At 37.0% G+C, this 115,343-nt stretch carries 120 protein-coding genes, 2 tRNA genes and 1 other RNA gene (2 of these 123 running past the window's edge); 57 read left to right on the forward strand and 66 right to left on the reverse strand.

Annotated elements, in window-relative coordinates; translation table 11 throughout:
- The 3 genes in view from LS68_RS03815 to LS68_RS03825 are tightly spaced (at most 60 nt apart) and all read left to right on the forward strand, a layout consistent with a single transcriptional unit that may run on beyond the window.
- Positions 1–307: the 3' portion of a hypothetical protein gene (locus LS68_RS03815; protein WP_034370415.1), read on the forward strand. The gene continues 5 nt to the left of window position 1, outside the view; 307 of the gene's 312 nt are visible here — the last part of the coding sequence; its start codon lies beyond the left edge, outside the window; its stop codon occupies positions 305–307.
- A 60-nt stretch (positions 308–367) separates the two neighbouring features.
- Complete coding sequence (locus tag LS68_RS03820; protein WP_034370418.1) at positions 368–1,267, forward strand: TerB family tellurite resistance protein; 900 nt, start codon at positions 368–370, stop codon at positions 1,265–1,267.
- Between the two features lie 52 nt (positions 1,268–1,319).
- Positions 1,320–1,817: a hypothetical protein gene (locus LS68_RS03825; protein ID WP_034370421.1), complete on the forward strand. Its 498-nt coding sequence runs from the start codon at positions 1,320–1,322 to the stop codon at positions 1,815–1,817.
- Between the two features lie 26 nt (positions 1,818–1,843).
- Here the strand turns inward: LS68_RS03825 and LS68_RS03830 are convergent, their stop codons facing one another.
- Both LS68_RS03830 and tpx read right to left on the reverse strand, forming a co-directional pair.
- Complete coding sequence (locus LS68_RS03830; RefSeq protein ID WP_034370424.1) at positions 1,844–2,257, reverse strand: pyridoxamine 5'-phosphate oxidase family protein; 414 nt, start codon at positions 2,255–2,257, stop codon at positions 1,844–1,846.
- Positions 2,258–2,266: 9 nt separating this feature from the next.
- On the reverse strand, positions 2,267–2,764 hold the full coding sequence (gene tpx, locus LS68_RS03835) for a thiol peroxidase (protein ID WP_034370427.1): 498 nt from the start codon (positions 2,762–2,764) through the stop codon (positions 2,267–2,269).
- Positions 2,765–2,843: 79 nt separating this feature from the next.
- On the opposite strand from tpx, the gene LS68_RS03840 reads away from it, so the two are divergent.
- The 5 genes from LS68_RS03840 to LS68_RS03860 all read left to right on the forward strand — a co-directional run bounded on the left by LS68_RS03840 (position 2,844) and on the right by LS68_RS03860 (position 6,712).
- Positions 2,844–4,262, forward strand: a complete 1,419-nt coding sequence (locus LS68_RS03840; protein ID WP_034370430.1) for a PhoH family protein — start codon at positions 2,844–2,846, stop codon at positions 4,260–4,262.
- A complete protein-coding gene (locus tag LS68_RS03845) occupies positions 4,259–4,969 on the forward strand; it encodes a hypothetical protein (protein WP_034370433.1) in 711 nt (236 codons plus the stop codon). Before LS68_RS03840 ends, LS68_RS03845 begins: the two co-directional genes overlap by 4 nt.
- A 31-nt stretch (positions 4,970–5,000) precedes the next feature.
- Complete coding sequence (locus tag LS68_RS03850) at positions 5,001–5,726, forward strand: NlpC/P60 family protein (RefSeq protein WP_034370435.1); 726 nt, start codon at positions 5,001–5,003, stop codon at positions 5,724–5,726.
- Positions 5,727–5,981: 255 nt separating this feature from the next.
- Complete coding sequence (locus LS68_RS03855) at positions 5,982–6,458, forward strand: type II toxin-antitoxin system antitoxin SocA domain-containing protein (RefSeq protein WP_034370438.1); 477 nt, start codon at positions 5,982–5,984, stop codon at positions 6,456–6,458.
- Positions 6,455–6,712, forward strand: coding sequence for a hypothetical protein (locus LS68_RS03860; RefSeq protein WP_034370442.1), 258 nt, complete (start codon positions 6,455–6,457; stop codon positions 6,710–6,712). The genes LS68_RS03855 and LS68_RS03860 overlap by 4 nt, the downstream gene beginning before the upstream one ends.
- 222 nt (positions 6,713–6,934) lie before the next feature.
- Here LS68_RS03860 and LS68_RS03865 read toward each other — a convergent pair whose 3' ends face one another.
- From LS68_RS03865 to ppsA, 4 genes are read right to left on the reverse strand one after another with little or no spacing between them, the layout of a single operon-like run.
- A complete protein-coding gene (locus LS68_RS03865; protein WP_052100222.1) occupies positions 6,935–7,285 on the reverse strand; it encodes an AzlD domain-containing protein in 351 nt (116 codons plus the stop codon).
- A 10-nt stretch (positions 7,286–7,295) separates the two neighbouring features.
- Positions 7,296–8,003, reverse strand: a complete 708-nt coding sequence (locus LS68_RS03870; RefSeq protein WP_034370445.1) for an AzlC family ABC transporter permease — start codon at positions 8,001–8,003, stop codon at positions 7,296–7,298.
- Entirely contained in the window at positions 8,000–8,398 is a 399-nt protein-coding gene (locus tag LS68_RS03875; protein WP_034370447.1) for a hypothetical protein, read from the reverse strand. The genes LS68_RS03870 and LS68_RS03875 overlap by 4 nt, the downstream gene beginning before the upstream one ends.
- Positions 8,399–8,423: 25 nt before the next feature.
- Entirely contained in the window at positions 8,424–10,853 is a 2,430-nt protein-coding gene (ppsA, locus tag LS68_RS03880) for a pyruvate, water dikinase (RefSeq protein ID WP_034370449.1), read from the reverse strand.
- A 205-nt stretch (positions 10,854–11,058) separates the two neighbouring features.
- Here ppsA and purL point away from each other — a divergent pair, with 205 nt between their 5' ends.
- Both purL and LS68_RS03890 read left to right on the forward strand, forming a co-directional pair.
- Entirely contained in the window at positions 11,059–13,296 is a 2,238-nt protein-coding gene (gene purL / locus LS68_RS03885; protein WP_034370452.1) for a phosphoribosylformylglycinamidine synthase subunit PurL, read from the forward strand.
- Positions 13,296–13,790 (forward strand): hypothetical protein, encoded by a 495-nt coding sequence (locus tag LS68_RS03890; RefSeq protein ID WP_034370455.1) that lies wholly within the window; start codon positions 13,296–13,298, stop codon positions 13,788–13,790. The genes purL and LS68_RS03890 overlap by 1 nt, the downstream gene beginning before the upstream one ends.
- 51 nt (positions 13,791–13,841) lie before the next feature.
- Here the strand turns inward: LS68_RS03890 and LS68_RS03895 are convergent, their stop codons facing one another.
- The 8 genes from LS68_RS03895 to LS68_RS03925 all read right to left on the reverse strand — a co-directional run bounded on the left by LS68_RS03895 (position 13,842) and on the right by LS68_RS03925 (position 22,852).
- Complete coding sequence (locus LS68_RS03895) at positions 13,842–15,404, reverse strand: tetratricopeptide repeat protein (RefSeq protein WP_052100224.1); 1,563 nt, start codon at positions 15,402–15,404, stop codon at positions 13,842–13,844.
- A 105-nt stretch (positions 15,405–15,509) separates the two neighbouring features.
- A complete protein-coding gene (locus tag LS68_RS03900; RefSeq protein WP_052100226.1) occupies positions 15,510–16,376 on the reverse strand; it encodes a tetratricopeptide repeat protein in 867 nt (288 codons plus the stop codon).
- 190 nt (positions 16,377–16,566) lie between these two features.
- The gene (gene thiE / locus LS68_RS03905) at positions 16,567–17,214 is read right to left on the reverse strand and encodes a thiamine phosphate synthase (protein ID WP_034371184.1); all 648 of its coding nucleotides are present in this window, start codon (positions 17,212–17,214) and stop codon (positions 16,567–16,569) included.
- Between the two features lie 112 nt (positions 17,215–17,326).
- On the reverse strand, positions 17,327–17,623 hold the full coding sequence (locus LS68_RS09780) for a type ISP restriction/modification enzyme (protein ID WP_034370458.1): 297 nt from the start codon (positions 17,621–17,623) through the stop codon (positions 17,327–17,329).
- Positions 17,617–20,310, reverse strand: a complete 2,694-nt coding sequence (locus LS68_RS03910; RefSeq protein ID WP_347232416.1) for a type ISP restriction/modification enzyme — start codon at positions 20,308–20,310, stop codon at positions 17,617–17,619. Before LS68_RS03910 ends, LS68_RS09780 begins: the two co-directional genes overlap by 7 nt.
- A 191-nt stretch (positions 20,311–20,501) precedes the next feature.
- A complete protein-coding gene (locus LS68_RS09960) occupies positions 20,502–20,876 on the reverse strand; it encodes a hypothetical protein (protein WP_052100351.1) in 375 nt (124 codons plus the stop codon).
- Positions 20,877–20,898: 22 nt separating this feature from the next.
- Positions 20,899–21,642 carry an arginyltransferase gene (locus LS68_RS03920; protein ID WP_034372511.1) on the reverse strand — a complete coding sequence of 248 codons (744 nt, stop codon included), beginning with the start codon at positions 21,640–21,642 and terminating at the stop codon, positions 20,899–20,901.
- A 25-nt stretch (positions 21,643–21,667) separates the two neighbouring features.
- Positions 21,668–22,852: a murein transglycosylase domain-containing protein gene (locus tag LS68_RS03925; protein ID WP_034371569.1), complete on the reverse strand. Its 1,185-nt coding sequence runs from the start codon at positions 22,850–22,852 to the stop codon at positions 21,668–21,670.
- Between the two features lie 147 nt (positions 22,853–22,999).
- Here LS68_RS03925 and LS68_RS03930 point away from each other — a divergent pair, with 147 nt between their 5' ends.
- The 14 genes from LS68_RS03930 (at position 23,000) to nadA (ending at position 34,879) form a co-directional block, all read left to right on the forward strand.
- The gene (locus LS68_RS03930) at positions 23,000–23,941 is read left to right on the forward strand and encodes a radical SAM protein (RefSeq protein WP_034371566.1); all 942 of its coding nucleotides are present in this window, start codon (positions 23,000–23,002) and stop codon (positions 23,939–23,941) included.
- A 74-nt stretch (positions 23,942–24,015) separates the two neighbouring features.
- Positions 24,016–24,090, forward strand: a tRNA-Asn gene (locus LS68_RS03935).
- A 217-nt stretch (positions 24,091–24,307) separates the two neighbouring features.
- Positions 24,308–25,069 (forward strand): transporter substrate-binding domain-containing protein, encoded by a 762-nt coding sequence (locus tag LS68_RS03940; RefSeq protein ID WP_052100350.1) that lies wholly within the window; start codon positions 24,308–24,310, stop codon positions 25,067–25,069.
- A 48-nt stretch (positions 25,070–25,117) separates the two neighbouring features.
- Positions 25,118–25,816: an amino acid ABC transporter permease gene (locus tag LS68_RS03945; RefSeq protein WP_034371563.1), complete on the forward strand. Its 699-nt coding sequence runs from the start codon at positions 25,118–25,120 to the stop codon at positions 25,814–25,816.
- Positions 25,817–25,821: 5 nt separating this feature from the next.
- Complete coding sequence (locus LS68_RS03950) at positions 25,822–26,553, forward strand: amino acid ABC transporter ATP-binding protein (protein WP_034371559.1); 732 nt, start codon at positions 25,822–25,824, stop codon at positions 26,551–26,553.
- A gap of 114 nt (positions 26,554–26,667) precedes the next feature.
- Positions 26,668–27,288: a superoxide dismutase gene (locus LS68_RS03955; protein WP_034371557.1), complete on the forward strand. Its 621-nt coding sequence runs from the start codon at positions 26,668–26,670 to the stop codon at positions 27,286–27,288.
- Positions 27,289–27,319: 31 nt separating this feature from the next.
- Entirely contained in the window at positions 27,320–28,153 is an 834-nt protein-coding gene (nadC, locus tag LS68_RS03960; RefSeq protein ID WP_034371554.1) for a carboxylating nicotinate-nucleotide diphosphorylase, read from the forward strand.
- Positions 28,150–29,148, forward strand: coding sequence for a thiamine-phosphate kinase (locus LS68_RS03965; RefSeq protein ID WP_052100348.1), 999 nt, complete (start codon positions 28,150–28,152; stop codon positions 29,146–29,148). The genes nadC and LS68_RS03965 overlap by 4 nt, the downstream gene beginning before the upstream one ends.
- 46 nt (positions 29,149–29,194) lie before the next feature.
- Entirely contained in the window at positions 29,195–29,851 is a 657-nt protein-coding gene (gene rdgB / locus LS68_RS03970; protein ID WP_034371551.1) for an RdgB/HAM1 family non-canonical purine NTP pyrophosphatase, read from the forward strand.
- Between the two features lie 63 nt (positions 29,852–29,914).
- Entirely contained in the window at positions 29,915–30,580 is a 666-nt protein-coding gene (locus LS68_RS03975) for an OmpA family protein (RefSeq protein WP_034371548.1), read from the forward strand.
- Between the two features lie 51 nt (positions 30,581–30,631).
- Positions 30,632–32,443: a hypothetical protein gene (locus LS68_RS03980; RefSeq protein WP_034371545.1), complete on the forward strand. Its 1,812-nt coding sequence runs from the start codon at positions 30,632–30,634 to the stop codon at positions 32,441–32,443.
- 67 nt (positions 32,444–32,510) lie between these two features.
- Positions 32,511–33,059: a queuosine precursor transporter gene (locus tag LS68_RS03985; RefSeq protein WP_034372502.1), complete on the forward strand. Its 549-nt coding sequence runs from the start codon at positions 32,511–32,513 to the stop codon at positions 33,057–33,059.
- A gap of 1 nt (position 33,060) precedes the next feature.
- Positions 33,061–33,843, forward strand: a complete 783-nt coding sequence (locus LS68_RS03990) for a phosphatidylserine decarboxylase (protein WP_138090996.1) — start codon at positions 33,061–33,063, stop codon at positions 33,841–33,843.
- A 19-nt stretch (positions 33,844–33,862) separates the two neighbouring features.
- On the forward strand, positions 33,863–34,879 hold the full coding sequence (nadA, locus tag LS68_RS03995; protein ID WP_034371543.1) for a quinolinate synthase NadA: 1,017 nt from the start codon (positions 33,863–33,865) through the stop codon (positions 34,877–34,879).
- 161 nt (positions 34,880–35,040) lie between these two features.
- On the opposite strand, the gene tsaD is transcribed toward nadA, so the two are convergent.
- On the reverse strand, positions 35,041–36,081 hold the full coding sequence (gene tsaD / locus LS68_RS04000; protein WP_138090999.1) for a tRNA (adenosine(37)-N6)-threonylcarbamoyltransferase complex transferase subunit TsaD: 1,041 nt from the start codon (positions 36,079–36,081) through the stop codon (positions 35,041–35,043).
- Between the two features lie 50 nt (positions 36,082–36,131).
- Here tsaD and LS68_RS04005 point away from each other — a divergent pair, with 50 nt between their 5' ends.
- Complete coding sequence (locus tag LS68_RS04005; RefSeq protein ID WP_034371784.1) at positions 36,132–37,175, forward strand: agmatine deiminase family protein; 1,044 nt, start codon at positions 36,132–36,134, stop codon at positions 37,173–37,175.
- On the opposite strand, the gene LS68_RS04010 is transcribed toward LS68_RS04005, so the two are convergent.
- From LS68_RS04010 to LS68_RS04045, 8 genes are all read right to left on the reverse strand, one after another.
- Positions 37,156–37,734 carry a DJ-1 family glyoxalase III gene (locus LS68_RS04010; protein WP_241993679.1) on the reverse strand — a complete coding sequence of 193 codons (579 nt, stop codon included), beginning with the start codon at positions 37,732–37,734 and terminating at the stop codon, positions 37,156–37,158. The two genes, LS68_RS04005 and LS68_RS04010, sit on opposite strands and share 20 nt — an antisense overlap.
- Positions 37,728–38,645, reverse strand: a complete 918-nt coding sequence (locus LS68_RS04015) for a DMT family transporter (protein WP_052100403.1) — start codon at positions 38,643–38,645, stop codon at positions 37,728–37,730. The genes LS68_RS04010 and LS68_RS04015 overlap by 7 nt, the downstream gene beginning before the upstream one ends.
- A 26-nt stretch (positions 38,646–38,671) precedes the next feature.
- The gene (cmoA, locus tag LS68_RS04020) at positions 38,672–39,484 is read right to left on the reverse strand and encodes a carboxy-S-adenosyl-L-methionine synthase CmoA (RefSeq protein WP_034371790.1); all 813 of its coding nucleotides are present in this window, start codon (positions 39,482–39,484) and stop codon (positions 38,672–38,674) included.
- Positions 39,485–39,498: 14 nt separating this feature from the next.
- Entirely contained in the window at positions 39,499–40,281 is a 783-nt protein-coding gene (locus LS68_RS04025) for a thiazole synthase (protein ID WP_034371793.1), read from the reverse strand.
- Positions 40,278–41,720, reverse strand: a complete 1,443-nt coding sequence (locus LS68_RS04030; protein ID WP_034371796.1) for a bifunctional ADP-dependent NAD(P)H-hydrate dehydratase/NAD(P)H-hydrate epimerase — start codon at positions 41,718–41,720, stop codon at positions 40,278–40,280. The genes LS68_RS04025 and LS68_RS04030 overlap by 4 nt, the downstream gene beginning before the upstream one ends.
- 3 nt (positions 41,721–41,723) lie before the next feature.
- Entirely contained in the window at positions 41,724–43,148 is a 1,425-nt protein-coding gene (locus tag LS68_RS04035) for an acetyl-CoA carboxylase subunit A (protein ID WP_034371798.1), read from the reverse strand.
- A gap of 120 nt (positions 43,149–43,268) precedes the next feature.
- Positions 43,269–43,787, reverse strand: coding sequence for an inorganic diphosphatase (ppa, locus tag LS68_RS04040; RefSeq protein WP_034371801.1), 519 nt, complete (start codon positions 43,785–43,787; stop codon positions 43,269–43,271).
- A gap of 57 nt (positions 43,788–43,844) precedes the next feature.
- Positions 43,845–45,932: a TonB-dependent receptor gene (locus LS68_RS04045; protein WP_052100405.1), complete on the reverse strand. Its 2,088-nt coding sequence runs from the start codon at positions 45,930–45,932 to the stop codon at positions 43,845–43,847.
- Positions 45,933–46,059: 127 nt separating this feature from the next.
- Here LS68_RS04045 and LS68_RS04050 point away from each other — a divergent pair, with 127 nt between their 5' ends.
- Positions 46,060–46,251 (forward strand): hypothetical protein, encoded by a 192-nt coding sequence (locus tag LS68_RS04050; RefSeq protein ID WP_034371804.1) that lies wholly within the window; start codon positions 46,060–46,062, stop codon positions 46,249–46,251.
- 53 nt (positions 46,252–46,304) lie between these two features.
- Here the strand turns inward: LS68_RS04050 and ssrA are convergent.
- The 9 genes from ssrA to LS68_RS04090 form a co-directional block, all read right to left on the reverse strand.
- Positions 46,305–46,674, reverse strand: a transfer-messenger RNA (tmRNA) gene (ssrA, locus tag LS68_RS04055).
- A gap of 3 nt (positions 46,675–46,677) precedes the next feature.
- On the reverse strand, positions 46,678–47,304 hold the full coding sequence (locus tag LS68_RS04060; protein ID WP_052100407.1) for a phosphatase PAP2 family protein: 627 nt from the start codon (positions 47,302–47,304) through the stop codon (positions 46,678–46,680).
- 29 nt (positions 47,305–47,333) lie between these two features.
- Complete coding sequence (locus tag LS68_RS04065; protein ID WP_034371807.1) at positions 47,334–48,407, reverse strand: tyrosine-type recombinase/integrase; 1,074 nt, start codon at positions 48,405–48,407, stop codon at positions 47,334–47,336.
- A 314-nt stretch (positions 48,408–48,721) separates the two neighbouring features.
- A complete protein-coding gene (locus LS68_RS04070) occupies positions 48,722–49,141 on the reverse strand; it encodes a hypothetical protein (RefSeq protein WP_034371808.1) in 420 nt (139 codons plus the stop codon).
- A gap of 86 nt (positions 49,142–49,227) precedes the next feature.
- Entirely contained in the window at positions 49,228–49,368 is a 141-nt protein-coding gene (locus tag LS68_RS09570) for a hypothetical protein (protein ID WP_158621818.1), read from the reverse strand.
- Between the two features lie 263 nt (positions 49,369–49,631).
- Entirely contained in the window at positions 49,632–50,849 is a 1,218-nt protein-coding gene (locus LS68_RS04075; protein WP_034372036.1) for an ABC transporter permease, read from the reverse strand.
- On the reverse strand, positions 50,846–51,556 hold the full coding sequence (locus LS68_RS04080) for an ABC transporter ATP-binding protein (RefSeq protein ID WP_034372033.1): 711 nt from the start codon (positions 51,554–51,556) through the stop codon (positions 50,846–50,848). Before LS68_RS04080 ends, LS68_RS04075 begins: the two co-directional genes overlap by 4 nt.
- 3 nt (positions 51,557–51,559) lie before the next feature.
- Entirely contained in the window at positions 51,560–52,852 is a 1,293-nt protein-coding gene (locus tag LS68_RS04085) for an efflux RND transporter periplasmic adaptor subunit (protein WP_034372030.1), read from the reverse strand.
- A complete protein-coding gene (locus LS68_RS04090) occupies positions 52,849–54,366 on the reverse strand; it encodes a TolC family protein (RefSeq protein ID WP_138091002.1) in 1,518 nt (505 codons plus the stop codon). Before LS68_RS04090 ends, LS68_RS04085 begins: the two co-directional genes overlap by 4 nt.
- A 164-nt stretch (positions 54,367–54,530) precedes the next feature.
- On the opposite strand from LS68_RS04090, the gene LS68_RS04095 reads away from it, so the two are divergent.
- From LS68_RS04095 to LS68_RS04110, 4 genes are read left to right on the forward strand one after another with little or no spacing between them, the layout of a single operon-like run.
- Positions 54,531–56,039, forward strand: coding sequence for a hypothetical protein (locus tag LS68_RS04095; protein ID WP_241993665.1), 1,509 nt, complete (start codon positions 54,531–54,533; stop codon positions 56,037–56,039).
- On the forward strand, positions 56,032–56,637 hold the full coding sequence (gene lpoB, locus LS68_RS04100) for a penicillin-binding protein activator LpoB (protein WP_034372027.1): 606 nt from the start codon (positions 56,032–56,034) through the stop codon (positions 56,635–56,637). Before LS68_RS04095 ends, lpoB begins: the two co-directional genes overlap by 8 nt.
- Positions 56,638–56,665: 28 nt before the next feature.
- Entirely contained in the window at positions 56,666–57,238 is a 573-nt protein-coding gene (locus LS68_RS04105; RefSeq protein ID WP_034372024.1) for an LPP20 family lipoprotein, read from the forward strand.
- 21 nt (positions 57,239–57,259) lie between these two features.
- Positions 57,260–58,189 (forward strand): LPP20 family lipoprotein, encoded by a 930-nt coding sequence (locus tag LS68_RS04110; RefSeq protein WP_052100434.1) that lies wholly within the window; start codon positions 57,260–57,262, stop codon positions 58,187–58,189.
- Positions 58,190–58,200: 11 nt separating this feature from the next.
- Here the strand turns inward: LS68_RS04110 and LS68_RS04115 are convergent, their stop codons facing one another.
- Genes LS68_RS04115 through LS68_RS04125 form a run of 3 tightly spaced genes read right to left on the reverse strand, consistent with a single transcriptional unit; the run spans position 58,201 to position 60,412 of the window.
- On the reverse strand, positions 58,201–59,517 hold the full coding sequence (locus LS68_RS04115; RefSeq protein ID WP_034372021.1) for a UDP-N-acetylmuramoyl-L-alanyl-D-glutamate--2,6-diaminopimelate ligase: 1,317 nt from the start codon (positions 59,515–59,517) through the stop codon (positions 58,201–58,203).
- Entirely contained in the window at positions 59,489–60,121 is a 633-nt protein-coding gene (locus tag LS68_RS04120) for a hypothetical protein (RefSeq protein ID WP_034372018.1), read from the reverse strand. Before LS68_RS04120 ends, LS68_RS04115 begins: the two co-directional genes overlap by 29 nt.
- Before the next feature lie 21 nt (positions 60,122–60,142).
- Positions 60,143–60,412, reverse strand: coding sequence for a NifU family protein (locus LS68_RS04125; protein ID WP_138091005.1), 270 nt, complete (start codon positions 60,410–60,412; stop codon positions 60,143–60,145).
- 271 nt (positions 60,413–60,683) lie between these two features.
- Here LS68_RS04125 and LS68_RS04130 point away from each other — a divergent pair, with 271 nt between their 5' ends.
- Genes LS68_RS04130 through LS68_RS04150 form a run of 5 tightly spaced genes read left to right on the forward strand, consistent with a single transcriptional unit; the run spans position 60,684 to position 66,606 of the window.
- Positions 60,684–61,682 carry a DctP family TRAP transporter solute-binding subunit gene (locus LS68_RS04130; protein ID WP_034372014.1) on the forward strand — a complete coding sequence of 333 codons (999 nt, stop codon included), beginning with the start codon at positions 60,684–60,686 and terminating at the stop codon, positions 61,680–61,682.
- Positions 61,683–61,705: 23 nt separating this feature from the next.
- On the forward strand, positions 61,706–62,323 hold the full coding sequence (locus tag LS68_RS04135) for a TRAP transporter small permease (protein WP_052100432.1): 618 nt from the start codon (positions 61,706–61,708) through the stop codon (positions 62,321–62,323).
- Between the two features lie 8 nt (positions 62,324–62,331).
- On the forward strand, positions 62,332–63,606 hold the full coding sequence (locus tag LS68_RS04140) for a TRAP transporter large permease subunit (RefSeq protein ID WP_034372011.1): 1,275 nt from the start codon (positions 62,332–62,334) through the stop codon (positions 63,604–63,606).
- Positions 63,607–63,636: 30 nt separating this feature from the next.
- Complete coding sequence (locus LS68_RS04145; protein ID WP_034372008.1) at positions 63,637–65,235, forward strand: inorganic phosphate transporter; 1,599 nt, start codon at positions 63,637–63,639, stop codon at positions 65,233–65,235.
- Positions 65,236–65,292: 57 nt separating this feature from the next.
- Positions 65,293–66,606 carry a hemolysin family protein gene (locus LS68_RS04150; RefSeq protein WP_034372006.1) on the forward strand — a complete coding sequence of 438 codons (1,314 nt, stop codon included), beginning with the start codon at positions 65,293–65,295 and terminating at the stop codon, positions 66,604–66,606.
- Positions 66,607–66,666: 60 nt separating this feature from the next.
- Here the strand turns inward: LS68_RS04150 and hemE are convergent, their stop codons facing one another.
- Both hemE and LS68_RS04160 read right to left on the reverse strand, forming a co-directional pair.
- On the reverse strand, positions 66,667–67,695 hold the full coding sequence (gene hemE, locus LS68_RS04155) for a uroporphyrinogen decarboxylase (RefSeq protein WP_034372004.1): 1,029 nt from the start codon (positions 67,693–67,695) through the stop codon (positions 66,667–66,669).
- Complete coding sequence (locus LS68_RS04160) at positions 67,692–68,726, reverse strand: aspartate-semialdehyde dehydrogenase (RefSeq protein WP_034372003.1); 1,035 nt, start codon at positions 68,724–68,726, stop codon at positions 67,692–67,694. The genes hemE and LS68_RS04160 overlap by 4 nt, the downstream gene beginning before the upstream one ends.
- 241 nt (positions 68,727–68,967) lie before the next feature.
- On the opposite strand from LS68_RS04160, the gene LS68_RS04165 reads away from it, so the two are divergent.
- Positions 68,968–69,043, forward strand: a tRNA-Val gene (locus LS68_RS04165).
- A 103-nt stretch (positions 69,044–69,146) separates the two neighbouring features.
- Here the strand turns inward: LS68_RS04165 and lspA are convergent.
- Positions 69,147–69,674, reverse strand: coding sequence for a signal peptidase II (gene lspA / locus LS68_RS04170; protein WP_081950945.1), 528 nt, complete (start codon positions 69,672–69,674; stop codon positions 69,147–69,149).
- Positions 69,675–69,687: 13 nt separating this feature from the next.
- Positions 69,688–71,055, reverse strand: a complete 1,368-nt coding sequence (gene glmM / locus LS68_RS04175; protein ID WP_034372001.1) for a phosphoglucosamine mutase — start codon at positions 71,053–71,055, stop codon at positions 69,688–69,690.
- A gap of 92 nt (positions 71,056–71,147) precedes the next feature.
- Between glmM and rpsT the strand changes: the two genes are divergently transcribed.
- From rpsT to LS68_RS09785, 4 genes are all read left to right on the forward strand, one after another.
- Positions 71,148–71,420, forward strand: a complete 273-nt coding sequence (gene rpsT, locus LS68_RS04180; RefSeq protein WP_034371999.1) for a 30S ribosomal protein S20 — start codon at positions 71,148–71,150, stop codon at positions 71,418–71,420.
- Positions 71,420–72,493 (forward strand): peptide chain release factor 1, encoded by a 1,074-nt coding sequence (gene prfA / locus LS68_RS04185; RefSeq protein ID WP_199741479.1) that lies wholly within the window; start codon positions 71,420–71,422, stop codon positions 72,491–72,493. Before rpsT ends, prfA begins: the two co-directional genes overlap by 1 nt.
- A complete protein-coding gene (locus LS68_RS04190) occupies positions 72,490–73,167 on the forward strand; it encodes a glycosyltransferase family 10 (RefSeq protein WP_241993666.1) in 678 nt (225 codons plus the stop codon). Before prfA ends, LS68_RS04190 begins: the two co-directional genes overlap by 4 nt.
- A gap of 79 nt (positions 73,168–73,246) precedes the next feature.
- A complete protein-coding gene (locus LS68_RS09785) occupies positions 73,247–73,495 on the forward strand; it encodes a hypothetical protein (RefSeq protein ID WP_034371995.1) in 249 nt (82 codons plus the stop codon).
- Positions 73,496–73,555: 60 nt separating this feature from the next.
- On the opposite strand, the gene ligA is transcribed toward LS68_RS09785, so the two are convergent.
- Positions 73,556–75,514, reverse strand: a complete 1,959-nt coding sequence (gene ligA / locus LS68_RS04195; RefSeq protein WP_034371992.1) for an NAD-dependent DNA ligase LigA — start codon at positions 75,512–75,514, stop codon at positions 73,556–73,558.
- 111 nt (positions 75,515–75,625) lie between these two features.
- On the opposite strand from ligA, the gene LS68_RS04200 reads away from it, so the two are divergent.
- Genes LS68_RS04200 through LS68_RS04210 form a run of 3 tightly spaced genes read left to right on the forward strand, consistent with a single transcriptional unit; the run spans position 75,626 to position 79,188 of the window.
- Positions 75,626–76,600, forward strand: coding sequence for a chemotaxis protein CheW (locus LS68_RS04200; protein WP_034371989.1), 975 nt, complete (start codon positions 75,626–75,628; stop codon positions 76,598–76,600).
- Between the two features lie 20 nt (positions 76,601–76,620).
- Positions 76,621–78,372: an aspartate--tRNA ligase gene (gene aspS, locus LS68_RS04205; protein ID WP_034371986.1), complete on the forward strand. Its 1,752-nt coding sequence runs from the start codon at positions 76,621–76,623 to the stop codon at positions 78,370–78,372.
- Between the two features lie 9 nt (positions 78,373–78,381).
- Complete coding sequence (locus LS68_RS04210; protein ID WP_138091008.1) at positions 78,382–79,188, forward strand: DUF1796 family putative cysteine peptidase; 807 nt, start codon at positions 78,382–78,384, stop codon at positions 79,186–79,188.
- Between the two features lie 31 nt (positions 79,189–79,219).
- On the opposite strand, the gene hemC is transcribed toward LS68_RS04210, so the two are convergent.
- From hemC to LS68_RS04280, 14 genes are all read right to left on the reverse strand, one after another.
- The gene (gene hemC, locus LS68_RS04215; protein ID WP_199741469.1) at positions 79,220–80,176 is read right to left on the reverse strand and encodes a hydroxymethylbilane synthase; all 957 of its coding nucleotides are present in this window, start codon (positions 80,174–80,176) and stop codon (positions 79,220–79,222) included.
- Positions 80,176–81,948, reverse strand: a complete 1,773-nt coding sequence (locus LS68_RS04220; protein WP_034370093.1) for a proline--tRNA ligase — start codon at positions 81,946–81,948, stop codon at positions 80,176–80,178. Before LS68_RS04220 ends, hemC begins: the two co-directional genes overlap by 1 nt.
- A 9-nt stretch (positions 81,949–81,957) precedes the next feature.
- The gene (hemA, locus tag LS68_RS04225; RefSeq protein ID WP_034370090.1) at positions 81,958–83,298 is read right to left on the reverse strand and encodes a glutamyl-tRNA reductase; all 1,341 of its coding nucleotides are present in this window, start codon (positions 83,296–83,298) and stop codon (positions 81,958–81,960) included.
- A 14-nt stretch (positions 83,299–83,312) separates the two neighbouring features.
- Positions 83,313–84,218 (reverse strand): polyprenyl synthetase family protein, encoded by a 906-nt coding sequence (locus LS68_RS04230; RefSeq protein WP_034370087.1) that lies wholly within the window; start codon positions 84,216–84,218, stop codon positions 83,313–83,315.
- An 18-nt stretch (positions 84,219–84,236) separates the two neighbouring features.
- Positions 84,237–84,650 (reverse strand): hypothetical protein, encoded by a 414-nt coding sequence (locus LS68_RS04235; RefSeq protein ID WP_034370084.1) that lies wholly within the window; start codon positions 84,648–84,650, stop codon positions 84,237–84,239.
- Positions 84,643–84,906, reverse strand: a complete 264-nt coding sequence (locus LS68_RS04240) for a DUF2018 family protein (RefSeq protein WP_034370081.1) — start codon at positions 84,904–84,906, stop codon at positions 84,643–84,645. Before LS68_RS04240 ends, LS68_RS04235 begins: the two co-directional genes overlap by 8 nt.
- A 23-nt stretch (positions 84,907–84,929) precedes the next feature.
- The gene (gene hisD / locus LS68_RS04245; protein ID WP_034370078.1) at positions 84,930–86,222 is read right to left on the reverse strand and encodes a histidinol dehydrogenase; all 1,293 of its coding nucleotides are present in this window, start codon (positions 86,220–86,222) and stop codon (positions 84,930–84,932) included.
- Between the two features lie 220 nt (positions 86,223–86,442).
- Positions 86,443–87,927, reverse strand: coding sequence for a malate dehydrogenase (quinone) (gene mqo / locus LS68_RS04250; protein WP_034370075.1), 1,485 nt, complete (start codon positions 87,925–87,927; stop codon positions 86,443–86,445).
- Positions 87,928–88,108: 181 nt separating this feature from the next.
- The gene (gene ubiE / locus LS68_RS04255) at positions 88,109–88,846 is read right to left on the reverse strand and encodes a bifunctional demethylmenaquinone methyltransferase/2-methoxy-6-polyprenyl-1,4-benzoquinol methylase UbiE (RefSeq protein ID WP_138091011.1); all 738 of its coding nucleotides are present in this window, start codon (positions 88,844–88,846) and stop codon (positions 88,109–88,111) included.
- Positions 88,847–88,873: 27 nt separating this feature from the next.
- Entirely contained in the window at positions 88,874–90,271 is a 1,398-nt protein-coding gene (argH, locus tag LS68_RS04260; protein WP_034370729.1) for an argininosuccinate lyase, read from the reverse strand.
- 36 nt (positions 90,272–90,307) lie between these two features.
- Positions 90,308–90,769: a protoporphyrinogen oxidase HemJ gene (hemJ, locus tag LS68_RS04265; protein ID WP_034370727.1), complete on the reverse strand. Its 462-nt coding sequence runs from the start codon at positions 90,767–90,769 to the stop codon at positions 90,308–90,310.
- 228 nt (positions 90,770–90,997) lie between these two features.
- The gene (locus LS68_RS04270) at positions 90,998–91,315 is read right to left on the reverse strand and encodes a TRL-like family protein (protein WP_138091014.1); all 318 of its coding nucleotides are present in this window, start codon (positions 91,313–91,315) and stop codon (positions 90,998–91,000) included.
- A 279-nt stretch (positions 91,316–91,594) separates the two neighbouring features.
- On the reverse strand, positions 91,595–92,179 hold the full coding sequence (locus tag LS68_RS04275; protein ID WP_034369557.1) for a YigZ family protein: 585 nt from the start codon (positions 92,177–92,179) through the stop codon (positions 91,595–91,597).
- On the reverse strand, positions 92,172–92,627 hold the full coding sequence (locus tag LS68_RS04280; RefSeq protein ID WP_034369553.1) for an META domain-containing protein: 456 nt from the start codon (positions 92,625–92,627) through the stop codon (positions 92,172–92,174). Before LS68_RS04280 ends, LS68_RS04275 begins: the two co-directional genes overlap by 8 nt.
- Before the next feature lie 142 nt (positions 92,628–92,769).
- Between LS68_RS04280 and LS68_RS04285 the strand changes: the two genes are divergently transcribed.
- The 3 genes from LS68_RS04285 (at position 92,770) to LS68_RS04295 (ending at position 95,185) form a co-directional block, all read left to right on the forward strand.
- Positions 92,770–93,558: a histidinol-phosphatase gene (locus LS68_RS04285; RefSeq protein ID WP_034369548.1), complete on the forward strand. Its 789-nt coding sequence runs from the start codon at positions 92,770–92,772 to the stop codon at positions 93,556–93,558.
- Positions 93,559–93,658: 100 nt separating this feature from the next.
- Positions 93,659–94,231: an adenylate kinase gene (locus tag LS68_RS04290; RefSeq protein ID WP_034369547.1), complete on the forward strand. Its 573-nt coding sequence runs from the start codon at positions 93,659–93,661 to the stop codon at positions 94,229–94,231.
- A 171-nt stretch (positions 94,232–94,402) separates the two neighbouring features.
- Complete coding sequence (locus LS68_RS04295) at positions 94,403–95,185, forward strand: DUF3943 domain-containing protein (RefSeq protein WP_081950874.1); 783 nt, start codon at positions 94,403–94,405, stop codon at positions 95,183–95,185.
- Positions 95,186–95,192: 7 nt separating this feature from the next.
- Here LS68_RS04295 and LS68_RS04300 read toward each other — a convergent pair whose 3' ends face one another.
- Both LS68_RS04300 and LS68_RS04305 read right to left on the reverse strand, forming a co-directional pair.
- A complete protein-coding gene (locus LS68_RS04300; protein WP_241993667.1) occupies positions 95,193–95,783 on the reverse strand; it encodes a hypothetical protein in 591 nt (196 codons plus the stop codon).
- Between the two features lie 4 nt (positions 95,784–95,787).
- On the reverse strand, positions 95,788–97,302 hold the full coding sequence (locus tag LS68_RS04305) for a DEAD/DEAH box helicase (protein WP_052100134.1): 1,515 nt from the start codon (positions 97,300–97,302) through the stop codon (positions 95,788–95,790).
- A gap of 144 nt (positions 97,303–97,446) precedes the next feature.
- Between LS68_RS04305 and LS68_RS04310 the strand changes: the two genes are divergently transcribed.
- The 11 genes from LS68_RS04310 to LS68_RS04360 are packed head-to-tail and all read left to right on the forward strand — an operon-like array spanning position 97,447 to position 106,546.
- Positions 97,447–98,160 (forward strand): cytochrome c biogenesis protein CcdA, encoded by a 714-nt coding sequence (locus tag LS68_RS04310; protein ID WP_034369545.1) that lies wholly within the window; start codon positions 97,447–97,449, stop codon positions 98,158–98,160.
- 47 nt (positions 98,161–98,207) lie between these two features.
- Entirely contained in the window at positions 98,208–99,437 is a 1,230-nt protein-coding gene (locus tag LS68_RS04315) for a metal-dependent hydrolase (protein ID WP_138091018.1), read from the forward strand.
- 26 nt (positions 99,438–99,463) lie between these two features.
- Complete coding sequence (locus LS68_RS04320) at positions 99,464–100,294, forward strand: mechanosensitive ion channel domain-containing protein (protein ID WP_138091021.1); 831 nt, start codon at positions 99,464–99,466, stop codon at positions 100,292–100,294.
- Positions 100,295–100,303: 9 nt separating this feature from the next.
- Entirely contained in the window at positions 100,304–101,575 is a 1,272-nt protein-coding gene (locus LS68_RS04325; RefSeq protein WP_138091024.1) for a metal-dependent hydrolase, read from the forward strand.
- Positions 101,562–102,053, forward strand: a complete 492-nt coding sequence (locus LS68_RS04330) for a low molecular weight protein-tyrosine-phosphatase (RefSeq protein WP_034369745.1) — start codon at positions 101,562–101,564, stop codon at positions 102,051–102,053. The genes LS68_RS04325 and LS68_RS04330 overlap by 14 nt, the downstream gene beginning before the upstream one ends.
- Positions 102,054–102,060: 7 nt before the next feature.
- On the forward strand, positions 102,061–102,435 hold the full coding sequence (locus tag LS68_RS04335; protein WP_034369746.1) for a Spx/MgsR family RNA polymerase-binding regulatory protein: 375 nt from the start codon (positions 102,061–102,063) through the stop codon (positions 102,433–102,435).
- The gene (locus LS68_RS04340) at positions 102,432–103,799 is read left to right on the forward strand and encodes an SH3 domain-containing C40 family peptidase (RefSeq protein WP_034369748.1); all 1,368 of its coding nucleotides are present in this window, start codon (positions 102,432–102,434) and stop codon (positions 103,797–103,799) included. The genes LS68_RS04335 and LS68_RS04340 overlap by 4 nt, the downstream gene beginning before the upstream one ends.
- Complete coding sequence (locus tag LS68_RS04345) at positions 103,796–104,689, forward strand: zinc ABC transporter substrate-binding protein (RefSeq protein ID WP_241993668.1); 894 nt, start codon at positions 103,796–103,798, stop codon at positions 104,687–104,689. The genes LS68_RS04340 and LS68_RS04345 overlap by 4 nt, the downstream gene beginning before the upstream one ends.
- Entirely contained in the window at positions 104,686–105,510 is an 825-nt protein-coding gene (locus LS68_RS04350) for an ABC transporter ATP-binding protein (protein ID WP_138091027.1), read from the forward strand. The genes LS68_RS04345 and LS68_RS04350 overlap by 4 nt, the downstream gene beginning before the upstream one ends.
- A complete protein-coding gene (locus LS68_RS04355; protein ID WP_241993669.1) occupies positions 105,507–106,325 on the forward strand; it encodes a metal ABC transporter permease in 819 nt (272 codons plus the stop codon). Before LS68_RS04350 ends, LS68_RS04355 begins: the two co-directional genes overlap by 4 nt.
- Positions 106,322–106,546, forward strand: coding sequence for a DUF5408 family protein (locus tag LS68_RS04360; protein ID WP_034369750.1), 225 nt, complete (start codon positions 106,322–106,324; stop codon positions 106,544–106,546). Before LS68_RS04355 ends, LS68_RS04360 begins: the two co-directional genes overlap by 4 nt.
- Positions 106,547–106,599: 53 nt before the next feature.
- Here the strand turns inward: LS68_RS04360 and LS68_RS04365 are convergent, their stop codons facing one another.
- The 10 genes from LS68_RS04365 to LS68_RS04410 form a co-directional block, all read right to left on the reverse strand.
- On the reverse strand, positions 106,600–106,935 hold the full coding sequence (locus LS68_RS04365; protein ID WP_034369752.1) for a YraN family protein: 336 nt from the start codon (positions 106,933–106,935) through the stop codon (positions 106,600–106,602).
- On the reverse strand, positions 106,935–108,251 hold the full coding sequence (locus tag LS68_RS04370) for a homoserine dehydrogenase (RefSeq protein WP_034369754.1): 1,317 nt from the start codon (positions 108,249–108,251) through the stop codon (positions 106,935–106,937). The genes LS68_RS04365 and LS68_RS04370 overlap by 1 nt, the downstream gene beginning before the upstream one ends.
- An 8-nt stretch (positions 108,252–108,259) precedes the next feature.
- Positions 108,260–109,468, reverse strand: coding sequence for an LL-diaminopimelate aminotransferase (locus tag LS68_RS04375; protein ID WP_034369756.1), 1,209 nt, complete (start codon positions 109,466–109,468; stop codon positions 108,260–108,262).
- A gap of 27 nt (positions 109,469–109,495) precedes the next feature.
- Positions 109,496–110,308 carry a hypothetical protein gene (locus LS68_RS04380; protein ID WP_034369758.1) on the reverse strand — a complete coding sequence of 271 codons (813 nt, stop codon included), beginning with the start codon at positions 110,306–110,308 and terminating at the stop codon, positions 109,496–109,498.
- Complete coding sequence (locus tag LS68_RS04385; protein ID WP_034369760.1) at positions 110,302–111,447, reverse strand: hypothetical protein; 1,146 nt, start codon at positions 111,445–111,447, stop codon at positions 110,302–110,304. Before LS68_RS04385 ends, LS68_RS04380 begins: the two co-directional genes overlap by 7 nt.
- On the reverse strand, positions 111,437–112,123 hold the full coding sequence (rlmB, locus tag LS68_RS04390; RefSeq protein ID WP_034369762.1) for a 23S rRNA (guanosine(2251)-2'-O)-methyltransferase RlmB: 687 nt from the start codon (positions 112,121–112,123) through the stop codon (positions 111,437–111,439). The genes LS68_RS04385 and rlmB overlap by 11 nt, the downstream gene beginning before the upstream one ends.
- A gap of 12 nt (positions 112,124–112,135) precedes the next feature.
- The gene (rsmI, locus tag LS68_RS04395) at positions 112,136–112,990 is read right to left on the reverse strand and encodes a 16S rRNA (cytidine(1402)-2'-O)-methyltransferase (protein WP_034369764.1); all 855 of its coding nucleotides are present in this window, start codon (positions 112,988–112,990) and stop codon (positions 112,136–112,138) included.
- Between the two features lie 5 nt (positions 112,991–112,995).
- Complete coding sequence (rpmE, locus tag LS68_RS04400) at positions 112,996–113,199, reverse strand: 50S ribosomal protein L31 (protein WP_034369766.1); 204 nt, start codon at positions 113,197–113,199, stop codon at positions 112,996–112,998.
- A 64-nt stretch (positions 113,200–113,263) separates the two neighbouring features.
- Entirely contained in the window at positions 113,264–114,376 is a 1,113-nt protein-coding gene (locus LS68_RS04405; protein WP_034369768.1) for a DegT/DnrJ/EryC1/StrS family aminotransferase, read from the reverse strand.
- Positions 114,377–114,379: 3 nt separating this feature from the next.
- Positions 114,380–115,343: the 3' portion of a hypothetical protein gene (locus LS68_RS04410; protein WP_034369770.1), read on the reverse strand. 266 nt of this gene lie beyond the right edge of the window; only the last 964 of its 1,230 coding nucleotides appear in the window; its start codon lies off the right edge, out of view; the stop codon is at positions 114,380–114,382.

A 115,343-nucleotide genomic window follows, 5' to 3' on the forward strand; every position in this document is an offset into this window, starting at 1 on the left:
ACCTGCTTTTAAAGTTTTAGCTGCTGCGATTATTGGAGGAGTTTGGTATCATTTTGGTGGAGAAGATGCTTCAATGGCATTGGTATTCTTTTTTGTGATTTTAGGAGTATTGTTTGTAAAGCCTATACATTATCAAGATCCTAAGAGGCGAGAAGAATATATGCAAAAGATGCGTGAAAGCAGAGAGCGTAAAATCGCACTCGAAAATGAACGCATTGAAGAGATTAGACGTCTTCGTAAGAGTGAGCGCGAACAAGAGGAAAAAATCAAAAGAGATTTTGAAAAGCGTATCAATAAACGAGTTTAGAAGAATGTAACGAATTTTTGCTACAATTTAAGTAAGAAAATCAGAATAAGGATAGGATATATGGAAATTGTTTTATTAGCAATTGCGGGGGTAGTCATTTATCTCCTTTATAATACTTTACAAGAATATTTGAAAAATCCGCTTCATCAGATGCCTTCATTTGGTAAGAATAATAACACTGCCGAAGAGGTGATTAGCTTTCAGAATCCTTATGAAGAGATTGCTGCATTGGATAAGGCAAAGGCAAGTGAGTTTGGTGTTTTGAGTGCGATTTTGGGCAAAGTGGTGTGGAGTGATGGACATATTTGTCCATTAGAGCAAAAACTTTTAGATGAAATGATAGTTGATATGTCTGCTGAAAGTAAGAATCCTAAGCTTACACCAGAAGATATTCAAAATATCATTATGGAACAAAAAGATAATAACTCTATGTCGTTAGAATCTCTTTGCGATCGTTATACGCAACTTACAAAGGGTGAATATAAGAAGCGTCTTAAGGTTGTAGAGTTTTTGTTTGCACTAGCTTATGCTGATGGTGTATTGTCTGAAGGCGAGCAAGAGTGTATTATTGATGTTGCAGCGTTATTTGAGATTTCCAATGAAGATTTTAATGCGCTTTATGAAAATTTTGAGAAAAATTTCGCCCAAGATTTGGAAATGAGTTTGGAAACAGCTAAAGAAATTTTTGAATATCATCAGGGTATGACTTTAGAAGATGTGAAGCAAACTTACGATGAATTGATCAAAAAATCAAAACAAAATATTTTTGATTCTAAAAATATCAATAAAAGTTTTTGTGAATCTTCATTGCCCAAGATTCGGGAAATTGAGCAGGCATATAAGGTGCTTAAGGAGTTTTTAGAATCTCAAGATGCAAGTCAGCCTACTCAAGTGCAACAGGAAGAAAAGCATCAAGGTGATGTTGCATCTTCACAATCAAGCAGAGGGTGGGATTTTTAGGAATAAATCTTGCTTGTTTTGAAAGAAATTTACTTTATCAGGAGGAGCACAAATGGATATTACTAAAATTAATCAATCAGGTGTGCAAAATATGCTTTCTAACATTTACAATGTCGCTAATCAGCCGCAAAAAGCTCCTAATGAAAGCAATGAAAGTGAGCAAAAGATCAATGGTGTAGATGGTCTTAATAATCAAGACAGATCGATTCAATCACTTCAGCATTTTGATATTACGCGACGCATTGATGATCGTTTTTCTCCATCAATCGAATTGACAAAGGCTCGTGAGATTGGCGGACAGCTTGAGGGGGGATTCCGAGATAAAACTTCATTTGAGAATCTCGCTGATACTTTAAAAAATGAGAGCTTGATCAATAATAATGAAAGAACAGCAATGGAATATCTTAAAAATAACTCTTCTAAATTAAGTTTTGATGAGTTTGAAAAAATCGCTGCTAATGATAATCATAGCAAAGAAATGAAAGGGCTTATTGATTCTGTAGTGAATAAAATGAAATTTGTTGATAGCGTCAATGGAGGTATTTTTTAATTCTATCGTTTCAAAGAATAGCTAGGCTATTCTTTGTAGGTAAGAGTATTTCCGTTATAATCTTGCAATTTTGCACTTATATTTTCGATATAAAAAACTGCAAACTTCGTATCTAGTGCATTCTGAAATATTTTTTGAACACGAGGATATTTCGCTAGTAACGCTTCTTTAACATCTGTATGATTGACGATTCTTGCTTCTCCGCGAATGCGCAAAAGCATTATATCGCTCGTGCTGATACATATTTCTACACCCGGAAATTGACTGATATGTTTATAAAGATTCTTATCACAAGAAGTGCCAAAATACAATTTATTATTGCAAACGATATGGGATTGCATAGGACGCACTCTTGGATTCCCACAAGTGCCTTTAGTTGCTAGATAAAAAGTCCCCGAATCAAGTATTTTTGAGATTTCATCAAGCGTGAGCATATCCATTTCGTTTCCTTATTTGATTGCATTGAGCGCATTATCATAGTGAGGCTCATTAGTGATTTCCTCACATACTTCAGTATAGATCACTTCACCTTGTGGATTGATAACAATCACAGAACGCGTTAGCAAACCTTTGAGGGGACCTGATTGTAAAAGCAAACCATAAGCTTTGCCAAAAGTTTTATCCACAAAATCACTCAATACGACAAGATTCTCAATACCTTCAGTCGTGCAGAATCTTCCTTGAGCGAAAGGTAAATCCATGGAAACCACATAAACTTTAGCGTTACTAATCTTTGCTGCTTCTTGATTGAATCTTCGCGCTTGAGTCGCGCAAACACCTGTATCAAGGCTTGGGACAACATTAATAATTTGATATTCATCTTTTGCACCGCCTATGGTGATGCTGGACAGATCTTTTCCTACAAGTTCAACTACAGGTGCTTTATCACCGACTTTAATTGTATGAGCACTTAAAACGACAGGGTTGCCCTTAAACTTTACTGACATCTTAGAATCCTTTATTGCAATTTATGATTTTTATGTATTCTTTTGATAGAATGTCATTATTCTATCAAAAGGGGGTTAATTGATTGCTAAAAGATATTTGCTTGACACTTCTATTATTTTAGATGATATTCAAAATATCATTTACTTGTGGCAGAATGCTCAAAATGAGATTTTTATTTCTGATGTTGTGATTGAAGAATTAGATAAAAAGAAAGATTTGAGCAATGAAAATGGATATTTTGCAAGAGAATTTTTCCGCTCTATTAGTGATGATTTTGATACCATTAGACAAGATGCGCCTGATGATATTATGTGTATTGCCAAGAATAATAATGACTTTACGCAAAAAATTTTTTTCAAAAAAGACAATATGTCTATCCCTATCATTTTGATTTATCGTTCTCAATATAAACTTCCCTTTCAAGAGCATAGTTATAATGATTCAAAATTGATAGAAATTGCGCGTGATTATGCGCTTATTTTGCTTACAAATGATATTTCTCTGAAAGTTCGCACGCAAGCACAAGGCATCAATGCTCAATCCCTTTTTAGGGATCGTGTAGAGAATCCTAACGATATTGATTTTTGGGCGCATTTCGAGCTACACAAAGATAAGCCGTTAGAGAATCTCAACAGCGATCCACATTTTATGCAGCTTCCTCAATGGAGCTTGATTCAGATTGATGAAATGGATAATACTGAAAGTTCTTTATACAAAACAGGCAAAAAGATCTTTGGTATTAAGGTTGGTGGTGTGTTTGAAGAACAGAATCTTGATGAGATTCTTAAAAATCATCAGCCTTATATTACGCCTATCAATCTTGAACAAAAAATGCTTTATGCCTTGTTGCTCCACCCTCAAAATAATCTCACAATCGTAACGGGCTCTACCGGAAGTGGCAAGACACTTATCACACTCCAAGCAGCCCTTACATTGCTCAAAAATGGCATAGTTGATGGTATCATTTATATGAGAAACACTATTACTGCCAATGACAAAGAGGCAGAGTTAGGCTATCGTAAAGGTGATGAGAATCAAAAATTAGGATATTTTATGTATCCGCTTTATAGTGCGGTTAATTTTACGATTGACAAACTTCAAGAAAGCTCACTTGCCAAACGCATAGAATATCGCGGAGAAGTTAATGGTATCCAGAAACAAGATGCTACCGAGTATTTTTTACAAAAACATAAAATTGAAGTGGTGGATATTGCCCATGCTCGAGGCATTAGTATTGGGAATAAATTTGTCATCTTTGATGAAGTGCAAAATGCCTCTAATGCTACTATTAAGCTCATTGGGACGAGGATAGGTGAGGGAAGTAAGATCGTCTTTTTGGGTGATTGGGCGCAAATTGACCACCCGTATTTAAGCAAATTTCGTAATGGCGCATTAAGCCTTTTAAGCAAGGCAGTGTGTGATGATTTTATTGCAGGTATTCAGCTTCATCAGACAATCAGAAGTGATGTGGCAAGTTGGTTTGGAGAAAACTTTTGAAACGAGCAGTATGGATTATTCTTTTTTTTGGATTTGGCGTGAATCTAATGTTTGCAGCGCGTCCGATGATCACCGATGATGCGCGCGTAGTCGATGAACACTCTTGTCAATTAGAGACTTGGGGGCAGTATAGTCATCAAATCGGTGAATTTTGGGCAATAGCAGGTTGTAATTTTATCTATGATGTGGAAATCAGTTTTGGTGGATTACTGAGCAATGAGCCTACTCAAGCAATGAGTGATCATAGGGCGAAATGGGGTGGTAGAGAGCTTGTGATTGGAGCGAAAAAAGTCCTTAAGGATTTGGAGACAGATGGCTATAGCTTTGGGTTGGCTCTCGGTAATGCGTATAATTTTAGGCGATTAAAGAATCCTAACGATTTTTATTTGTATGTGCCTATCAGCAAGGCATTTTTTGATAATCGTTTATTTGTGCATGCAAATCTTGGATATAAACTTGAGCATAACACTTCTTCAGAACATATTTATAATGTAGGCTTGGGTTTGGAACAAGAAGTCAGTAAAAGAGTGTGGGTTCTTGCCGAAACCATTTATGAGCGATTAGATACGCCTAAATACCAATTTGGCTTGCGCATATGGCTTATGCCTGATAGAATCCAGCTTGATGGTACTTATGGTAATGCTTTTAAGGGTGGGCAGAGTTGGCTCTCTGTAGGGCTTAGGTTTCTTGGACCTCGAATGTATTAAACTCGTTTAAAATTTACAAGGATTAAATAAAATGAATAAAATATTAAGTTTTATGATTGTTTTAATTATCTTAATATGCACAGGTTGTGCCTCTTTGAATGCTCAAAAATCCATTGCGTATAGCGTGCAAGTAGGGAGTTTTAAAGAAGTTGATAATGCAGGGAAGCTTGTAGATTCTCTTAATACTAAAGGCTTAGATGCGTTTTTGTTTAAAGAAAACAATATGTATAAAGTGCGTTTTGGTGATTATCGCAGTGCAGAGCTTGCCAAAGCAGAAGCCTTTAAATACCAACAACAGAATCTGATTGATGTATTTTTCATCGTATCACCACAAAAATATGCAATCAATCAGAAAAAATATTCTTCAGAGAAGCAAAAAAATCACGATGTGCGTGAGGATATTGTGGAAAGTGCGTATCAATACATTGGTGTGCCTTATAAATGGGGAGGCACATCAGATTCTGGATTTGATTGCAGTGGCTTAACTCACGCAGTTTATCGGCTTAATGGCATTGTTTTACCTCGTGCATCTTATGAACAATACGATGATGGCAAATCAGTGAGTAAAGATAAGCTCCAAAAAGGGGATTTGGTCTTTTTTATTACCAATAAGGGAAGACGGATTAATCATGTGGGCATTTATGTGGGGGATAATGAATTTATACATGCCCCAAGCAAAGGAAAAAGCGTCAGCAAGGCACGATTAGATTCTGCTTATTGGACGAAGGCTTACAAAGGGGCGCGGAGTTATCTTTAGAATCTTATGGGGTAAAAATAACATTCCTAGATTTTTTCACCTTAAGATTTGCAAAAAGCTAAGGTTTTCTTTGCAAGCTTCTTTTTGTCTTCATATATTTTTATAATCAGATTTAGAATCCTCTGCAGATTCTTAAGATTTATCAATTAGTATCTCTTAATTATTTTTACCAAATGCTTATATACTTAACTTTGGCAAGAAAATTGCTTATTAAAAAATAAATATTATCAATCATCACTTAAAGGAAATGGTATAATGAAAACACTAAATGCGTATGATGTGGCTTTATATTTTTTGTATCGTGCGAGAGAATTAGATGCAGGCGATGTGATTTCTAATCTCAAAATGCAAAAAATGCTTTATTATGCTCAAGGACATTTTTTAAGCATCGTTGGGACATCTCTTTTTAAAGAGAGTATAGAGGCTTGGAAGCATGGACCTGTCGTGAAAAGTATCTATGATCGATTTAAAAAATATGGCAAACTCGCGATTGATTTCAAGGAATTAGATCACTTCAAACATGAAGTTTATAACAAAACGCATTTAGACCTTTTGCCTTTTATTTTTAATAAATACAATGCTTATAGTGCTTGGGAATTGCGTAACAAGACACATAATGAATCTCCATGGGTTGATTCTTATGATCCTTTTATTACAAATGAGATTCCCGTGGAGCTTATTAAAGATTTTTTTATTAAACAAGCAAAAAAGGAGGCACAAAGTTACCTATGAGTGGATTTATAGGCACGCTTGTTATGTTCAATATGATTAATTTTGCTTTTAGCGTAGAGTTGAATATGCGCCAAAAGAAATTTGTCTTGAACGCAATTTTGCCTCTAAGTGAAAAAACTCCTACGATGAAAGAAATCAAAATCTATGTGAAAAAAATCAATGTAGAATTTTACAATGAAACCAAAATAGAAAGAGAAAAATTTGAAGTTTTTTTGACAAATTATCTTTTTAATAATATTGGTAATATGGTTTGAGGATATTAAACTTCTTCAAAAGATACGATAAAACCTCATAAATCAATTCTTATCTTAGCTTTTTGAATAGAGGGTTCTTTGAAGAAATCATAAGAATAATTGTAGAATCTGTGCAATAAAAGAAAATTAAAGTTTTTTTTGAGGGATTACCTTGAAGTCCTTATAGTAAAAAATATTAAAATCTTCGCTCGCCGAAAGCTTAGATTCTAAATGATTTTAATATTAAGTTTGATAAAAATACATAATAAATCCTACAAAAACAACAAGGGCAAGTAAAAATGCACTTAAGAGGCGATTTGTCCAAAGTGTGGCAAAAAATACAAAAGCCAAAAGTAGGAGCTTGAGTGCATCAATAAAAGCAAAATTTTGCACAAAAGTCATAATATCATGTGTAAAAAATGCAGTCGAATACACAATAGCCCCAAGCATAGCTTGCGTGCTATAAGTCAAAAAACGATAGAACTTCCCATCAGTATTGCCAAGCAGGGCATGATCAGCAAAAATAAAAGGTAAGACTCTGCAAATAAATATCGTTAGGGCAGCAAATAAAAGTAATATCCAAAACATGCTCATAATTTCTCCTTTAGTGTGTCATTGAAGCAATCTTTCTTTTGCGCGCTCTTTGATTTTCATCATAAAGCAACATGAGTGCGCCAATTACAAATGGCACAATCAACAAGTAATAGCTTGGGGTTAGTGCAATCACAAAGGGAGCAAATAAGAATCCCCAAAAATAACTTCCAATTTCTTTAAAATTAGGATAATGCTTTGCTGCAAGCCCTGTAAATTGCAAAGGTAGCACCAGAGCGATAATCTCTCTTAATTCCGGTGAATTGAGAGCTGCACCCATACTTGCACCTAAGCCTGTGCAAAGAAGTGATACAAGCCATATAGGCAACCCAAGCCCGATAAAATATGCAAAGGGGTATTCATTCATTTTTTTAAACTTTGATATACAGCCACTAAAAACAGAGGGACAAATAAGAATACTTGAAATTGCAAGGTAGAATAAACTTTGATGCTTGAAATAAGGTGAGAGCGTGGCACTCATCAATAAAAACCGTGCATTCATCGCTAAAATAAGGGGAATGAGAATATAGCCATCTTGGTAACTTTGCACGAGGAGAAACTGCAGAGGAGTAGAAAAAACAAATAAAGTAGTGGCGACACTCTCAAAGAAACTCAATGAATTAGCATAACCATTAGCACCAATAGAGAGATATAAAAATATAAAAGATACGCCAAAGATAGAAGAATCTTTTAAGCCATCAATTAAATAGTCTTTTTTCATACACTTACCTCCATAAATTCTTCTCTCGCAATACCTTTACTCCTTAATAATACTCGAGGCGCAGAATACAAATCAAAAACTTTCTTTTCAATGTTTTCTAACTGATTTAATTTTGATCTTCCATGTAATACTTTTTTGTTAGCAAAAATAGCAAAAGAACCTTCGCTACTGAAAGTGTTTAGGCTGCATTGTTGTAAGATTTCTCTCATCTTTGCAATGAGCTTTTGAGATGCCGTATCAAGTCCTATCATTCGTTCTCCGACATTTGTATCAATTCTAAAATCCAAATTAAACCCAACACCTTTTCGTGCGTTGTAAAATGCAAGTGGCTTTATTTGAGATTTACTTGTTTTTACATTTTTGCCAGATACAAATTGCACTTGTGATTCAAACATACTCAAAAACTCTTCATTAATCTAATTATTTTAGTGTTTTCTCTACCTCTACTACTTTTTGCCATGTCGCAATCACTGAATCAGGATTCAAAGAAATAGAGCTGATGCCTTCCTTGACAAGGAATTCTGTTACTTCTGGATAATCACTCGGAGCTTGTCCGCAAATACCGCAGTATTTATTATGACGCTTACAAGCTTCAATCGCTTTCTTAAACATTATAAACATCGCGGGATTACGCTCATCAAAGACATGGCTTACTAAATGCCCATCACGATCAACACCTAAAGTCAATTGGGTGAGGTCATTTGAACCGATAGAGAATCCATCAAAGAGTTCTAAAAATTCATCAGCTAAAATCACATTTACAGGCAATTCACACATCACATAAATTTCTAAGCCATTTTTACCAGATTCTAATCCATTGCGTCTCATGATTTCAAGCACTTTTTTACCTTCTTCAGGAGTGCGTAAGAATGGTATCATCACTTTCATATTAGTAAGCCCCATTTCATCACGCACCATTGCTAAGGCTTGACATTCCCATTCAAAGGCTGTGCGATAAAGGTCTGAATAATACCGACTAGCACCTCGATAGCCAAGCATTGGATTCTCTTCGTGAGGCTCATAAGCTGCACCACCAAGCATACCGCAATATTCATTAGATTTAAAGTCGCTTGTGCGCACAATAACAGGGTTAGGGTAGAATGCCGAACAAATCATACCAATCCCTTCAGCAATCTTTTTGGTAAAGAAATCTTTAGGATTCTCATAACCTGCCATGATTTTTTCAATTTCATTTTTTTCTTTGAGATTCTTAGTGTTGCCATTTTGTATATCAAGAAGCGCAAGAGGGTGAGCTTTGATTTGGTTAAGCACGATAAGCTCCATTCGAGCTAATCCTACACCATTGTTAGGGAGTTTTGAGAATTTGAAAGCTTTTTCAGGATTGCCCACATTCATATAGATTTTTGTTTTGGGTTTGCCAAGATTACTAAGCTCAATTGTTTCAATCTCATATTCGTGTATGCCATCATAGATATGCCCTTCTTCTCCTTCTGCACAAGAGACGGTGATTTCCATACCATTATAAAGTCGGTCAGTCGCACCTATCGCTCCTACGATTGCAGGGACACCGATTTCTCGAGCGACAATCGCTGCGTGGCAAGTGCGCCCACCGCGATTAGTGATCACAGCAGCAGCTTTTTTCATTGCAGGCTCCCAATCGGGGTCAGTATTGTCTGTTACGAGAATCTCTCCTTCTTTAAAAGTATCCATATGTTCAATGTCATTAATGATACGCGCTTTACCTGTCCCAATCTTACTGCCAATCGCTTTACCAGTAAGGATTATTTCTTTTTTATCGTTAGGGTGAATGAATTTGAATTTCTCAATTTTATTTGCACCCGCTTGTTTTTTCATATTTTGACTTTGGACGGTTTCAGGTCTTGCTTGGACGATGAAAATATCCCCGCTGTCTCCATCTTTTGCCCATTCCATATCCATAGGGCGATATTCTCCCGCTTCTTTTGTGTAGTGTTCTTCTATTTTAATCGCATAGTGAGCAAGGGTCAAAATATCGGCATCGGTGATAGAAAATGTTTTCATCTCTCTTTGTGTTGTTTTAATGTTTTTTGTAGGGCGATCGCTACCTCGTGGCGCATATACCATTTTTTGGTGCTTGTGTCCAAGCTGACGTTTGATAATGGGGCGTTTGCCTTCTTTGAGTGTGGGCTTAAAGACATAGAATTCATCGGGATTTACCGTGCCTCCCACGACATTTTCACCTAATCCCCAGCTTGAAGTGATAAACACAGCATCTTTGAAACCTGTCTCTGTATCGATACTAAACATCACACCTGCACTGCCTTTATCTGCGCGCACCATTTTTTGCACACCCACGGACAAAGCAACTTTAAAATGATCAAATCCCCTTGAAGCTCGATAGCTCACGGCTCTATCGGTAAAAAGCGAAGCGAGACAAGATTTAATATAGTGAATAAGCTCGGTTTTGCCCTTGATATTTAAGTAAGTATCTTGTTGTCCTGCAAAACTTGCATCGGGTAAATCCTCTGCTGTTGCAGAGCTTCTCACCGCAACATCAGCTTCTTTCATACCATATTCTTTACTTAGAATCTCATAAGCCTTGAAGATTTCTTCTCGTAAATCCGCAGGAAAAGGTGTCCCAAAAATCAATTCACGGATTTTTTTTGAACGTGTTTTGAGAACATCAATTTCAGTTACATCTACACCATCGAGCAAATCAATAATTTTTTGTCTAATCTCTCCAGAATCAAGCAAATACCAATAAGCCTCACTTGTGATTGCAAATCCATTAGGGACTTTGATACCCTCCGAAACAAGCTCTTGAAACATTTCTCCGATACTTGCATTTTTACCGCCGACAATAGGAACATCTTTATTATTGAGTTCCTTAAAAAACTTAATATACTTCATCGTGTCTCTCTCCTCAATTTTATGCTTGAATAAATGGCTATTGTAGTAAATGAGTGTTTATCTCAAACTTAAAATATGCTAATTTCTCTTTGCCTTTACTTTTTGAATACCCTTATTTGTAGCATTTTAAAAATAAAACAATGGGAAATGTGTTAGAATCCATAACTTTAAAGAGACAAATGAGACATTTTGAAAAGGTTAGAAAATGAAAGACATCACACATCTTCTAGGAAAAATCCCTGATTTAGAGCAGACTTTGCAAGCTCACAAACTTTCACAAGAGGAATATACACATATTGTAGAGATTCTCCACAGAGAACCTAATCTGATTGAGCTTGGTATTTTTTCAGCGATGTGGAGTGAGCATTGTAGCTATAAATCAAGTAAAAAATATTTGCGAGGTTTTCCCACCAAAGCTCCTTGGGTAGTGCAAGGACCCGGAGAAAATGCTGGTGTGATTGATATTGGTAATGATTTATGTGCAGTTTTTAAGATAGAATCTCACAATCACCCAAGTTTTATCGAACCTTATGCAGGTGCTGCCACAGGTGTAGGCGGCATTATGCGTGATATTTTTACAATGGGGGCTTATCCTCTTGCTTCACTCAATTCTATCCGTTTTGGTGATGTTGATAATAAGGGGGAGCTAGGCAAAAAGCATCGTTACCTTTTGCGAGGTGTGGTTGAGGGTATCGGTGGATATGGAAATTGTATGGGAGTGCCTACCATTGGTGGAGAGATGAGTTTTGAATCATGTTACAATGGCAATATTCTCGTCAATGCGTTTTGCTTGGGACTAGCAAAAAAAGATGAGATTTTTTATGGACGAGCTGAAGGTGTGGGCAATCCTGTCATTTATGTCGGCAGCAAAACCGGGCGTGATGGGCTAGGTGGTGCTGTGATGAGCAGTGATAGTTTTGATTCAGATTCAAAAGCCTTGCGCCCCACGGTGCAAGTCGGCGATCCTTTCGCAGAAAAATTACTCTTAGAAGCATGTATGGAGCTTTTTAAGCAGGATTTAATCGTGGGGATTCAAGATATGGGTGCTGCGGGATTGACAAGCTCAAGCTTTGAAATGGCGGGAAGAGCAGGGAGTGGAATGATTTTGCATCTCGATAAAGTGCCTATGCGTGAATCGAGTATGAATCCTTATGAATTGATGCTTAGTGAATCACAAGAGAGAATGCTGATTTGCGCAAAAAAAGGCTGTGAATCTAAAGTGCTTGAAATCTTTAAAAAATGGGAGCTTGATGCGGCAATCATTGGTGAAGTAACTTCAAGTGGCATTATGGAGCTTTATTGGTTTGGGCAAAAGTGTGCAGAAATACCGGTAGAAGATGTGAGTGAAAATGCGCCTATTTTGGATCGTCCTATCAAAGAGCGTTCTTTATCAGACCAACAAGTCAGCGAATTGCAAACAGACCTAAGCACACAAGAAATTTTCTTTAAATTGCTTGGTAGTGTGGAAATGATGAATAAAAAATGGGTGTATGAGCAGTTTGATAGTAGTGTGCAAACCAATACGATAATCGCCGCAGGGAGTGGAGATGCGAGTATGATACGCATCAAAGAAAGTGGTGCAGGGCTTAGTATGAATGTGTATTGTAATATGCGCTATTGTTTTCTTGATCCTAGAGAGGGGGCAAAAATCGCTGTGGCAACTGCAGGGAGAAATTCTATCACACGCGGTGCAAAGCCTTTGGCGATTAGTGATTGTCTGAATTTTGGCTCACCGCATAATCCCGAAGTGATGTGGAGCTTTAAGGAAGTGTGCGAGGGGATTAAAGAAGCTGCTGAAGTCTTACAAACGCCTGTGGTAAGTGGTAATGTGTCTTTACATAATCAAAGTGATAGCATAGATATTTATCCTACACCTTCTATCGTGAGCGTGGGGCTTATCCACGATGCAAAAAAAGCGATCGATTCACGCTTTAAATCATCGGGGAGTGTGATAGTATTGCTTGGTGAGATAAAGGCAGAATTTGGTGGGAGTTTAGCGCAAAAGATTCTCGAAGGGAAGATTTATGGGTGTATCCCACAGATTGACTTAAAAAGAGAGCAATCACTTTGGCAAGCAATGCTTAAAGCGACTGATGAAGAGCTGCTTTTATCGGCAAAAGATGTCGGGCAGGGAGGTTTGGCACTTACTCTTGCTAAAATGGCATTGGGTAATGGTGTGCATCAACCTTTGGGCTGTGATGTCCGCACAGGCTTATCGCCACACTTGCTTTTTGCTCCCTCTCAAAGCTGTATTATTGCCGAGATAGAATCAGGCAAACTTCCCTCGCTTCAGGCAATCGCTAAAGAATGTCAGATTCCCTTACAAGAGATTGGCTGTGTGAGTGGCGAGAATCTACGCATTGATGAGATCAATATCCCTCTTGAAGATGTGAGTAAGCTATATTTTGAAAGTTTCGAGTATTTGATTAATCAAGATTTATAATGCCGATTATAAGGATAATATGCTTATGCGCCGTTATTTTAGGTATTTTAAGCGCAAAAGATGATTCCCCCAATCCTTATACTTTGCCCAAAGATGGGGCGTATTATTTAGAACACAATACCGAGATTCTCAATAACTTTCTTGAGCAAGTCAAAAAGCAATCAGAGGAGAGAAATTATCCTTTTTTTCGCTCTCGTCCGCTTGTAGAACACACCGTCTATCGCACACTTTCACCCAAAGAAAAAGAATCTTTACAAGGTGGCATCGTGCTAACGCGGTTTTTTCTTTCTTCTTTTATCCGATACAGCCATTTAGGCGGTGTGGGTGTAGGGGGAAAATTTACTAAAAATGCCGAAAATGAGATGTATTTTAGCTTTGATGGGCGATATTTGAGCGACTTAAAAGCCTTAGGGCTAGGGCGAGAGATTTTTGCCTATTGCGTATTGCCTCGATTTGATAAGTGCATCATGCTAGGCATTGGTGAGGAATGGTAGGGCTAGATTCTGGAGTTGTGGCTATATATAGAATCTAAAGGTTAAAAAATATTAGCGATTGAGTCTTTTATAGTTATCACAACCCATTTGTTCTCCCATATCACAAGCCTTGCCAAATAATTTTTTTGCCTCAATCAAATCTTGCCTCACTCCCCGTCCATATTGGTATGACATTCCTAGATCATTACAGCCTTGGGCTATGCCTAAATTACAAGTTTTTAAGAACATATCATTTGCTCTCAAGTAGTTTTGCCTCACTCCTTGACCATGAAGATAGAGCATTCCTAGATTATAACAAGCATTCGCTTGATCTGCATAACATGCTTTGGAGTAAAACTCTCTCGCTTTGAAAAAGTCTTGTTTGACACCTCTGCCTCTATAATATTGCACACCTAGATTGTAGCAACCCAAACTATTCTCCAACTCACACGCTTTAGTGAAAAGCTCTACCGCTTTTGTAAAATCTTGCACATCACTCTTATCATACTCATCATACATCACACCAAGATTATTACAAGCAAAGCTATTTTCTAGCTCGCAAAGTGCTGTCAAAATACTCTGTGCTTTAGCATAGTCTTGCGGGAAAGTCTCACTATGAGCATAAATAACTGCTAAAATATTGCAAGATTTTTGTATGTCTTCTTGACCTTGCGGATCAAATACAAAATATCCATTTTTTTCAATAAAACACGCCTTGCTTAACAGCTTTTCTGCCTTAAAGTGATCTTCTTCCACCCAATCATTACCTTCAAAATATGCTTCTCCTAAAATATAGCAACTATGAACATACCTCAAATCACAAGATTTAGCGTAAAATTCTACTGCTTTGCGAATGTTTGGTTGAAAATATTGACCATTGAGGTAATATTCTGCTAGGTTTGCGCATGCAAAAGCATTGCCTAACTTACAAGCCTTGATATAAAGATTTTCTGCTTTATGGAGATTTGTTTCGACACCTTCACCCTTTAGATACGCTTGAGCTATCAGCCCACAGGCAGTCTCTCCGCCTAAATCACAGGATTTACTCAAAAGATCTATTGCCTTTTTGGTATCCTTTTTTGCATCTTTTCCCTCAAAATACAGCTCTCCTAAAAGACCACAGCCTGTCGCTCCGCCCAAATCACACGCCTTAGTAGCAAATTTAATCGCCTTTTTGAGATCTTGCTTTATGGGTGCGCCACCGAGATACGAAAAATATAGATCGGTGCAAACTTCAGGATCTCCCATATCGCAAGCTTGATCAAATAGTTTTTCTGCTTTGGTCATATCTTTTTTGTCTGCATACAATGTCCCTAAGAGCAAGCAACCCTCGGCATTATCTAAATCACATGATTTGGTGTAAAACTCCATAGCTTTGTCGGGATTTTTCTCTATGTTTTGAGTCGAGCGATGATAATGATGATAATATAGTTTCCCGACTTTATTGCAAGATATAGCATCATTCATATCACACGCTTTTGCGTAAAATTCTGCAGCTTTGATAAAGTCTCTCTGCTCATAGAGGGTTTCTCCGCTATTTTTACAGCTTTCCTTATCATTACAAGGAAGTGAGGGATTTAGCGCACAAGCGGTAAAAATAATTGATAAACATATACTCAACAGAAAGATTCTCATTTGTAGCCTTTTATATGTGTATGATCTTAGGTAAATATCAGAGATAAAGGCGGTAGATTCTAAGCTAATCCAACTTAAAATCCATTCAAATCTTAGGATATTATTCTATTGATTGAGAAATCTATAAGCAATACAACCTCTCTGATCTCCCAAATCACAAGCCCTACCATAGAATGCCCTTGCTTTTGTCAAATCTTGCTCCACGCCATTTTCTCCCAAGTAAAGTTCTCCTAGACTCCCACAGCCTTGAGCATCTCCCATATTGCAAGCTTTGCTAAAAAGTGCCATTGCTTTTGTCAAATCTTGCTTTACACCTCGCCCAAGATAATAAAGCGTTCCTAGATTCGCGCAACTTTGAGCGTTTTTCAAATCACAAGCTTTGGCGTAAAAATCTTTTGCTTTGGCAAAATCCTGCTTTACTTTTTTACCTTCATAGTAAAAACACGCTAGATTCGCACAGCCATGGGCGTTTTTCAAATCACAAGTTTTACTATAAAATGCCCTTGCTTTTTCAGAATCTCGCTCCACGCCTTGCCCAAAATCATAATACCACCCTAGATTATAACAGCTCCTAGATTCACCCAAATCACACGCTTTGGTATGAAATTTGATAGCTTGTTTAAAATCTCGCTCAATCCCATTTTCCCCCTCCGCATAGAATGTCCCTAAAGCAAAACAGGCTCTGGAGTATTGTAAATCACAGCTTTTCTCTAAAAGCATCGTCCCACGCGCTATACTTTGCTTCCCTGTAATGTCGTAAAGATAAACCAAGCCCGATTTAAAGCACATCTCCCCATCATTCATATCACACGCCTTTGTGTAAAATTCTGCAGCTTTGGTGAAATCCCGCTGTTCATGGAGGGTTTCGCCACTGCTTTTGCAGCTCTCCTTATCATTGCAAGGAAGCGTGGGTTTTAGCGCACAAGCGGTAAAAATGATTGATAAACATATACTTAATAGAAAGATTCTCAATTAGCTATCCTTTATGTTTAAGTAAAAAATTTCAAGAGATAAAGCATAAGTATTTTAAAATAATCAAACTTAAATCTTATTGCGGGGATTTGTCAATGTTGATTCTGATTCTGTTAAGATAAAACAATCCTTGGCATTATCAAAATCACAAGCCTTGATATAAAGTTTATTCCTTGAGCCCTATGAAAGCTCAAAATGAGAATCTCTCTCTTAAATCGCAAGCATTATGATATATAGCTTGAGCCAGAGAATCATTTTTGCCTTGATAATTTTGCCATAGAGAGCTTATCACAGCGCACATATCGGCATTTTTTAGCAAATGTATATTATAAGTGCTAATCCCTCCAATTGCGCAAATAGGGATTTTTAACGCACCTTTGGCAGATTCTAGAATCTCTAAAGGTGCAAGGGGTGCGCTGGGCTTTGTAGGAGAGGGGAAAAACGCACCAAAAGCGACATAATCCACACCTAGAGATTCTAAATCTTTTGCCTTTTGCAAATCCGCATAGCTTGAAGCCCCTAGAATCCCTTTGAAACGCGCTCTTGCTAGTGGGATTTCTCCATCGTCTTTACCCAAATGCAAAGCAGGAGCGTTAAGCCTTAAAGCCAAATTAAGCCTATCGTTTATCACAAAAAGCGCATTATATCGTTCGCACAGCCCTATAAGCTTTTTTGCGACAGGATAAAGAAACTCATCGCTATGGCTTTTGTCGCGCAGCTGGAAGATTTTCACCCCACCTTTGAGGGCAGATTCTAAACATTGCGGGAGGATTTCATAAGGGGTGAGAATCTCATCAGAGATAGCATAGATACCTTGTAAAGCTTTATCGTGCGGCATTTTTGAACCATATATTAAATACATTAAGTTTTATTATTTTTACAATCAAAGTCATTCGCTCCTTTGTATCAAAGCATATTATAGCTTAACTCTAATGAGATGGATTAAAATCTCAATACAATTTTATTTCAGCAATTTTAGATTCTATTTCCAAGCTCTTATGTAAAGTTTGAATCACTCTCATAAAATACTCAAAGTCTATTTCTTCGCTCTTATGGCTTTTAAGATATTTATCTAAGACTTGATAGCCTCCGATTTTATACTCCCATACTTCTTTTGAGACATTGCAAAAATAGAGAGAATCATTTACAAAAAGTTCTTTGGATTCTGCGTTATAGAAAGATTTTTCAATCTTTAGGTTTTTGTTTTTTATATCTTTATAGAGTGGCTCTCCGATAGAATCTAGCATAAATTCTCCTTAAGATAAAGTGGGAAAACATAACTCCCAGCACCTACCAAATGCAAATCGATAATATTTTGTGTGATAAAGATATTATTGATCTCTTGTAATTTACAGCCTCTATCACAGACTAAGCCTATATTTTGCATGTTTAAGCCTTGAGATAGAGGGGGAATAGGTAGTTCCCCTCTTTGGTTTTGTTGGACATATAGCACATTTCCATTATCGTATGTGTTATGAAGCTGTGAGTGAATGTTTGGCTCGATAGCTGTCGGCAAAGCACTAAACCTATATTGCGATTTGTTCTCATTATATTCTGCTCTCTCTCTCTCTCTCTCTCTTATTGGTGAATTTTGCATTAAATGCACAGCGATAAGCTCTTGTCCCAATGCACTTAGGGCTAGAAAATTTTCTTTGGATTCTACAAAAGGAATCTTTGGGAAATCAATCTTTAAGAAATCAATATATTTTTCGCGATAGTCTTTGTGAAAAAGCACCGCATAAATGTAGCCTAGAATCGCTTCAGGACTGAAATGTTCGTTGTATTTGGAATCGATAAATTCTCTAAATTCTAGTGTGAAGTTTTCTACTCTATGAGATTCTAAATCTTCATTTTTAAGGTAAAGGGGTGAGGCAAAACTACTAGGTGAAACACCACATTTATCTATTATTTCATTTGTAACAAAAGAATGCTGAAAGGTCTTACTTTCTTTTACTTGCCTAGAAACGACAAAACCCTTATTGTCCTCCTGTAAAAAATGCTGCATTATCTGCCCTCTAGGCATAGAATGAAAACCTTTAGATTTACCTGTGTAATAAGTCCAACGCATATCAAAAGGTCGGTAATGAATTTTTACATAATTTTTAGGATTGTTGTTTGTATTTCTTAGTTCTTTTTGGGCGTATTCTATTTTCCAATCTCTTGAATCTTCACCTAAATTAAATTCTTTTCTCGCAGATTCTATATCAAGCTCTAAAAAGCGTGAAATTTTTGCTTTGAATGTAAGTAAAGATTCTTCACTATCAGAATCAGAAATGCAAAAATCATCTCTAGCTGTTGTAACCCCCACACTTGAGATTCTAAATATATCCTTTACACTCCAACCTTTATCGTATTCTTCTCTTAAAGCTTCATTCTGCGGGATAAAGAGATGAAAGGGTGCTTTGGGTGTGAGCGCATTCCAAGTGATAGAATCTAAAACATTTTCATAAAGAAAATTATATTTGTCTTTGCGTTTGCCATAGAGGTCGTAATGATAGACTTGCGCCAATGGTTTTTGTGCGACTAAAGTCGCATCTCCATTATTGGATTCCGAACTTTTTATAAATACATTAATACTCACGCCTTGCATAATATCAAACACATTTTCATCTTTGCTCCCATCCGGGCATAGCTCCTTTTTGCGTGCATTGCCATGCAAATCTAGGATATAGAGTTTATCAAAGGTTTTCAGCAGTGAATAGCGCATTCCACGAAAGGTGGGATTATCTAAAAAGCCATTATTAGAAATAAAGGCAAAGATTCCACTTTGCTGCTCTTTAATTTTCTTTTCGGCAAAGCAGATGAACTTGACATAATCATCAAGTAGCATTTTGGGATTTTTTTCTTTTTCTACCATCTTACCACCATTTTCGTCATTTTTGTAAATTGCCACCGGACCTGGAAACTCTAAAGGCTTTTTGTAGGTATTTTGCACTTCTTTTTCAAACAAGCCTTTGTTTGCACTTGCGCCTGAATATGGGGGATTCCCCGTGATGATAAGAATTGGATTTTCTTTAATCTCTTGCGCTTCCTGCGCTTCTTGAGTGAGTGCAACATTTGTGCTATTTTTAAAAGTTGAGTCCCATTCTTCATGACTTCGCCACTTAAAATAAAGCGTATTAGTCAGTTTGATATTCAAACTTTCATTATCTTTTAGTTCCGCATTAAATTCCTCTTTAAAAGCTTGTGAAAGTCGCAAATGTGCGATAATATAAGGAGCGATAAGAAATTCAAAGCCAAAAAATTGTTTAAGTAGTATTTTAGGGTCGTGATAGGGGCTATTTGTGGGTGGAGATTCTAAAGCCTTGCGAAAAGATTCTAAGAGGAATGTCCCTGTGCCTGTGGCGAAGTCTAAAAGAGTGATGTTATGGTTATCTAAACTCGCTCCTAAGCCCTTTTGCAAACCAAAATCAGCCCTCAATACAGAATCTATGGCATTGATGATAAAGCTCACCACACTTGCAGGAGTATAATACACCCCGCGAATCTCTCGTAATCTTGGGTCGTATTGACTTAAAAATGTCTCATAGAAATGCAAATAAGGGTCTTTATGTGTGTAAGCAGTTGTGTAAGTTCCTATCAAATCTTTTTCGCTCACTTTATTAAGTTCGTGGATAATACTTGTAATATCAATATGATTGATGATATGGATTATTTCTCCTAATAGCCATTTGATAGGATCTAAATCCTCAAGTTGATTGAGAAAATCGCTCATAGCACGAATAAGAGGGAATGATTTAGGGATAAACTTTTTTGCATTATATAAATCAAGCTCTTTGCTATCTGTGTGGTTGAGCCTTGCAAGAAATAAACTATAAGTGAGTGTTTGGGCAAAACTATCGGCAAACTCTTCAAATTTTAACTTATCATAGAGAGATTGTTTGAAGTTATTATATATACCTGAAATGTTTTTATTTTCTTGCGAATCTATCAAAAAACTTTTTAGAATCTGTGTGCGCAGAGCTAGGGCGTTGGCAAACTCTAAAGCGGTGTTAATGGGTTTAGGTGAATGGGTAAGAAAGAGGGTAAAGAGTTCAAGGAGTTCTTTTGCTTTAGATTCTAAAAGTTGCTTATTTTTAAGGGTGGCTTTGATTTGGCTAAGTTCGCAGATTCTAAGCTCTTTTACTATTGCCCCCCCCCCATTTTTCTTATGAGACAGAATCGCAAATAATCAGTGAGCATAAGATTATCACTCAAGCACAGGTATTTTTTAATCTGTTCACTTTGTGCCACAGAATCTAAATCAGCATTCACGCGTTTATTTTCAATATAACCGATACTTAAGCCTTGAGATAAAATCACAAAATCAGGTGCGCCGCGCCCCTCTTTATCGTTGTTTGGCTCTTGTCTGATGCTTAAATCTTTTAAGCCACACTTATTTTGTGTGAGAGTATCTTTGAACGCATTCATTAGATTCTCTAAAGCAGTTCGGTGCGTGTGTTCTTTATCTTGAGGCGAGATAGATTCTATTGCTTTCAGATAGGTTTCTAAAAAATCCATAGTTTTCCTTCTTGCAGTATATTTATTTAAGGCTGTGTTTGTTTATCCCATACATCTCCCAAATAGGGACATCAAAGACATCAGGGATATTTTGCAAGGCTTCAAAGGGTGTGAATCGCTCTTTATAGCCCATACAATAGTGATCCTTTATCCAATAACCCGGATAGAAATATTTGAGGTGATGTTCTTTAGCGATTTGAATCTGCTTTAAAATATTGAGCGTGCCAAGACTATAATGCGCAAATCGATGATCGTAAAAGAAATAAACAGCAGTAATACTATCTTTTAGCACATCGACTAATCCCACGCCGATAAGTTCAGAATCTAAATAGTATAAGAATTCATAGCCAAAGTTTTGATGTCCTTCGACAAACATATCCACATAGGCATCGGGCGTGATTGGATTGTATTCCCAACCTTTCTTATTTTGCATAAAAAGATGATAGCGATTATAAAGGTCGATATGAGCTTGTGAAACGCTTGGTTTTTGCACGCATATTTGGATATTTTCGCTCTTTTTTAGCACTCTTTTATGATTTTTGCTAAAATTAAATTCTTCAATCAAAGTGCGAATCGAGATGCAGTCAATACAACCCTCACACATAGGCGTAAAAAAATAATTCCCAAAGCGTCTCCACCCACGCTCCAAAAGTCCGTAATAAAACTCCACAGAGACATTATGAATAATAAAATAACGAAAACAGCTCTTTTTTGATGCGATATAGCTGCATTGTTTTTCTTCAGAATAAAATTCAATAAGTCTCATCATTATTTTTTACCTTTAATTTTTCTCATTTGATATGCGTGTAGTTTTGCTTATTGGTCGTTACTTTCATCAGATAGCGGCGTCCTTCTTGAGAATCAAGCTTTGTGTGTAAGGTATCGTATATTTTTGAAGGAGAGAGAGCATTGATGCGTGAAATTGCAGTGTTTTTGTCTGCGTGAAAAGTCTTTAAAACAAGTCCTGCTCCGGCATTGTAGGCTGTAATAACGCAATATTCTCGACTTTGGGCATTTTTCACACCCCCCAAATAGCGCGTCAATAATATACTCAAATAAGCCGTGCCGTATTCGATATTTGTCTCGGGATTAAAAAGCATTTCTTTTGTGGGCGTGCCTTTTTTGCCATTAATCAGCTCATAGGCATCTCTTCCTGCAGTGCTTGGGACAATCTGCATCAGACCATAAGCAGGAGCATTGCTCACGGCGTAAGGGTTGAAGTTTGATTCTGTTTGGATAATAGCGAGAATCAATGGGGCAGGGACATTGTATTTTTTGGCATATTTTTGCACGATTGCTTCGTATTTGTTTTCGGCAATGTTTTGGTAGTTTCCGTCCATTTTGACTTCAACATAAGAAATCGTTTGTCCTTTGCTGTCAGAGCGCGTCTTGAGGGCATTTTGCGTGAGATATTGAGCAAATCTTTGCGCTCGCCATTCATAAAGAATATCTTGCCCGTCTTGGTCTTTAATCAAACCCGCAAGAAAAGGCTTACCATCAAATTTTAAATCATCATCAGAATACAAATCAACCTTGCTAGGATCTTGAGGGAGCAAAAGCATATTGACAATGGCTTTTTGTAAGGCTTCAGCAGGATTTTTACTCTCAAGTGTTTCGATACGAATAATCCCACGCACAAAGTCAATGCTTGCTTTGGATTTATAATGATTAGAATAGCGCACATAAGTGCTAGCACTTGGCAAAGCTACATCTTCATTACCCCATTGTTTAGCGACATTGCCACTAAGAGCATTAGTCATTTTATTGTATTCTTGTTTGACTTTCTGAATCTCTTTTAGTAATGCTTTTTGGTCTGTGCCATAAGTCCTAATGCGTTCGCCTGCAATTTGCTTCATTGCCATTGTAGGGTCATCGACAATTGAAATATGAGTATTGTTGTTGAGCGTGGAGCAGCCGCTAATGATGCCCACGAAAGATATTGCAAAGATAGAAGATAGAAATTTTGTATCTGCCACAATCAAGCCTTATTCATTTGAGAGAATCTATAAAAGGCAATATTGTATCACAAAAAACAAAGTGCTTAGTAAAATATGTTATACTAAAAATGCCTAAGATTTGGGCGTGAAGTTTATATAATAATGAAAATAATTTAAGGGTAAATAATGGATATTGTCTTTGGTCCCGTGTATTCTCGGCGATTTGGTCGCTCTCTTGGTGTGGATTTGTCGCCAAGTGTGAAGCAGTGTAATTTTGATTGTGTGTATTGTGAATTGCAAAGGGCAAAAAGCATAGAATCTATGAAAGAAATCATTGCTGTGCAAGATATTATTGATGCGGTTAAGAAGGCTATTGAAACCTATCAAAATAACTTTGATGTTTTGACGATTACTGCTAATGGCGAACCCACGCTTTACCCGCACCTTAGGATATTAGTTCAACAGATTCGCACTTTTTTGCCTGATCCTATCAAACTAATGATTCTTACAAATGGCTCACTTTTATGGAGAAAAGATATTCAAGAAACGCTTCAACTTTTTGATGTCGTCAAATGCTCTTTTGATGCGTTTAATGCTAAATCTTTCAAGCAAGTTGATAGACCACATAAAAGTCTTGAATTAGAATCTATCAAACAAGGGATTAAGACATTTGCTCAAAAGTTTAAAGGCGAATTGATGGCGGAGGTTTTATTTGTCAAGGGTATTAATGACACTCCTGAAGAGGCTCAAGCCATTGCAGAATTTCTCTCACAGCTTCCCATTAAACGCGTTGATATAGGGAGCATTGATCGCCCTCCTGCCTATCCTGTAGAATCTGTCGATGAAGAGACTTTGCAGCAACTTGCTCAATACTTTGATCACTATCCTCATTTGTGTATCAATCTTCCCAAACGTTTAGCACAAAGTCAAAATGAGCAAGATTCTGATGAAAAGAAAAATTTATCAAAAGATTCTTTATTGGGATTGATTAAACGCCGCCCACTAAGTGTTAATGATGCTTTGGCGATGTTTGACAGACAAACTTTAGCACTTATTGATGAGCTTTGCCAAAAACAAGAGATTTCTATCTGTATGCAAGGTGATGTAGCCTTTTATATGACAATATAGATTCAGAATCTAACACTTTTTCTCTTGACTTATGGACGATTTTTCTCTATAATGCGATTTCTTTTTTAGCATATTCCGGATTAGCTCAGCGGTAGAGTAGGTGGCTGTTAACCACTTGGTCGCAGGTTCGAATCCTGCATCCGGAGCCATAAAGTGTATAAATTACACTTAAACTTCCTAAAAATCTATCTACAAATTATCAAATATCTTAATTTGTCTCTCCTCCTTGATTATATTTGCCTCTGCTTTTTTAGAGGCAAAATTAGTATTTGATAGATAAAAAATAAATATTTTACGATATATTTTTACTTTAAATATTTTCTAACATTTTGTTTTAAAAAATAGAGAAGAGTTTGGAGGAAAATAATGTTTCAAAGAATCTTGTGCGGGATAAGTATCATTTTGTGTATTGCGTATGCGGACTTTAAAACTCCTATCGAAGTAGGCACATCAAATTCTTACCGACCTTTTGCGTATATTGATGAGCAAGATAAAGCTGCAGGATATGATGTCGATGTGCTTAGACTTTTATCACAATATGACAAAAGATTGGTTTTTCATTTTAACCCACAAGCTTGGAATGCTCTTTTTGTAGGGCTTGATGCAGGAAAATATCAAATGTTAGCCTATCAAATCAACAAAACTAAAGAGCGTGAAGAAAAATACATTTTCTCGGATATACCTTATTTTTATGGCGCAAGTGTGCTAGTTGTGCGAGAGGATTCTCGTATTCAACACATTGACGAGCTAAAAGGTAAGAAAATCGGTGTGGGGCTAGGAGATAGTCATGCTTTTAACCTTGAAAAATATCTTGATAAACATTCTGATTTAAACATTAAAATCGTGTATTACAAAAATTCACCCCCTCAAATTGCGGATTTGGCAAATGGGCGAATCGATGCGATTATTGATGATCCTATTGCGATTGTCGATACTGCAAAGGCTTTGAATGTGAATCTTAAAGCGACAGATTTTGTTTTAGAAAAAACACCCGTGTTTTTTATTTTTCCAAAGACACAAAAAGAGCTTAAAGATGCCCTTTCTCAAGCATTACAAAAAGCCCACAAAGATGGTCAGTTAAAGGCATTATCAATCAAATATTTTGGTAAAGATTACACGCAAGATTAGTGATTAAAGATTCTAAAATGAGATTTGTGTGCTATTACAAGGGTGATAATGTTTGATTTATCTTATTTTCTTGATACATTTTTTAAGCTTTTGCCTGCTGTCCCTATGACTTTTTTTATCTCTATTTTTTCATTTGTCGTGGGTTGTATTTGGGGGTTTTTCTTTGCCCTTGTGAGAATCTATAAAATCCCTATTCTTAATCAATGTATTGTGATTTATGTTTCTTTTTTTCGTGGGACACCGCTTTTAGTGCAACTTTTTATGTTTTATTATGGGATTCCCATTTTGCTAAGATCTTTAGATTTTGATATGGATTTTAGCGCAATTGATGCGATTTATTATGCCTTGGTGATTTTTTCTCTTCATGCAAGTGCTTATCTCACAGAAATCTTCCGTTCAAGTATTCTTGCTGTGGATAAGGGGCAAATTGAAGCCGCATATAGTGTGGGTATGAGCACAAGACAGGCTTTTATACGCATTATTTTACCACAAGCTTTAATGATTACCTTGCCTAATTTGGCGAATTTTTTTATCTTGCAAGTCAAAAATACTTCTTTGGCTTCAGTGATAACAGTGCCCGAATTAATGGGCTTAGCAGATATAGAATCTGGCAGAAGCTCAAAATTTTTAGAAGTTTATTTTATGGCAGCATTAATGTATTGGGGTGTTTGTGCGTTGCTTGAATATGTATTTTTCAGATTCGAAAAACGATGGAAACATTTTAGGAAAAGCTATGCGGAAGGATAAATGCAATGGTTGAGCTGAAAAATGTCAATAAGACATTTGCACAACATCATATTCTTAAAAATATTCATCTTCATATTAAAGAAGGTGAGATTATAGCGATCATTGGTCCAAGCGGTGCAGGCAAAAGCACCTTGTTGCGCTGTATTAATTTGCTTGAGCGACCTCAAAGTGGCAGTATAAGGATTGATAATGTGAGTTTAGATTATGCTTCTTTTTCACAAAAAGCCATGCTTGACTTGAGGCGTAAAAGCACAATGGTTTTTCAACATTATAATCTTTTTGTCAATAAAAATGTTTTGCAAAACATTACCGAAGCTTTGATTGTCGTGAAAAAGATACCCAAAAAACAAGCAGAAGAGATTGCTTTTAATGTGTTGGAAAAGGTTGGCTTACGCGATAAAGCCTCATCTTATCCTTATCAGCTTAGCGGTGGGCAACAACAAAGAGTAGGGATTGCAAGGGCTTTGGCGATTGATAGCACTTTGATTTTGTTTGATGAGCCTACATCTGCCTTAGATCCCGAACTTGTCGGTGAAGTGCTAGAAACAATCAAAAAGATTCACAATAAGACGATGATTATCGTTACCCACGAGCTTTCCTTTGCAAGGAGTATTGCTCAACGCATTGTGTTTATGACACAAGGGGAAATTTTAGAAGAAAATCCGCCAGAGATATTTTTCACACAACCAATTCACCAAAGGACAAAAGATTTCTTGCAAAGTCTTCACGCTTATTAGAAACTTTTAGATTCTCATTTTAATTTAAGAATACACATAATAGAAGGTTAAAAGATTTTTATTATAATGGCAAAGCTTTTTAAGCAATAAAAAACAACTTTTAAGGAGATAAAAATGTTTCAATTACGTGAGTTACCTTACAATAAAAATGAGTTTAGCGGCTTTCTTAGTGAGGAAGCATTCGAATATCACTATGGCAAACATCATCAAACCTATGTCAATAATCTCAATAACCTTATCAAGGGGACAGAATTTGAAAATGCCACATTAGGCGAGATTATTCTTAAGTCAAAAGGCGGCATCTTTAATAATGCAGCTCAAGTTTATAATCACAATTTCTATTGGGATTGTATAAGCCCTAAGGAGACAAAACTATCAGATGAATTATCAAATGCAATAAATGCAGCATTTGGATCTTTGGAAGCTTTTAAAGAAGCGTTTATTACTTCAAGCACAACACTTTTTGGTTCAGGGTGGAATTGGCTTGTGTATGATGTCAAAAATAAAAAGCTTGAAATTGTCCAAACGAGCAATGCGGCGACACCTGCGACAGAATCTAAAGTGCCACTTTTGGTTGTAGATGTATGGGAACATGCTTATTATATCGATCATCGTAATGCACGCCCAGCTTATCTTGAAGCATTTTGGAAACACATTAATTGGAATTTTGTTTCTGAAGCTTATGAATGGGCGGTTAAAGAGGGTATTAACTCTTTTCATTTCTATACAAAATAATAAAAGTATATCAGAGGGCAAAAGGAAAGCTATGAATCACTATCGTATAAAGATGTTTTTAGAACAGGCTTTGCAAGAAGATTTAGGGCGAGGTGATTTATACGAACTTTTTGCTACTGATAGGCAGACAAAAGCGCATATTATCGCCAAAGATTCGGGTATATTTTCCGGAGAGCAATATATGCAAATCCTTTTAGAATCTTTTTCGATTCAGATTCTAAGCTCAAAATCCGATGGAGAAGCATTTGTCAAAGGCGATGTTTTATGCGTGATAGAGGGCAGTTATATTGCTATTTTGCAAATTGAACGCGTGCTTTTAAATATTCTTGCGCATAGTAGCGGTATCGCTACACTTTGTTCTCAATATGTTTCACTCCTTAAACATTTGCCTATGCCTATCAAGCTCCTTGATACTCGCAAAACGCGTCCTTTACTAAGGGAGCTTGAAAAATATTCTGTGCGTAATGGTGGGGCTTTTAATCATCGTTTTGGACTTGATGATGGCTTGATGCTGAAAGATACTCATTTAAAGCATATTAGCAATCTTCAAGAGATAATTAGCAAAGCAAGGTCAAGATTGCCATTTATGTCTCAAATAGAGGTTGAGTGTGAGAATCTTGAGCAAGTCAAAGAGGCTATAAATGCCGGTGCAGATATTGTTATGTGTGATAATATGACGCCTTCAGAAGTTAAAGAAGTTGTGCAATATCGCAATCTCCACGCTCCACATATTTTACTTGAAGCAAGCGGCAATATCACACTTGCAAATATTGTCGATTATGCTCATACCGGTGTCGATGCAATCAGCGTAGGAGCGTTGATCCACCAAGCTCAATGGGTCGATATTAGTATGAAAATACTATGACAAACACAAGAAAAATAATCACTTCTCGCCATTTTCCACAATTCGATAGAGAATCATTTTTTATTAAAAAACTTATAGAATCTGGCATTACGCAAGGTATAGGTGATGATTGTTGTATCCTTGATTCTCCTCCTTTGTCCCTTAAAATGCGCCATAAAGGGCATATTAAAGCCCCTTTTAAAAATTTTGTCTTGGGTATGGATAGTTTTTGTGAAGGGGTGCATTTCCTTTCATCATGGTTTGCGCCGCAAGATCTTGCTTATAAGGCTTTTTTAGTCAATTATTCAGATTTAATTGCGATGAATGCCACTCCCAAATACGCGATGCTAAGTGTTTGTTTGCCTAAAAAATGGTCTCAAAGCGATGTGTCTGATTTTGTCAAAGGTATCAAAAAGTTTGCTATAAAACATTCTGTTCGCATTATTGGCGGCGATACGATTAGCTCTGATAGATTGCAGATTCACATTACAATGCTAGGCATAGCATCAAGAAAAATCCTCTATCGTGATAGAATCCAAAAGGGCAGTGTGCTTTATTATACGCAAGATCGTTATCCCTCTCAAACAATTATTCAAACTGCAAAAACCTTGCGAGGTTTGCTTTTAAACCACTCAAAAGATTCACAAAAATCTCCGCATATGATGAAAACTAGCCCTAAAGGGAGGTTTTTATTGCCTATTATTCGTGAGGGATTTATCAAAGATTGTAGTCGGTTTATAAGGGCAGGAATGGATATTTCTGATGGTATTTATAGTGAGCTTTCGCACCTATCACAGCTCAATTTTCTTAAATTCACTCCTCAAGACAGAATCTCGACATCGCCTTATTATCGTTTAATGTATAATAGCGGTGAAGTGTATGAGATGCTCCTTGCTATTTCTCCAAGAGATCATTTGCGTCTTAAGCGTCTTAGTCAAAAACACAGAATCTCTGTCGTCAGATTAGGTGCATTAATGCGCGGCAAGATGCGTTTAAAGGCGCGAAGGTGGCATTAGATTCTATAAATCTGCTACAAATTGACACCAATACAAAGGAAAAGCTATGAATATTATTTTAGCGACTACAAACGCCCACAAAATGCGCGAAATCGAAGCGATATTAGATTCATTCACACTCTATCGTTTCAGCGATTTTATATCGCCTTTTGAGATTGAAGAAAATGGCACAAGCTTTGCGCAAAATGCACTCATTAAGGCACAAGCGATTAATGATGCTCTTCAAAGAGCCGTATGCCCCAAACCTTATCTTGTGCTTGCCGAAGATAGTGGGATATGTGTGGAAGCCCTCAATGGGGAGCCGGGTATTTATAGTGCGCGTTATGCTCATTATAAGCATTTTCATCAGAATCTAGCTGTAAAAAGTATAAAAAATAGCACTGATAAAGAGAATCTACAATGTGTGATTACGATGCTTCAAGATAAAAAGTTAGAATCCTCTAAAGCTCATTTTGTCGCTAATGTAGCTTTGGTGGGAGAAGGTGTATCGCAACATTTTGAGGGTATTTTGGAGGGATATGTGATTACAACACCAAAAGGTGTCCAAGGATTCGGATATGATCCGATTTTTATCCCTATACAAGACAATCCTCAATCTCTCACATTAGCAGAATTCTCTCCTCAAAAAAAGAATCTTATCTCCCATAGGCGCAAGGCGTTAGAAAAATGTCAAGAATATCTACAAGGTTTATATTCTCTTTAAAGATAAATAAAAAAAATCTTTGATAGAATCTTGGTTTTAATTTCCCCTTATAAAGGACATAGTATGACGACAAAAATGTTTTCTAGAATTTCATTAGTTGCTTGTGGGGCGTTACTAATGGCTGCTTGCACGACAAATCCTTACACAGGTGAATCTCAATTAAGCAAAACAGCTATTGGAGCTGTAGGTGCTGGAGCTATCGGGGCAGGTATTGGGGCTTTGGTCAGTAAAAATAATCGTGCTAAAGGAGCAGCTATCGGAGCAGGTATTGGAGCAGTTGCTGGCGGAAGTGTCGGGGCTTATATGGATATTCAGGATAAAAAACTTCGTGAAGAGCTTAAAGGCACGGGTGTAAGCGTTACGAAAAATGGTGATGAAATTATCCTTAATATGCCCGGAGATATTACCTTTAAGAGCGGGAGTGCAGATTTGAGTTCGGATTTCCATGCAGTGCTTAATTCGGTCGCAAAAGTTTTGAATAAGTATGAAAAAACTATTGTTACCGTTGTAGGATATACGGACAACACAGGATCTGCAAAGACAAATCTTACTCTCTCACAACAACGAGCAAACACCGTTGCGCAATATCTTATTGGACAAAAAGTAAAATCCGAACGATTTGTAATTGAAGGGTTGGGTGCGACACAATTTATTGCTCCAAATACTACTGCAGAAGGTCGAGCGCAAAATAGACGCGTAGAGATTTCTTTAAATGCGATTACCAAATAAATCTTTTTACAATAAATTCAGATTCAATCATTAGAGTCTGGATAGATAAAAATGAAATATCTCAATCTTAGTTTTTTTATTACTGCTATTCTTCTTATTCTTATCGTTGGTTTTTTTCCTCATTGGTGTATTTTATTGTTTGTCGCTCTTATTTTATTGTTTGTCGCTCTTTACACACAAGTGTATCAAATCATCAAAATACGCAAACAAGCTACTATCAAAGCATATTATAAGGAAAATTCTTTTTTGCATCGTTACTTTGGACACTTTACATTAAGTAAGCTTATTGCCATCGTTGTAGCTTTTTGTGGGTCTGTTTCATTGTTTTTTATACTGATGTTTCCAAGTGGTAGTGATATTTTGATTCTGTGTTTGCTTGTGCCTATTAGTATTTATAGTTATTATCTCATTAGAAAGCTTTGCATTGCAAATCTTGCTATTGACTTTGCTCCGTTTTTGGCAAAAAAATATACGGCGGCTTTTTGTGCATTATGCGCTTGTATCGCAAGTATATGCCTTGCAACACAGATTCCAGCTTTGGAGCTAAAAACACATTACGAAGCGTTAGTGCAGCAATCCAATATAACACAAATGACTTGCACTTTTTGGAAAGAAAGCTTTGGTTTTGTGTTGCTTAAAAAAGCGATTCTTGATGTTTTGCGTAGCAGTATTGGGGATCGTTATTTGACTTTTGCACTTGATTTGCTTTATGCCTTAGGGAATTTTGCTTGTTTTGTTAGCTTTTCGCTCTTGTGTCTAAGTGGTGTCAAGACATCAATATCCCCTACAGAATCTCAAGAAGCCAAAGCAAACACATCAGATTCTCATTATTCTAAGATTCCAATTTTGAGAATCTTTACTATGCCGAGTTTTTTTGGCACTTTATTCTTTCTGATTTTTCTTTATATCGCGTTTAATATCAGTATCCACCTCCAACCTCTTGCCAAAACAACGCTTAAACCCCACGCCTTAATCAGCTCACAGCTTGTCGATAAAGGTGCGCAATATATTGAAATAAGCGTGCAGGGCATTCATTCTTTTATCGATACCAAAGATTTACCTGCCTTGCAGACCAAAATCAAAAATCATTTGTTGGATTTTCAAAATGAGCTTGATAATATGAGTGATGAAAGCATTGATACTTATCTTGCAAAAAAAGAAATGATTATTGATGCGTATAGTCGGTGGTATTTTAGCATTTATGGGGAATACACAAGACTTTTTTATAATGCATTGGGCAAAGGTGAAGAATACGCACAAGAGCAATTCATTTTTTTGCTTAAAACCTACACGCCTTATGATTTGCAAGAGCATCTTAATGGTCTATACGACACGCATTTGCAAGATCTTAAGAAAAAAATGCAGCAAACCTTTGAACTTTTTTCTTATCAAAAAACCAAAGAAGGTGCTAAAATCACTCAAAATACGAATCTTGATGTGTTTAATCAATCCCTTGATTTGCTTTCTCCAAGAGCAACTGATGGAATTTCCGCACTTTTAAGCATCAGCGTAGGGGGCGTGATGATATTAAAGGCTTCGGGCAAGGCAATTGCCAAAAGTGGGGGCAAATTATTAGGTAAAACCGCCCTTAAAAAGGGGACTTCTACCGCTGTGGGGGCAGGGGGTGCTTTATTATGCGGGGCATTTGCGCCATTATGTGCAATTGGATTCTTTGTAGCAACTGATGTCGTGATTAATAGCGTTGATGAAGCACTTAACGAAGATACATTTAAGGCGAAAATGAGAGAAGGTTTTGACTTATGGGAAATTCAGCTAAAAAACAGCTTGAAACAATATAATGCACAACTCTCAAGCCAGATTCTTGAATCAATCCCATTGTATGAATCCGAACATAAGGAGTGATAAAATTGGAATCTAAAATATTATTAAGGAGTTATTTGTGAGTCTCAAACCACAGCAATATCATAAAATGAGAAAAAGTGTCTTTTTACTCAGCGCATTTTCATTTGCTATTATTGTCGTGCTTGCTAATTATACCGTGCAATATCATATTTTTGATTCACCGCTGACTTATGGGGCTTTAACTTATCCCTTAAGTTTTTTGCTCATGGATATTTTAAGTGAAAAATATTCAAAAGCGCAAGTGTTGAAAACCTTATGGTTAGGTTTATTGCTTGCTTTTATCCCTTCACTTTATGCGAGTGATCCACGCATTGCTCTTGCAAGCGTGTGTGCATTTTTTGTCTCTCAAAATGTCGATGTTCATTTGTTTTTTTATCTTAAAAATAGATTTCCCGCGTTGTGGTGGCTACGAAATAATGCTAGCACGATTGCTTCACAATTCATTGATACAATGATATTCTTTCACATTGCATTTTTGTTTGTGTATCCGTGGGAAAAGGTATTACTAATGGTGCTTTTTGATTTTGCAATGAAAATCTTTTTAGCCCTTTTGGATACGCCATTTTTCTATGCCTTAGCAATTCGCGGGCAAAATTCTTTACAAAAGCGAGTTTAAAATGTTTTATTCTAATCGTATTTCACGACTATTTGGTCGATTTGCTTCACATCAATTTTGCACACCTATCCAACATTTTATCAATCGTGTGTATGTGAAAATTTTCAAAATTGATTTAGAAGAGTTTGCCCCTATATCGAGTTACTCTTCGCTCAACGCGCTTTTTACACGCTCACTACAAAAACCCCGTGCCATAGATACTAATCCTAACGCGCTCATCGCACCTACAGATTCTCTAATCACACAAATGGGCAAGACAGAGCAAAAAACCGCACTGCAAATCAAAGGAATGAGCTACTCTATTGAAGAGCTTTTAGGACAAAAACTTGATAAGGATTTGCATTATATTAATTTTTATCTTTCTCCTAGAGATTATCATCGTTTTCACGCACCCTGTGATATGGAGATTCAAGAAGTGCGTTATTTTGGTGGAGAGCTTTTAGCTGTCAATATGCCCTCACTCAACAAAAATCACGATTTATTTGTGCGAAATGAGCGTGTAGTCGTAGTCGCAAAAACACAGAATCAATGGCTGTATTTTGTCGCTGTCGGTGCGCTTAATGTGGGAAGTATTGTTTTGCATTTTGATTCTAAAATCCACACTAATGCGGGTATGCAAAACATTACTTATGATTATCGAACACCTGTTATAATACGCAAAGGCGAAGAATTAGGAATGTTTCAAATGGGTTCTACCGTTGTTTTGGCGATGGAACAAGCAGAATTTAATATCCAAATGGGTGATAAAGTCCGATACGCACAAAACATAGGGACATATTCATAATTCCCAAAAAGGAAATGCTATGCAAGATAAGATGCTTACTCACCAAATTACCGAGTTATTACATAAGCTTGATGCCCTCTTGGTCGCGCATTTTTATCAAAAAGATGAAATTGTCGCTCTTGCAGACTTGTGCGGAGACAGCTTAGAGCTTTCGCGTAAAGCTTCACAGAGTGATAAAAATCTTATCGTCTTTTGTGGTGTAGCTTTTATGGGACAAAGTGTGAAAGTGCTCGCGCCACAAAAACGCGTGATTATGCCGCGTTTAGCATGTTGTTCTATGGCTCGAATGATAGATTCGGATTATTTTGATGAAAGCATTAAGATTTTAGAATCTTATGGTTTAAGTCGTGAGGAGATTTTTCCTATCACTTATATCAATTCCAATGTCGATGTGAAAGCCAAAGTCGCCCAAATGGGCGGACTTGTATGCACAAGCGCAAATGCAAAGAAGATATTTGACTTTGCCAAAGCACAAGGTAAAAAGATATTCTTTCTTCCCGATCGTTGCTTGGGAGAAAATCTCGCTCGAGCTGATGGCAAAAGCTCATCGTTATTAGGCAGAGATGAACCTCAAAAGGTGCTTTCTTCTGATGTGATATGTTATGATGGATTCTGTTCTGTTCATCAGCTTTTCACGCCTAATGATGTGAGATTCTATCGTTCAAAATTTAAAGATATTAAAATCGTTGTTCACCCCGAATGTGATCCAAATGTCGTAGAAATGGCGGATTTTGTCGGTTCTACAAGCCAAATTATCCATTATGTGCGCAGTCTCCCCTTAGAGCAAAAAGTCGCCGTAGGCACGGAATTTAATCTTGTCAATCGTTTGCGCCCTAAAAATGGAGATGAGCAAACGACTTTTGTCTTAAGCGCGAGTAAGCCACAATGCCCCACAATGAATGAGACGACCCTGCAAGATTTGCTTGATGTGTTGCGTGCGTATGAAGATAATAAACCAATCAACGAGGTTTTTTTAGATGCAGAGATTCAAAAATGGGCAAAAATCGCACTGGATCGAATGCTAGAACTCTCTTAACCTTACATTTCTGTATAAATTTTACACAATATCGTTTTTTTTTTTTTTTGATTCTGATAAAAATTTTAGGTTATTTTAACTAAAGAATACAAGATAATTTTTTTGGAGTTAATTTTATATATAAGGTATGATAAACCTTAATTACTAGATAAGTTTTAGATTCACACAAAATCACCCGATAAGCTTTTGGGTGCGACTTGCGCCTCACTTAGAGGCGTAAAATTTTTACATTTATAATCTTCTATTGCCGCTCGTCCAATCATCGCTGCATTATCGGAGCAAAACTCAAGTGGCGCAAGAAGTAGTTTTTTATCATATTGCTGACATAGAGATTCTATCTCTTGGCGCAATCTTAGATTTGCACTTGCTCCTCCTACAATTGCAAAAAATTTGATTTCTTGCGCTGAAGGTGTTTGAAAATACATTTTGCACCGCTGAAGTATATGCGCACAAGCACTTTGCTCAAACCCTGCACAAATACTTTCGAGATTCTCTTGTTGGAGTGGAGAATCTTTAGAATCCTCTATAATAGCTAGTCTTACAGCATTTTTTAAGCCCGAAAAACTAAAGGCAAGTTGCTTGCTTTGAGCAAGTGGCACGGGGAATTGATGCGGGGTGCGATGTGTTTTGGTAAAATTCTGTGCCATTTCTTGGACAATAGGACCTCCGGGATAACCCAAATGGAGATTCTTAGCGACTTTATCGAAACTTTCCCCAAAGCTATCATCAAGACTTTGTGCAATGATAGCAATACGCGTTTGGGAGTGCGCTTGGAGAATCTGCGTGTGTCCGCCTGATACAAGTAAAATCCCTAAAGGAAAAATCGGGGTAGGATTATTGATAAAAAGTGAATAAATATGCCCTCTAAGATGATTGATGCAGATAAGTGGAAGATGCAAGGCAAGAGCTAAAGTTTTTGCCATCATCATTCCCTCAATGAGCGTAACGCTTAAGCCCGGGCGTGAAGTAACAGCAATAGCTTTAAGACAAGAGAAGTCGTTGTTTAAAAATATTTTAAGCTTTGAGAGAATCTCGGGTAATCTTTCTGCATGAAGTCTTGAGGCTATTTCTGGCACAACTCCACCATAGCGGCTATGTTCTTGATCTTGAGAAAGTTTAATGTGATATACTAGCTTTGCGTCCGCAATACGAGTGAGAGCAAGGGAGCTATCATCACAGCTTGATTCAATGCTCAAAATCATCAGAATCCTTTTTAATAATATGCTAGAATTATACAAAATAAAGGATAAATATGAGACATTTGAAAGCAGAGTGGGAGGAGCAAAAGGCTATCTTGATGGCTTTCCCTCATCAAAATAGTGATTGGTCGGAGCATTTGGAGGACGCAAGAGAATGCTTTTGTGAGATTATTAAAAATATTTTGAGCTTTGAATCTGTGCTTTTATGTGTGGATACAAGGGATAAAGAGGGTTGGGAAATATTACATTCACGCTTTGCCCAAGAGATTGCAAACAAGCATCTAATCCTTGCTTCAATCCCCACAAATGACACATGGGCAAGGGATTTTGGAGGAATTACTATCGAAGAAGACCAGCAATTAAAGATTCTTGATTTTGGTTTTAATGGTTGGGGACTAAAATATCCTGCAAATTTTGATAATCAAATCACACAGAATCTCGCCTCCCTTGCGAAAGAAATCCCAGAAATTGCAGCGATTATTACACCTGATAAGATTCTTAAAGTAGATATGGTGCTTGAAGGGGGCAGCATTGATAGTAATGGTGCAGGCGTGCTTTTGACCAATACACAATGTCTTTTAGAATCTAACCGCAATCCTCACCTTACACAAGAGCAGATTCACCATAAGCTTAAAAGTTTGTTTGGTGTGAAGGAGATTTTGTGGCTGCATTATGGTTTTTTAGCGGGAGATGATACAGATAGTCATATCGATACGCTTGCACGATTTATTGCACCAGATAAAATCGCCTATATGAAATGTGAAGATTCTCATGATGAGCATTTTAAGGAATTGCGACAAATGGAGAAGGAATTGCAATCACTTCGGCAGAGTAATGGCAAACCTTATGAGCTTATCGCTCTTCCTTTTCCTCAAGCGATTTATGATGAGAATCAAGAACGATTGCCAGCAAGCTATGTGAATTTTTTATTTGTCAATGGAGGTTTGCTCGTGCCAACCTATAATGACGCCAATGATGCTAGAGTGCTAGAAACTTTGCGTGCGGCATTGCCTAATCACCGAGTGGTAGGCATTGATTGTCGCACTTTGATTCTGTGGCATGGGAGTTTGCATTGTATCACGATGCAAATGTATTAGGATAAGATTGAGCAAGGGGTATTTGCATACCTTCCCATAATGCCTGCGCTTTTTGTGCGCCACAAAGTTCTTTAATAATCTCTAGGGCAAACAATATTCCCGTGGCAGGACCAGCAGAAGTGATGAGATTTTCATTTTTGACAACAGCTACTTCAAGCCTATGAGCTTTGATGTTTTCCTCACAGCCCGGATAGCAGGTAAAATCTCCCTTTAGCACACCTGCTTTATTTAGCACGATGGGAGAGGCGCAAATCGCACATACGAGAGATTTTTGAGAATCAAGTGTTTGAATAATCTCAATGATTTTTGATGATGCAGCGAGATTCTGCATTCCTTCAAGTCCTCCAGCAAGGACAATAGCCCCTAAAGATGATATATCAACTTCTGATAATACCATATCAGCTTGGATAAAAATCTGATGCCCACCTCTCACTAATTTTTGAGAATCTAAACTTGCTACAATCACATTAAGCCCAGCTCTCCTTAGTGTATCGATGATCGAAACAAGCTCTATTTCTTCAAACCCTTGTGCTATGGGGACTAAAATATTTTTCATAATAACTCCTTTTTGAAAAATTTAAAATGATGAGATTGATAAAGGCTGATAAAATATATCGCAATAATCGCTCCTGTGCCACCGATAAGCGTCTGCCATTGGGGAATCTCACCCAAAATAACAAAACTAAAAAACAACGCACTAAGAGGCGTAATAAGCGTAAAACTCGCACCTTGATTGATTCCAAGCACACTCACACCCTTGTAAAAAATACTTGTGCCAATGGCAGTAGATAAAACAGCTATGATAAATAAATCTAGCCAAAAATCAGCCTTGACCTCAAGTAAAATACTCATATCTTGTATGAAAATAACAGGAAAAAACCATAATGCGCTTAAGAGTGAAGTGTAGAAATTTAATACAATAGGGTGGAGATGCTCTGAAAGATGGCGAGAGATAATTGTGAGTATCGCCCAACTTGTAGCAGCTGCGACAAAAAAGAGATTAAAAGGTGAAAAAAGTGTCTCAAAACTGCTTGCTTGGAGTAAGAATCCGCCTAAAATTAAACCAATCAAAAGTCCGATTTTTTCTCTCCCTAATAAATGTGTTTTGTAATAAATCGCCGCAAAAAGTGCCGTAAGGATAGGGGAGAGTGTTACCGTGATTACACCTGCCTTGCCTGCAAAACCAAACCCCAAGCCCACAAAAAAGAAAAGCGAATATAAGGCATTAAAAAGTGAAACGCTTACAAACATTTTGAGTGTATTTTTGGGAATCTTAAATGAAAGTTTGAGGAATAAAATCACAGGAATAAAGGTAATACTTACCGCCGCAAAACGCAAAAAAGCGATGAGATAAGGTGAGGCTTGTTGCGTGAGGAGTTTGGAAAAAGGCCATGACATTCCCCAAAAAATCATTGCGACAAACATTAAAACAGACCATAATATGCGTTGTGATGTATCATTATTAGCCATTCATCAAATCCCTCATGAAAAGCATATTATTTTTTGGCGATGATTGTGCCAAAATTCACCCATTTAAAAAGCACTTCGATACCTTCAAATCCCGTTTGTTTGAGTAAAGCCATATTTTCTTCAAGACTAAAAGGCACTAATACATTTTCTAATGCCTCGCGTTTTTTGCTGATTTCAGTCTGACTATACCCGCCTTGCTCACTTTTATAGCGTAAATATCGCTCTATCATTTGATGGTCAAGGATTCTGTGATGAGAAATCATTTTTTCACTGATGATGAGAATCCCACCATTTCTCAAAGAATGATAAATCTTTTGCAACAATGCGGCGCGTTGCATCGGACGGATAAATTGTAAAATATAATTTGCTATCACAACTTGCGAAGGTAAGAAATTATACTCAAGTAAATCCGCGCATACAAAATCAATCTTTGCCTCATAGGCTTGTGCTTTGAGTGAGGCTTTATCAACCATTGCTTGAGAATTGTCAATCCCTATAAAACGCGTGTGCAAGGGTAGAGTTTGAGAGAGGGCTAAAAGTGTCGTGCCAGTCGAGCTTCCCAAATCATAAATAAGCGGAGAATTGGAAGAGTCTAAAGATTGAGAATCTTGCGAAGTTTGCGAGTTATTTGTGTGAGATTCTGCAGACTCTGTAACATCTAAGTGTTGGGATTCTCTGTGTGGTGTTTGGAGATTATAAGAGCAAAAATCTACAATAAGTCCCAATACTTCTTTATAGTGTGGGATTGAACGCTCAAGCATATCATCAAATACACTTGCGACTTGCGCATCAAATTCAAATTGCTTGCTGACATCTTGTGTGAAGATTCTATCTTTCATATTTTATCCAGAATCTATGAAAGTTGCGCCATACCTTCAATAGGTGAGCTTGCACTTGCATAGGCTTTGCGTGGAATCCGACCTGCAAGATAGCTTTGACGCCCTGCTAAGACCGCGTTTTTCATCGCTTCAGCCATCAAAATAGGATTGCTCGCCATAGCGATTGCAGTATTTGTAAGCACTGCATCAGCTCCAAGCTCCATAGCGACACTTGCATCACTTGCGCAACCTACGCCTGCATCGACAATCAAAGGCACTTTGATTGCTTCTTTGATAAAGCCAATATTATAGCGATTTTGGATTCCAAGACCACTACCAATAGGCGCAGCAAGGGGCATTACCGCACTTGCTCCTGCATCTTCTAGTCGCTTTGCCATTACCGGATCGTCATTTGTATAAGCTAATACGCAAAATCCCTCGTTTGCAAGTGTTTCTGTTGCTTTGAGTGTTTCTAGCACATCGGGATAAAGTGTCTTTTGCGTGTCGCCAATGATTTCAAGCTTGATAAAGTCAATCCCTGTCGCCTCTTTGACAAGTCTAAAAAGTGTGATAGCTTCTTTGGCATTTACACACCCTGCCGAATTAGGTAAAAATTGTATAGGGGTATCTTTAAAGACTTCTAAGAGATTCTCGCTTTTATTGTCCATAATATTTACGCGTCTGACAGCCACAGTGATGATCTCTGCACCACTTGCGAGTGTTGCTTGTTTTGTCGTGGTGAAGTCTTGATATTTACCACTCCCTACGATTAAACGCGAAGTAAAAGATTTTGAGCCAATATAAAAATTATCATTCATAAATATTCCTTTTTATGTAATTTTGTAATGTTTTCAATTAAAAGTTGTGGAGTCAAAGCATAATTTGCGATACTTTCAATAGCAAGTCGTGAGGCAAGAGCGTGTGTCAATGAGCCTTGAATCGCTGCAGATAAGGCGTCATAACCTTGAGCAAGCAACGCACCGATTAATCCCGCAAGCACATCACCACTACCGCCTTTTGCCAAAGCCATTGAGCCTAAAGGATTAATAAATATTTCTTGTGATTTAGAAATCCACACATTTGCACCCTTAAGCACAAGCACGATATGGGGGTATTTTTGAGAAAATGCAAGCATTTGTTCGAATCGATTTTGCAGAGCAAGATGCCCGAGCTCACATATTTCAAGAAGTGAAGCAAATTCTTTAGGGTGGGGTGTCAGCACGATTTGCATCGTGTCTTCAAGGGTCTGTGCATTGAGTGTGGAATCTAAAAAATCTTTAATACAAGGTGTGTGAAAAATATCAGCATCAAGCACACAAGGGATTTGTTGTTGCTCAATCTGATTTAAGACTTTTTTTGCATTATCTTTACCTAGCCCCATACCTGCAGCAATCGCAGAGGTATTATGTGGTAAAGTCGAAGCGGACATTAGCTCAAAAGGGACAGAGTATTTGAAGTTTTCTTCATCATTAATAAGGCTCACAAGTCCCACTCCAAAATGCAATGCACTTTGCGCAGCAATAATGCTTGCTCCAATTTTCTCACCACTAAAAACAGCTAAATGCCCAAAATTACCTTTATGGACATTATGGCTTGAACGCAATGGCAAAGAAATATCGCAAGATTCTAGAAGCTTGATATTGGAGCTAATTTCGTAGTTTTTTGCTGAAAGTCCAAGATCCCCTACAAATAGTTCTCCCACATAATCCTTTGCAATATCACTTAAACATACGAGTTTGAGTGCGCCCATACACATTGTGTAATGAGCCTTGAAAATCACAGAATCTGGGTGAGATTCCATACTCAAACCGCTAGGAATATCGCAAACAATTCTGATTCTAGCAATCTTATTGGCTTGTTTGATAATATCTTTGACATAAGGTTCAAGCTCACCTCTAAACCCGCTCCCAAAAATACAATCCACAATCACATCACAAGGCAAGAGTTTTTTAATCCATTTAATTTCACATTCACTTGCTCGCTCATATGATTCTTGACACAAGGGAGATTTAGGCTCTTTGACTTGATAGATTCTGATATGATAATCCCCGCTTAACCTGCGAGCAAGCACATAGCCATCGCCCCCGTTATCACCCCCACCGCACAAAATTGTAATCACACTGCCTTTGTGCGTTACCTTAGCAATCAAAGATTCTAAAGCAAATGCGGCATTTTCCATAAGCAATTCTGATGTAAGTTTGAACTTTTCACACGCTCTTTTGTCTAAAAAATTAGTATTTTTATAGACATTTTTCATTATTTACGCCCCATATCTCGCACTCAAAGCAGCAACAATCACAGCGACTACATCATCTTCAGGTTTGCTTGTAGGGCTTGGCATTAATTCTTGCAATTTTGTTTCTAAATATGAGGTATCAAAGTGTCCTTGTCTGAAATCCTTATCATTGCAAATATTAATCAAAAAAGGAATGGTTGTTTTGATACCTTTAATCGTAAATTCACTTAATGCTCTTGAAAGTTTATTCACAGCAAGGTTATAACTTGAAGCATGAACGATGAGTTTTGCAATCATTGAATCATAATAAGGAGGAATCACATAATCTTTATAAATACAGCTATCCACACGCACAAAAGGTCCAAGAGCAGGGTAGTAGGTAGTGATTTTCCCCGGATTAGGGATAAAGTCATTATTGACATCTTCAGCATTAATACGCGCTTCAATAGCATAGCCTTGTGCGCGAATATCATGTTGGCTAAGATCGAGAATTTCACCTTGTGCAATACGGATTTGTCGCCCGATAAGATCATAACCTGTAACAGCCTCTGTAACACCATGTTCGACTTGTATGCGCGTATTCATCTCCATAAAATAAAACACACCATTATCATCAAGTAAAAACTCCACCGTTCCAGCATTTGTATATCCTGCAGCTTTTGCCGCAGCCACAGCAGTTACACCCATTCTACGCCGCAAATCATCGCTGATAGAGGGGCTAGGAGCGATTTCGATAAGCTTTTGATGCCGTCTCTGAATCGAACAATCCCTCTCAAGCAAATGAATCACATTACCATAATTATCTGCGAGAATCTGAAATTCAATGTGGCGCGGGTTTGTAATGTATTTTTCCATAAACACATCATCATTTTTAAAAAATGCTTTTGCCTCGCGCTTACAAGCATTAAACGCATCTTCTAAGTCTTCTTCTTTTTCAACCACGCGTATACCTCTGCCGCCTCCACCACTGCTTGCTTTAAGGATAATGGGATAGCCGATTTTAAGAGCTTCTTTAGCGATGCTATGGATAGAACGATTGTTAAGTGGTTCTGTGCCCGGCACAATAGGGATTCCGTTTTTTTGCATAATTGAGCGCGCAGCGTTTTTATCGCCCATTTTTGCGATCGTTTGAGAATCTGGACCAATCCATACAATCCCCGCATCTTGCACTTTTTTAGCAAATGCTGCATTTTCACTCAAAAACCCATAACCGGGGTGAATCGCATCAACCTCTGCATTGAGCGCAACTTCGACAATCATATCAGGATCTAAATATCCCCTTAAGGGATCATCGCTGATTTCGTAAGATTCATCTGCCATTTTGACATGCAAAGAATCCCTATCAGCACGAGCATAAATCGCCACGCTTTGGATATGTAAATCCCTACACGCTCGAATAATACGCACCGCAATTTCGCCACGATTAGCAATGAGAATCTTTTGGAACATTTTTAAACCCTTAGAATAAATTTCATTTATCATACTTGATTTGTTGTAATGGCTGGTTTAATTATGGCTTTAAAAAAGGATATTTTGTGTTGCTTTGTAGCGTTTTTCAACGCTACACATTTAATGGTAGGCTTTAACTGCCTTATCAAGAATTGCTTTAGCAGCGTTTTTGTCTTGATAATCTTTTACTTTTACCCATTTATTAGGCTCAAGCATTTTGTAAGTCTCAAAGAAATTCTTGATTCTGTCTAAAGTGATAGGAGGCAAATCTTGTAAAGACTGAATCTTGTCAAATGAAGGGTCGATTTTAGAGACAGGCACAGCAATCAATTTTTCGTCCATTCCACTTTCATCTTCCATAACAAGCACGCCAATAAGCCGTGATTTGATCATACTGCCAGCTTGAAGAGGATAGGGATTAATTACCAACACATCGACAGGATCACCATCATCAGCAAGAGTGTTTGGCACAAAACCATAATTTGCAGGATAAAACATCGCACCATACAAAATACGATCCACGACAACCAAACCGCTTTCTTTATCTACTTCATATTTTACATTAGAACCATAAGGAATCTCAATAATTACATTAATCTTATCGGGATTTTCGCCTACAGATACTTTGTCTAAATTCATACTTATCTCCTTAAATAAAAATCACAGGCGCAATTATAGCCAAAAAGCAGTGAATTATTATAACTTTATAATGATTTTAAATTTAGCATTAAAGCCGGGTTCATACAAAGGAATCCCAGATTCTTTAGCAAATAATTCCTTGAGCGGACTCATTTGATTAGTATAGGTTTGATTGGTGAGATTCAGTAATGCCAAAGACAAAATAACGCGTGATTTGATTTGATAATTAACATAAAGATTATGCGTGTTGTAGCCTTTTTTGCTTACATTTTCAAGCTCATTAAAGTAGAGATTATAGCCTTGAAAGTCAATACCCTCTACAAAGCGACTAATCCACAGAATCTCTAAAGAAGGCAGACTTTTGAAAGGAGAGGAGTGGATACTAAGATTATAGCTTCTTCCGCTATTTGCTCCTAGCTCAAAAGTATCGGTGATAGGCTTTTTATCATAACTCAAAAAACTTTGTGCGAGAGAAAATTCTATCTTGGCGTAGGTAAAATCCAAACCTGCCCCGACTTCATACCCAAGCACTTCTACAGGTTTTTCCATATTTTTTGATAAGGAATTATGCTCATCAACACCATTATTTGTGTAGTTATTGATAAAATTTTTGAGTAAAGAATAATACGCACTCCCTCGAAGGCTTAAAAAACCATTATCAAAATCGGCATCTATTTGCGTGTTTGACATATTTTCAGCCTTAAGATTGGAGCTGATAGTCGCATGAGAATTTGTAAGCAAAGACACATCAATAGGCATTGCCCCTCGTGTAGCATAATCATATGAGATTCTTAAACTCAAATCATTGATAGGTGTATAAAGCAGACTGATATAAGGGCTAAAGCCATTATTGGCATGTTGTTGTGAAAATTTATCTCGATAACTATACACATCATAGCGACTGCCTATATCCAAACTTAGAGAATCTAAAAGATTAATCTCACCTGCGATAAATCCTCCATAAACTGCTCCAAGTTCCTTTCCCGTATTGCCGTGATCTTGTTGATGATCAGTAAGATGGTAAGCATTAGAGAGAATCATTTGATAATTCAAGCCATATTTAAGAAAATAACGAGATGACGCGAAAGAATGTTTGAAAATCAAATCAGCCCCTAGATTCTGTAATGCTAAATCAAGAGGTGCTTCTTCATGATTATGATTATGTCCGCCACCACCAGTAGCAGGAGAATTTGTCTCACTGGTAGGATTCATAACCAATGATTTGTGTGTGTAATACATATTATATTTAAGAGAAAAATCTTGTATGTCATAGAGATAGGATAAGCCAAGATTATGTGCATTCAAGGTATTAGCATACAATGTCGGTGCAGAATCCAAAATCACATTCGCGCTATAAGGCGCAATCGAGCCAAGATTAGTAAAATGATAAGTTAGATTCATTGAGTGATGTGCGTTTGCCTGAAAATCAAACTTGAAAAGGGCATTGTGAGCTTTAGATTCTGATGATGGGACTTTTTGATGGTTACCCGCACGATAATAAGGCATATCCTCAAAATTATACGAAGCAAGCAAACCTAGTTTTTCTGCTAAACGCGCATAGGCTGCAAGAGAAGTATTGATGCCATAGTTACTCTGTCCGCCGAGTGCAAAATAAGCCCCATAATTTTGATTTTTCCCCAGCAAATCAAAGGCGTTTTTGCTCACAATATCAATCCCACCAGCCAAAGCACCTGCACCATTTTCAATATCAGCAAACCCTTTTTGAATCGATATAGATTTCACTAAGAAAGGGTCAAAAAGCATATTACCTTGATGATGAAAGATATTGCCATTTTGCATAATACCATCAAGCCTGACACGAAACATACGATCCTCTAAGCCTCTCACATAAAGTTTTTGAGCGATTTTTGCACCTCCGCCGACTTGTATTTCAGAATCTTTGACAAAAGTCTCGCTTAGATTCTGTGCTTGAATATTTTGTAAATATTGCGAATCAAAAACTTTAAGATACGAAGTTTCCTCGATTGCTTTATCGCTAGTGATAAGTGGAGAGAGTTTGACATTTTGGGATTGGGAAGGCAAATCAGCAGGTAAAGAATCTGCAAAAAAAGGCAGTATCATAAACGCATTGATAAATAACGCATTTTTAAAGGAAAAGAGAAAAGAATAATATGGAGTTTTCATAAGGATTAAAAACCTTTGGGTTAATATCGTGGATTGGGCAAGGATTATATTACATTTTATAAAATGTGTCAATACACTTTCTAAAATGTGATATAATACGATAAATTATCATCGCAAGGAGTTTGTTATGGAATGTCCTTATTGCAAACATTCACTGACCCAAAGTGAAGTGGTTTCACTGCTTAAAAGTCTTGATAAAGCTCGCAAAGACTGCGAAGTCTGTCATAAGTCATTTATTGGAAGTAAAAGTGCAAAAACTTGCTCAAGTGCTTGTCGCTCTAAAGCATACAGAATCCGTAAAGCCACACAGATTCACTAATTTACCAAAATAAGATGATTTAAGAATTTGGATAAAAAGTAGGTTAGTTAGAATGGTGGAGCTGTGGGGAGTTGAACCCCAGTCCAAAAGTTTGAGTCTTCTTAAGATTCTACATGTTTAGCGGGTGTTAAGAATCTTTTTACGGGTTGTTTAACACCCCAAAAACACAAATCCCGCAAGCAACCTTCATCTTTTCTCTACTCTAAGGCATCAAGAAGAGAGCATCTAGCTGTGATGACAGCTCAAAATAATCGCTAGAATCTTATCTTAAGCCGGCTCCAAAAATGGATAAACTTACGCTACTTTTGCGTAAGCTGGAGCGTAATTTGCATTGTTTGCGTTTAATTTAATGGCAGTTTGAGAGCTTTGCCACGCTCACATGCACTTAAGTCTCACAACTCCTGTCGAAAGCCAATCAGCCCCATTTCAAGCATTGTTTTCTTGAAGTGAGGGATTATAATCCTTATCGCTCATTTTGTCAATAGAATGATGAGTTTTTTTCAGAATCCACAACAACACAAACCCCGATCCTAAACCTAACAAAGCTCCGCAAATCACCTGTGTAGGAGTATGCCAAGTGCTGTAGATTCTCGAATACCCCACCAAAAGAGCAAGAATCAAAAGTAAAATTTTCCACTTCATACTGCAATAAATCCACCCAAAGGCGACAACGATAAAAGCCGCTGTTGTATGTCCGCTAGGGAATCCCTTAAACTCTCCATTTATGGGGCGTTTGGCAATTTGCACAAATGACATAATACTTTCAGAATCTCCATAATACGCAGCGAGAAAAGCAAAGCCCATTTTGCAACCAAAAGCAATGCCCAAGACTATCACGCAAGTGATAATAAAGTCCCTTAAAAGTATGTATTTTTTTTGAACAAGCAGTAATAATCCTACAAAAATAGGCATAAGACGAAAAATATCACCATAAATTTCAAAATTCCACAGACATAAAATTACTGCAATAGCGATACATACGATGTATAGCGACCATTGAATCTGTTTTTTATATTTATAAAAGCGACAAGTCTGACAAGAGGCATCATTCATTAAGAATCCTTTGTTTTAAGTAAAAATAATCAAGGCGTAATTGTATCCATAATGCTTGCCACTTCACGCAAACGCTCTTTATCAAAATGCGTATAGATACGGCTTGTATTAAGATTGGCATGTCCTAAGGCTTCTTGCACCATAATAAGATCGTGTTTTTTTTGATAAAGCAAGGTCGCAAAAGAATGTCGGAGCATATGCGCGCCATTTTTTTCTTTCCTAATACCTGCTTCCAATAGAATCTTCTCTACATTTTGGTAAATATAACTTTGCGTGAGTGCTTCACCCTTAGAATTACAAAAAAGCAAATCGTATTGAGGCGAAAGACTTGAGCGTTGAGTGAGCCATGATTGGAGTAGGGTATCGATATGGAATCGCCGTATCATCACCACGCGTGGCTTATTGCCTTTACCTCGAATCTGCAAAAGATAACAATCTTGTGAGGGTAAAATATCTTTAAGGTGAAGATTCAAAGCCTCACTCACACGAATGCCGGTATAAACAATCAGTTTGATAATCAATTTGTTGCGTGAGGCGATTTTTGGGCTAAGTTTGGCATTATCAATTGCGCTAAGAAAAGATTCTAACTCTTTTTCATTCAAAAACGCTGGGAGTTTTTGACCACTTTTACCTTGCAAAGCATTGATTTTCAGAGTGATATTATAAACATACGAAGTGCCATTTGTTTCATTTTGCTTATCGATATAACCAAAAAATCCAATCAGGGCGATGCGATAATTTTTCTTGCTCGCAATCGCAAGTGAGCTTGTCTCAACGCTCAAAAAGTCATTGAGAATCTCTTCATCAATCTCTTCCATTTTTTGAATCGGCAATTGCTTTAGATAGGCATAAAGCTTAATAAGAGGTGTGGTGTAGGTGTTAATCCCAATCAACCCCGCTTTCCGTGCGTTTTTACAAATACGCTCTAAATGCGCAATATTCATATCTTGCATTGTATTAAGTTCATTGATCGCATTAAGAATGGTGTTTTTGTCATTAACTTGATGATTAGATAAAGTCGTGAGTTTATAACGCATAAAACGCGTGATCCAAAATAACAGATTAGATTCGAAATCGCTTTTGAGATTAAGCGCGTATTTCATTGAAAATATCCTTTAAGTTTCTAAGATTCTAAAAATTTTATTATATCGAAAAACGCTTTATTATTATGCGTTTGTATTAGGGGGTTTATATATAATAGTTTGAAAAGTGCAGTTTTCATAACTAAATATTCTTATGATTGTGCGGCTACATCAATCAAATGTTTCCTTTAAATAGAATATATTCAAAGATGAGTGATTATAACTTTTTGGCAAGGAGATTATAACATAAACCTTAGAATAAATGATGCGGAGGATTAAAGCTTTTGGCATCTATGTGCTATAAAAGCACATAGATTAAGGTAGGTTTGCCTCATTTATTTTGGATCAAACTTTAGCGTTTCTTCAGCAAATGCTTTTTTCTCACTTCTAGATAAGCCATTCTCAAGAATTACTTTGCAATAAAAATGGTTATTTTCTTTGCTTGTTTCTGCCCATTTATAATTAAATGTGCTAAGTTTTTCATTTTTCTTTGCGTCAAATTCTCGTAATTGATTAAGAACTTTTTCTTTCCTAAGAATCACTTGTTCAGTCGACTCATCTACATCTACATCATTATAGCCCTTATAGACGATTTTATTCTTGATGTAGAAATCCTTGCAATTCGGTGCGTATTTTTTAGCATTTTCTCCGATTTTTGTATCTGACACCATTCCAGCAATCCCTACTACACTGCTACAAGCAGACAATAAAACTAGTATACTTGCACTAAAGGCTACTATCCCAACTTTTCTCATTTTAACTCCTTTGTATTTTTAAAATTAACCAATCTTAAATTATAACTCAAAAACTCATAATAAGCTCCTGTAACTTAAGATTAGTTTCAGCCTGGGGGGGGGGAGGGGAGTAATATCTTTTTATTAGCTTTCTTATTAGATACCACATCATCAGCAAGATTTTCCGCCGGATTGATAATATCGCCAAACAAATCTTTTTGTATTTGTGGTTCATCAATAGATTCCACTTGCTTCTCCCCCTTTTTAACTTTCCTTGAAAAACTATATTTTAACACAAAAATGGGCTAATTTTCTAATTATTTAATATAATAATAAATGAAAGTTAATTTAATACTTAATAATACATTTTTTCGCAATCTATCCTTTTAATAAATCTTACACTAACCTATTTCAAGTAAATACAAGACTTCTAAAACAAATTTATAAAAACAAAATTAAAATGGTGTTTTGAGCTCAAAAAGCCCTAAAATTGGCTGATGCTGATTTAAAATCATTCATGTCTTAAGGCATCAATGGGATTAAGCTTAGAAGCCCTTGAAGCAGGTAAATATCCAAAAAGCACACCGATAAAGGCTGAAAATAAAAACGCGACAATAGCCGTAGGAATATCGAAAATAAAGGGAATTTGCATAGAAATACTAAGAATCCACGAAGCAAAAAATGCCCATATAATCCCAATAATGCCTCCAAATGAGCTTAAAGTAATAGATTCAATCAGAAATTGCAACAACACTTCGCTTTGTAATGCTCCAATCGCCATACGAGTGCCGATTTCGCGTGTGCGCTCTGTAACCGACACAAGCATAATATTCATAATACCAATACCACCCACAATCAAACTCACACTTGCTATAAGGCTTAGAAGCACGGTGATTCGTTTTGTCGTGGAAGTGAGCGTTTCAGCAATTTGCTTTGTATCCATAATCTCAAAAGAATCCCTATCACCGCTACGCACATTACGCACTTGTCTCAAAGCTTGCGTGAGGATTGGCACAACTTCGTCAGAATCTACATTTTCTTTGATACGAATCATCAAGCGATTAATTGAATTAAGTGTCGCACTCCGTGAAACCGAGCGTGAAAAAGCTTTCATAGGAAGCAAAATCACATCATCTTGATCATTACCCATACCGCCTTGCCCTTTAGATTCTAGAATCCCGATACATTCACATACGATGTTGCTTAAGCGGATTTTTTTACCCAAAGGATTTTCATCAAGAAAAAGATTCTTTCGCACCGATTCACCAATCATACAGACATTGCTGCCTACGCGATATTCACTTTCTTCAAATCCCCTACCCGCTAAGGTGTCCCATTGAGTAACGATAAAAAAATCAGGCGTTACACCTTGTGCTTGAGTGCTTGTATTTTGAGCTTTGTATTGCAAAAGGACGGAAGTTTGTGAAATTGGAGCGAGAGCTTCGATATATCCAGTCATCAAAGCAGAGAGTGTTTGAACTTCTTGCATATTGAAATTGCGTCTTAGATTTGATCCACTTGGATTCATAACACGCGCAGGGAAAACAAGTAAAAGATTGCTCCCTAATGACGAAATATTATCGCTAATCATTTTTGTTGTGCCATTACCAAAGCTAATCATCACGACCACAGCACCCACACCAATAATCACACCTAACATTGTCAAAAATGCGCGCAAAAAATTGCGTTTAATCTGCCTTATAGCTAATACAAAGGCATTCCATATCATTCCTCACCCCCTAACGAAGGATTAGCAGAATCACTTCGCAAATTCCCGTCTAAAAAATGCAATTCCCTACTCGCATATTTTGCCATATCCGGCTCATGTGTTACCATAAGAATCGTAATACCTGATGTTTTGTTCAAATCTTGAAGAATCTCCATAATCTCAACACTTCGTTTTGTATCAAGATTCCCCGTAGGTTCGTCTGCTAATAAAAACAAAGGCTCTGAAGCAATCGCCCTAGCAATCGCCACGCGTTGCTGCTGCCCACCACTAAGTTTCGCACTTGTATGACTAGCCCAATCTTTCAAGCCTACTTTATCTAGGGCTTGTAATGCGATTTCTTCTCGCTCGTGTTTTTTCATACCTCGATACATTAGAGGCAACTCAACATTTTCTAAGGCAGTCGTGCGTGCTAAGAGATTAAACCCTTGAAAAATAAAGCCTATATAATTACGTCTAAGCAATGCGCGTTGATTCTGTGTAAGCTTAAAAACATCAACCCCGCAGAAAAGATACTCCCCACTACTCCCTACATCAAGTGTGCCTAAAATATTAGCAAGGCTTGATTTTCCCGATCCGCTTGGACCCATTAAGGCGACAAATTCACCCTTAGAAATCGCTAGATTCACACCTTTGAGTGCTTCAAAAGCACTTTCACCCTTACCATAGGTTTTACGGACATCTTTTAAAAGAATAAATTGTTCTTCCATAGATTATCCATTAATCTGCACGCCGGTAATGACTTCAGTATTTTCATCAATGCCATTGAGAATCTGTGTCATTGTCCCATCGGTGATACCCACTTCCACATCGACTGCTTGAGCCACTCCGTCTTTGAGAATCCATAATGTGCCTTTTTTGATTTCTTTTTCTTTCGTGTTAAAACGCGCTCTTGGTGGGCGAGGAGCAGAGGCAGTAAACATTGAAGCAACACTCGAAGAGGATTTCTTTTGGTTGTTTCTTTGCAAGGTTTTATTAAGGTCAAAGTATAATGCCGCATTTGGCACGAGCAAAGCATCTTTAGCTTGTGCAATCACAATATCAGCTGTCGCACTCATATCGGGACGAAGAAGCAAGGATTTGTTATCCACATCCATTTTAGCAATATAACTTACAATATCTGTCGAAGAGCTTGAGCTTGATGAACTCGAACTATCGCCTGATCCAAAATTCACACGATCGACTTTAGCACGGAATGTTTTGTCGGGATAAGCATCAACGGTGAAAGTTACATCTTGTCCTTCCTTGACTTTGCCTATATCAGCCTCTGAAATATTCGCTTTCAGCTGCATTTCTTCAAGATTCTCGGCGATTTCAAAAAGTGTGGGAGCTTGAAAACTTGCCGCGACACTCTGCCCTACTTCAACACTTCGCGTCAAAACAACTCCGTCAATGGACGATACAATTTGAGAGTTTTTAAGGTCAATTTTTGAGCTTTGAATGTTTGTTTGTATTTCAAGAATCGATGCTCTTTTGATTTCCACATCAGAACGGGCTGTCGTATAAGCAGTTTTTGCATTTTGTAATTCCAAAAGTGAGGGAGAATCGCCATTAGTCGCTTCATAAAGTTTGCGTAATTGATCATAATTCCATTTTTTATCGACTAGAGTTTGCTCACTTGCCTTAAGTTGAGCTTGAGCAGAGGCGAGTTGTGCCTCATATCGGGCGATTTGCTGATTAATCGTTTCGGGATTAATGCGTGCAAGCACCTGCCCTTGCGTTACATGATCATTTTCTTCAACTAAGACTTCAAGCACAAGCCCGGAAATCACACTACCTATCTCTACTTTATTCATTGGAGAAAGCGAACCCGAAGCGGAAATAGTAGATTTTACATTACCCCTTTGCACTTTGGTGCTATCAAATTTAAGGCTCGGCTGATGAAAATAACTAAAATAAACAAATAACGCAATAATGAATATAATCACTACCACAAGGGCTATCAAGAGCCATTTTGGAAGCTTCAGTCTCGTTTTTTTAGGGTTAAGTGTCTGATAAAGATTCATTGTTTTTCTCCATTATCTTGAGATGATTTATTATCGTTTTCTTCCTTTAAGGGATTAACTTGGGAAACTTCTGTATTTGATATATACAGATTCCCTCCGAAAGCTTTGAAAAGTGTGATGACAGCGAGAATCTCATTAGTTTTAGAAGTAAAAAATTGCGTTTGGAGATTCACAAAAGTATTTTCATTAGTTAAAAAATCATTCTTATCCAGTAATCCATCTCTATTTTTGCGCTTATCACTTTCGTAGGCTTTCAATCCTACATCAAGCACGGAAGCATTATTTTCTGTCTGCCGTTTTTTAGAATCAATATCAAAAAGTGCATTTTCAATCTCTCCAAGTGCTGTATTTATAGTATTTTGAAGCGTATAGTAAGCCTCTTTGCTAAGCTCTTTTTGAATCAGATGATTTTGTCTCAATGAGGTGCGATTAAGCAACGGCGCGGTGATTGCATTGGCAATTTGAAAGACTAATGAACCCGCCCCATTACTGCTATATAGAATCTCCCCTATCGAGCCATTAAAAGAAATTGTGGGGAATCTTGCCGCCTTTGCGTTGGTCTCTTTGTAAAGTTGAGAATGCAGTGCGTAAATGGTCGATTGAATATCTGGGCGTGAGAGCAAAACCTCGCTAGGCAAGGTATTTACATAGAATTCTTTGACAGAGGGCAAATCATATTGAGAATCCAAAAAATCAACCTTAGAATCTAGCTCATTTGCGCTGATATTTAGTAGTGTTAAAAGTGCGTTTTTATTTTGTTCGTAAGTATAAGAAAGCGTTTCGACATTGTTGCGCTGATTGGTCGTGTTTGCGACAAGCCCGCGATAAGTGCTTACATCAATCAATCCTAAAGTGTGCTTTGAGCTATTAATTCTAAGAATCTCTTCATGGTTTTGTAACATTGACTGGGCTGCCTTGAGGTTATAAGCATTCTCTCTTAAAGTAAAATACAATGTGCCTACTTCAGCTATGAGTGTAATTTGTGCGTATTGGAGGTTACTTTGTGCTTGAGCATAATCTTTTTTGCTAGATTGACGCAACGCATTGAGCTTGCCAAAAAGATCTAATTCCCAGCTTAAACTAGCAGTGGCATTGACAGAATTTGCACCGGGTTGCACACGGGTGCTTTCAGAAAGTGTGCGTCTATCAATATAGCTTGTATTGATGCCACCATTGATTGTAGGAAACATATTTGCGGTGCTAATTTTGGCTTGGGCTTGGGCTTGTTTGATGCGCGAAGCCATTGCTAAGACATTTGTATTTTTTTCAAGAGCAATCTCCACAAGACTATAAAGCATCTTGTCATCAATCAAATTTGTGAATTGTGAAAATGCTTCTATATCAGTTTGTGATGCTTTCTCTTGGAGGACGCTTGATTGAGCATTACGAAAAGATTCTGGAATATGATTTAAAGAAGCAATCTCTTGCGTGTTTGGAATCTTGGTCGTGCAGCCTACTCCGCATAATACACTCACAAGACATAAACTCCAACCTTTGAAAACTCGGGGTATCAATACTATCCTTTCAATAATAAAAATAAATCTTAAATTAAATGTCAAATATTATTCACAATGTGTGAAACTAGAGTGAAATATATTTTAAGAAAAAATTAAAGCAGTTTATCTAATAATCATTGCTTTGTTTTAATTTTTGATGTATTTAAATCTTAAGGAAATTTGTGAAAGATATACTAAAAAGACCAATGAGAATCGCAAAATTCTCATTTTACCTTTGTCTTGAGGGGATACTTCTTGCTATTTTGATTTTATTCGTATTTACTGCTTGCTCGCACAAAAATACTTTGGATACTTTCAATAAATACTATTACGAAGAAGACACACATAAAGCATACAAATATGCAAAATCTCAAGCGGGTGATTCGGGCGATGTATTATGGAATCTTCAGGCGGGTATCAGTGCATTTGAGATTCAAAATGAGGACGCTCACAATATCCTTGAACAAGGAGAAAATCTTTTTAGCAAATACGAATCGCAAGGATTGCTCGGAGGATTTTTTGACAATACCGGAGCTGTGCTTATTAATGAAAATGTCAAAACATATCGAGGTAATATCTATGAAGGAGTGATGTTTAACTACTATAAAGCCCTCAATGCAATGGCAAAGGGAGACTATGCCTTAGCAAGAGTGGAATTTAATCGTGCCAATGATCGCCAACGCAGAGCAAAAGACTACTTTAGAAAAGATATTCAAAAAGCTCTTGATGAACAAAAACAACAAAATGCCCAAGATGCAAATCTTAAAAATATTGATGTAAGTTCTTCTAGTAAATCTATATCTCCTATCTTGCACCAAAATTACTCTAACTTAAAAAATTTTAATGCCTATACAGGCTTTATTAATCCCTCTGTAAGTTATGTGTCGGCTTTATTTTTTATGTTAGAAAATGATTATAGTAAGGCAATGGATTTATACAAAGAATCTTATGGTATCAACAATGCTTCTGTTATTGTAAGTGATTTAGAAGTGCTCGAAAAGCGCAAATATGGCTACAATCAGTCAAAATATACATGGGTAATTATCGAGGAAGGACAAAGTGCGCAAAAAGTCGAAATTTCTCTTGATTTGCCTGCTTATCTTGTAAGTCATAATGTCTTACATGTTGGAATATCATTGCCAGAGCTTACTATGGGTCGCTTAAGTGCAAAAGATTATCGTGCTGTTTCTGCCAATAATCCCAGCATCATCTATCAAGCATCTGAAGTGAGTGATTTGGATCGCGTGATTGCTAATGAATTTGAAAAACAACTTCCATTTATCGTTACACGCGCAGTTTCATCGGCAGTTCTCAAATCCGTTACCCAATCCGTCTTGAGTGATAATTTTGGTATTTATGGAGCTTTGGCAGGAATGCTTTACTCAATTAGCACAAATTCTGCTGATATTCGTATATCCACAGCTCTACCTAAAAGAACAATGGTGATGCAGATTGCCCATAAGCAAGAAGATGTGATTATTGAATCTGATGGGAAACAACTTTACCATTTGCATTTCTTAAAAGATTGTAATAAAGGGGAAAATGTAGAAAAATCCGACAAAAAAATAAAAGATAAGAAAAATTCTAAATATTTCATTGTTTTATGTCAAAAAAATGATAATATCCTACACCTAAGGATAAAAAATAATAGCTCAAATTACCAAATTCTTAAAGGAGGTATAAGTGAATAAAAAAGTTTTATGTGGGGCAGTATGCAGTGCTTTATTATTAATCGGTTGCAGTAGCTCTCCTAAATATATTGATCCTGCGGATTCTAAAAGCTATACAAGTATGGGGCTTGATTATCATGATGTCGAAAAAGCTGCAAGTGATAGTGTCCAATCTTTGCTTAAAAGTGCTTATGTCAAGAATCTTTCTCGTTTAAGCTCACCTAAAGTCCTAATGATTTCAGATGTGATAAATGACACAATGCAAACCATTGATACTGATCAGCTTACACGCAAAGTAACTCGAGATATGCGCAATAGTGGAAAATTTGTCTTGACTCTTGCAATTGGAGCAAAAACAGACAAAAGTATTAAAAAAGCTCGCAATACCCGAGATGATGATGAATTTGACCAACATACGACAATCGAAAAAGGCACACTCAAAGCTCCAGAATTATCTCTTTCAGGAAAGATTGTGCAGAAAAATACCAAAGTCGGCTCTAAGCAACGCACAGATTATTATTTTTTACTCACTCTTGTGAATCTAAAAGATGGTCTTGTCGTGTGGGACGATGAAGTCAATATCATTAAAGTTGGCTCAAATAAATCAGTCAGCTGGTAATCTCAAATTTTATTTTAAGGAGTTCATAATGAAAAAAATACTTTTAGGAAGTGTAATAGCTGCAGCAATGATCGTTGGTTGTGCTAATAAGGACAATGCTTTGGGTGAAGGTGGAAAGAAAATTGATAAAAAAGCACTCCAAGCACTTAGTATTCAAGGTGCTCCAAATTGGGTGCTTAATGCAGGGCAAGGCGATATGAGTGCTGTAGGCGATGCTCCTATCATCAATGGTGATTTGGGTTTTGCACGCACAGAAGCATTAGCTCTAGCGCGTGATGAGCTTGCTCGACAAGTCGGCGTGGAAGTCAATAGTGCGCTTAGTCGTGCAGCAAAAGCAAGCACAAGCTCTTCAATGCAAAATTCACAAATTGAAACATTAAGTGAGCAAATTACACAACAATCGACTTCTCAACTACTTAGTGGGACAAAGCAAACAGATACTTGGATCACTCAAGATGCAAGCAGAGTTTTCGTGCTTCTCAAATTAAGTCCTGAAAATCAAGCTAAACTTAAAGCAAATGTGAAACAACAAATCAATAAGTCTAAAGTCCCTGCTGATATTAAAACTCAAGCTTTGAAGACTATAGATTCTGAATTCTAAAAATCAATATAGAGAAAGTAAATGAATCATCTTTGTAAAATAGGGCTACTCATTTTTACAATATTTCTATGGGGAGGGTGCTTAGGGAGTTCTTCCCTCACACCGCCTTCTTGGTTTGCTACTACTCCGAAAGACGATTCACTCTTTGTTGGCTTTGGCAATGCGAAGACATTAGATGCTGCTAAAGCCAATGCTTTAAGTGATATTATCACGCAGATTAATGTAAGTGTCCAATCACAATTTAATCTTAACACACAGCGTCAGAATAGCAATATTGAATATCACTCAAGCAATGATGTGTGGCTAGATAGCTCTAATATTGAAATCGGTAGTGTCCAATACACCAAAAATGAATTCAAAAATAATCTCTACTATGTCCAAGCACAGATTCCCAAAACTGCGCTTATTAAACAATTTCAAACAAAATTTAACAATCTCTACAATATGCTCAATGCAAGTAAAATTGGTCAATGCCAAGCACTCTCTGCAAAAGAATTTGCCCTACTTTCACAAAATATTGAGAATCTTCAGCTGTATGCCTTGTATTTAGAGACTTTAAATCAATCTACCCAAGATCTCTCAAAATTTGAGAATCTTTTAGCGCAAAATTCACCCTTACCTCAAGCAAAACTACTCATAAATAGCAATGATACAAGTTCTGTGATTAAAGAAATGATTAAAAATGATATGATCAAGGAATATGGACATTTTTATGCTATTGATGCAAATGCAAAAAACACACTCAAAAATGATGTCATAATTAGCACTAATGGCAAAGAAGTAAAAATTGAAGTAACACTTACTATTTTGGATTGCAAAAACAATCCATCTTTTAGCACAAGAGTTACACACACCCATAGTGCATCAAAACAATACGATGCGTTGCGTTTTGCTTCTCAACGAGTAAGCGTTCAGCTTTATAAACAAATCCAAGAATGGATTGAGCGTTAAGGCATTATTTTCTATTTAAAGAAATTGCGCACAATTTCCCGATCATCAAAGTGAATCTTTTCATTCCCAATGATTTGATAATCTTCATCACCTTTACCCAAGATCAATAGCACTTCATTTGATTCAAGATTCTCTAAAGCAGATAAAATCGCCTTTTTGCGATCAGATTCGACAAATACATTTTGCTTGTTATCAATGCCTGAAAGTATTTCACTAATAATATCTTGAGGATTCTCATTGCGTGGATTATCGCTTGTAACATAAATTTTATGTGCAAATTCCCGCGCACACGCTCCCATTCTTGCTCTCTTGCTTCTGTCTCGATCACCCCCTGCTCCAAAAACAACAGCAATCTTCTGACGCTTAAAGCTTTCAAAAATTTGTCTCATTCCATCTTCTGTGTGGGCAAAATCCACAATCACTAAAGGATTCTGATGTATGATTTCCATGCGTCCGCTCACACCCCCAAAATGTTCTAAAGCTTGAGCAATGGCGTTTAAACGCGCAGATGTGAGAATCTTCACCGCTCCCATTGCAGCTAAGATATTGTAAAGATTGTGTTTGCCATATAAATGTGTGTCAATAGTCGTTGTTTCTACTTCTTGCTGATACTTCCAGCTCAAATGGGCATCAATCCCATTTTCTAACGCATAAGCATCTACACTCAAATACCCTTTATGCTCAATTCCATAAGTAAAGGCATTTGTAGGATTAAAGTCAGCATACGATTCATCAAGATTAATCAGCTTAGATTCAGAAGTAGCAAAAAATTGATTTTTGATGCGCCGATATTCCTCGATACTTTTATGATAATCCAAATGATCACTCGTGATATTGCTTAAGATTCTTAACGCAAAGTCAATCCCTGCAATGCGCTCCTGCTCTATGGCATGAGAGCTCACCTCCATCACAAAAAAATCACAACATTCCATAGCGGCAATTTCAAGATTCTCATACAGCTCTAACACGCTTGGTGTAGTCAATCCTTTGGGTTTAATCCTTTTCTCATTGACAAAAAAACCTCTTGTGCCTAAAAGTCCCACACGATAGTTAAGATCCAGCAATAAAGAATAAATGATCGCTGCCGTAGTCGTTTTGCCATTTGTGCCAGTGATGCCAATAATTTTCATTGGTTTATCTGAAGGGGCGATACAAAAAATCTCATTTAAATTTCGAGATTCTATAATATTATCGCTTTGAGTGATAAAATGTGCATTGCGTTTTGTTTTCACGAGCAAAATAGAATCTAAAGATTCTACAAGCCTTGTATCATCTGTGATTGCCGAATAGTCTTTGCCCTTATAGTTTATGTTTTTTTGTAGAATCATCAATTACCTTTTGTAGAATTTGTTCGATTTCTTTATCATAAAAAACATTTTTTTTAAGCGATTCGATATAATCCATTGAAATATCTTCATAATTATTATCAACTAGATAATTTAAAAACTCATAAAAATCACTTTTATTGGTAAAGACAATTTTTGTGCTAAATATCAAATCTTCAAAGGCTTCTTTGAAACTTTCTTTGGTTTGTGCAATGCGCTTGAAGTCCTCATACAAAATGCCATTAATTGAATCTGCCTTCAGTGCTTCAATAGTTTTAATCGTATCAAAAATTTTAGTCGTGCTTTTATCAAAGCTTTTAATTGTCTCAAGCATCTGTTTTTGAGCTTGCCTCTTAGAAATCTCTTGTGTAAGTAAAATCTGATAGTATTCGTATAATCCCAAAGCTTGCTCTTCAAAATCAGTCGCCATATCAGCAAGTAAAATACCAATCATAGATTCGGTATTGTCAGAATCTAGAGCAAGATTCTTAGCAAAAAACTCATAGGCTTGCTGATATTTTTTTGCGCTTAAAAGCTCGAAACCTTTTTTGTTGTTTCTATTGAGAATATGACGAGTATTTTGATCAGTCAGTTTAATGATTTCCATAATGATTCTGTCCGTATCCTTCTATAATATTTTGTTTTCTTCTCCGTGCAAAATATTGACAATAGCGATGTCTGGGTGTATCTCTTCCTTGAGACGATTTTCAATAGCGTATTTTAATGTATTGCTAGAGCTTGGACAGCCTTTGCAAGCTCCTTCCAATCTGACATAAACTTTTGCATCTCTGATTCCTAAAAGTGTAATATCTCCTCCGTCCAATGTCAATGTAGGACGAATCTTTTCTATCACAAGCTCTACTGGTTTTTTTAGCTCTTCATCAGTAAAAGGAAACATCAATAAACTCCGTGTAAATTTAATACAAATAATTTCTTGAAATAAACTTTTGTAAATTCTAGCGTATTTTTGTAATATTTTAATTGCAAAAATTGACTAAAGATTCTAATTGAGCTAAGTCAAATTTTTGTTTATAAATTACACAGATTGAGATTTAACGCCATAAATTAAAGAAAATACTAAATACTTTATGAAAAATATTTTTAAAATTAAAATATAGTTAGATTTTGGAATTTCTAACATAAATACAAATTCACAAGGGAGTAAGTCAATGAAGAAGATTTTGGGCTTAGTGCTAGGTTGTTTAGTAATATTAGGTTTGACAGGGTGTGGTGACGGAGAAAAAGATGTGTATAAAGTAAAATTCGCTCATGTGGTAAGCATGAATACACCTAAAGGACAAGCTGCAGAATTTTTTGCCAAAAGAGTAGATGAACTTAGCGGTGGCAAAATTAAAGTCGAAGTATTTCCTAGTGCGCAGTTAGTCGATGATGATAAAGTATTCCAAGAGCTTGCTAGAAATAATGTTCAAATGGCGGCTCCTAGTTTTTCGAAATTTACTCCTATTGCAAAAGAATTTAATGTATGGGATATACCTTTTATTTTCCGCGATACAGAGCATTTACATAATGTAATGGATGGAGAAGCAGGTGAGATTCTAAAAGAATCATTGTCCAAAAAAGGGATTATTGCGCTTGATTATTGGGACGCTGGATTCAAACAATTTAGCACAAATAAAAAGCCTATTATTTTGCCTGAAGATGCTAAAGGACAAAAAATGAGAATTATGAGTTCTCGTGTTCTTGAAGAGCAAACTAAAGCCATTGGAGCAATTCCTCAAGTCTTGCCCTTTGGAGAAGTTTATTCTGCACTTTCTACAGGTGTCGTAGATGCAGCTGAAAATCCTCTCTCTAATCTTTATAATTCAAAGTTTTATGAAGTGCAAGATTCAATCACAATTTCTAACCATGGTTATTTAGGTTATTTAGTCGTTGTTAGCGAAGGATTCTGGAAAGGCTTACCTGACGACCTTAAAGATATTTTTAAACAAGCTTTACACGAAGCAACACTTTTTGAAAGAGAAGAAAGTGCTAAAGAAGAGCAAATTTTACTAGAAAAACTTCAAAAAGATGATGCAACCAAAACACAAGTAATCTTCCTTAATGACGAGCAAAAAGCACGATGGCAAGAAGAAATGAAAGCTATTTATCCTAAATTTTACGATATTGTAGGAAAAGAAATCATTGATAAAATTATTGAAACAAAATAATACGATTGTTATCAGGAGAATTTATGCTCAGTTGGATAGCTAAACCTTTCGTTTGGGCTCACCATAGCCCAACGATCAATAAAATCTTTTCTATCTTAGATTCTATTATTGCCTCCATTAATAAAAATATCGCAGTAACAGGATTATGTATAGGTGTTATCATTACGGCTATTAATGTTATTTTTCGCTACATGGCAGGGCTATTTCCAGATATTTTTACAATTTCATTGACATGGGCAGAAGAAATTGCACGTTATTGTTTTTTGTGGTCTGCTTTTTTTGGAGCAGCTTATGGTTTTCGCAAGGGAGTGCATATTGCTGTTACAATGCTAATTGAAAAATTCCCCCCCAAAATTGCTAAAACATGTGTTATATTAACACATATCCTCAATTCTGTATTTTTAGGTTTTATGGCATACGCAGGAGCAATGGTATGTTATGATAACTTTTTGCTTGGCTATATGAGTGAAGCTCTTCACAATGTCCCTTTATGGATTTTTTTGTTGTGCTTACCTTTAGCATTTATTGGGGCTACTTATCGCTCAATTGAAAAAATTTATGAAGTGTCTTGGACGCCTGCAGACAAAGTGATAAAGAATGCAGAAGCAGAGATGATTCACGATTCTGTGATTAAAGATTAGGAGTATCAATGAGCGTTGCTTATTTATTGCTTGTTTTATTTGGATTGTTATTGCTTGGTGTGCCTGTGTCAATAGCCTTAGGTGTGAGTGCTATAAGTGCAATGCTCATTTTTACTTCTTATAATGTTGTAGGTGCTGCTGAAATTATGCTTAACGGATTAAAACCCGCTCTGATGGCTATTCCAATGTTTATTTTGGCAGGCTCTTTAATGAGTAAAGGGAGTTCAGCACAACGCATTGTAGATTTTGCTAAATCACTTGTAGGACATTTGCCCGGTGGTTTGCCCATGAGTGCGATTTTGGCTTGTATCATTTTTGCAGCTGTGAGTGGAAGCTCTCCAGCAACGGTGGTTGCTGTCGGATCTGTAATGTTTATCGCAATCAAAAATGCAGGTTATCCCAAAAGTTATGCTGTTGGAGCAATCACATCGGCTGGAAGTCTAGGTATTTTAATACCTCCATCAGTTGTAATGATTGTATATGGAGTAACTGCAGAAGTTTCAATTGAAAAACTCTTTATGGCAGGCATTGTTCCGGGCTTAATGATTGGCTCTATGATGATGCTTTATGCGTATATAGGTGCAAAAAGGCTGAATTTCAAGGCTACCTCTCCAGAATCCTTACACATTCGTTTTAAAAAATTTCGTGAAGCATTTTGGGCATTATTAATTATCTTTGTTATTATTGGCGGGATTTACGGCGGTATATTCACTGCTACTGAAGCCGCTGGGATTAGTGCTGTCTATGCTTTTATTGTTTCTGTATTTGTGTATAAAGATATTAAGGTTAAAGACCTCTACGGAGTATTCTTAGATGCAGCAATTACGACTGCAATGATATTCTTTATTATTGGATTTGCTGTTATCTTTGCACACTTCCTTACAAGTGAGCGCATACCTCATTTGATCGCAGAATTTCTCGTTGCACAACAAATGAGTTGGTGGATGTTTTTGATTCTTGTAAATATTGTTCTTTTTATGATGGGGCAATTTATGGAACCAAGCTCTGTCATTATGATCATGACTCCTTTGCTTTTACCAATTGCGTTAGCTTTAGGAATTGACCCTATTCACTTTGGCATAGTTATGGTTGTCAATATGGAGCTAGGAATGCTTACCCCTCCTGTTGGGCTTAATCTTTTTGTTGCAAGTTCTTTGACAGGATTAAGCCTTAAAGATGTAACAACCTCAGTTCTTCCATGGCTTGCTGTAATGCTTTTGGGCTTATTGTTGATTACCTATGTTCCAGAGATTTCTCTTTGGCTACCCAATCAACTAAAATAAAATATAGTGATATATTTTAAAGGATAAATTATGGATATTAAAAATATTAATCAAATTGAAGAAGCTACAAAATTTAATCAAAAGGATATAACAAAACTTTTTATTGTTTTGATTTTCTTTGTTGCCATTTCTTTATTAGCCATTTTCACACATATAGGCTATAGCAATATGCTTCTTTTAGTCTTTGCTACTATTGTCGGTGGATATATGGCGATGAACATTGGCGCAAATGATGTGGCAAACAATGTTGGACCTGCTGTGGGTTCTCGTGCAATCACATTAGTAGGGGCAATCATCATTGCTGCTATTTGTGAAGCCGGAGGAGCAATGATTGCAGGTGGAGAAGTTGTGAATACAATCAAATCAGGCATTATTTCTCCTCATAACATCAGCGAAGCAAAAATCTTTGTAGCCCTTATGTTAGCTGCACTCACTTCAGGGGCGGTTTGGCTACATTTAGCAACCGCTATTGGAGCACCTGTATCAACAACACATTCACTTGTAGGGGGTATTATTGGTGCAGGAATTGTCGCAGGAGGTTGGGGAGTAGTAAATTGGTTAGAATTAGCTCGTATTGCTTCAAGCTGGATTATTTCGCCCGTTCTTGGTGGTATTATTGCAGTAATTTTTTTGCTCATTATTAAAAAAAGCATTACCTACAAAGAGAATAAACGCGAAGCTGCAAAACGAGTCGTGCCTATATTAATTTTTATAATGACTTGGGCTTTTACACTCTATCTTATTTTAAAAGGTTTAACAAAAATTCTACCCTCAATTCATTTAGGTGTATCCGTTATTGTGAGTTTAGTCGTTGCTATCATTGTTTATTTCATCGTTCGTCCCATTGTTGCTAAAAAAGCAGATGTTTTATTAAACACAAAAGAAGATATTAATTCTCTTTTCACTATCCCACTTATCTTTTCTGCCGCACTTTTAAGCTTCGCACATGGTGCAAATGATGTAGCAAACGCAATAGGACCATTAGCTGCTATCAACGAGACGCTTAAAAATATCACCGAAAGTGTTGCTGTAACCAAATCAAGTGTGCCACTTTGGATTATGTTTATAGGAGGGTTAGGAATTGCTTTAGGTTTAGCACTTTATGGACCAAGATTGATTAAAACCGTGGGTAATGAAATTACCGATTTGGATAAAATGAGGGCTTTTTGTATTGCTATGAGTGCTGCTCTAACGGTTTTGTTAGCTTCTCAGCTTGGTTTGCCTGTCAGCTCAACACATATCACAATTGGGGCAATTTTTGGGGTTGGATTTTTGCGCGAATATCTCAAAAAGCGTTATTATGAAATGCAGCAAACTATTATCGAAGCTCATAAAGGTAGAGATGCACAAGAAGTTGAAGCCTTTTTGGATAAATTTAATAAGGCTAGCATCAAGAGAAAAGGTATTCTTCTCGAAGAAATTAAAGTCAAAAATCAAAACAGATTCAAGAATCTTCCCAACTTTGATAAAAAAGAGCGTAAAGCTCTCAAAAAGGCTTACAAACAAGAATTAGTCAAACGCAGTGCAATCAATAAAATCATTGCATCTTGGCTCATTACGGTGCCTGCTTCAGCACTTCTTGGGGCATTTACTTATTTTATCATTATCAAAAGTGGTTTTGATCTTTAGTGTTTTAAAAGATTTGATTGATTACAATACTCGGGAATTTATTTTTAAGGAGTATTTTTGGACCCGTATTCGTCGGTTTTGATGTTTATTCTAGCATTAGCATTAGTTTTTGTTAATGCTTTTTTTGTAGTTTCTGAATTCGCAATTGTAAAAGTGCGAAAAACGAAACTTGAGGAGCTTTCAAAAAATGGTGTAAAAAATGCTAATCTTGCCCTAAAAATTAGCAATGCTCTTGATACCTATCTTAGTGCTACTCAACTAGGTATCACTTTAGCCTCATTGGCATTAGGTTGGATTAGCGAAAATGCTGTTGTTCAGCTTATAGAGTATCCTTTCTTGCATTTATTTGGGCAATATCCTCTTCTCATTCATACAATTGCTTCTATTATTGCATTTATTTTTATTACTCTACTTCATGTAGTTCTTGGAGAACTTGTGCCAAAATCAATCGCCATTACGAAAGCTGAAAAGGTTGTGCTTCTCATAGCGAAACCACTTTATGCTTTTAGAATCATCTTTTCTCCGCTTATTAAACTTTTCGATTCACTTGCTGCTTTCTTTTTACATCTTATCCATATTGAACCAGCCAAAGAAAGCGATTTGGCTCATTCTGAAGAAGAACTCAAAATTATTGTGGGAGAAAGTCTAAGAGGAGGCTATATTGACTCTATTGAAGGTGAGATTATTAAAAATGCTGTAGATTTTTCTGATACTCTCGCCAAAGAAATTATGACTCCCCGCAAAGATATGATCTGTCTTGATGCACAAAATCAATATGAAGAGAATATCAAAATTATTTTAGAAACAAATCATACACGCTATCCTTATTATCAAGATTCTAAAGATAATATATTGGGAATGATACATATTAGAGACCTGTTTAAGAATACGATTAACGGTGGTGAGAAAAATCTCTCCAAACTTGTAAGGAATATGATTATCGTGCCAGAAACTGCACATATTTCACAGATTCTTGATAGTATGAATCGCCAACAAATCCATACTGCGCTCGTTGTTGATGAATATGGTGGCACTTCAGGGCTTTTAACGATGGAAGATATTATTGAAGAAATTATGGGGGATATATCTGATGAACATGACTTAAAGATTGAAGACATCAGACAGATTGATAAGGATACTTATGAGATTAACGGGAAACTTGGATTGGAAAATATTGAAGAAATGTTTAATATCACCTTTAGCAACACAAACGATCATGTTACCATCGGTGGATATGTGTTTGGCTTACTCGGACGTTTGCCTGTAGTCAAAGACAGAATCTCTGATGAAAATTGCGAGTTTGAAGTGCTTGAGATGGACGGAGCGAGAATCCAAAAACTTCGCATTATCACTCATCAAAATAAGAATTGATGTTACTCCAAACTAAAAAGAAAAGAATTTTAGGTGATTGCTCACGAATTTTAGAGAATCTTACCCGATTCTCATAGACTTTTCTCTCACCATACGCACAAGCTCTATGGCATTTTCACGAGGTAAATTAGGAATCATACCATGTCCAAGATTAAAAATAAACCCTGCTTGTTTGCCCATAACAGCAAAAATTTCATCGATACCTTGCTCCATTAATTCACGATTATATAATCTTGCAGGTTCAAGATTCCCTTGTAAAACATATTTTTGCCCAAGTATTTTTTTGGCAAGATCTATCGGAGTGCTCCAATCTACTCCAAATACATCAAATGTGCCATCAATACGATCTAAGTATCCTGCAATACCTTTAGGAAAAACAATGATAGGAATCGAAGGATATTTTTGCTTGATTTCGTGAGCGATGTCCTTAATATATTTCCAGCTGTATTCAAAATAAGCCGAACGCTCCAATGCTGAAGCCCACGAATCAAATATCATCACTGCATTTGCACCTGCACGAATCTGCTCCTCCAAATATCCTTTTAACTCATGGGTAATGCGTGCTAATAAAGTATGTAAAACATCAGATTCTTGATAAAGCATTTGTTTGCTTTTAATATATGTTTTACTCCCCTCTCCTTCAATCATATAAGTTGCCAATGTCCAAGGTGATCCACAAAAACCAATCAATGCCTTATCGGGAGCAAGTTTTGAGCGAACAGAACTTAAAGTATCATACACATAGTCTAATTTTTTATAAGCATTTTTTTGTAGATTCTGAATATCTGATTGATGCTGTATAGTTTGAGTAAATTTTGGTCCCTCACCTGCAATAAACTCTAAAGGTAATCCCATTTCCAATGGTATGACCAAAATATCACTAAATAAAATCGCCGCATCAACATCAAGAATCTCTATGGGTTGAAGTGTTACTTCTGTGGCTAGTGCGACATTCTTACACAAATCCAAGAAGCTCCCCGCTTTTGCTCTTGTCGCTTTGTATTCACTCAAATACCTTCCCGCTTGCCGCATAAGCCAAATAGGCGTATAAGGCGTATTTTTTTTGAAACACGCATCAACAAATATCATTCAGACTCCTGAAATTCAATCCACTTTTGAGCAATCCTCACTGCATTAGTAGCTGCTCCTACACGAATCTGATCAGCCACGCACCATAAATGCAAAATATGCTTATCAAAATGATCTTCACGGATTCTGCCTACATAAGTTTGATCCGTATCTGCCGCAAGCATAGGCATCGGGTAGATTTTAGAATGTGGCTCATCGGCAAGCACAACATTAGGAGATTCAGACAGAATCTTTTGAGCATCTTTTGCACTTACAATATTCTTAAAAGTAATCGTTAATGCTTCACTATGACTTCTAAGCACAGGCACTCGGACGCAAGTCGCACTCACAGCAAAATTTGAGTGCATAATCTTGTTTGTTTCATAGATCATTTTCATTTCTTCTTTTGTATAATCATTAGGCATAAAAACATCAATATGAGGAATGACATTCAGTGCAATTCGATGAGGGAAAGCGACGGCTTCCGCTTCCTCGAGCTTAAACGCAAAAAATGCCTGCATTTGCATTACAAGCTCTTCCATACCCTTTTTACCCGCACCGCTCACTGCTTGATAAGTGCTTACATCTACTCTTTGTATCTCAAACATCTTATGTAAAGGTGAAAGAACATGCACCATTTGTATAGTTGAACAATTAGGGTTAGCAATAATGCCTTTTTTATGCCATTGTTTAATATCATCAGGATTGACTTCAGGGACGACAAGTGGTATATCTTCTTCCATACGGAAATGGCTTGTATTGTCAATCACAACTGCACCTGCTTTTACAGCACTTGGAGCATATCTCGCACTCACAGAAGAACCCGCAGAGAAAAATGCAATCTCTATATTTTCTTTTTGGAAAATATCATCAGTCGTTTCAAGAATCTGATAAGTTTGCCCTTGAAATTCAATTTCCTTACCAGCACTTCTTGAACTCGCAAGAGGCACGATTTTCGCCACAGGGAATTTTTGTTCTTCTAAAATCTTAAAGATTTCTTCTCCCACAGCCCCGCTTGCACCCACAACACCAATCACATATTTTTTTTTCAAATCCCAACTCCTTTTTGTTCTTGAAAACTCCATAAACTTCTTAGTTTAACATATTTTATTCAATTAAATATCAATAAAATGCGCATTTTATCAAAATTAGATTCTACAAAACTCTCCTTTAAAAATATTGAGAATCCAATACAAATCAAACTCTATAGATTCAATTACTTATAATTTAAGAAAATTCAAATAAAGGTTTAGATACAATCATTTCCTTTAAACAATAAAACAAAACAAACACGATCGCGTAGCTCAGTTGGTAGAGCACTACCTTGACATGGTAGTGGTCGCTGGTTCAAGTCCAGTCGTGATCACCATCAATATTAAATCTCTTAAATTCAACCAAATCCAACTTAGATTAAATATTTTTAGAATCTTAAAGATTACCTAAGTTAATTTGGCAATCAAATTATAAGTGATTTAGCATGATTCTTTATTGTGCAGATTTGAAGTTTTTTGTGCTATCATCTGCCATAATATCCATACCACACTAATATCAATCATCACATCAGCAAGATTAAAAATCGCAAAATCAAACCAATAATGCCAATACACATAATCAACCACGCCTTCATGTATAAAACGATCAAGAACATTAGAAAATCCCGCACCAATCAAAATACCTAAAGGCATATAATGCTTAATAAAAAAATCGCTGCACATTGCGCCGATAAGTAAAGCAAATAAAAAAATGATTTGAATATATTTAAGATAATGTTCAAGAAAACTAAACATTGAAAAAGCCACACCTTTATTATACACTAAAGCATAGCCACCGATAGTGAGTGCTTCGCTATCCCACATAAAACCTCGAAGCATAATCACCTTAACATATTGATCCAATACCAAAGCAGTCAAACACAAAATCACAAAAACAATCCCATGTTTGATGCTTAGATTCTGACAATGCTCAAGGCAGTGCTTGAAAAACTCTTTTATTTTTAGCATCAAATCTCTTTAATTACGCATCATTATTTAAATGCTTTTGGAAAAAATCGACAAGCATTTTGACTTGTGAATCAACACTTTGGGCATCTTTACCCTCTACTAAGATTCTAAGTTTATTTTCAGTGCCAGAATAACGCACTAAATGCCGATTACCAGATTGTGAGATAGTATTAAGCATTTCTTTTAATCCTGTAATTTTTTCTAAAGGTTTTTTATGTGCTACATTCAAATTAAACATTTGGCTAGGATAAAGCTCAAAGGGATTAAGGGCATCTTTGCTGCTTTTGTTGCTTGTAAGCAGTAAAGACAACACTTGTAAGGCACTTACTAAACCATCGCCGGTTTTTGCATAATCGCTAAAAATAATATGCCCACTACTTTCTCCTCCAAAATTTAAATCATATTTTTGCATTTCTTCCCACACATACTTATCTCCAACATTACAACGATGAAGCTTGATATGATGAGATTTTAAAAATTCTTCCAAAGCGAGATTGCTCATAAGTGTCGCAACAATCGCATCATTCTTCAAATCGCCAATTTGCTTTTGATACACAGCCAAAGCACCAATCAACTTATCGCCATCAACAATATTTCCCTCATTGTCTACGACAACGATTCTGTCTGCATCACCATCAAGAGCAAAACCGACATCAGCACGATAGGTTTTGACCTCATTTGCTAAAATATCAGGGTGCATTGCACCGCATTGTTCATTAATATTGAATCCATTAGGTTTGTTGTTAATCACAATCACATCTGCACCCAATTCTTTTAAAACGGTGGGTGCAACACGATAAGCTGCACCATTTGCACAATCACACACGATTCTCATACCCTTTAATGTAAGATGTTTGGGGAAAGAATTTTTAATATGCACGATATATCGCCCCACAACATCATCAATACGCTTTGAAGAACCAATTTCATATCCTTTTTTCAAATCATGTGTGAGAATCCCTTCATTGTGATAGTATGATTCAATGCTTTCTTCTTCTTGTTGATCAAGTTTATATCCAGAGTGATTAAAAAACTTTATCCCATTATCGTCAAAAGGATTATGGCTTGCACTGATCATTATGCCCGCATCACACCGCATATCTTCTGTCAAAAATGCCACAGCAGGGGTAGGCATAGGACCAATTTGTATCACATCATAACCTACTGACACAAGGCTTGCGACAAGAGCATTTTCAATCATATAACCGCTACGGCGTGTATCTTTACCGACAAGAATCTTATTACTCAAAGAATGTGTGCGAAAATGTATTCCTGCACTCGTGCCTAGCCTGATTACACTTGAAGGCGTAATTACTTCACCTGCCCTACCCCTTACACCATCAGTGCCAAAAATCTTTGCCCTTGTTTCTTTAGACTTCATATATTTTCTCCTTAAATACTTTTAAACTGCATTTAATCAAACTTTTGGCACAATTTTGCCTTAAATTTTTTTATAAAAGGATTAATGGAGCTATGGCAAATCATAAATCTGCAGAAAAACGCATTCGACAAACCAAAAAACGCACTGAACGAAATCGCTACTACAAAACGCGTATTAAAAATATTATACGTGATGTTCGTGAAGCGGTAGCTAATCAAGATGTTCCTAAGGCTCAAGAAGCACTCAAAGTTGCTAATAAAGAATTGCATAAATATGTCAGCAAAGGTATTTTGAAAAAGAACACTGCTGCACGCAAAGTTTCTCGATTGAATGCAAGTGTGAAAAAAATCGCTAAACCTGCTTAATTTTAATGCTCATTAATAAACTCAAGCCCATAGTTGCTCGATACGATGAGATTTCTGATATTCTCTCTTCGCATTCGATTCTCTCTGACATCAAGCAAATTACAGCATTGAGCAAAGAGCAAAGCGACATTGAAGATATTGTTCAAAGCGCAAAAAAATATTTTCAAGTTCTTGATTCTATTGCACAAAACAAATCTTTGCTTGAAGACAAAGAGCTTGGAGAACTTGCCAAAGAAGAGCTTAAAGATTTAGAATCTCAAAAAGCTACCATAGAAGAAGAAATCAAAATTTTACTCATTCCTAAAGACCCAAATGATAGTAAAAATATTTATTTGGAGATTCGAGCGGGCACAGGTGGTGATGAAGCGGGAATCTTTGTGGGTGATTTGTTTAAAGCATATTGTCGCTATGCGGATTTGCAAAAATGGAAAGTAGAGATTATGAGCTCAAGTGAAAACAATGTAGGTGGCTATAAGGAAGTAATAGCTCTAGTTAAAGGAAATGGAGCATATTCCAAACTCAAATACGAGGGTGGCACTCATCGTGTTCAGAGAGTCCCCGAAACAGAATCTCAAGGACGCATTCATACTTCAGCTATCACCGTGGCAATTATGCCAGAGGTTGATGATGTGCAAATAGATATTAACCCTAGTGATTTAAAAATTGATGTTTTTCGTAGTAGCGGACACGGAGGACAAAGTGTGAATACGACAGATTCTGCTGTGAGAATCACACATATTCCTACAGGCATCAGTGTATCTATGCAAGATGAAAAATCCCAGCACAAAAATAAAGACAAAGCAATGAAGATTCTCAAAGCCCGACTTTACGAAGCAGAGCTTGAAGCACAAAATGCACAAAACAAGCAAGCGCGTAAAAATCAAGTGGGCAGTGGAGATAGGAGTGAAAGAATCCGCACTTATAATTACCCTCAAAACCGCTTAACTGATCATCGTATAGGCTTAACACTTTATAGTCTTGAAGAGATTATGCTTGGGGGGTTGCTTGATGAGATTATTAATCCCTTGATTGCCCATGCACAAAGTCAAGCTATGGGAGGCTTAGAAGAATGAGCCAAAAACCAATCAAGAAAATTCATTTTTGTGATGGCGCAGTCAAAGGGAAGATTCTTAAAATCTTGCAAGAACATTATGAGATTATCCTTACAGACAAAGACCCTGATTATATATTTTACTCTGTAATGGGAGAAGAGCATATTAACTATGATGGGATTAGAATCTTCAGTTGCGGTGAAAATGTCCGAGCTGATTTTAATTTCTGTGATTATGCCCTCGGCTATGATTATATGCACTTTGAAGATCGATACCTGCGCTACCCACTCTATCTCCATTATCAAAATGACACGCAAAAGACGGCAAATAAGCATTTGCATATCTCACCACAAACACTAAAAGATAAAACGCGTTTTTGCACTTTTGTCGTAAGCAATGGCAAAGCAGACGAACAACGCACACACTTTTTTGATATGTTGGAGCAATATAGCCACATAGACAGCGGTGGGCGATACAAAAATAATATTGGCAAATGTGTCGATGACAAAGACGCTTTCCTTAAAGAGGGTAAATTCAACATCGCTTTTGAAAATTCAAGCACCAATGGCTACACAACCGAGAAATTAATCCAAGCGTTTGCCGCTCAAACCATACCGATTTATTGGGGCGATGAAAGAGTGACTATGCCTTTAGATTCTAGCGGGGGGGGGGGTAAATCCAAAAGCTTTTGTTAATTGTCATTGTTACAAGAGTTTAGAAGAGGTTATAGCAGTTGTAAAATATCTTAATGAAAATGACAAAGCCTATTTGGAAATGCTCTCTCAACCGAGTTTTTTAGATGATAATCATGAAGAAATTTTTGATAAAAAGCTTGAATCATTTTTACTCTTTATTTTTAATCAACCCTTAGATAAAGCTTATCGCAGAGGATTTGGACAATGGCGATGCAATCTCGAAAAACGTTATAAAAAATATCAAAAAGTGCGGAGATTGGCAAATACATTTGCAAATGGTTTTAAAAAACCTATACGCGCCTTAAAACATCTCTTCAAAAGATACTAAAACAAGCTTTAAATAAGATTCTAACGCCAATCAGAATCTTTACCTTATTCGATCTTTACATTATAGCATTGCGCGCATTTGCTCTTCATCAAGCAAGCAAATCCCTAGAGCCTTTGCCTTATCAAGCTTACTCCCAGCATTTTCCCCATATATTACAAAATCCGTATTTTTACTCACACTTGAAGTCATTTTTGCTCCCTTTTTTTCTAGAATCTTAGCAATTTCATCACGAGGCTGACTTAAAGTGCCTGTAAGGACAATTGTTTTTTGATAAAAAGGACTATTTGCATCAATCTCTACTACTTCAACTTTAGGATTAAGAATCTCTAACATCTTCTCAATAAGAGATTTATTGGTGCGATTAAACTCAACAAGAGAATTTGCGATTTCCTCCCCAAAGCCATTAAGCGCGAGAATCTCATCATGCGTAAGATGAAAAATATCTAAACCATACACACTTGTTAATTTTTTACTCATTCCCTCACCGATATGTTCAATACCAAGCGCATTGACCAACCGCCATAATTCTATACCCTTAGTATTTTCAATCGCGTTTAAAAGATTTTTCGCACGTTTTTCTTTCCAGCCCTCTAACGCAATCAAATCTTCATAAGTAAGCGAATAAAGATCAAGAATATTATGAATCAAATGATTTTCAAAAAGTTGTATCACATTTTTTTCACCCAAGCCATCAATATTTAAGGCTTTTTTTGAGGCAAAATGAATGATAGATTCTAAAACTCTTGCTTTACAGCGAAGATTCTGACATTTGATAAAAATCTCTTCCACGAGCAATTCTCCACCGCATACAGGACAAACATCGGGCTTTTGAATAGGTATCTCACTCCCATCACGCAAGGCAATAAGTGGCTTAATAATCTTTGGTATCACATCGCCACTGCGAATAATAATCACTCTATCGCCAATGCGTATGTCTTTGCGCTCAATTTCACTGAAATTATGTAAAGTCGCACGCGCAATCATTGCACCCTCAATCTCCACAGGCTCTAATTCTGCTACAGGGGTGATAATCCCGCTTCTCCCTACTTGAAGTGTAACAGAGAGAATCTTAGAGCTTTTTTCTATCGCAGGAAATTTATACGCACAAGCAAATCGAGGAGATTTGATCGTCCAGCCCAAATGTTGCTGCATTCTAAAATCATCAAGCATTATGACCATACCATCAAGCATTATGGGATATTCATTGCGCATTTTGAGCAAGTGATGATAGATTTGCTCAATCTCATCAATATTCTTACAATGCGACAAAAACGGAATACGAATAAATCCAAACTCATAAATCTGCTCCATAGCTTCGTAAAAACCTTGATTGTGATTACTGATTTGTGAGATTCCCGCTCCTATTCCCCAAGGCATAAAACGCAATTTTCGTTTTGCGGTGATCTTTGAATCTAGCTGCCTTAAGCTTCCTGCTGCAGCATTTCGAGGATTTGCAAAAAGACTTTCATTGCGAGAGAGACGCTCTTGATTGATTAACTCAAAATCTTCTTTGGTAATGACAACTTCTCCGCGTATCTCAATTTCGTTTTTATAGGGAATCTGCAAAGGAATACTTTGAATCGTTTTGGCATTTTGCGTAACAAGCTCACCGATAATACCATCACCTCTTGTAGTCGCAGCCACAAGCATACCCCCTTGATAAAGGAGATTGAGACTTGCGCCATCAAACTTTGGAGAGCAAGTAAAACTCGCTTGAGGATAATTCTTATAGATTCTCTTGATCCATTCTTCAGCCTCTTTGGTAGAAAACACATCATCAAGACTCCACATACGCTCAAGATGCTGTTTCTTACTAAAAGATTCTAAAGGCGTGTCGCCTACGCGTTGAGTAGGAGAGCTTGGATCTATCAGATTAGGATTGCGTTGCTCAAACGCAAGAATCTGATGATAAAGCATATCATATTCCTCATCGGTAGCCATAGGCTCATTAAGAACATAGTAATGATAAGCCATCTTTTTCAGTATGGCAAGTTGCTCTTGATATTGCTGAATATCCATAGTATATGTGATTTTAACCTTATTTTTTAATTTTAAACTCTAAATTATGTATTTTTACGCTAGAATTATAACATTTTATTGCGTATAATTTCTAGTTTTTGGAGGCGAGCTTTGGCGCAAAAACAATCACATATAGATCAAACGACTTCATTACATCTCAACAACGAGGTGCAGTTTTTATGTTTTACTTTAGAAGAAGAAATCGATGGTAAAAATCAGCTTTACGCAATGAATGTATTTAAGATACGCGAGCTTATTTATTATAATAACGAGCTTACCGAGACAGCGGGGGACAATAGTGGAATCTTACTAGGATACTTAACCGTGCGTGATGAAACTATACCGCTAGTCGATATGAGAAGATGGTTATATTTTAGCAGACAAAATCCAGATCGTGATTTACGAGAATTTTCTCTCAATACTCCTAAGAGCCTTATAGCAATTTGTGATTTTTCTAACTGCACCGTGGGATTAAAAATACTTGGTGTAAAACATATTATTCACAAAAGCTGGAAAGACATTAATGTAGAAAATGATTTTAGCTCTGAAGGAGATATAAAAATCACCGGCACGACCAAATACAGTGATGGTTCGATTGTGCAAATTATGGATGTAGAGCGAATGCTTGTTGATGCGTTTCCTTCGGGCAATGCTTCTAATGATCTAGAAATCAATGATTTACAAAAAATCGAAAGTGATAAAATTATTCTTCTCGCTGAAGATTCTAAAACTGCAGCCAAATCTTTGCAAAAAATCATCGAAAAACTTGATTTAAAATACTTTAGCTTCCCCAATGGCAAGGCATTGCTTGATTATCTCCATAATCCGGGCATAGCAGCCAATATCGGGGCAATTATTACTGATTTGGAAATGCCTCTTATTTCGGGGTTTGAAGTGTTAAAGCAAATCAAAGAAACGCCAGCGACTTGTCATATCCCTGTAATCATCAATTCATCAATGAGCTCTGATAGCAATTATCAAATGGCAGAGCGTCTCAAAGCTGATGGTTTTATTACCAAATCAAACCCTGTAGAAATTGAACAATCTCTCCGACAAATTCTTGAGAATGTAAAATTTAATAATTAATCCAAAAAGGTCAAATATCAATGTATAGAACTCATTTATGTGCAGAATTAAACGAATCAAATATTGGAGAAGAAGTCAGAATCTGTGGTTGGTGTAATACCTATCGTGATCATGGGGGAGTGCTTTTTATCGATTTACGCGATAAGAGTGGTTTATTGCAGCTTGTATGTGATCCTACAAGTGCTGCCTATAATATTGCATCAGGTGTGCGTGATGAATATGTCCTCATTGCTTCGGGAAAAGTTCGAGCTCGTGGTGAAGGTTTGGAAAATCCAAAACTCAAAACAGGTAAAATTGAAGTGTTGCTTGACACATTGATCATTGAAAACAAATCACCTACTCCGCCTATTGCTATCGGTGATGAAAATGTCAATGAAGAATTAAGGCTAAAATACCGCTATTTAGATTTGCGTTCTCCTAAGTCTTATGAGACCTTCAAAATGCGTTCTGATGCTGCTATTGCCGCACGCAACAGCCTTCAAAAAATGGGATTTTTAGAAGTAGAAACGCCTATTTTGACTAAAGAGACACCAGAAGGAGCGCGGGATTATCTTGTGCCTTCACGGGTGCATCGTGGAGAATTTTATGCGTTACCGCAAAGTCCACAATTATTCAAACAGCTTTTGATGATTAGCGGATTTGATCGATATTTTCAAATCGCAAAATGTTTCCGTGATGAAGATTTACGCGCAGACAGACAACCTGAATTTACACAAATTGATATTGAAATGAGCTTTTGTGAGCAAGAAGACATCATTAAAATCGCAGAAAACCTACTCTATGACATTTTCAAAGCTTGTGGTGAAGAAATCTCTATCCCTTTTCCTCGTATGCCTTATAGTGAAGCAATGGAATCTTATGGGAGCGATAAGCCGGATTTGCGCATAGATATGCCTTTAGTGGAAGTTGGAGATTTATTTTTGGAATCAACCAATGAAATTTTCAAAAATATTGCTCAAGATTCTAAGAAAAATCGCATCAAAGCTTTAAAAATCACAAATGGTGATCGTTTTTTCTCGCGCAAGACACTCGGCGAAGCAGAAGATTTTGTGCGAAAATTTGGCGCAAAAGGATTGGCATATATCCAAATCAAACCCGATGAAATCAAAGGACCTTTAGTCAAATTCATCTCTCACGAATCTATGCAAACACTCATTAAGCGCGTCAATGCAAATGTGGGTGATATTGTATTTTTTGGAGCAGGAGCAAAGAAAGTCGTTTGGGATTATATGGGACGATTGCGTCTTAAAGTTGCTGATGATATGGGATTGATTGATGAAAATATGAAAAAATTTCTATGGGTAGTTGATTTTCCAATGTTTGAAAGAGATGAAGGTAAAGTCAAAGCCTTGCATCACCCTTTTACAATGCCTAAAAATCTCGATGTAGAAGATGTCGAAGATATAGAATCTATCGCCTATGATGTCGTGCTTAATGGCATTGAGCTTGGTGGAGGAAGTATCAGAATCCATAAAGATTCTATCCAACAAAAAGTTTTTGCTTTGCTAGGCATTGATGAAAAAGAAGCAAACAATAAATTTGGCTTCTTACTTGAAGCACTCAAATTTGGCGCACCTCCACATGGAGGGATTGCTATTGGCTTTGATCGTCTTATTATGCTTTTGGGTAAATGCAAAAGTATCCGTGATGTGATAGCATTTCCTAAGACGCAAAAAGCCACTTGTCCTTTGACTAACGCTCCAAGCGCAGTGAGTGAAGAACAACTCCGAGAATTGCATATTCGTTTGCGTCAGAATCCTACCCAACAATAAGCGTATCTTATGAGTTATTTATCGCGTATGAAAAGCATTCGCTTTATCGCGAAGACTTCAACTCTTGTCATTCCTTATAGACCTTTACGCAAGAGACTTCAGGGGCGTATTTACAACGCATTATGCACATTGTATAACCAAACTTTTACTCGATGCCATCGGAGTAAGTATCCCTCATCACATTTTTTATACACAGACCTTGCGTTAAGCGTTGGGGAAAGCTGCAAAAGCGCACATTACCTACAAAATTTTAGTTTGCGAAAATTTTCCTCTCCGATTGATTGGATGATGAGCTACACACTCAAAGATATTACAGAAATGTTTGAAAACAACTTCTCCACCTTTTTTACAGAAATCACTGAAGAGCCTTCAAGTGAATGGGGGGGGGGGCATAAACATCGCCTAGTAAAAGACAAACGCAATGGCATGATGAGTATTCATGACTTCCCAGCCGATCAATCCTTACTAGAATATCAACCTATCTTTCGGGCAAAAATGACAAAACGTTTTAAGAAACTTAAAGATTCTATCAAATCTTCTCGCAATATTTTATTCCTTTCCGCACGCACAGAAAGCCTTGAAGATTGTGAGCATTTTTTAAAATCAATGTATCAATACCACCCTGCAAATTACACCTTACTCAATATCCGACACACTCCACAAAGCACACAAACACAAAGAAAAGTCATATCATTCACTCAAGAATTAACACTTGTTGAATATCTTTTTGATGATAGTGCAGAAGGACAATGGTATTGGCTAGGCAATTCTCAAGAATGGAATTCTATTATGCCACTCATTGTTCTACGCGCTTAAGGATTTCTTATCCAGATTCTCAATAATTGATTTAAGAATCTTGAAATGCCATTTTTTCGGCATGTGCCAAAAGTTCTCTCGCACCTTTAGCGACAAATTCTTGAGCGAGACATTCTCCAAGAGATTTAGCTTTAGCAATATCTCCAATCCCCATAAGCATAGCTTTAGAATCTTGAATGACCTCACTTCCATCGGGTAACCCCACAATTGCTTGCATCATAAGATTCTCACCATCATATTTAGCATTCACACCTATAGGCACTTGACAACCCCCCTCAAGAAAACGCACAAACGCTCTCTCTGCACTCACACAAAGCGCGGTCTGTGCATCATTTAGATTCTCAAAAGTATCAAAAAAAGGAGAATCTAATCGCATTTCAATACCCAATGCCCCCTGCCCCATTGCAGGTATCATAAAATCTAAAGGCACGATAAAAGGCACATCGGTATGAGTAATTTCTAAACGATTAACTCCCGCTTTTGCTAAAATAATCGCATCAAATTCCCCGCTATGAAGCTTATTTAAACGCGTTTGGACATTGCCTCTAAGGCTCAAAGTATCCAAATCAGGGCGAAATTTTTTAATTTGCATTGAGCGTCTTAAAGAAGTCGTGCCTACTTTAGCTCCCTTAGGCAAAGAATCTATATCGCTATACCGCACACTCAAAAAACAATCTCTCACATCTTCACGCTTTGTGATAGCACTCAAGCCCAAGCCATCGACAAATTCCACAGGCACATCTTTAAGACTATGCACTGCGAGATCAATTTCTCCACTTAAAAGCATTTCCTCAAGTTCTTTCGTAAAAAGTCCCTTACCACCAATCTTTGCCAAAGGGACATCAAGTATTTTATCACCCTTCGTCTTGACAATGCGAAGCTCTGAAGTAATACCACATTCTTTTTCTAAACGCGCTTTAATATATTCAGCCTGCCAAAGAGCAAGGACACTGCCACGCGTCCCGATAATAAGTGTTTTATCAGACATCATTTTTCCTCAATCATTTGTATAATCTGCGCAACAAGAGATTCAAAATCTTTGATGCTGATTTCTGTTTTACGCAAACCTTCACGCAAAATCATCTCGACTTTTTCTTCTGCTAATCCCTTGCCTACAATGACAGCCGAATGGAATCCAAGCAATTCAAAATCATTCATCTTAGAGCCAAAACGCTCATCTCTATCATCAAGCAAAACATCAATACGGCAAGAGAGCAAACGCTCATAAAGATTCTGTGCAAATGCGACTTGCTGTGCATCTTTGATGTTTGAAATAATAATCACCACATCAAAAACACTCATCTCCTTACTCCATACGCAACCTTTTTCATCACTTTTTTGCTCTAAAATCGCAGGTAATATTCGCGAGATTCCAATCCCATAACAACCCATAATCAAAGGCACTGCTTTGCCATTAGGATCTAAAAAAGTCGCATTCATCATCGAAGAATATTTGCTACCAAGCTTAAAAATATGCCCGATTTCAATGCCTTTAGTAAAATTAAGCTTTCCACCACAGCGGCTACACAAATCGCCTTCTTTTACCATTGCTAAATCGCGATATTCCAATCCTTCAAATGCACTCAAATCCACACCCACAAAATGATAATCTTTTTCATTAGCTCCACAAATCAGATTCGAAGCTTCAAACAAAGCCTCATCAAAATAAATATGTTGAGCGCGAGTGAGATTCTTTAAAGCATAAGGTCCAATAAAGCCTGCTTCTAATCCCGCCTTTTGTAAATCCTTAATCTCTGCATCTTCAAGGCTAATATACGCATTATTAGAGAGATTCAAAGCATTAAGCATTTTTGTCTCTTCTCCCTCATCGTCTCCACGCATAAAAAAATACACCAACTCGCTACTACCATCGTTTTTCAAGGCTTTTTTCACAACACTTTTGAGAATATAAAAAGCATCGACTTTAAAAAAATTGCTCAAAGATTCAATATCCTTGATATTTGGTGTGTGAAATTTTGCAAAAGCCGCTTGAGGAGGATTAGAATCAAATTTCAATTCATTAGGACGAGGAGCATTGCGTTTTGCTCTCTTGCCTGCCTCGATATTTGCTCCATATTCACAATTTGAGCATACTAAAATCGTATCTTCTCCGCAATCTGCTAAAGCCATAAATTCTTTGCTTCCGCTCCCACCAATCGCACCAGAATCTGCTTCTACAACTTTAAAATCAATACCCAAACGCTCAAAGATTCTACGATAAGTCGCCTCCATAAGATCAAATTCCCTATCAAGATCTTCATTGCTACTATGAAAACTATAGCCATCTTTCATAATAAACTCTCGCGCTCGTATCAAGCCAAAACGCGCACGCAATTCATCACGAAACTTTGTATGTATCTGATAAAGATGCAAAGGCAATTGCTTATAGCTCTTGACAAAAGTCTTAGCGATATAGGTAACCATTTCTTCATGTGTAGGTCCTAAGACAAATTCATTCTCCTTTCTATCCTTGAAACGCAATAGCTCCGCGCCGTATTTGTCATAACGTCCAGATTCTCGCCAAAGCTCGGCAGGAGTAATAAATCCCATTAAAACCTCTTGCGCCCCTGCATTGTCCATTTCCTCTTTAACAATTTTTCGAACCTTGTCTAAAACTTTTTTGCCTAAGGGGAAAAAATTATAAATGCCACTTCCCACTTGCTGGACAAATCCTCCACGAAGAAGATACTGATGACTTTTTAAAACCGCATCTTTGGGTGTTTCTTTAATGGTTGTAAGAAAAAGCTTTGAGAATCTCATTGTTATCCTTTAATAAATAGTTGTATCTTTTTCGCATTTATAGCCATTGAGCATTACAACATCATCACTGATGTCAAAAATATTTTTTGTCGCCTCAATAATAGGATCACCTTGAGGATTCTCACTCGCTTGCCGCAAACGCATTGTAGGCTGGTGCAGAAATGTATTAAATGCTCCATGCAAAATCTTTTCAACATTTTTCTCATATTCTTGAGGCAAATATCCTTTTTTGATTGCCCTCTCAAGCTCTTTCATCGCCGATTGTTTAGCAAGATAACGCATTTGCTTGATGATTGGATCAATGCTCAATGTCTGAAGCCATTTGAAAAAATCCGCAGTGAATTGATCTACAATCTTTAATCCTACTTTGGCACTCTCTTGACGAGAAGTCTTATTCTGATCAACAATTTCTTGTAAATCATCGACACTATAAATCTCTGTATGAGGAATTGCCATTGTTTCAATATTACGAGGCACAGACAAATCAAAATAAAGCCTCCTATCATGATGAGGCACAATCATATCTGATTTGATCACATAATCCTTAGCAGCTGTAGCCACAAAAACAACGCGATGAGTTTTAAGAGATTCTCTCAATGTCTCGTAAGGTTTTACTACAATGGGATAAGTAGGTATATTTGCTTTGATTTCTTGAGCAAGATTCTGTGCATTATGCTCACTGCGATTGAGCAAGGTAATTTTGGCTTGATGATTACTCAAATGTTTGGCGACAAGTCGTCCCATTTCACCACTACCTATCAGCAAAACCTCCACAGAATCAAGACTTTCACCTTTTTCTTGAAGTTTTTGCTCCGCCATATTGACAGCTGCCGAAGCGACAGACACACTATTACTGGAAATATCTGTATGCGCTCTCACATGAGCAGCACATTTAAAGGCAAAGTGCATCAAACGCGTCATATCTTTACTACAAAGTGCATGATCATAAGAAAGTTTATAAGCGACTTTGAGCTGTCCGGTGATTTGAGTTTCGCCAACAACAAGACTATCAAGGCTTGATGCTACGCAAAAAATATGATAAATCGCATATTGATTCAAATAAATATGCACAATATCCTGCAAACTTTCAAGAGAAATTTGCTTTTCTTGAGTAAGACATTGATAGATATGATCCCTTGCTATACGCCTATCTAAAATACTTGTATAAATCTCCACACGATTGCAAGTGCAAAGTAAAATTGCTTCTTTAATCGCCTCACTGGCGCAAATTTTTTGTAAAAAAGGCACAATCTGTTCGGTTGCAAAGTTGAGCTTTTCGCGTATATCAATCGCTGCATTTTTATGCGAAAAACTCATTACCATAAATTGTGTCTGAATCCTTTCATTCATTCTTTTCCCTTTCCTTAAAATTCCCTTTTGAGCATTTGCATGATAATTGATTCAAGTTTTTGATTGTTTTCATCTTTGATTGATTCTAAAGATTGAGAAGCATATTTTTTGACTTGTTCTATACTCATTGTGATTGCTCCGCATTTTTCCATTTCTGTCTTAAGCCATTGAATCTGCGCATCATTGAGTTCCTTTGCAAAATACGAAAGAAGTATCTGTCGGTCATTGTCGTTTAAATGTTCATACAAAAAAATATAAGGCAAAGTCGTTTTACCTTCTTTAAAATCACTCATATTAGGTTTGCCCAATATGCTAGAATCTTGTGTAATGTCCAAAATATCATCGACAATTTGAAAAGCAATGCCAAGATTTTCTCCATAGATTCTATATTTTTGTGCATCTAATCCTTTGAGTAATGCTCCACATTCTGCAGCCGCGACAATCAAAGCAGCTGTTTTGTCTTTACACATTTGCAAATAACGATTTTTGTCGGTATTAAAGCTTGAAGAAAGCCTAACATCACTTATTTCACCAATCGAAAGTCGCACAACAGCATTTGCGACACTTTGTGCAATAGCCGTATCAAACTTTGTCAGCTCATAAAATGCTTTAGAATACAATGTATCACCTAGCATTATGGCATTTTTATTACCAAATGAAGCGTTGATAGAGGGTTTGCCTCTTCGGATAGAAGACTCATCAATCACATCATCATGCAACAAAGAAGCCGTTTGTATAAGTTCGATAATCGCGCACAGATTCACAGAATCTTCATTAATGCCACTGATAGAAAGTAAAAGCTTACTCCTTAGCATTTTGCCATAAGATAAATGCGTGGCTAATTCATCTATCTCCGCACTTTGGCATTCTTTAATAAGATTTTCACATTGTTTTTTAATACGCTCTAACGCTTCTTGCATTAATTTCCACCCCTCATTTTATAGATTCTCATCAAGTAAAATAGCCCCATTCCCCTCAATATACAACTTAAAATACGCCTTTTTCTCTTGAAAATCTTTAAAATAAATAAAAAGCCATGGCAAATCCTTCTTGCTACTTTCGCCTCTACCTAACGCCAATCGATACGCATTGCGTTGATAATCTGTGTAAAGAATCACTTGGTGATTAAATTTATCATAACGAATGTGCATCACCAACCCTTCATTTTTATATAATGTCCAACGAAACAAAAGCTCCTTTTGCACCTCGCCGACTTGAAAATGTGCCTTATACTCTTGCTCTTTTTCTAATGCCAATTCTTTTTCCCATGTCCATAAAGGTGTAGATGCCTGAATATGGCAAAAAGACATACAGAATATCATCAACATCATAATGCAAATTTTTTTATTCATATTGACCGAGTATTTTTCCCATAGATTCAATAGCAATATTATTTTTGCGCTCTTCGATATATGGCTTATTGTCCGGATTATAATAATATCGCTGAAAAGCCTCTTCGGTTTCAATGTCATTTTGTTCCAATAAAATCTCATAAGTAACCAAACGCTCAATCAAATGTTCTAATTCCATACCCACTAAAGTCGGTGAAGCATTTAAAATGACTTCTTTCCATTTATCTATGGGCGTTCCTTCAAAAAATATATCCATTTTTACTCCTCATTGCAAACGCGTTACTTCTTTAAACGCTCTAAAACTGCTTGTTGATGGGCTTGCAAACCTTCGGTTTTAGCAAGCAAAGCACAAAATTCTCCTTTTTCTTTTATAGCCTGTGAAGAAAAAGCAATAATAGAGCTTTTTTTCATAAAATGCTCTACACCTAAGGGCGAGAAAAATCTAGCACTTCCGCCTGTAGGTAAAGTATGATTAGGACCAGCAAGATAATCTCCTATCGGCTCACTTGAATTTTCACCGATAAAAATCGCTCCTGCGTGTTTAATATAGGGTAAATGTTCAAAAGGATTATGTGTGAGAATCTCCAAATGTTCGGGAGCTAAGCGATTCATCAGCTCAATACTTTGGGCAAGATTCTCACTCCAAATCAAAACAGCACGATTGGCAATACTTTTACCCGCAATCTCTTTGCGGCTTAAAGTCGGTAGAATCCGATTAATTTCAGCCTTAACCGCATCAATAAGTTCCTTACTAGGGGTAATAAGAATAGAGCTTGCCATTTCATCATGCTCGGCTTGAGAAAGCAAATCATACGCTACATAAGTAGGATTAGCATAAGAATCTGCGATAATACCGATTTCACTAGGACCTGCAATCATATCAATATTCACTTCACCAAAGACAAGCTTTTTGGCTGTCGCAACAAAAATATTCCCCGGACCCGTGATAACATCGACCTTTTCTAAATTTTCGCAGCCATAAGCCATAAGCCCAATGGCACTTGCGCCACCGACTTTGTAAATCTGTGTGATATTACACAAATGCAATGCAGCAAGCAATAAAGAATTAGGCTCATTATGAGGAGTGGGCGTGCAAACGATAATATCTCTTACTCCTGCGACAATTGCCGGAATAGCATTCATTAAAAGTGAGCTAGGATAAGCTGCTTTTCCTCCGGGTATATATAAACCCGCACGCTCCATTGGTGTGATTTTAGAACCCAATATCGTGCCATTTTCTTCCATATCAAGCCATGTTTTTGTCTTTTGCTTTTGATGAAAAGCAAAAATACGATCATAAGCAATATGCAAAGAATCTTTTAATTTTTGATCAAGATTCTCATAGGCTTCACGACATTGAGAAGGAGAAATACAAATATCATCAAAACATTGAGGCTTCCATTGATCAAATCGTTCTATATGTCTTAAAATCGCTTCTGTGCCTTCGGATATGATTTCATCAAGTAGCCCTTGCACGATCTTAGACACTTCCTTGATGTCCATTTTCCCACGCATAAGCACCTTTTGAAACTCATTTTCAAAATCTTCCGAGCGCACATTAAGTTCATTCATTTCACCTATCCTCAATTATCAATATGGCATAATTATAACACATTCACTTTAATGACCCAGTAGATTAAAGTCAATTCTAAGCATACTTTGAAAGTCTTAAAATCTTCGTTTCGGAGTTCTGATAAAAAAGATTTTATAGGGAGTTTGTAGGAAATTTATAAAATTTCTGTAGTGATTGGATTCTGTCTTTTATATAAAAAGTGAGAATCCAATTCTAGATTTAAATTTCTTTAAAAGGTAAATTAAGAATCGATGCAGTTTGAGCACGACATTCATTAAAATGAGCAATATTTTCTTCCAAAGAACGACCATAAGAAGGAAGCATTTCTCGAATCTTGTCTTGCCATTCTTGGGAATCCATTTCGTCTTTAAAACATCGTTTAAGCACTTGCACCATGATATTCACCGTTGTAGAAGCACCCGGTGAAGCCCCCAACAAAGCTGCCAAAGAACCATCACTTGATGTAATGACTTCTGTGCCAAATTGCAAACTTCCTCTGCCTTGTGCATCTTTTTTGATAATCTGCACTCTTTGTCCTGCAAATTTTGCTTTCCAATCATCAAGTTTAGCTGATGGAATGAACACATTGAGCTTTCTCATACGTCTTCCGTTTGTGAGTAGAATCTGCTTAATGAGATATATCGTCAAAGGCACATTATCAATCCCTGCCTGAATCATAGGCATAGAATTGTTTGCGCGTATAGAAAGAGGGAAATCTAGTAGGCTACCTCGTTTGAGAAACTTTGTATTGAATCCCGCATACGGACCAAACAAAAGCTCTTTTTTACCATCAATAATACGCGTATCCAAATGAGGCACAGACATTGGAGGATCTCCGATAGAAGCTTTACCATAGATTTTTGCTTGATGTTTATCAATAATATCTCGATTTTTACACACAAGCCACAAACCACCAACTGGGAATCCGCCATAACCCTTGCTTTCAGGAATACCACTTTTTTGTAATAATGGGAAAGAACCACCACCAGCACCCAAAAATACAAATTTCGCCTTTACCTGCTTGGCAGTGCCGTTTGTTTTATCTTTAACATCAAGCAACCAAGTATTGCCTTCTTTCGTCAGATTGGTTACCTTATGATTAACATAAATATTAAACCCTTTTTGGCGACTTAAAGAATCTCGCAATTGATGCACAATAGCGCCAAAATCCACATCAGTGCCTTCTGCCATATAAGTAGCAGCAATCTGTTGATTCGGATCACGACCTTCAAGCAAAAGAGGAGCCCATTGTTTAATTTGATCGTGATCTTGTGAATATTGCATATTTCTAAATAAAGGCGATTTACTCAATGTTTCATAACGCAATTTTAAATAAGGAACAATATTATCAACAACAAAGCTCAAATGCGGAACAGGATTTAGAAAAGAAGAGGGAGTTTGGAGAATATTTTTCTTCACACAATGTGCCCAAAACTCTTTGCTAAGCTCATATTGCTGATTAATTGCAAATGCTTTTGTTGTGTCAATACTGCCATCAGACTTTTTAGGCGTATAATTTAACTCGCATAGTGCTTGATGCCCTGTCCCAGCATTATTCCACACCATAGAACTCTCTAAACCTACATCTTCAAGCATTTCATATAAACTGATTTCAGCGGAAGGTTTTAGCTCTTTGAGCATTGCTGCCAAAGTGAAGCTCATAATACCTCCACCTACAAGAACGATCTCTGAATCCTCACACATTTTGTCTCCTTAAATGACCCTACTTTAAACCTCAAAGCTTCTTTGGATTGTTTTATTCATAGAAATTCCTTTTTATGGTAGGACATTTTTGTAAATAACCCCTTAAAAAGTAAAGAAAAATAATACCTTTGTTACCAAAATAAATTTTTATCCCATTTAGTAGCATTTCTTGTCCAGAATCTTATTTTTTAATCCCCACATAAAGTGTAGAAATATCAGCACTATAACCTTTGATAAAATAACTCTCAATCCCTCGCTTTAAAAGCCTTTGTTTTAGTTCTTCGACACTCACAAACCCTTTAATAGAATCTGGCAGATAAGCATACGCAGCATAATTTTTTGAAATCATTCCGCCCACAAAAGGCAAAATTTTGCGTGTGTAAAATTTCATCAAAGAACGAATCCAACCCTTTTTACTATCATTCATAAATTCTAAAATGACAAGGATTCCTTGAGGTTTTAGCACTCTTGCAAATTCATCAAGTGCTGCATCTAACTCTACGACATTACGCAAACCATACGCAATTGAGAGAATATCTACAGAATCTGAAGGTAGATTCAAAGCCTTTGCCTCTCCCACTTCAAGTGTAATCTTTTTATTCTCAATAAGATGAGAAAGTTTATCTTGAGCGACTTCAAGCATACCTTTAGAAGGATCAATTCCTATAATTTCTTTGATATTCTTTTGCGCATTACAAGCTTCATTTTGCCAATGTATAATCATATCTCCTGTGCCACACGCAATATCTGCTATGCGCTCAATTTCAACCACACCTAATGCCTCAAATGCTTTTTTACACGCTTCCTTACGCCAACGCACATCTATCCCCAAACTCATCACGCGATTAGCTTTATCATAGCTTTTAGCAATATCATCAAACATATGAACGATTTTTTCTTGTTTTTTAACTTCTTGCATTTTATTTCCCTCTACAATTCATCAAATTTACTTCAATAAAGACTGATGCTCATTGACAAACGCGCTTAATTCATCGATTTGCTCCATTGTGCGCCTACTAGAAGTCCCTCCCAATGTATCACGAGCATTCATTGATTTTTCCAGACACAGCACTTCTTTGACACCGCTAAGAATGCGTTTATCGATGCTTAGAATCTCCTCTTCACTCAAATCACTAATATCTACGCCCTTACGCTCTGCATACGCCACCACCATTCCTGTGATATGATGCGCATCACGAAATGCGACATTACACTTTTGCACCAAAAAATCCGCTAAATCAGTCGCACTCAAATGACCAATTTTAGCCATTCTAAGCATATTATCTTGATGAACGCTCATCGTTTTAAGGCATTCTTTGAGAATCTTGAGCGAAATATGCACACTTTTAAGGCTATCAAAAACCCCTTCTTTATCTTCTTGTGTGTCTTTATTATAAGCTAAAGGCAGACCTTTCATCACACTCAAAAGCCCTATCAGATTCCCATACACGCGACCGCTTTTGCCGCGCAACAATTCAGGCACATCAGGATTCTTTTTTTGAGGCATGATTGAACTTCCCGTTGAATACGCATCGCTTAAACTAATAAAGCGAAACTCCGAGCTACTCCACAAGACCAATTCTTCAGCAATGCGAGAGATGTGCATCATAATCATAGAGAGTGTATAAAGCATATCAAGAGCAAAATCCCTCTCACTCACAGAATCCATTGCATTGAGCGTAGGCGCGCTAAAACCTAACTCTAAAGCAAGCATTTCTCTATCATTGCCATAAGGCGTCCCTGCAAGAGCCCCACTCCCAAGCGGACAAAAATTATTACGCGCAAAATCAGATTCTAATCTTTGCACATCGCGTTTGAAATTGCATACCCACGCCACAAGATGGAATCCAAAATTGATCGGTTGGGCGTGCTGAAGATGCGTCATACCCGGTAAAATCGTCTTTGTATGAGCTTTAGCAATATGCAAGATTGTCTCCATAGTTTCAAGGAGAAGTTTTGTAATAAGTTTATTATGCTTTAAGACATACATTCGAAAATCCACAGCTACTTGATCATTACGACTACGCGCAGTATGAAGTTTTTTGCCAACCTCTCCGACAAGTTCAGTCAGCTTTGATTCTATCGCCATATGAATATCCTCATCAGCCATACGAAACACAAATTCATCAGCTTGTATCATTGAAGCGATACGTTCTAAACCATCAACAATAGCTTTATATTCTTCTCCTGTAAGCACACCGATATGAGCAAGCATTTTCGCATGTGCTTTAGAGCCTTGTATATCTTCATTCCAAAGCTCTTTATCAAACATAATTGACGCATTAAATTCTTCCAAAAGCGAACTTGAATCTAAAGCAAATCGCCCTCCCCATAACTTTGCCATTTTTTCTCCTTCACTTTGGCTAATCGTATTTTTTTATTACAGCGGCTTATAAATAGCTAAAAAAACAATAATAATCAATAAAAGTGTAGGTATCTCATTAAAAACACGGAAAAATTTATGACTCTTTGTGCAACTCTCATTACCCAAAGTCTTTATAAAATACCCACAAGCCAAATGATATGCTACCAAAATAAGGATAAAGACAATCTTGATATGCAGCCATAAACCAGAATCTGCCACTTTTAGCCAAGAAGGATTAAGAGCTATCATCGCGATACCTGTAAGCAATGTGCCAACAATTGCAGGCAAACCGATATATTTATAAAGCCTCATTTCCTGAATCTTCACCACTTCAACAAATTCTTTTTTGTGTGCATTTTGCGCATGATAAACAAAAAGTCTAGGCAAATAAAAAAGCATTGCCATCCAGCAAACAAGCGCAATGACATGTAATGTCTTGACAATAAGATAAAGATTTAGGGATTCTAACCACTGCATTTTTGCTCCTTAAGTGTTTTTGAATTTGAGTAATTCTTACTATAACATTGTTTTAAAAATATTTGACATATCTTTTAGGCTTGAATGCCAATTTCATTTTTTGAAGATAAAAATGCTTCTTTTTGAGGTTTAATAGTTATAATTGATTGAAAGGAGATTAAAATATTTTATAGGTTAAGCAGATAAGCACAGATTCTGCGCTTATCTATCTAGCAATCCCACAAAGGCTTAGTTGCCTTTTACGATTGTTGTTTTAGTAGTATAGATTCCAAGAATGCTGAAATTTTTAGAATCTACACTCTTGATTTGGCTAATACTACCATTTGATGCAGCTGTATTCACAGAACAATCACCTAAGGCTACAAGACCAAGGATATTAGTGCAAGTCGCACTTCCCTCTCTTGATGCAGAGCTAGAAGAAGTTGCCGTAATAGGCGTAGTATTATCTGAAAAAATCAGACCATTTTCTGCCCCGATAACACCGCCACAACCGCTAAAAAATGCTAAAGACGCACCAAGACCTAAGGCTAAAACAAATTTTTTCATAAAACCCCTTTTTTTACAGAAAAATATTCACTTGACAAATACTTTATCTCACAATAATAGTGCGAAACTCCATAATATGCGCAAGTGTGAAAAAATGCTATCAAAAAAAAAAAAAAACGGCTTAAAAAACAAAAAACTATAGGAAAAACTTCATTTGTGGGTAATTTTTACTGATTAACTTAATATGAAGCAAAAAATCAAAAGCTACTTTTATACTTTACTCTTGAAGTCTTGTAGCCAATTACACAGAATCAATAAAGGGATTATACAAAGATACAATCACGACAATAGTTTTGCCTTTAAAGTATTTAACACATCTTCTTGACCTTGAATACTTACTTTTACTCCCGAAGATAAAAATGCCTCTTTTTTAAGGCTTAATCCACACTTGCAACACTCGTATTCGATTTTTGAAAGCTTTGAATAAGGCACTTCTAAAATCAAATGGGAGAGAAAAATAAAAGGTTTCAGAATCTGCTGTTTTTTGGCATCATTGATTGCTTCTTGCACCGCTATGGTATAGGCTTTCACCAATCCTCCTACGCCCAAAAGCGTGCCGCCAAAATAGCGCACTACAATCACACCTGTATTGACTAATCCCTCACCGCGCAAGACATTTAAACAAGGCAAACCACTGCTGCCTTTGGGTTCTCTGTCATCATCACTGCTTTCAACAATCTGCCTATATTCATTAAAATGCCGACTTGCAGAGACAAAATGCACTGCCTTGGGATGATTTTCTCGTAATATCTTGAGGGTTTGGGCAAAAGATTCGTATGAAACCAAAAAACTCAAAAAATGTGAGCCTTTTATCTCATAGCTTCCTTTTGCCTCTCCATTGACTTGTGCTAATTGATCATTCATCTGCTTTAAGGCGCAAATAATAGCTTATTTCACTCCCTTTCAAGAGCATTTCTTTATAATTCCGACTGACGACAAATGTCCCATTTAAGCCTCTGACAAACAAAAATTCATAGCGATTGTCTTCAGTAGGATAGCAAACTCGCCGACTTGAGCCTGCATTACTCATCGTAAGCTTCTTACCTTTTAAGGCAAAAGTTGCAAAATAATTATTGCAAGAACCCACGCCAAAGATTCTGTCTTCGTCTGCATCAAATTCCATTGTAGATTTCGCATTTTGAGTAGGTATAATCTCTTCCCCGCTTTTTAAGACAATCTTATAAACATACCAATGTTTGCCATCATCTAAAAGTGTTTCTTTGTTTTCTTGTTTGATCAAATCAATAAAGCAACCATTGACAAAAATTGATAAAAAAATAATAAAAAAATATTTTGTTGTTTTCTTCATCATCATTGTGTCCTTAAAAGTAAATGGGGAATTTGTAAAAATAAGTTTTCCTACCTAAAAAATAAAATTATAGAATCTAAACACAAATAAATTATAATATTTTGCGCTAAAATGGAATTTTTATTTTGAGTTTTAGAGGTTTGATATGCACATTGATTTACATAATCATACAATCTTTTGTCATCATGCCACAGGTTGTATTGATGAATATATACAAGCAGCAATTGCACAAGGTATCGATGTTTATGGATTCTCCTGTCATTCGCCTATGTCTTTTGACAAAAACTTTCGTATGAATCTCGAAGAATTTTCTCAATATTGTCAAATGCTCCAAACAGCGAAAGCTCATTATGCTGATAAAATCGAAATCTTGCTCGGTATGGAAGTGGATTATATTCTTAACCATGAAAATCTCATCGAACAAGCCGTGCTTGATTATCCTTTTGATTATTTAATCGGATCCGTGCATTTTTTGGACGATTGGGGCTTTGATAATCCTGCATTTATCAAACAATATTCGCAAAGAAACATTGAAGAATGTTGGGAACAATACCTCTTATCCATTACTAAAATGGCACAGAGTGGGCTTTTTCAAATTGTGGGGCATTTTGACTTACTCAAAATTTTTGGACACAAACCCAAAGATATTCACCAACAATCCATCAAAGATGCTTTAGAATCTATTGCAGACAATCACCTTGCTATTGAGCTTAATTCCGCAGGGTGGAGAAAGCCTATTAAAGAATCTTATCCTTCTAAAGAGATTCTCACTCAAGCCTTTAAGCTAAATATCCCTATCACATTTGGTTCAGACGCACATAGTGTCGAACAAGTCGGTTTCAAATATCAAGACTTGCGTCATCTTGCACTTGAAGTAGGCTACACACAAGCCGTTTTTTTTAGACAAAAACAAAGTGTTGTCATAGATATTTGATGCGTAATTTTCAAAAATCCAAAAGGCTAATTTTAAGATTCAAAGCGTTATAATCCGACATCACTTTATCAAATCTTGGAATCTTGGAAGGAGAACATAAATGAAAAAATTATTTTTAATCATCGGGGCACCCGGCTCTGGGAAAACAACAGATGCGCAATTGATCGCTCAAAACAATAAAGATTCAATCGTGCATTATTCTACAGGGGATTTATTACGCGAGGAAGTCGCTCGAGGTAGCGAACAAGGCAAACTCATCAATAGCTTTATCTCACAAGGGAATCTTGTGCCTTTAGATATTGTTGTCAGCACCATTGTTAATGCAATCACAAACGCACCCAAAGATGTGATTCTCATCGACGGTTATCCTCGAAGTGTCGAGCAAATGGAAGCCCTTGACAAAAAGCTCAAAGCACAAGATCAAGTGAGCCTCACAAATGTGATTGAAGTCGAAGTCAGCGAATCTGTGGCGCGTGATAGAGTGCTAGGAAGATCTCGAGGCGATGATGATAACATTGAAGTATTCAATAATCGTATGAAAGTATATCTTGAGCCACTTCAAGCAATTGAGACATTTTATACTCAAGAAAAAATCTTACAAAAAATCAATGGTGAGCGCACAATTGAAGCGATTGTCGGCGAAATGGAAACATTCATCAAAAGCAGAATCTAAAATTATTTAAAAAAATTATTTTCAAATACAAGATTCTTTTTACTCTCTAAGCGAAGTTTAGTCTTGCTTTGAGGGTGAAAATTTGCTTTGCAATTTTATTTATTAATTTAATGTTTTGTGATAATCTTTAAGATTCTAAAATCAATATTAAAACAAAATGGGAATTGATAAATGAAATTTTTACGCATCATTGTTATTGCTCTATTTATTTCTTCTTTACAAGCTAATACAGATTCTGATATAGACTATAAAAATCTCGCTCCCATTCAGACAAAACCAACTCTAGATTCACCCACCTCAATCAATAATCCCTATATTTATGAACCCACACACAGAGGACGATATGTCCTCACAAGCACAGGTGTGATTGTCTTGGGGACGATTGCAGGAGCAGGGATACTCTATCTAATGCCAGAGAGTGCCACTAATTGGAACAAAGATGATATTGTCAATCTTGGCAAACAATGGAGAAAAAATGTCAGTAGAGCACCGGTAGTAGATGCTGATGATTGGTTTTTGAATTGGATCACACACCCTTATTGGGGAGCAGTGTATTATATGCAAACTCGCGTAGCAGGCTATAGCTGGAGTGAATCTGTGCTTTATAGTGCGTTTGCTTCGGCATTTTTTTGGGAGTTTGGTATTGAAGCATTTGCGGAGATTCCCTCATGGCAAGATCTTGTGATCACTCCCGCCATCGGCTCAATCTTTGGTGAATTATTTTTTCGTGCGACAAGACATATTCAAGCTAATCAAAATCGTTTGCTTGGCTCTAAGATTCTAGGAAAAACTTCTCTTATCTTAATGGACCCTATCGGAATGGTTATGCAAGATTTTGGTTTAGCTAAACTCGTAGGCATATCAAATAAAAATCAAACACAAAGTTTTATGATACCTATAAGTGATACAAGGGGAGGGGTTGGTGTGCGCCTCGTCCTTGCAATGCAATGGTGAGGTTTGCTTAAATACTGAACGCGTAATAACTAAAACTCACAATAAAAACATCATTATTAAAGCGCATATGATTCAGCTCTGACTTACCGCTTTGGTATCGAAAACCTCTACGATAGCCTACGCTCAACCCATATCCTTTTGCAATATCTAAGAAAATCTCTGCATTTACAAGTCCGCCATAAATGCTGTATTGATTTCTTTGTGTAGAAATTTCAGGTATGGCTAGATTCTGTAACTCAAATCCACCCCCAAGATGCGCAATAATGCGTCCATTAAAAAGACGATAACCGACCTGCCCCCCAAGTGAGAATCCATACAAACCATTACGATTTTCTTTCCCTGCAGAGCCATCAAGCCAAGCATTTAAAAGCATTTTTCTTTGCTGACCGAGTGCCAAGCCTCTTTTAATCCCAAATATTACCGCTCCACGCTCACTTTTATAATCCCTACTTGTATTTTGTGTGATAGCATAAGTCCCGCCAATATGAAGACTTGCAAAACCTCTCTTGCTACCCACAGGCGCAGGAGAAAAATCAAGTGCATAAACACCACAACCTATCAATAAAAAACCCGATGCGACTATATTTTTTAGATTCACTTCGTTATCCCCAAATATTTTCAGTATAAGGCTCACTTTTATCAACGCGAGAAAAATGTTTTTTTGTCTTTTGAGACTTTGATGGTGTCCTTGACTGATATTTTCTGCCTTTTGGTTTATATGTTTTTTCTTGATTCTCTAAATCTCTTTCAAGTTTAGCAATCTCTGTTTTACTCAAACCAATTTTGACATTTTGAGAAGATTCCAAATATAAAGAAATCAGCTTAAGACATAATTGCGTGGTGTCCATTTTGTCTCTTAATTTTTCATAGATTCCCACAGATTTATCACTGACTTGTGTTTGGGCAATTTTTTGAGAAAACTCATCATCACGATATTCTTGTGTAATCTCACAAAGTTGCAATTTTGCTTTTGTGATTTGCTTGATTTTACTCAAGTCTTTATATTCAAGAGGTGTGGCAAGTGTAATTGCTACACCCTTTTTTCCAGCGCGTCCCGTGCGCCCTATTCGATGCACATAACTTTCAGGATTCAAAGGAATATGATAATTAAATACATGACTCACATCACTAATATCAAGCCCACGCGAAGCGACATCAGTCGCAACCAAAAGTTCAATTTTATTTTCTTTAAAACTCTTAACAGCCTCTCTACGATCGCGTTGCTCCATATCTCCATGTAAAGCTACTGCCTTAAAACCACGATTGATAAGTCTTGTAGCTAACGCATCGGCTTCTTTTTTCATACGCGTAAATATAATGCTTTTAGAAGGATTTTGCATCTCAATCAACCTTACAATCGCCTCATCACGCTCGTTTTCATTAATGATATAGTATTGTTGCTCAATATCTTGATTAGTTATATCTGTCGGTGTGATTTTGACAAATTCTGGCTCTTGGAGAATCCTCATTGCAAGCTTCTTGATAGGTTCAGGCATTGTCGCAGAAAACAAAAGCGTCTGACGATCGTTAGGCAAAAATTTGAGAATCTCCTCAACATCATCTAAAAACCCCATATCAAGCATTTCATCACTTTCGTCCAGCACAACAATCTTGGGTTTAAAATGATTGATTCGACCATTTTGGAGATGATCAAGCAGCCTACCCGGCGTAGCAATCATTACTTTAGGATTCTTCTCTAAAAGATCACATTGTCTTTTAATACTCTGTCCGCCATACATACAAATTGTCTTAATGCGTCCAAAACGCCCAAGCTTTAGAATCTCCTCGCTAATTTGCATCGCAAGTTCTCGCGTGGGAGTGATAATCAACGCTTCCACATCTTTATTTCTACCAAGATGATTGAGGATAGGTATAGCAAAAGCAGCTGTTTTGCCTGTCCCTGTTTGAGCTTGCGCTATCAAATCCTTGCCTTGAAGTATGATAGGGATACTTTGAGCTTGCACGGGGCTAGGTGTAGAGAATCCTGCTTCTTTAATACCTTGAAGCACAAAATTTTTTAAACCAAAATCTGTAAATGTCGGCTCTGAATCAGTTTTTTGCGCAGGTGATGAGGATAGGGACGAATTGTCTTCTTGTTGTTCTTGTTGGATATTCATTTATATAACCTTAAAAGTTTTAATATTTTGGGATTATAACTAAAATCTATCATTTTACATTCACTTTCTTACAAATATTATTCTCTCGGTTAAATTAAAATGTGATAATTTCACAAAATACAAAATATTACTATTGAGGAATTTATGCTAAACAATCTTGATTCGATGCTTTTGGCTTTCTATCATCACTTACCCTTTGGAGCAAGTTTTTTAGCTGGGATTCTGACTTTTTTGAGTCCTTGCATTTTGCCTTTGATACCCCCTTATATGTCGTATATCTCTGGTATTTGCATTGAAAATCTCACACAAGATTCACGCTCATATCGTCTTCGCGTGATTTATACTTCTTTATTCTTCATTGCTGGATTTTGTTTGGTATTTATCACTTTAGGGCTTTTTGTATCTTCATCTTTGGGACACTTTTTTACATCAATATGGGTAAGATACATCACCGGTGGAATTATCATTGCCTTTGGGATACATTTTATTTTCCCTCTCAAATTTCGCTTCCTTTATAAACATTTTTCATTGTCTTTTGACCATAGTAAATTTGGTTTCCTCGCACCATTTATCTTAGGTATTGGCTTTAGTATTGGCTGGAGTCCGTGTGTAGGACCTATCCTTGCCTCAATCTTAACACTTTCAATGACGCAAAGCTCTGATGCGTTTTGGTTGATGCTGTGTTATTGCTTAGGATTAGGCTTAGCCTTTTTCCTTGTTGCCCTACTTATCAACACTGCTCTTTCTTTTCTTAAAAGAATTACGCCCTTTATGAAAATCATTGAAATTATTTCGGGAATCCTGCTGATTCTCATAGGGGTTTTAGTCATTTCCAAAAAAACGGATTTTTTAATATAATAATCCCAAAACAATTCACCAATATTTATCAACAGAGGAGAAAACTGATGCTTTTTAAAGATGCGACTTTATGCGACTATCGCGGGAGTAAAAAGGCTGATTTGCGTATTAAAGAGGGATTGATTACTGAAATAGGCACACTTACAGCAGAATCTGATGAAGAGGTTTTTTCTTGTCAAAATAAGCTTTTGATGCCCGCCATTATCGACCTTAATGTGATGCCAAAAAGTGCCTTACTTTCAAGGAAAATGCTTCTCTCTCTTGCTCAAAAAGCCCTAAAAGGTGGGGTAGGAAGTGTCTTGCTCTCTCCTTTTACGACACCAAGTTGTGATGAAAGCCGCTCTATTGAACTGATTAAAAATATTGATAAAGAAACAGCTATTCATCTGATACCCTCCATCAACCCTCTTGATGAACACAACAAATTAAGCAACATCAGTATTTTAAGTGCTGGTGGCGCACAAGCAATCTCTAGTTATAGCGATATTGATGCAAATCTTCTCATGCGCATTGCTCAATACGCTCAAATGATACAGATTCCCTTAATGTGCTTTTGCCAAGATCGCACTTTAAGTGATGGTGTGATTAATGAAGGCATCTTAGCTACCACACTTGGTTTGCCCTCTATCCCACCTTATAGCCAAACCAAAGAAGTTGCAAAGATTTGCGAAATGCTACGCGATATGCCCCTGCAAATTGTCTTTAATGCCCTTGCATATCCTCGAAGTCTCGAGATTCTCTCTACTATCAAAACAACAAACCCAAAAGCACATTTTTATTCACAAGTCTCGATTCATCATTTGATACTTGATGAAAGTCTGTGTGATAACTACAACACCACAGCAAAAATCAATCCTCCTCTTGTCAGTAAGCAAGACCAAAAAAAGCTCCTTAAAGCACTTGAATTAGGAGAAATTGACTTGCTCACAAGCCTACAATGTGCGGATTTTAATTCAAACAAAGATCAAGTCTTTGAACTAGCAAGTTTTGGCATTGATGCAATCAGTGATTATTTTTCATTATTTTTTACTCATTTATATTTGCCTCAACATCTTTCATTAGAGAATTTTTCAAAATTAGCAAGCCATACACCCGCACAGATTCTTAATCTTAATCAGGGTTCTTTAGAAGTAGGTAAAAATGCTGAATTGATGCTGATTGACACACAGGCAAGTTATCAAATCACTGATAGCTTCTCGCCTTATTATCAACAAACGCTTCAATCCGTTGTAACTCATCTTTTTACACAAAATCAACTTTACAATACACAATCTTAAATCAATCATTTTAAGGAGTTTTATTTATGCCTGAAGTTTCTGAAATCCAAACACATTTTTTTGAATTATTTCCTCAAGCCCAACATTTTGGAATCTTGCTTCTCAAAGCCTTGATCATTATGCTTGTAGGCTATTATGTCTCTAAATTTATCCGTAGTAAAGTGCATAAAGCAATTGCCAAAAAAGATCATATCCTTGCAAATTTTATCTCACAAATTATTTTTATTCTCTCCATAGTCGTGATGATTCTTGCTGCATTAGGCACAATTGGTGTGCAGACAAATTCTATCATTGCGGTGCTTGGGACTGCAGGTGTGGCAATCGCGCTTGGGTTGAAAGATTCTCTTTCATCAGTTGCAAGTGGGATTATCCTCATCATATTGCGACCCTTTAAACAAGGTGATTTGATTGAATTTGATGGTATGATAGGAAGTGTCGAAGTGATCAATCTTTTTACAACACACTTGCGACTAAATGACGGAAAATTCGCCATTATTCCTAACAGCAATATTGCAAAAGCCAATATTATTAATACAACCTATAACGAACAACGGCGCATTGAGCTGATTTTGGGTGTAGGTTATGAAAGTGATATTGATTTGGTAAAGAATCTTGTTATAAAAGTTTTTAATTCCTGCCCAGAAGTGGATTTGACACAGGGCTATTTTGTCGGATTAACCGAACTTGGAGAAAGCTCACTGAATTTCACTCTGCGATTCTGGGTAAAGCTCGAATATGGCGTGATTAATGCACAAAGCAAAGTATTAGAGGCGATTAAAAAGATTCTCGATGAAAATCATATTGAGATTCCCTACAATAAACTTGATGTCAATATTATCAAGCAAGATGCGTCATAAGGACGGATAATGAAACACTCATCACAAAATATACGCATTTTTGGTGCAAAAGAAGTCTTTGTATGCGATGAAGATTTTCAGATTCTACAAAATGGCGGGATTGCTTTTGAAGAAGGTAAAGATACGATTCTGTGCGTTGATACATTCGAGAATCTGTGTGTGCAATTTCCCGATGCCAAAACACATTTTTCTCCTCAAGGCATTCTACTTCCAGCACTGATTAACCCTCACATTCATTTTGAATTTGGCGGACATATTGCGCGTTTTAACTATGGGGATTTTGGAGCATGGCTTGATAGCCTTATGGAACACAGAGATTCTATTCTTGGCGACCTTAAAGACATTATCCAAGAAGGCATCAATGAGCAGATTCTCTGCGGTGTAGGCAGTGTGGGTGCAATCAGCAGCTATGGCGATGATAAAGAGATTCTCGCACAAAGCCCTCTTCGTGTCGTGTATTTTAATGAAGCAATCGGCAGTAATCCTGCGAGTGTTGATTTTTTGTATCAAAATTTTTTACAACGTTTTGAAGATTCTCGCAAACTCAAATCATCTACTTTCATACCTGCAATCGCCCTTCACTCACCCTATTCACTTCATTCTATTATGGCAAAACATCTCATTGCACTTGCCACAAAAGAATGCGCACCTTTAAGCGCACACTTTTTAGAATCCCATTACGAACGCGAATGGCTTGAGACATCAAGCGGTTATTTTAGAGGATTCTTTCAACGACTTGCTTCACTCAAAGATCCTACAAGTTTCTACACACCCTTAAGCTTCCTTGAAATGCTTTCACCTTTGAGCGACAAATCCCCTATTTTGCTGACGCATTGCTTGCACACTTCGCTTAAAGAACTTGCACAAATCGCACAGCTAAATGCTACTATCGTTATGTGTCCGCGTTCAAATCGCTTGCTTAGCAATCGATACTTTGATATTAAATCATCACTTACACATCACATACCTGTGGCAATAGGCACAGATGGTAAAAGCTCTAATTTTAATGTGAATCTCCTTGATGAGTTAAGATTTGCTCTTTTTGCATATCCTCAAATGGATTTGTTAGAACTTGCTAAAATGCTTATCTTGGGTGTTACATCGCGCGCTGCTAAAGCTCTAGGATTGCAAAATGGAACACTTCAAACAGGAAAAAATGTCGATTTTGCCCTTTTTGATTTTCCTGAATCCCTTAATCAATCCCCTTTGTCATTTATCTTACATGCAAAGAAACCTCAAATACTCTATGTCAATGCAAAGTGCGTCTATGGAAGCCGTTAAAAGTATCTTGTTTGTATGTCTGGGCAATATTTGCCGCTCTCCTCTTGCTGAAGGGATTGCAAGAGATATAATCCGACAATACAATCTTGATGTGAAAGTAGATTCTGCGGGGACAAGTGGTTGGCATATCGATGAAATGCCTTGTGCAGGTTCGCGAAATATCGCCAAAAAACACGGATTAAATATTGATGATTTACGCGGTAGGCGTGTGAGCATTTACGCTGATGATGATTTTGACTTACTCATTGCCTTAGATTCTAATAATCAACGTGATTTGATTTCTTTAGGCTTTGAAAAATCAAAGATTAAAAAAATGGGTGATTTTGGCTTAAAAGGCGCAGATATTCCTGACCCTTATACTTATAAAGATGAAGAGGGGTTTGAACGCATCTACCAAATGCTTAAAATTTGTGTGCATCAGCTACTCTCTATACACTATCCTGTGGTAGAATCTCATCAGAATCTACAACAAAAATGAGGGTATTATGGGCGTTCCTCTACTTTATGGTATCAAAACTTGCGGAAGTGTGAAAAAGGCAATAAAACTGCTTGATTCACATCAGATTGCGTATGATTTTATTGATCTTAAAATCCACACTCCAAGCCTCAAAGATATTGAAATATGGGCAACACAAAAAGGCATACAAACGATTCTCAACACCAAAGGTATGACTTATAAGAATCTCAAAAAAGACAATCAATTGCCCCAAAATGATACTCTTGAAGAAAATATTGCACTTCTTCATCGCGTCCCTATGCTCCTTAAACGCCCTATCATCTCTTACAAAGAAATGCTTGTTGTCGGTTTTGATGAAGACGCACTAATGAATTTTGTACAATATGTTAAGGGCAATCAATGATTCTCAAGAAGATTCTTAATCTTTTTCCTATATTTTTTCTTATATTTTTTCTTACTTCCTGCTCTTCAAAAATCATTCAAACAACACAAATTAAAGATCTACAAACCCTTCCTCAAGATGCCTCTTTCTACATTGATTCTCAACAAGAAAAAGCGACTGCAAAGGTTGCCGCAAAAGATTTGCAAGCCTTGCAAAAAGATTATTTAGAAAAATTCTATTCCGTTTGGAAGCAAAAGCCCAACCCAAAAACCGCCGAAATCTTTTGGATTAAGCCCTCTTTGCTTTCATCACCGGGTTTTGGCGAACATCTCCAACCTAACAGCAAAGAATACACAAAAAATATCCTTGATACGATGCAAATTGAACGCTACCCTAGTCTCAATAAAAAAGCAATCATCACAAGAACTACTAATGTGCGTGCTGTCCCCACACAAAAACCAATGTATAACAAAGTCGATGGGTATCCATTCGATCGTTGGCAAAATTCCTTGATTTTTGCAGGCACACCCGTGCTTGTTACGCATATCAGCACATCTAAACGTTGGGTGCATATTCAGTCTGGCTTTGTTTATGGCTGGGTTGAAGCAAACGATATAGGCTATATCACAGATTCTCAAATCAAAGCCCTTCTCAACAAAACACAATACATCACGCCTATACAAGATATAGTGAGTGTTGTTGATTCTAAAGGACGCTATGTGCTTGATGCACGCATCGGACAAATCTTCCCAAAAGCACAGATAAGTAAGCCTGATGCACGCAGAATTTACTTTTATGCCTATATGAGAAACCCCGATGGCTCCGTCAAACAAGAGATTCTTTCCGCACCAAAAGATACCTTTCAACGCTTTCCATTACCTACACAGCCTCGCTTGATCGCTCAAACAATCAACACGATGATAGGGCAACGTTACGGGTGGGGCGGACTAGGAGAAAATCGTGATTGTTCGGCTTTTATTAGGGATATTTTCACCCAATACGGGATTTATCTTCCACGAAATTCAAAAGCCCAAGTCTCCTATGGCAATAACAGCATTGATTTAAAAGCACTTTCGTCAAAAGAAAAAGAAGCTTTCATCATCGCTAATGCTACACCTTATATGACATTATTATGGCAACAAGGGCATATTATGCTTTATATTGGGCAATATCAAGGTAAAGCATTAATCGCTCATAGTGCTTGGAGCGTCATTACAGGCAAAAAATATGAGAATATGTTAGGGGGTGTTGTCATTACCACACTTCATACAGGGGAAGAACGCAATGGTCTTTTTGCCCATTCAGACTTACTGATCGATAAGATCAATGCTATGTCTGATCTCTCAATCCTTGCTCAAAATATCATTGATAAGGGCAAAAAATGATTAAAATATTTCTTTCTGTTATCCTATTGATGATGCTTTATGCACCGATTTTTGCACAATCTTCAACAATTCACATCATTGTAAGTGTCTTACCTCAAAAAAATATAGTAGAACGCATTGGCGGAGACTTTGTGAAAGTAGAAGTGCTCGTGCCTAAAGGCAAATCACCAGAGATTTATGAACCAAATATCACACAGATGAAAACCATACAAAACACTCGAATCTTCTTTGGTGTCGGTATGCCTTTTGAGCTCAAATGGCATCAACGATTTCTCAATATCAATCCTCAATTAAACTACCTTAACCTTGCAGAATCTGCATTGCCACTTCATGAGCATGACTCACACGATCATCGCCATAATCCCCATGTTTGGCTCTCGCTCACACAGATAGAGAATCAAATCACACAAATCACCCGACAATTAAGCGTGCTTGACCCCAGCCATAAAGCCATATATGAAAGCAATCAAAAGCAATTCCTGCAAGAGATTTTTACCCTCAAACAATCAATCCAAAATGTCTTTGACACACCTAATACCCAAAAGAAATTTCTTGTTTATCACCCTGCATTTGAATACTTTGCGCAAGAATTTGGTTTAGAAGAATTAAGCATTGAGCATGATGGCAAAGAACTTAAAGGGGCAGATTTGAGCAAACTTATCCAAGATATTAGACTTTATGAGCTTAAAGTGATTTTTATCCAACCTCAATTTTCCAAACAACGCGTGCAAATGCTTGCCAAAGAGCTTAATATGCGTATCATCGAGCTTGACCCACTTCAAGATTTATGGCTAGATTCAATGCAAACTTACACATGTCAAATCGCTTTTTCACTCTCCGAAAAAGAATCACAAGCTTGCATCAAGCAATACTTCAAGGCTCAACAATGAATGAGACACTTTTTCATATTAAAAACTTAAGCTTTGCCTATGATTCTCAATTGGTGCTTGAAAAGATTGATTTTACCTTTTGTAAAGGCGATTTTTGGGCGATTATCGGACCTAATGGTGGGGGTAAAAGCACACTCATTAGGCTTATTTTAGGAATCTTAAAGGCAAAAGAGGGTGAAATCAAATTTTGTCAAAATTTTGACACCAAACACATTGGCTATGTCCCTCAAAACACAAATGAAAATATCCATTTTCCTATTCAAACGCAAGATGTCATTAAAATGGGATTCTTAAAACCAAGTATTTGGGGATTTCGCACAAACAAAGCGCAAGAAAGACAGATTCAAGAAATTATGGAGAAGCTTGATATTTTACATTTGTCTCATAAGCCTTTATCCAAACTTTCTGGTGGGCAGAGGCAAAAAGTATTGATTGCAAGAGCACTTATCAATAATCCCACACTTCTAGTCCTAGATGAGCCGACCTCTAATGTTGATTCGACTTCGCAAAAAAGTATTTATAAACTTTTAGAATCTCTCAATGCCAATGGGCAAAGTATCTTAGTCATCAGTCATGATATTTCGGTGCTTTTAGGGTATGCGAAAAAAGTTCTCTACATCAATAAAAATGCTATCCCTCATACGATTCCTAAACTCAATTTGGAGTTTAACTCACATATTTGTGAAGTAGATATTCTCACACATTTTGCAAATCTTTTAGCGACCAATGCGCGAGATTCTAAAGATTCTTGTATTACTTCAGAATCTCACCATTCGCATCATCAGATCAATACACAAAATTCTCCAAAGACACAACAATGAATATTTTTGAACTCTTTTCATATCAATTTATTTGGATAGCTTTAGGCGTCTCTTTTCTTGTCAGTATTTGTAGTGGCATCGTTGGCTCTATCATAGTAGCAAATAAAAATGTCTTTGTCGCAGGAGGAGTAGCGCATAGTGCCTTTGGTGGCGTGGGCTTGGCATTATTTTGCGGATTTAGCACAATGCTTGGCGCAGTCATTTTTAGCGTGATTATGGCTTTATTTTTGACTTATGCAAGTCTGTATCAAAAAGAACGACTAGATACCTATATCGCTGCAAGTTGGGCTTTTGGAATGGCTTTGGGCGTGATTCTTATCGACTTAAGTCCGGGCTATAATAGCGACATTTCAAGCTATCTTTTTGGCTCAATCATTGCTGTGGGTTATGAAGAAATACTCATAATGCTTGGGTTTGATGTCTTTTTACTCATCTTTGTGGGATTATATTATCATCAGATTCTTAGCCTTTTTTATGATCGAGAATTTTGCCAGCTTAAAGGGCTCAATACCGCCCTTTGGACAATGGCACTTTTTATACTTATCGCCATAGGTGTAGTAATCAGTATGAATGTAGCAGGTTTGATTTTGGTGCTTGCACTTTTGTCTATTCCTGCTTATATTGCTAATCTTTTTTCACAATCATTACGCACGATGATGATTCTCTCTTGGATTGTTTCATTAATTTTTATATGGGGAGGTTTATTTGTCGCTTATTATTTAAATATCAGCATTGGAGCATGTATAGTGATATTGCTCTCAATTGGAATGTTTGGAGCATTAATATTTAAAAAACTTACTAAGGAGAAAAAATGAATCCCAGAGAAGACGATCCCTGTGCTATCGCTAAACGAGCGGTCAAAATCAGCATTGCCTGCATATTATTTATGCTTTTACTAAGCTTGATTAATATTTACATTCTTATCAATCAAGTCTCTGCAACCGCTGCAATGAGTAAAGAAATCAAAGTTTTGCAAGCCCACATTGGAGAATCTGCAGAATCTACAGATTCTCAAAGAATACTCCCATCGGAATAAGATGAGGGTTTCTTAAGGCAGATTCAAAAAACTTAAAAGAAATATTACAGGGATTATAAAGCACCCATTGTGATATTTTCTATCAGCTCACATTGCCCCCTTTTGACAATAAGCGCATCAATACAATACACATTTGCAAGACGATGTTTGGTGAGATAAATATGTGTCGCTTTGATAAGCTTTTGAAGCTTTTGGGCTGTGAGATTCATAATAGGCTCAAAGTTTTCACCGCTTTTTACTTCGACAAAATGAAGCACATCATCTTTTGTAGCGATAATGTCGATTTCTCCATATTTTGCGAAAAAATTCCTTTCGATAATTTCAAAGCCATTCTGCTCTAAAAAGAGGCAAGCAAGATTCTCACCTTCTTTGCCCTTTTCCCTACTCATTAAAGATTCTCTAATTCATCTTCAATACGAATCTTATAAGGCTTTTGTGTAACAAAATCAAGCTTTTCCAATTCATTAAGAGCATCTTTAATCTCGCGCTCGTAATTATGATGTGTTGAAAACAATAGCTTAGCAATTCTCTTGTCTGCTGTTTCCTTTTGTAAAAAGGCTTTAATAGAAATATTATGATTCCCGAGAATCTGTGAAATCTGCCCCAAAACACCGGGCTTATCATGTGCGTATAGTCGGATATAATAGCGAGAGTAAATGTCATCAATGCTTTTAAGCGTAAAACTTTGAGTATTTTCACTTTCAATAGGTTGTTTAAAGCCTAACATCACGGAGTTTTTACCTTGTGCAAAGCTGATTAAATCACTAATGACAGAACTTGCTGTCGCCTCTCCTCCAGCACCTGCACCATAATACATACTCTCCCCTACACAATCCCCTATGACGCTGATTCCATTCATTACGCCATCGACTTTGGCAATCATCGCATTTTTAGAAATCATTGCAGGGTGAACGCGTAACTCAATACAAGAATCTGTCTTTTTTGCGATTCCAAGTAGCTTAATCACATAGCCAAATTCATTAGCAAACTCCATATCATCAGGCGTGATACCCTCAATACCCTCTATCAGAATCTCTTCGGGCAAAGCATTGATCCCATAAGCCAATGATGCAAGGATAAGCAATTTATGTCCTGCATCTCCGCCGCTAATATCTAAAGTAGGATCAGATTCTGCATAACCAAGTGCTTGAGCATCTTTGAGCGCATCTGAAAAACTTTGCTGATGTTGGAGCATCTGCGTCAAAATATAATTACTCGTGCCATTGAGAATCCCGCGTATGCCTACGATATGATTTGCACTCAAACCATCTTTCAAAACGCGTATGATAGGGATACCTCCGCACACACTCGCTTCAAAACCAATTGCCAAATCCTTAGCAAGGGGTTGAATATCATAACGATGATAAGCTAACATCGCCTTATTTGCAGTAACAAACGCTTTATTCGCACGAAGCACCTTTTGGGCAATATCATAAGCAAGGTCAATACCCCCCATTAGCTCAATCACCACATCAATCTCTGCATCTTCAAGCAAATCTTCAATCCGTGTGCTTACAGACAATGCAATGCCTAGCTCCGCAAGTTTTGCTTGAGCCTTTGACACATCTCTGACAATCGCTTTTTTTAGCACGATTTCTCTTCCAGCTCGTGCTTTAATCACACCTTGATTACGCACAAGCAATGAGGCGACTGCCGAACCTACCGTGCCTAAACCGATTATCCCCACAACTAATGGCTGCGACATATCACACCTTATTGAAATGATTTAAGAAAAACTTTAAGATTGCGTGCAGCTTGTCGGATTCTCTTTTCATTCTCAATCAAAGCAATACGCACATATCCCTCACCATAAGATCCAAACCCTACTCCCGGACTTACAGCAATTTTCGCTTCTTTTAAGAGTCGTTTAGAAAATTCTAAACTACCCAAACTCTCTGCACATTGAGGAATCTTTGCCCAAATAAACATACTTGCTTTAGGTTTTTTCATCTCCCAACCTGCCTCACCAAAAGCTTTTATCAAGACTTCCATACGCTTTTCATACTTACCCTTGATTTCTTCAATACATGATTGATCACCATCTAATGCCACCGTGGAAGCGATTTGCATTGGAGTATAGATTCCATAATCAATCCAACTCTTGATTTTTTGTAAAGCTCCTATCATCTTGGCATTACCCACTAAAAATCCCACACGCCAACCTGCCATATTGTAGGTTTTGGACAAAGTATAGCTTTCCACAGCGACATCTGTCGCGCCGGGCACTTCAAATATACTAGGAGTTTTAAATCCATCAAAACAAAGCTCCGCATAAGCAATATCAGAAATAATATAAAATCGCTCTTCTTTTGCCATTGCGACTAAACGTTCATAAAATTCCTTATACGCCACAATCGTAGTCGGATTATGAGGAAAATTCACAACGACAAATTTTGGCTTAGGCATCACTTCTTTGAGCACGCGTTTAAGATTTGCAAAAAAATCTTCTACATCAAGCTCCATTTCATCATTCCACTTCAAACCAAAAGTCGAAACATTCGCTCCATTAAGGATAAACGCATAATAATGAATCGGATATGCAGGTTCAGGGACAATTGCGTTATCACCTAAATTAGTGATTGCTTGCACCAAATGGACATAACCTTCCTTACTCCCCATTGTTACGCACACTTGAGATTCTGGATCTAAATCCACATCATAGGTTTTCTTATACCAATTGCAAATCGCTAAACGCAACTTATAAATGCCTCTACTTGCTGAATAGCCTTGATTTTTACCCTTTCTTGCAGATTCACAAAGTTTATCAATCACATGTTCGGGTGGGCTTCCGTCTGGATTACCCATTGAAAAATCAATCACATCTTCATTATTATGGCGCATTTCAAGCTTGATTTCATTAATTGCGGCAAACACATATTTAGGCAAGCGTTTAATCTTCTCAAACTGAATCTCATCAAACATCACTTCCTCCTTTGTTTTAGGTTCTCATTAACGCAATTGAACGCTAATCCCGTTTTTTAAACTCTCCGAATTATCATAATCTGTAATCATCACAAAACTCACTCCATTAGGAATCCTTACCTTCAAAGAAGCTGTAGAACTTGTATTTGCGATCAAATCAACGATATTTAAATTTTTATCATAAAGCACCACACGAGGATTCCATTTTGGAAAATCTAATGCTTGGATATAAAGCTCTCCACTTGAATTGACATTTAGCCAATATTCACCAGAAGCTTCGCGAAGCCTAAGCGTATTAGTCTTATTGATAAACTTCGTGTTGGGAAGTCGTGGTTCATTTACCTCCAAAACATATTCCCATTTTTGTGCGTTAATGCGTTGAATATCCAAACATAAGAATCCACGCCGTGATAGCTCATCGATGATGATTCCCATATCTGGACTGTGTTCGGTATTAAAAGAAAATTCTATTGTAGAAAGCCCATTGCTGTGTTCTGCTTTAATCACAACAAAATACGAATACCCCATTGCTGTAAGAATATTATCAATAATTTTAGTCAATAATATCGGACTTGTGCGCGCACTAAAACTTAGTCTGACTTCACTAGGTTGCCCAAAACGCGAAGAAAATAAGCCATTAGTTTTAAGGGCATAAACAATTTTTGCCATATCTAAGCGACCATTAGTGTAATACAGATTCTTATTGGCAAAAATACGATTGATAAAATTGACATTGACTTGATAGCTTTGATCGCCGATAAGATTGCGCACTTTATCGTCTAAAATATCTGCACACAAACACGATGCACATATTAAAAGCATCAAAAGTTTTCTTACCATTCTAACCCACCATTAAGTTGCTTAAATTTTGTGTAATTAATTTCTGTAACGCTTGAACCATCATAATACATTCTCACAGGTGCTTTAGTGCCATGCTCGACATCTTTACCATTAAGCACCAAAGTAAAATTACTATGCCCCATTACAAACAAAATACGACCATTGAGTTTAATATCATATTGACTTTGATAGGCAAATTGCTCTTTACTTCCCGTATCAAGATTAATCACACCTAGCCACAAATCACCTTGTGATTGGATATGCAAAACATTATCATTGCTCGTGTGAACATTAAGAGAATTAGTTATTTCATCAGCTTTTTCTTCGTTAGCAGAAGGTGCTTGGAAAAATCCAAAATCTTGTGCTTGTGTAGGTGTATCTTGTTTTTCTTCTTGAGGAGCAGGAGTCTTTTGAGAATCTACTTCACTAGGGCTTTCTACTAAAGTCTCGCCGCTTCGTATCTCTACATCAGATGAGGTATTGTTTTGCTCTTCTGAAGTATTGTTTTGCTGAAGCGCATCGACATCAAAAAACATTCCTTCATATTGAGATTGCACCTCTTCTTCTTGTTCTTGTGTATGAGATGGGGCAACGCTCGGTTTTTGATATTGATTCTGAATGGCAGGTTCTTGATAATCCTGTATAAACGCTTTATAGGCAAAATATCCCATGAGACAAAGTAAAATCAATACGAGAATCCCATAAATCCAAGTATAAGATTCACTATCTGATTTTGTAACGGGCTTTGTTTTTAAAGTAATATCAAGCACCTTATTTTCTCTCATCTTTTGTTCTTTAATCGCCTCATCGCCAGATTGAGAATCACTTTGCGCTTCAGCTTTAGCCACTTCATTTTCATTTTGTTTTGTAATGACTTGTGAAACATTAGTAATATCTTCTTTACGCGTATGCTCTTGATAAGCCAAAATCCAATCACTCAAATCAATCCCATACTCTCGCTCTAAAATATTAATAAAGCCCTTTGCACGCACCTTATCAATATTATCAAAGCGTTTTTCAAGCACATCTTCAATCTTTGAACTTGCAAGTTTTGTGCTTTTACTGATTTCCTTAATACCTATTTTTTTTAAACCTTGAAGCTTTTTATCCAAAGCTTGCATATCAATTCTATCTTGCATATTTTATCCTATCAATTAAAATTCCCGTAGCGACAGCCACATTGAGTGAATCAAAATGATGTTCCATTTTTATGGAAAGTATTTTATCCATTTTGTGCTTCAATCGTGCTGATAAACCTTGAGATTCACTCCCTAAAAACAAAGCCCATTTTTTACTTTCATCTTTATATTCATCTTTTCCTTGCATATCCGCACCATACAAGCTAAATCCAACATTTTTTAACTCATTAGGTATATCTAACACATTCGTATAAAAACAATAAGGCATATCCAAAAATGCTCCACTAGAAGTGCGCAATATACCTTCTTGTGCTACTTCGCTTAATGTCGCACAAATCACTATGCCCTCTACGCCCAAAGCATAGGCTGTGCGAAAAATCGAACCCACATTACCCACATCAGTAATACCGCATAATATGAGCAAAGAATCTTTCTGTCTCATCTCATCAAAAGAAGATTCTAAAGGTGGTGTGATTTTTGCTAAGATTCCTTGATGATTACCACCTCTTGCAAGAGCTTGAGCTTTTTTAGAATCTACCCTCTTGATAGGCTTATTAGCCCCAACAAGTCGCGCAAAATCACCTTTGGGCAATTCTTTAGCAAGGTAAAACTCTTCAATAGATTCTCTATGAGATTGCAAAGCATAAAACACAGGTTGTTTTCCGTATAAAATCATTTTCTTGGCTTCCTAAATCTCTTGAGGGTCAATAATAAGTGCTTCATAGCATTCTTTGACGCTTTTTGAAGTCATTTTGCTTAAAATCTTTGCCTTAATCTTAGGAGGAATATCAAGCATCAATATTTCTTGATAATTTAAAGAGTGTGCCTCTGGGATAGATTCTGGATTATTACAATCCAAAATCACCACCCATTCACCGCTAAGATTTGCATCTTTGAGAATTAAATATATTTCCTCTGCTGTGCCAAAGTAACGCTTTTGATGTAATTTTGTGAGCTCTTTTGACACGACAAGCCGTAAATGAGGTAAAAGTAAAGCAATATCGCCAATCGTCTCAAGAATCCGATGCGGGCTTTCATAGCAAATAACACTATAAGGGCTATGTAAGGGCAGATTAACTAATTGAAGAATCTTTGCTTTACGCTCTTGGACTTTATGAGGCAAGAATCCGATAAAGAAAAAGGGGGTAGATTCAATACCGCTCCCACTGAATGCGACATTGAGCGCACAGGCTCCGGGTAAAACATCAAATATGATATGATTTTTGATTGCAAATTCGACAAGTTTTGCACCGGGATCACTGATACAAGGCATTCCTGCATCGCTAAGATAAACAACATTACGGGTAAAAAAATCAGATTCTAATGATTCTAAAAATGAATCTTGGTTGTGAGAATGGAATGGGAGAAAAGTCTTTTGTTCAGTATCACATTCAAGCAATCCCCGAGAAACAAGGATAGAAAAGAGCTTTTTGCTTACTCTTGTGTCTTCACAAAGAATAATTTGTGCTTCTTTTAAGACGCGTAACGCCCTTAATGTAATATCTTCTACATTACCTATGGGCGTGGGCACGAGCGTCAGCACGGAGCTTATTTCATATTGTATTTTTGTCTAAATTTTTCAACGCGTCCTGTGATGTCAGTGATTTTATCACTTCCGGTATAAAAAGGGTGGCAAAAACTTGAAATATCAATACGCAATTCACTTTTTGTGCTTAGCACTTCGATTTGTTTGCCACTTGTTACACAAGTTACTTTGCAGGGAACATATTCGGGGTGGATACCTTTTTTCATAATACAATGTCCTTTGAGATAATTTACAAAACGATGATTATAGCCAATACTCATTTAATTTTTGCTAAATCATAAGCGCATTTAATGATTCTATGACTTTTATTTGCTCTTCTTGTGTAATAAATGCACTAAATGGGAGAGAGAAAATCTCTTCAGCCACACGCTCACTCACAGGAAAATCACCTTTTTTATATCCCAAAAATGCAAAACATTCTTGCAAATGTAAAGGCAGGGGATAATGCACGGCTATTGGCACACCTTTTTGATGCAAAGATTCTATGATTTTTTGACGCGAATGAGAAGAATTACACGCACGAATAGAGTATTGTGCATACACGCTGCTACGATCTTTGGGGATATAAGGCAATATCACACCTTGCAGATTCTCATTATAGAATCTTGCCTTTTCTTCGCGCAATCGTATCTCCTCTGCAAAATGTTGTAATTTTACATTCAAAATAGCACACTGCAAAGAATCCAAGCGAGCATTCATACCGATAATTTGGTGCGTATAACGCTCACTTTGCCCATGATGGCGCAGCAAAGTGATTTGATGATCAATTTCTTCATCATCGCAAAACACCGCACCGCCATCACCATAACACCCCAAAGGTTTAGAAGGGAAAAAACTTGTAACGCCTATTGTGCTAAGATGACAAGAGCGTTTTTGTTTGTAAGTTGCTCCAAAGCTTTGTGCAGCATCTTCAATCACAGGGAGCGCATAGCAAGAAGCAATCGAATTGATAGAATCCATATCACAAGGCATTCCAAATAAACTCACAGGCAAAATCGCTTTAGTTTTTGGAGTAATGGCTGATTCGATTTTATGCACATCAATATGATAAGTGCGCTCATCAATATCGACAAACACAGGTTTTGCACCAATAAATGCAATCATTTCAGCTGCAGCGATAAAACTAAAAGGAGAAGTAATCACTTCATCATTTGGTTTGATTCCAAGTGCAAGAAGTGCAAGAAGAAGGGCGGTTGTCCCGCTTGATGTGGTTTTAGCATAACGCGTCCCACTAAAAACAGCAAGGCTTTGCTCACAAAGCCTTACCTCCTCGCCCATAATAAAAGCACTTGATGACAAAACTTTAGAGATTTTTGCATCAAGCTCTGATTGGTAGGCGAGATATTGAGCCTTTAGATTGACAAAAGGAAATGTCTCTCTCACATTCTAAAAGCCAAATTTTGCGAATGCAAGCGCAGAATGTTGCCATTTGTCGCTGCTAGAAACAATAGTGTGTGCTCCGGTTCCGACATATCCAGCACCCACTTGGAAGTGCATTTGATTGCGTTCCCAAAGTTTAAACGCAACAACAGCAGAAAGCTCTTTATAATCTCCACCTGAATAAAGCAAGTCTAAATTGATGCGATTAGAGTCAATACCACCAAAGACATAGTAAGTAGAATCACCATAGAAACTTTGCCATGCACCATGCGCACCACTCATACCGCCACGATAACCATAGAATCGTGTTCTGTCACCAAAGTTAAGTAAATTTGGAGCATCTCCGCTTTGTCCGATATAACCCACACCGAGTTTCCAAAAGTCATTGAATCGCAACTCTTCATCAACCCAGAAAGTCAAGCCATTACCACTAGGACCACTGCCGACAAGATTATTCATACCCCATACAGCTCGTAAAGTCGTGAGAGAGCGAAGTGAGCCACTGCCTAGATCGATGAGGGCTTTTGCTCCCGCATTAAGCACATCATTTTTTGCCTTATTATCATCTCCCTCAGTCAAATAAGAAGCAAAAGGTGAAATCTTCAACACACCAAAATCAAAGTCCAAGCCTACAGAAGCAAGCTCACCAAGACCTGAAGCCTTTTTGATATGTTGATAAGTATCAAAGCTTGAAAGCTCATAACCTAAGCGATTGAAAGCTTGTCCAGCTCCGAGCTGTGAATTTCTCCAATACGCCCATAGTCCGATTTTACCACCATCGACATTAAGTGCTGCACCTTGTGTGTTACCATAAATCCAATCGACACCAGTGTAATTTTTGCGATCTTTGCCCATATAAAACTCACCAATGTCAAAGCGTCCGACTACAAATCGAAGATGTCCGCCATCATAGCGCAAATACGCATCAGAGACATCGCCATTTTTGGGGATTGCAATATCGCCTGTCTTT

The organism is Helicobacter sp. MIT 05-5293, from assembly GCF_000765665.2.
Taxonomy (GTDB): Bacteria; Campylobacterota; Campylobacteria; order Campylobacterales; family Helicobacteraceae; genus Helicobacter_C.

What these genes read in the sequence shown, in the direction of transcription:
- LS68_RS03820 (WP_034370418.1), top strand. Translation starts at nt 368, where the DNA reads ATGGAAATTGTTTTATTAGCAATTGCGGGGGTAGTCATTTATCTCCTT.
- LS68_RS03825 (WP_034370421.1), top strand. Translation starts at nt 1,320, where the DNA reads ATGGATATTACTAAAATTAATCAATCAGGTGTGCAAAATATGCTTTCT.
- LS68_RS03830 (WP_034370424.1), bottom strand. Translation starts at nt 2,257, where the DNA reads ATGGATATGCTCACGCTTGATGAAATCTCAAAAATACTTGATTCGGGG.
- tpx (WP_034370427.1), bottom strand. Translation starts at nt 2,764, where the DNA reads ATGTCAGTAAAGTTTAAGGGCAACCCTGTCGTTTTAAGTGCTCATACA.
- LS68_RS03850 (WP_034370435.1), top strand. Translation starts at nt 5,001, where the DNA reads ATGAATAAAATATTAAGTTTTATGATTGTTTTAATTATCTTAATATGC.
- LS68_RS03855 (WP_034370438.1), top strand. Translation starts at nt 5,982, where the DNA reads ATGAAAACACTAAATGCGTATGATGTGGCTTTATATTTTTTGTATCGT.
- LS68_RS03860 (WP_034370442.1), top strand. Translation starts at nt 6,455, where the DNA reads ATGAGTGGATTTATAGGCACGCTTGTTATGTTCAATATGATTAATTTT.
- LS68_RS03865 (WP_052100222.1), bottom strand. Translation starts at nt 7,285, where the DNA reads ATGAGCATGTTTTGGATATTACTTTTATTTGCTGCCCTAACGATATTT.
- LS68_RS03870 (WP_034370445.1), bottom strand. Translation starts at nt 8,003, where the DNA reads ATGAAAAAAGACTATTTAATTGATGGCTTAAAAGATTCTTCTATCTTT.
- LS68_RS03875 (WP_034370447.1), bottom strand. Translation starts at nt 8,398, where the DNA reads ATGTTTGAATCACAAGTGCAATTTGTATCTGGCAAAAATGTAAAAACA.
- ppsA (WP_034370449.1), bottom strand. Translation starts at nt 10,853, where the DNA reads ATGAAGTATATTAAGTTTTTTAAGGAACTCAATAATAAAGATGTTCCT.
- purL (WP_034370452.1), top strand. Translation starts at nt 11,059, where the DNA reads ATGAAAGACATCACACATCTTCTAGGAAAAATCCCTGATTTAGAGCAG.
- LS68_RS03890 (WP_034370455.1), top strand. Translation starts at nt 13,296, where the DNA reads ATGCCGATTATAAGGATAATATGCTTATGCGCCGTTATTTTAGGTATT.
- LS68_RS03895 (WP_052100224.1), bottom strand. Translation starts at nt 15,404, where the DNA reads ATGAGAATCTTTCTGTTGAGTATATGTTTATCAATTATTTTTACCGCT.
- thiE (WP_034371184.1), bottom strand. Translation starts at nt 17,214, where the DNA reads ATGCCGCACGATAAAGCTTTACAAGGTATCTATGCTATCTCTGATGAG.
- LS68_RS09780 (WP_034370458.1), bottom strand. Translation starts at nt 17,623, where the DNA reads ATGCTAGATTCTATCGGAGAGCCACTCTATAAAGATATAAAAAACAAA.
- LS68_RS09960 (WP_052100351.1), bottom strand. Translation starts at nt 20,876, where the DNA reads ATGGATTTTTTAGAAACCTATCTGAAAGCAATAGAATCTATCTCGCCT.
- LS68_RS03920 (WP_034372511.1), bottom strand. Translation starts at nt 21,642, where the DNA reads ATGAGACTTATTGAATTTTATTCTGAAGAAAAACAATGCAGCTATATC.
- LS68_RS03930 (WP_034371566.1), top strand. Translation starts at nt 23,000, where the DNA reads ATGGATATTGTCTTTGGTCCCGTGTATTCTCGGCGATTTGGTCGCTCT.
- LS68_RS03940 (WP_052100350.1), top strand. Translation starts at nt 24,308, where the DNA reads ATGTTTCAAAGAATCTTGTGCGGGATAAGTATCATTTTGTGTATTGCG.
- LS68_RS03945 (WP_034371563.1), top strand. Translation starts at nt 25,118, where the DNA reads ATGTTTGATTTATCTTATTTTCTTGATACATTTTTTAAGCTTTTGCCT.
- LS68_RS03950 (WP_034371559.1), top strand. Translation starts at nt 25,822, where the DNA reads ATGGTTGAGCTGAAAAATGTCAATAAGACATTTGCACAACATCATATT.
- LS68_RS03955 (WP_034371557.1), top strand. Translation starts at nt 26,668, where the DNA reads ATGTTTCAATTACGTGAGTTACCTTACAATAAAAATGAGTTTAGCGGC.
- nadC (WP_034371554.1), top strand. Translation starts at nt 27,320, where the DNA reads ATGAATCACTATCGTATAAAGATGTTTTTAGAACAGGCTTTGCAAGAA.
- LS68_RS03965 (WP_052100348.1), top strand. Translation starts at nt 28,150, where the DNA reads ATGACAAACACAAGAAAAATAATCACTTCTCGCCATTTTCCACAATTC.
- rdgB (WP_034371551.1), top strand. Translation starts at nt 29,195, where the DNA reads ATGAATATTATTTTAGCGACTACAAACGCCCACAAAATGCGCGAAATC.
- LS68_RS03975 (WP_034371548.1), top strand. Translation starts at nt 29,915, where the DNA reads ATGACGACAAAAATGTTTTCTAGAATTTCATTAGTTGCTTGTGGGGCG.
- LS68_RS03980 (WP_034371545.1), top strand. Translation starts at nt 30,632, where the DNA reads ATGAAATATCTCAATCTTAGTTTTTTTATTACTGCTATTCTTCTTATT.
- LS68_RS03985 (WP_034372502.1), top strand. Translation starts at nt 32,511, where the DNA reads ATGAGAAAAAGTGTCTTTTTACTCAGCGCATTTTCATTTGCTATTATT.
- LS68_RS03990 (WP_138090996.1), top strand. Translation starts at nt 33,061, where the DNA reads ATGTTTTATTCTAATCGTATTTCACGACTATTTGGTCGATTTGCTTCA.
- nadA (WP_034371543.1), top strand. Translation starts at nt 33,863, where the DNA reads ATGCAAGATAAGATGCTTACTCACCAAATTACCGAGTTATTACATAAG.
- tsaD (WP_138090999.1), bottom strand. Translation starts at nt 36,081, where the DNA reads ATGATTTTGAGCATTGAATCAAGCTGTGATGATAGCTCCCTTGCTCTC.
- LS68_RS04005 (WP_034371784.1), top strand. Translation starts at nt 36,132, where the DNA reads ATGAGACATTTGAAAGCAGAGTGGGAGGAGCAAAAGGCTATCTTGATG.
- LS68_RS04015 (WP_052100403.1), bottom strand. Translation starts at nt 38,645, where the DNA reads ATGGCTAATAATGATACATCACAACGCATATTATGGTCTGTTTTAATG.
- cmoA (WP_034371790.1), bottom strand. Translation starts at nt 39,484, where the DNA reads ATGAAAGATAGAATCTTCACACAAGATGTCAGCAAGCAATTTGAATTT.
- LS68_RS04025 (WP_034371793.1), bottom strand. Translation starts at nt 40,281, where the DNA reads ATGAATGATAATTTTTATATTGGCTCAAAATCTTTTACTTCGCGTTTA.
- LS68_RS04030 (WP_034371796.1), bottom strand. Translation starts at nt 41,720, where the DNA reads ATGAAAAATGTCTATAAAAATACTAATTTTTTAGACAAAAGAGCGTGT.
- LS68_RS04035 (WP_034371798.1), bottom strand. Translation starts at nt 43,148, where the DNA reads ATGTTCCAAAAGATTCTCATTGCTAATCGTGGCGAAATTGCGGTGCGT.
- ppa (WP_034371801.1), bottom strand. Translation starts at nt 43,787, where the DNA reads ATGAATTTAGACAAAGTATCTGTAGGCGAAAATCCCGATAAGATTAAT.
- LS68_RS04045 (WP_052100405.1), bottom strand. Translation starts at nt 45,932, where the DNA reads ATGAAAACTCCATATTATTCTTTTCTCTTTTCCTTTAAAAATGCGTTA.
- LS68_RS04050 (WP_034371804.1), top strand. Translation starts at nt 46,060, where the DNA reads ATGGAATGTCCTTATTGCAAACATTCACTGACCCAAAGTGAAGTGGTT.
- LS68_RS04060 (WP_052100407.1), bottom strand. Translation starts at nt 47,304, where the DNA reads ATGAATGATGCCTCTTGTCAGACTTGTCGCTTTTATAAATATAAAAAA.
- LS68_RS04065 (WP_034371807.1), bottom strand. Translation starts at nt 48,407, where the DNA reads ATGAAATACGCGCTTAATCTCAAAAGCGATTTCGAATCTAATCTGTTA.
- LS68_RS04070 (WP_034371808.1), bottom strand. Translation starts at nt 49,141, where the DNA reads ATGAGAAAAGTTGGGATAGTAGCCTTTAGTGCAAGTATACTAGTTTTA.
- LS68_RS04075 (WP_034372036.1), bottom strand. Translation starts at nt 50,849, where the DNA reads ATGATATGGAATGCCTTTGTATTAGCTATAAGGCAGATTAAACGCAAT.
- LS68_RS04080 (WP_034372033.1), bottom strand. Translation starts at nt 51,556, where the DNA reads ATGGAAGAACAATTTATTCTTTTAAAAGATGTCCGTAAAACCTATGGT.
- LS68_RS04085 (WP_034372030.1), bottom strand. Translation starts at nt 52,852, where the DNA reads ATGAATCTTTATCAGACACTTAACCCTAAAAAAACGAGACTGAAGCTT.
- LS68_RS04105 (WP_034372024.1), top strand. Translation starts at nt 56,666, where the DNA reads ATGAAAAAAATACTTTTAGGAAGTGTAATAGCTGCAGCAATGATCGTT.
- LS68_RS04110 (WP_052100434.1), top strand. Translation starts at nt 57,260, where the DNA reads ATGAATCATCTTTGTAAAATAGGGCTACTCATTTTTACAATATTTCTA.
- LS68_RS04115 (WP_034372021.1), bottom strand. Translation starts at nt 59,517, where the DNA reads ATGATTCTACAAAAAAACATAAACTATAAGGGCAAAGACTATTCGGCA.
- LS68_RS04120 (WP_034372018.1), bottom strand. Translation starts at nt 60,121, where the DNA reads ATGGAAATCATTAAACTGACTGATCAAAATACTCGTCATATTCTCAAT.
- LS68_RS04125 (WP_138091005.1), bottom strand. Translation starts at nt 60,412, where the DNA reads ATGTTTCCTTTTACTGATGAAGAGCTAAAAAAACCAGTAGAGCTTGTG.
- LS68_RS04130 (WP_034372014.1), top strand. Translation starts at nt 60,684, where the DNA reads ATGAAGAAGATTTTGGGCTTAGTGCTAGGTTGTTTAGTAATATTAGGT.
- LS68_RS04135 (WP_052100432.1), top strand. Translation starts at nt 61,706, where the DNA reads ATGCTCAGTTGGATAGCTAAACCTTTCGTTTGGGCTCACCATAGCCCA.
- LS68_RS04140 (WP_034372011.1), top strand. Translation starts at nt 62,332, where the DNA reads ATGAGCGTTGCTTATTTATTGCTTGTTTTATTTGGATTGTTATTGCTT.
- LS68_RS04145 (WP_034372008.1), top strand. Translation starts at nt 63,637, where the DNA reads ATGGATATTAAAAATATTAATCAAATTGAAGAAGCTACAAAATTTAAT.
- hemE (WP_034372004.1), bottom strand. Translation starts at nt 67,695, where the DNA reads ATGATATTTGTTGATGCGTGTTTCAAAAAAAATACGCCTTATACGCCT.
- lspA (WP_081950945.1), bottom strand. Translation starts at nt 69,674, where the DNA reads ATGCTAAAAATAAAAGAGTTTTTCAAGCACTGCCTTGAGCATTGTCAG.
- glmM (WP_034372001.1), bottom strand. Translation starts at nt 71,055, where the DNA reads ATGAAGTCTAAAGAAACAAGGGCAAAGATTTTTGGCACTGATGGTGTA.
- rpsT (WP_034371999.1), top strand. Translation starts at nt 71,148, where the DNA reads ATGGCAAATCATAAATCTGCAGAAAAACGCATTCGACAAACCAAAAAA.
- LS68_RS04190 (WP_241993666.1), top strand. Translation starts at nt 72,490, where the DNA reads ATGAGCCAAAAACCAATCAAGAAAATTCATTTTTGTGATGGCGCAGTC.
- LS68_RS09785 (WP_034371995.1), top strand. Translation starts at nt 73,247, where the DNA reads ATGCTCTCTCAACCGAGTTTTTTAGATGATAATCATGAAGAAATTTTT.
- ligA (WP_034371992.1), bottom strand. Translation starts at nt 75,514, where the DNA reads ATGGATATTCAGCAATATCAAGAGCAACTTGCCATACTGAAAAAGATG.
- aspS (WP_034371986.1), top strand. Translation starts at nt 76,621, where the DNA reads ATGTATAGAACTCATTTATGTGCAGAATTAAACGAATCAAATATTGGA.
- LS68_RS04210 (WP_138091008.1), top strand. Translation starts at nt 78,382, where the DNA reads ATGAGTTATTTATCGCGTATGAAAAGCATTCGCTTTATCGCGAAGACT.
- hemC (WP_199741469.1), bottom strand. Translation starts at nt 80,176, where the DNA reads ATGTCTGATAAAACACTTATTATCGGGACGCGTGGCAGTGTCCTTGCT.
- LS68_RS04220 (WP_034370093.1), bottom strand. Translation starts at nt 81,948, where the DNA reads ATGAGATTCTCAAAGCTTTTTCTTACAACCATTAAAGAAACACCCAAA.
- hemA (WP_034370090.1), bottom strand. Translation starts at nt 83,298, where the DNA reads ATGAATGAAAGGATTCAGACACAATTTATGGTAATGAGTTTTTCGCAT.
- LS68_RS04230 (WP_034370087.1), bottom strand. Translation starts at nt 84,218, where the DNA reads ATGCAAGAAGCGTTAGAGCGTATTAAAAAACAATGTGAAAATCTTATT.
- LS68_RS04235 (WP_034370084.1), bottom strand. Translation starts at nt 84,650, where the DNA reads ATGAATAAAAAAATTTGCATTATGATGTTGATGATATTCTGTATGTCT.
- LS68_RS04240 (WP_034370081.1), bottom strand. Translation starts at nt 84,906, where the DNA reads ATGGATATATTTTTTGAAGGAACGCCCATAGATAAATGGAAAGAAGTC.
- hisD (WP_034370078.1), bottom strand. Translation starts at nt 86,222, where the DNA reads ATGAATGAACTTAATGTGCGCTCGGAAGATTTTGAAAATGAGTTTCAA.
- mqo (WP_034370075.1), bottom strand. Translation starts at nt 87,927, where the DNA reads ATGTGTGAGGATTCAGAGATCGTTCTTGTAGGTGGAGGTATTATGAGC.
- ubiE (WP_138091011.1), bottom strand. Translation starts at nt 88,846, where the DNA reads ATGCAAGAAGTTAAAAAACAAGAAAAAATCGTTCATATGTTTGATGAT.
- argH (WP_034370729.1), bottom strand. Translation starts at nt 90,271, where the DNA reads ATGGCAAAGTTATGGGGAGGGCGATTTGCTTTAGATTCAAGTTCGCTT.
- hemJ (WP_034370727.1), bottom strand. Translation starts at nt 90,769, where the DNA reads ATGCAGTGGTTAGAATCCCTAAATCTTTATCTTATTGTCAAGACATTA.
- LS68_RS04270 (WP_138091014.1), bottom strand. Translation starts at nt 91,315, where the DNA reads ATGAAAAAATTTGTTTTAGCCTTAGGTCTTGGTGCGTCTTTAGCATTT.
- LS68_RS04275 (WP_034369557.1), bottom strand. Translation starts at nt 92,179, where the DNA reads ATGAATGATCAATTAGCACAAGTCAATGGAGAGGCAAAAGGAAGCTAT.
- LS68_RS04280 (WP_034369553.1), bottom strand. Translation starts at nt 92,627, where the DNA reads ATGATGAAGAAAACAACAAAATATTTTTTTATTATTTTTTTATCAATT.
- LS68_RS04285 (WP_034369548.1), top strand. Translation starts at nt 92,770, where the DNA reads ATGCACATTGATTTACATAATCATACAATCTTTTGTCATCATGCCACA.
- LS68_RS04290 (WP_034369547.1), top strand. Translation starts at nt 93,659, where the DNA reads ATGAAAAAATTATTTTTAATCATCGGGGCACCCGGCTCTGGGAAAACA.
- LS68_RS04295 (WP_081950874.1), top strand. Translation starts at nt 94,403, where the DNA reads ATGAAATTTTTACGCATCATTGTTATTGCTCTATTTATTTCTTCTTTA.
- LS68_RS04305 (WP_052100134.1), bottom strand. Translation starts at nt 97,302, where the DNA reads ATGAATATCCAACAAGAACAACAAGAAGACAATTCGTCCCTATCCTCA.
- LS68_RS04310 (WP_034369545.1), top strand. Translation starts at nt 97,447, where the DNA reads ATGCTAAACAATCTTGATTCGATGCTTTTGGCTTTCTATCATCACTTA.
- LS68_RS04315 (WP_138091018.1), top strand. Translation starts at nt 98,208, where the DNA reads ATGCTTTTTAAAGATGCGACTTTATGCGACTATCGCGGGAGTAAAAAG.
- LS68_RS04320 (WP_138091021.1), top strand. Translation starts at nt 99,464, where the DNA reads ATGCCTGAAGTTTCTGAAATCCAAACACATTTTTTTGAATTATTTCCT.
- LS68_RS04325 (WP_138091024.1), top strand. Translation starts at nt 100,304, where the DNA reads ATGAAACACTCATCACAAAATATACGCATTTTTGGTGCAAAAGAAGTC.
- LS68_RS04330 (WP_034369745.1), top strand. Translation starts at nt 101,562, where the DNA reads ATGGAAGCCGTTAAAAGTATCTTGTTTGTATGTCTGGGCAATATTTGC.
- LS68_RS04335 (WP_034369746.1), top strand. Translation starts at nt 102,061, where the DNA reads ATGGGCGTTCCTCTACTTTATGGTATCAAAACTTGCGGAAGTGTGAAA.
- LS68_RS04340 (WP_034369748.1), top strand. Translation starts at nt 102,432, where the DNA reads ATGATTCTCAAGAAGATTCTTAATCTTTTTCCTATATTTTTTCTTATA.
- LS68_RS04345 (WP_241993668.1), top strand. Translation starts at nt 103,796, where the DNA reads ATGATTAAAATATTTCTTTCTGTTATCCTATTGATGATGCTTTATGCA.
- LS68_RS04350 (WP_138091027.1), top strand. Translation starts at nt 104,686, where the DNA reads ATGAATGAGACACTTTTTCATATTAAAAACTTAAGCTTTGCCTATGAT.
- LS68_RS04355 (WP_241993669.1), top strand. Translation starts at nt 105,507, where the DNA reads ATGAATATTTTTGAACTCTTTTCATATCAATTTATTTGGATAGCTTTA.
- LS68_RS04360 (WP_034369750.1), top strand. Translation starts at nt 106,322, where the DNA reads ATGAATCCCAGAGAAGACGATCCCTGTGCTATCGCTAAACGAGCGGTC.
- LS68_RS04365 (WP_034369752.1), bottom strand. Translation starts at nt 106,935, where the DNA reads ATGAGTAGGGAAAAGGGCAAAGAAGGTGAGAATCTTGCTTGCCTCTTT.
- LS68_RS04370 (WP_034369754.1), bottom strand. Translation starts at nt 108,251, where the DNA reads ATGTCGCAGCCATTAGTTGTGGGGATAATCGGTTTAGGCACGGTAGGT.
- LS68_RS04375 (WP_034369756.1), bottom strand. Translation starts at nt 109,468, where the DNA reads ATGTTTGATGAGATTCAGTTTGAGAAGATTAAACGCTTGCCTAAATAT.
- LS68_RS04380 (WP_034369758.1), bottom strand. Translation starts at nt 110,308, where the DNA reads ATGGTAAGAAAACTTTTGATGCTTTTAATATGTGCATCGTGTTTGTGT.
- LS68_RS04385 (WP_034369760.1), bottom strand. Translation starts at nt 111,447, where the DNA reads ATGCAAGATAGAATTGATATGCAAGCTTTGGATAAAAAGCTTCAAGGT.
- rlmB (WP_034369762.1), bottom strand. Translation starts at nt 112,123, where the DNA reads ATGATTTTATACGGAAAACAACCTGTGTTTTATGCTTTGCAATCTCAT.
- rpmE (WP_034369766.1), bottom strand. Translation starts at nt 113,199, where the DNA reads ATGAAAAAAGGTATCCACCCCGAATATGTTCCCTGCAAAGTAACTTGT.